General features: G+C 69.8%; 78 protein-coding genes, 10 tRNA genes, 6 rRNA genes, 1 other RNA gene, 3 pseudogenes and 1 riboswitch (2 of these 99 only partly in view). Of the genes and pseudogenes, 49 read left to right on the forward strand and 49 right to left on the reverse strand.

What is annotated here, in order from left to right; translation table 11 throughout:
• The 3 genes from OG410_RS20145 to OG410_RS20155 all read right to left on the reverse strand — a co-directional run.
• Positions 1-315 carry the 5' end (the start) of a C40 family peptidase gene (locus tag OG410_RS20145; RefSeq protein WP_329300474.1) on the reverse strand. 693 nt of this gene lie to the left of the window's left edge, so 315 of the gene's 1,008 nt are visible here — the first part of the coding sequence; its start codon is at positions 313-315; the stop codon falls past the left edge of the window.
• 106 nt (positions 316-421) lie between these two features.
• Positions 422-1,207, reverse strand: coding sequence for a trypsin-like serine peptidase (locus OG410_RS20150; RefSeq protein WP_443063897.1), 786 nt, complete (start codon positions 1,205-1,207; stop codon positions 422-424).
• Positions 1,208-1,353: 146 nt separating this feature from the next.
• A complete protein-coding gene (locus tag OG410_RS20155; RefSeq protein ID WP_329300476.1) occupies positions 1,354-1,800 on the reverse strand; it encodes an ATP-binding protein in 447 nt (148 codons plus the stop codon).
• Between the two features lie 209 nt (positions 1,801-2,009).
• Between OG410_RS20155 and OG410_RS20160 the strand changes: the two genes are divergently transcribed.
• The 10 genes from OG410_RS20160 (at position 2,010) to OG410_RS20205 (ending at position 12,915) form a co-directional block, all read left to right on the forward strand.
• Entirely contained in the window at positions 2,010-2,855 is an 846-nt protein-coding gene (locus tag OG410_RS20160) for a helix-turn-helix domain-containing protein (RefSeq protein ID WP_329300477.1), read from the forward strand.
• A complete protein-coding gene (locus tag OG410_RS20165; protein ID WP_329300478.1) occupies positions 2,856-3,062 on the forward strand; it encodes a DUF397 domain-containing protein in 207 nt (68 codons plus the stop codon).
• Positions 3,055-3,315 carry a DUF397 domain-containing protein gene (locus OG410_RS20170; protein WP_329300479.1) on the forward strand — a complete coding sequence of 87 codons (261 nt, stop codon included), beginning with the start codon at positions 3,055-3,057 and terminating at the stop codon, positions 3,313-3,315. The genes OG410_RS20165 and OG410_RS20170 overlap by 8 nt, the downstream gene beginning before the upstream one ends.
• Positions 3,316-3,660: 345 nt before the next feature.
• Complete coding sequence (locus OG410_RS20175) at positions 3,661-4,980, forward strand: S53 family peptidase (RefSeq protein WP_329300480.1); 1,320 nt, start codon at positions 3,661-3,663, stop codon at positions 4,978-4,980.
• A 534-nt stretch (positions 4,981-5,514) separates the two neighbouring features.
• Entirely contained in the window at positions 5,515-5,823 is a 309-nt protein-coding gene (locus tag OG410_RS20180) for a hypothetical protein (protein WP_037622434.1), read from the forward strand.
• A gap of 213 nt (positions 5,824-6,036) precedes the next feature.
• Entirely contained in the window at positions 6,037-6,891 is an 855-nt protein-coding gene (locus OG410_RS20185) for a hypothetical protein (RefSeq protein ID WP_329300481.1), read from the forward strand.
• Positions 6,881-8,200 carry a hypothetical protein gene (locus OG410_RS20190; RefSeq protein ID WP_329300482.1) on the forward strand — a complete coding sequence of 440 codons (1,320 nt, stop codon included), beginning with the start codon at positions 6,881-6,883 and terminating at the stop codon, positions 8,198-8,200. Before OG410_RS20185 ends, OG410_RS20190 begins: the two co-directional genes overlap by 11 nt.
• Entirely contained in the window at positions 8,197-9,756 is a 1,560-nt protein-coding gene (locus tag OG410_RS20195) for an SCO6880 family protein (protein WP_329300483.1), read from the forward strand. Before OG410_RS20190 ends, OG410_RS20195 begins: the two co-directional genes overlap by 4 nt.
• Before the next feature lie 14 nt (positions 9,757-9,770).
• Positions 9,771-11,195 carry an ATP-binding protein gene (locus OG410_RS20200; protein WP_329300484.1) on the forward strand — a complete coding sequence of 475 codons (1,425 nt, stop codon included), beginning with the start codon at positions 9,771-9,773 and terminating at the stop codon, positions 11,193-11,195.
• 1 nt (position 11,196) lies between these two features.
• Positions 11,197-12,915, forward strand: a complete 1,719-nt coding sequence (locus OG410_RS20205; RefSeq protein WP_329300485.1) for a type IV secretory system conjugative DNA transfer family protein — start codon at positions 11,197-11,199, stop codon at positions 12,913-12,915.
• Between the two features lie 32 nt (positions 12,916-12,947).
• Here the strand turns inward: OG410_RS20205 and OG410_RS20210 are convergent, their stop codons facing one another.
• A complete protein-coding gene (locus OG410_RS20210) occupies positions 12,948-13,508 on the reverse strand; it encodes a GNAT family N-acetyltransferase (RefSeq protein ID WP_329300486.1) in 561 nt (186 codons plus the stop codon).
• 149 nt (positions 13,509-13,657) lie between these two features.
• Here OG410_RS20210 and OG410_RS20215 point away from each other — a divergent pair, with 149 nt between their 5' ends.
• Positions 13,658-14,419, forward strand: coding sequence for a CDP-alcohol phosphatidyltransferase family protein (locus OG410_RS20215; protein ID WP_329300487.1), 762 nt, complete (start codon positions 13,658-13,660; stop codon positions 14,417-14,419).
• Positions 14,420-14,591: 172 nt separating this feature from the next.
• Here OG410_RS20215 and rrf (OG410_RS20220) read toward each other — a convergent pair.
• The 4 genes from rrf (OG410_RS20220) to OG410_RS20235 form a co-directional block, all read right to left on the reverse strand.
• Positions 14,592-14,708, reverse strand: a 5S ribosomal RNA gene (gene rrf, locus OG410_RS20220).
• Between the two features lie 89 nt (positions 14,709-14,797).
• Positions 14,798-17,917: ribosomal RNA gene (locus OG410_RS20225) — 23S ribosomal RNA — on the reverse strand.
• Positions 17,918-18,231: 314 nt separating this feature from the next.
• A 16S ribosomal RNA gene (locus OG410_RS20230) occupies positions 18,232-19,757 on the reverse strand.
• Together the 16S, 23S and 5S rRNA genes form the textbook arrangement of a ribosomal RNA operon.
• Before the next feature lie 800 nt (positions 19,758-20,557).
• A complete protein-coding gene (locus tag OG410_RS20235) occupies positions 20,558-20,971 on the reverse strand; it encodes a hypothetical protein (RefSeq protein ID WP_329300488.1) in 414 nt (137 codons plus the stop codon).
• A gap of 556 nt (positions 20,972-21,527) precedes the next feature.
• Here OG410_RS20235 and OG410_RS20240 point away from each other — a divergent pair.
• Positions 21,528-22,064: a GNAT family N-acetyltransferase gene (locus tag OG410_RS20240; RefSeq protein ID WP_329300489.1), complete on the forward strand. Its 537-nt coding sequence runs from the start codon at positions 21,528-21,530 to the stop codon at positions 22,062-22,064.
• 322 nt (positions 22,065-22,386) lie between these two features.
• A pseudogene (locus OG410_RS20245) lies at positions 22,387-22,572 on the forward strand (IS5/IS1182 family transposase); the annotation flags it as partial.
• Positions 22,573-22,642: 70 nt separating this feature from the next.
• On the opposite strand, the gene OG410_RS20250 reads toward OG410_RS20245, so the two are convergent.
• Entirely contained in the window at positions 22,643-23,179 is a 537-nt protein-coding gene (locus OG410_RS20250) for a tetratricopeptide repeat protein (protein WP_329300490.1), read from the reverse strand.
• Positions 23,180-23,275: 96 nt separating this feature from the next.
• Here OG410_RS20250 and OG410_RS42620 point away from each other — a divergent pair.
• Positions 23,276-23,517 (forward strand): annotated as a pseudogene (locus OG410_RS42620) (IS630 family transposase); the annotation flags it as partial.
• A 68-nt stretch (positions 23,518-23,585) separates the two neighbouring features.
• Here the strand turns inward: OG410_RS42620 and OG410_RS20255 are convergent.
• Complete coding sequence (locus OG410_RS20255) at positions 23,586-24,452, reverse strand: AraC family transcriptional regulator (RefSeq protein WP_329300491.1); 867 nt, start codon at positions 24,450-24,452, stop codon at positions 23,586-23,588.
• A 326-nt stretch (positions 24,453-24,778) separates the two neighbouring features.
• On the opposite strand from OG410_RS20255, the gene OG410_RS20260 reads away from it, so the two are divergent.
• Positions 24,779-24,982, forward strand: coding sequence for a contact-dependent growth inhibition system immunity protein (locus tag OG410_RS20260; protein ID WP_329300492.1), 204 nt, complete (start codon positions 24,779-24,781; stop codon positions 24,980-24,982).
• Between the two features lie 301 nt (positions 24,983-25,283).
• Here the strand turns inward: OG410_RS20260 and rrf (OG410_RS20265) are convergent.
• The 4 genes from rrf (OG410_RS20265) to OG410_RS20280 form a co-directional block, all read right to left on the reverse strand.
• A 5S ribosomal RNA gene (rrf, locus tag OG410_RS20265) occupies positions 25,284-25,400 on the reverse strand.
• A gap of 89 nt (positions 25,401-25,489) precedes the next feature.
• Positions 25,490-28,610: ribosomal RNA gene (locus OG410_RS20270) — 23S ribosomal RNA — on the reverse strand.
• Positions 28,611-28,923: 313 nt separating this feature from the next.
• Positions 28,924-30,449, reverse strand: a 16S ribosomal RNA gene (locus OG410_RS20275).
• 577 nt (positions 30,450-31,026) lie between these two features.
• Entirely contained in the window at positions 31,027-31,575 is a 549-nt protein-coding gene (locus tag OG410_RS20280) for a MarR family winged helix-turn-helix transcriptional regulator (RefSeq protein ID WP_329300493.1), read from the reverse strand.
• A 182-nt stretch (positions 31,576-31,757) separates the two neighbouring features.
• Here OG410_RS20280 and OG410_RS20285 point away from each other — a divergent pair, with 182 nt between their 5' ends.
• On the forward strand, positions 31,758-33,032 hold the full coding sequence (locus OG410_RS20285; protein WP_329300494.1) for an MDR family MFS transporter: 1,275 nt from the start codon (positions 31,758-31,760) through the stop codon (positions 33,030-33,032).
• An 89-nt stretch (positions 33,033-33,121) separates the two neighbouring features.
• On the opposite strand, the gene OG410_RS20290 is transcribed toward OG410_RS20285, so the two are convergent.
• The 3 genes from OG410_RS20290 to OG410_RS20300 form a co-directional block, all read right to left on the reverse strand.
• Positions 33,122-33,937 (reverse strand): class I SAM-dependent methyltransferase, encoded by an 816-nt coding sequence (locus OG410_RS20290; protein WP_329300495.1) that lies wholly within the window; start codon positions 33,935-33,937, stop codon positions 33,122-33,124.
• 53 nt (positions 33,938-33,990) lie between these two features.
• Positions 33,991-35,670 carry an ATP-binding SpoIIE family protein phosphatase gene (locus tag OG410_RS20295; protein ID WP_329300496.1) on the reverse strand — a complete coding sequence of 560 codons (1,680 nt, stop codon included), beginning with the start codon at positions 35,668-35,670 and terminating at the stop codon, positions 33,991-33,993.
• 130 nt (positions 35,671-35,800) lie between these two features.
• Positions 35,801-37,165, reverse strand: a complete 1,365-nt coding sequence (locus OG410_RS20300) for an NAD(P)/FAD-dependent oxidoreductase (protein WP_329300497.1) — start codon at positions 37,163-37,165, stop codon at positions 35,801-35,803.
• 374 nt (positions 37,166-37,539) lie between these two features.
• Here OG410_RS20300 and OG410_RS20305 point away from each other — a divergent pair, with 374 nt between their 5' ends.
• Both OG410_RS20305 and OG410_RS20310 read left to right on the forward strand, forming a co-directional pair.
• Positions 37,540-38,319, forward strand: a complete 780-nt coding sequence (locus tag OG410_RS20305) for a TetR/AcrR family transcriptional regulator (protein WP_328450820.1) — start codon at positions 37,540-37,542, stop codon at positions 38,317-38,319.
• Between the two features lie 439 nt (positions 38,320-38,758).
• Positions 38,759-40,849: a sigma-70 family RNA polymerase sigma factor gene (locus tag OG410_RS20310; protein WP_329300498.1), complete on the forward strand. Its 2,091-nt coding sequence runs from the start codon at positions 38,759-38,761 to the stop codon at positions 40,847-40,849.
• Positions 40,850-40,883: 34 nt separating this feature from the next.
• On the opposite strand, the gene OG410_RS20315 is transcribed toward OG410_RS20310, so the two are convergent.
• Positions 40,884-44,396 carry a BTAD domain-containing putative transcriptional regulator gene (locus OG410_RS20315; protein WP_329300499.1) on the reverse strand — a complete coding sequence of 1,171 codons (3,513 nt, stop codon included), beginning with the start codon at positions 44,394-44,396 and terminating at the stop codon, positions 40,884-40,886.
• Between the two features lie 406 nt (positions 44,397-44,802).
• The gene (locus OG410_RS20320) at positions 44,803-46,896 is read right to left on the reverse strand and encodes an asparagine synthase-related protein (RefSeq protein WP_329300500.1); all 2,094 of its coding nucleotides are present in this window, start codon (positions 46,894-46,896) and stop codon (positions 44,803-44,805) included.
• Positions 46,897-47,741: 845 nt separating this feature from the next.
• Between OG410_RS20320 and OG410_RS20325 the strand changes: the two genes are divergently transcribed.
• From OG410_RS20325 to OG410_RS20340, 4 genes are all read left to right on the forward strand, one after another.
• Complete coding sequence (locus tag OG410_RS20325) at positions 47,742-49,163, forward strand: MFS transporter (protein ID WP_329300501.1); 1,422 nt, start codon at positions 47,742-47,744, stop codon at positions 49,161-49,163.
• 145 nt (positions 49,164-49,308) lie between these two features.
• Positions 49,309-50,514, forward strand: coding sequence for an L-2-hydroxyglutarate oxidase (lhgO, locus tag OG410_RS20330; protein WP_329300502.1), 1,206 nt, complete (start codon positions 49,309-49,311; stop codon positions 50,512-50,514).
• Positions 50,515-50,647: 133 nt separating this feature from the next.
• On the forward strand, positions 50,648-51,484 hold the full coding sequence (gene trmB, locus OG410_RS20335; RefSeq protein ID WP_329300503.1) for a tRNA (guanosine(46)-N7)-methyltransferase TrmB: 837 nt from the start codon (positions 50,648-50,650) through the stop codon (positions 51,482-51,484).
• Between the two features lie 89 nt (positions 51,485-51,573).
• Positions 51,574-52,920, forward strand: coding sequence for a PrsW family intramembrane metalloprotease (locus tag OG410_RS20340; protein WP_329300504.1), 1,347 nt, complete (start codon positions 51,574-51,576; stop codon positions 52,918-52,920).
• Between the two features lie 88 nt (positions 52,921-53,008).
• Here the strand turns inward: OG410_RS20340 and OG410_RS20345 are convergent, their stop codons facing one another.
• From OG410_RS20345 to OG410_RS20365, 5 genes are all read right to left on the reverse strand, one after another.
• Positions 53,009-53,953 carry an aldo/keto reductase gene (locus tag OG410_RS20345; RefSeq protein WP_329300505.1) on the reverse strand — a complete coding sequence of 315 codons (945 nt, stop codon included), beginning with the start codon at positions 53,951-53,953 and terminating at the stop codon, positions 53,009-53,011.
• 132 nt (positions 53,954-54,085) lie between these two features.
• A complete protein-coding gene (locus OG410_RS20350; RefSeq protein ID WP_329300506.1) occupies positions 54,086-55,120 on the reverse strand; it encodes a M23 family metallopeptidase in 1,035 nt (344 codons plus the stop codon).
• Positions 55,121-55,131: 11 nt separating this feature from the next.
• Positions 55,132-55,288: riboswitch (cyclic di-AMP (ydaO/yuaA leader) on the reverse strand.
• Between the two features lie 306 nt (positions 55,289-55,594).
• On the reverse strand, positions 55,595-56,731 hold the full coding sequence (locus tag OG410_RS20355; protein ID WP_443063898.1) for a PP2C family protein-serine/threonine phosphatase: 1,137 nt from the start codon (positions 56,729-56,731) through the stop codon (positions 55,595-55,597).
• A gap of 325 nt (positions 56,732-57,056) precedes the next feature.
• A tRNA-Met gene (locus OG410_RS20360) sits at positions 57,057-57,130 on the reverse strand.
• A gap of 105 nt (positions 57,131-57,235) precedes the next feature.
• The gene (locus OG410_RS20365; RefSeq protein WP_329300508.1) at positions 57,236-58,378 is read right to left on the reverse strand and encodes a dihydrofolate reductase family protein; all 1,143 of its coding nucleotides are present in this window, start codon (positions 58,376-58,378) and stop codon (positions 57,236-57,238) included.
• An 81-nt stretch (positions 58,379-58,459) separates the two neighbouring features.
• Between OG410_RS20365 and OG410_RS20370 the strand changes: the two genes are divergently transcribed.
• The gene (locus tag OG410_RS20370; RefSeq protein WP_329300509.1) at positions 58,460-58,969 is read left to right on the forward strand and encodes a MarR family winged helix-turn-helix transcriptional regulator; all 510 of its coding nucleotides are present in this window, start codon (positions 58,460-58,462) and stop codon (positions 58,967-58,969) included.
• Between the two features lie 123 nt (positions 58,970-59,092).
• Positions 59,093-59,746, forward strand: a complete 654-nt coding sequence (locus tag OG410_RS20375; RefSeq protein ID WP_329300510.1) for a GTP cyclohydrolase II — start codon at positions 59,093-59,095, stop codon at positions 59,744-59,746.
• Positions 59,747-59,804: 58 nt separating this feature from the next.
• On the opposite strand, the gene OG410_RS20380 is transcribed toward OG410_RS20375, so the two are convergent.
• The 6 genes from OG410_RS20380 to OG410_RS20405 all read right to left on the reverse strand — a co-directional run bounded on the left by OG410_RS20380 (position 59,805) and on the right by OG410_RS20405 (position 69,506).
• Positions 59,805-59,877: transfer RNA gene (locus tag OG410_RS20380), tRNA-Lys, on the reverse strand.
• A 122-nt stretch (positions 59,878-59,999) separates the two neighbouring features.
• Positions 60,000-61,535 carry an amino acid permease gene (locus OG410_RS20385; RefSeq protein WP_329300511.1) on the reverse strand — a complete coding sequence of 512 codons (1,536 nt, stop codon included), beginning with the start codon at positions 61,533-61,535 and terminating at the stop codon, positions 60,000-60,002.
• Between the two features lie 58 nt (positions 61,536-61,593).
• Positions 61,594-64,644 (reverse strand): FG-GAP-like repeat-containing protein, encoded by a 3,051-nt coding sequence (locus tag OG410_RS20390; RefSeq protein WP_329300512.1) that lies wholly within the window; start codon positions 64,642-64,644, stop codon positions 61,594-61,596.
• 278 nt (positions 64,645-64,922) lie between these two features.
• Positions 64,923-67,163, reverse strand: coding sequence for a DEAD/DEAH box helicase (locus OG410_RS20395; RefSeq protein WP_329300513.1), 2,241 nt, complete (start codon positions 67,161-67,163; stop codon positions 64,923-64,925).
• 385 nt (positions 67,164-67,548) lie between these two features.
• Positions 67,549-68,067 carry a hypothetical protein gene (locus tag OG410_RS20400; protein WP_329300514.1) on the reverse strand — a complete coding sequence of 173 codons (519 nt, stop codon included), beginning with the start codon at positions 68,065-68,067 and terminating at the stop codon, positions 67,549-67,551.
• Positions 68,068-68,258: 191 nt separating this feature from the next.
• Complete coding sequence (locus OG410_RS20405; RefSeq protein WP_329300515.1) at positions 68,259-69,506, reverse strand: serine hydrolase domain-containing protein; 1,248 nt, start codon at positions 69,504-69,506, stop codon at positions 68,259-68,261.
• A gap of 162 nt (positions 69,507-69,668) precedes the next feature.
• On the opposite strand from OG410_RS20405, the gene OG410_RS20410 reads away from it, so the two are divergent.
• From OG410_RS20410 to OG410_RS20455, 10 genes are all read left to right on the forward strand, one after another.
• Positions 69,669-70,019 carry a metallopeptidase family protein gene (locus OG410_RS20410; protein ID WP_326790896.1) on the forward strand — a complete coding sequence of 117 codons (351 nt, stop codon included), beginning with the start codon at positions 69,669-69,671 and terminating at the stop codon, positions 70,017-70,019.
• Positions 70,020-70,165: 146 nt separating this feature from the next.
• On the forward strand, positions 70,166-71,698 hold the full coding sequence (locus tag OG410_RS20415) for a metallophosphoesterase family protein (protein ID WP_329300516.1): 1,533 nt from the start codon (positions 70,166-70,168) through the stop codon (positions 71,696-71,698).
• Positions 71,699-71,898: 200 nt separating this feature from the next.
• A tRNA-Glu gene (locus OG410_RS20420) sits at positions 71,899-71,971 on the forward strand.
• Positions 71,972-72,019: 48 nt separating this feature from the next.
• A tRNA-Asp gene (locus tag OG410_RS20425) sits at positions 72,020-72,094 on the forward strand.
• A 24-nt stretch (positions 72,095-72,118) separates the two neighbouring features.
• Positions 72,119-72,192, forward strand: a tRNA-Phe gene (locus tag OG410_RS20430).
• Positions 72,193-72,263: 71 nt separating this feature from the next.
• Positions 72,264-73,892, forward strand: coding sequence for a hypothetical protein (locus OG410_RS20435; RefSeq protein ID WP_329300517.1), 1,629 nt, complete (start codon positions 72,264-72,266; stop codon positions 73,890-73,892).
• A gap of 156 nt (positions 73,893-74,048) precedes the next feature.
• Positions 74,049-74,426, forward strand: a complete 378-nt coding sequence (locus OG410_RS20440; RefSeq protein WP_443063772.1) for a hypothetical protein — start codon at positions 74,049-74,051, stop codon at positions 74,424-74,426.
• 71 nt (positions 74,427-74,497) lie between these two features.
• Entirely contained in the window at positions 74,498-78,499 is a 4,002-nt protein-coding gene (gene hrpA, locus OG410_RS20445) for an ATP-dependent RNA helicase HrpA (RefSeq protein WP_329300518.1), read from the forward strand.
• Between the two features lie 95 nt (positions 78,500-78,594).
• A tRNA-Asp gene (locus tag OG410_RS20450) sits at positions 78,595-78,669 on the forward strand.
• A 336-nt stretch (positions 78,670-79,005) separates the two neighbouring features.
• On the forward strand, positions 79,006-79,197 hold the full coding sequence (locus OG410_RS20455) for a DUF6274 family protein (RefSeq protein ID WP_329300519.1): 192 nt from the start codon (positions 79,006-79,008) through the stop codon (positions 79,195-79,197).
• Between the two features lie 468 nt (positions 79,198-79,665).
• Here OG410_RS20455 and bldC read toward each other — a convergent pair whose 3' ends face one another.
• Both bldC and OG410_RS20465 read right to left on the reverse strand, forming a co-directional pair.
• A complete protein-coding gene (bldC, locus tag OG410_RS20460; RefSeq protein WP_003949541.1) occupies positions 79,666-79,872 on the reverse strand; it encodes a developmental transcriptional regulator BldC in 207 nt (68 codons plus the stop codon).
• Between the two features lie 623 nt (positions 79,873-80,495).
• Positions 80,496-81,344 carry a hypothetical protein gene (locus tag OG410_RS20465; RefSeq protein WP_329300520.1) on the reverse strand — a complete coding sequence of 283 codons (849 nt, stop codon included), beginning with the start codon at positions 81,342-81,344 and terminating at the stop codon, positions 80,496-80,498.
• A gap of 222 nt (positions 81,345-81,566) precedes the next feature.
• Here OG410_RS20465 and OG410_RS20470 point away from each other — a divergent pair, with 222 nt between their 5' ends.
• Both OG410_RS20470 and OG410_RS20475 read left to right on the forward strand, forming a co-directional pair.
• A complete protein-coding gene (locus tag OG410_RS20470; protein WP_329300521.1) occupies positions 81,567-82,661 on the forward strand; it encodes a Leu/Phe/Val dehydrogenase in 1,095 nt (364 codons plus the stop codon).
• 301 nt (positions 82,662-82,962) lie between these two features.
• Positions 82,963-83,217: a DUF3073 domain-containing protein gene (locus OG410_RS20475; RefSeq protein WP_328450774.1), complete on the forward strand. Its 255-nt coding sequence runs from the start codon at positions 82,963-82,965 to the stop codon at positions 83,215-83,217.
• A 200-nt stretch (positions 83,218-83,417) separates the two neighbouring features.
• Here the strand turns inward: OG410_RS20475 and purM are convergent, their stop codons facing one another.
• The 4 genes from purM to OG410_RS20495 form a co-directional block, all read right to left on the reverse strand.
• On the reverse strand, positions 83,418-84,518 hold the full coding sequence (purM, locus tag OG410_RS20480; RefSeq protein ID WP_392965602.1) for a phosphoribosylformylglycinamidine cyclo-ligase: 1,101 nt from the start codon (positions 84,516-84,518) through the stop codon (positions 83,418-83,420).
• A gap of 41 nt (positions 84,519-84,559) precedes the next feature.
• The gene (gene purF, locus OG410_RS20485; RefSeq protein ID WP_329300523.1) at positions 84,560-86,086 is read right to left on the reverse strand and encodes an amidophosphoribosyltransferase; all 1,527 of its coding nucleotides are present in this window, start codon (positions 86,084-86,086) and stop codon (positions 84,560-84,562) included.
• A 61-nt stretch (positions 86,087-86,147) separates the two neighbouring features.
• Positions 86,148-86,939 (reverse strand): META domain-containing protein, encoded by a 792-nt coding sequence (locus tag OG410_RS20490; protein ID WP_329300524.1) that lies wholly within the window; start codon positions 86,937-86,939, stop codon positions 86,148-86,150.
• Between the two features lie 211 nt (positions 86,940-87,150).
• A complete protein-coding gene (locus OG410_RS20495) occupies positions 87,151-87,945 on the reverse strand; it encodes a maleylpyruvate isomerase family mycothiol-dependent enzyme (protein WP_329300525.1) in 795 nt (264 codons plus the stop codon).
• A 119-nt stretch (positions 87,946-88,064) separates the two neighbouring features.
• On the opposite strand from OG410_RS20495, the gene OG410_RS20500 reads away from it, so the two are divergent.
• The 3 genes and pseudogenes from OG410_RS20500 (at position 88,065) to OG410_RS20510 (ending at position 90,673) form a co-directional block, all read left to right on the forward strand.
• Positions 88,065-88,187 carry a hypothetical protein gene (locus tag OG410_RS20500; protein WP_329300526.1) on the forward strand — a complete coding sequence of 41 codons (123 nt, stop codon included), beginning with the start codon at positions 88,065-88,067 and terminating at the stop codon, positions 88,185-88,187.
• Between the two features lie 325 nt (positions 88,188-88,512).
• The gene (locus OG410_RS20505) at positions 88,513-90,078 is read left to right on the forward strand and encodes a transposase (RefSeq protein ID WP_329304179.1); all 1,566 of its coding nucleotides are present in this window, start codon (positions 88,513-88,515) and stop codon (positions 90,076-90,078) included.
• Between the two features lie 12 nt (positions 90,079-90,090).
• A pseudogene (locus tag OG410_RS20510) lies at positions 90,091-90,673 on the forward strand (Uma2 family endonuclease).
• Positions 90,674-90,762: 89 nt separating this feature from the next.
• Here OG410_RS20510 and purL read toward each other — a convergent pair.
• The 3 genes from purL to purS are packed head-to-tail and all read right to left on the reverse strand — an operon-like array spanning position 90,763 to position 93,973.
• Positions 90,763-93,036, reverse strand: coding sequence for a phosphoribosylformylglycinamidine synthase subunit PurL (gene purL / locus OG410_RS20515; protein WP_329300527.1), 2,274 nt, complete (start codon positions 93,034-93,036; stop codon positions 90,763-90,765).
• Complete coding sequence (purQ, locus tag OG410_RS20520; protein WP_328669988.1) at positions 93,033-93,713, reverse strand: phosphoribosylformylglycinamidine synthase subunit PurQ; 681 nt, start codon at positions 93,711-93,713, stop codon at positions 93,033-93,035. Before purQ ends, purL begins: the two co-directional genes overlap by 4 nt.
• Positions 93,710-93,973 (reverse strand): phosphoribosylformylglycinamidine synthase subunit PurS, encoded by a 264-nt coding sequence (gene purS, locus OG410_RS20525; RefSeq protein WP_005482678.1) that lies wholly within the window; start codon positions 93,971-93,973, stop codon positions 93,710-93,712. Before purS ends, purQ begins: the two co-directional genes overlap by 4 nt.
• A 361-nt stretch (positions 93,974-94,334) precedes the next feature.
• Between purS and OG410_RS20530 the strand changes: the two genes are divergently transcribed.
• The 8 genes from OG410_RS20530 (at position 94,335) to OG410_RS20565 (ending at position 99,115) form a co-directional block, all read left to right on the forward strand.
• Entirely contained in the window at positions 94,335-94,652 is a 318-nt protein-coding gene (locus OG410_RS20530; protein WP_329300528.1) for a histone-like nucleoid-structuring protein Lsr2, read from the forward strand.
• Between the two features lie 186 nt (positions 94,653-94,838).
• Positions 94,839-94,910: transfer RNA gene (locus tag OG410_RS20535), tRNA-Gly, on the forward strand.
• A 79-nt stretch (positions 94,911-94,989) separates the two neighbouring features.
• Positions 94,990-95,062 (forward strand) — tRNA-Gly (locus OG410_RS20540).
• Between the two features lie 142 nt (positions 95,063-95,204).
• Complete coding sequence (locus tag OG410_RS20545) at positions 95,205-96,209, forward strand: ABC transporter ATP-binding protein (protein WP_329300529.1); 1,005 nt, start codon at positions 95,205-95,207, stop codon at positions 96,207-96,209.
• Positions 96,206-97,009, forward strand: a complete 804-nt coding sequence (locus tag OG410_RS20550; RefSeq protein WP_329300530.1) for an ABC transporter permease — start codon at positions 96,206-96,208, stop codon at positions 97,007-97,009. The genes OG410_RS20545 and OG410_RS20550 overlap by 4 nt, the downstream gene beginning before the upstream one ends.
• A 20-nt stretch (positions 97,010-97,029) precedes the next feature.
• Positions 97,030-98,376: a sensor histidine kinase gene (locus OG410_RS20555; protein ID WP_329304180.1), complete on the forward strand. Its 1,347-nt coding sequence runs from the start codon at positions 97,030-97,032 to the stop codon at positions 98,374-98,376.
• Entirely contained in the window at positions 98,373-99,017 is a 645-nt protein-coding gene (locus tag OG410_RS20560; protein WP_329300531.1) for a response regulator transcription factor, read from the forward strand. Before OG410_RS20555 ends, OG410_RS20560 begins: the two co-directional genes overlap by 4 nt.
• Positions 99,018-99,039: 22 nt before the next feature.
• Positions 99,040-99,115: transfer RNA gene (locus tag OG410_RS20565), tRNA-Gly, on the forward strand.
• 76 nt (positions 99,116-99,191) lie between these two features.
• Here OG410_RS20565 and OG410_RS20570 read toward each other — a convergent pair.
• The 6 genes from OG410_RS20570 to ffs all read right to left on the reverse strand — a co-directional run bounded on the left by OG410_RS20570 (position 99,192) and on the right by ffs (position 108,181).
• Positions 99,192-100,091 carry a phosphoribosylaminoimidazolesuccinocarboxamide synthase gene (locus OG410_RS20570; RefSeq protein WP_326786878.1) on the reverse strand — a complete coding sequence of 300 codons (900 nt, stop codon included), beginning with the start codon at positions 100,089-100,091 and terminating at the stop codon, positions 99,192-99,194.
• A 132-nt stretch (positions 100,092-100,223) separates the two neighbouring features.
• Positions 100,224-101,750 carry a N,N-dimethylformamidase beta subunit family domain-containing protein gene (locus tag OG410_RS20575; protein WP_329300532.1) on the reverse strand — a complete coding sequence of 509 codons (1,527 nt, stop codon included), beginning with the start codon at positions 101,748-101,750 and terminating at the stop codon, positions 100,224-100,226.
• 226 nt (positions 101,751-101,976) lie between these two features.
• Positions 101,977-103,815, reverse strand: a complete 1,839-nt coding sequence (locus OG410_RS20580; RefSeq protein WP_329304181.1) for a hypothetical protein — start codon at positions 103,813-103,815, stop codon at positions 101,977-101,979.
• Positions 103,816-104,181: 366 nt separating this feature from the next.
• Positions 104,182-105,435: a phosphoribosylamine--glycine ligase gene (gene purD / locus OG410_RS20585; RefSeq protein WP_329300533.1), complete on the reverse strand. Its 1,254-nt coding sequence runs from the start codon at positions 105,433-105,435 to the stop codon at positions 104,182-104,184.
• A 202-nt stretch (positions 105,436-105,637) separates the two neighbouring features.
• Complete coding sequence (locus tag OG410_RS20590) at positions 105,638-107,953, reverse strand: DNA polymerase III subunit gamma and tau (protein ID WP_329300534.1); 2,316 nt, start codon at positions 107,951-107,953, stop codon at positions 105,638-105,640.
• 129 nt (positions 107,954-108,082) lie between these two features.
• Positions 108,083-108,181: signal recognition particle sRNA small type (gene ffs, locus OG410_RS20595), an RNA gene on the reverse strand.
• Between the two features lie 72 nt (positions 108,182-108,253).
• Between ffs and OG410_RS20600 the strand changes: the two genes are divergently transcribed.
• Positions 108,254-108,341, forward strand: a tRNA-Ser gene (locus OG410_RS20600).
• Positions 108,342-108,468: 127 nt separating this feature from the next.
• Here the strand turns inward: OG410_RS20600 and OG410_RS20605 are convergent.
• From OG410_RS20605 to OG410_RS20615, 3 genes are read right to left on the reverse strand one after another with little or no spacing between them, the layout of a single operon-like run.
• Positions 108,469-110,385, reverse strand: coding sequence for a copper resistance protein CopC (locus OG410_RS20605; protein ID WP_443063899.1), 1,917 nt, complete (start codon positions 110,383-110,385; stop codon positions 108,469-108,471).
• A 42-nt stretch (positions 110,386-110,427) separates the two neighbouring features.
• Positions 110,428-111,060 (reverse strand): GNAT family N-acetyltransferase, encoded by a 633-nt coding sequence (locus OG410_RS20610; RefSeq protein ID WP_329300536.1) that lies wholly within the window; start codon positions 111,058-111,060, stop codon positions 110,428-110,430.
• A complete protein-coding gene (locus OG410_RS20615; RefSeq protein WP_329300537.1) occupies positions 111,050-113,125 on the reverse strand; it encodes a penicillin acylase family protein in 2,076 nt (691 codons plus the stop codon). Before OG410_RS20615 ends, OG410_RS20610 begins: the two co-directional genes overlap by 11 nt.
• A 141-nt stretch (positions 113,126-113,266) precedes the next feature.
• On the opposite strand from OG410_RS20615, the gene OG410_RS20620 reads away from it, so the two are divergent.
• Positions 113,267-113,848 carry an HhH-GPD-type base excision DNA repair protein gene (locus OG410_RS20620; protein WP_329300538.1) on the forward strand — a complete coding sequence of 194 codons (582 nt, stop codon included), beginning with the start codon at positions 113,267-113,269 and terminating at the stop codon, positions 113,846-113,848.
• Positions 113,849-114,049: 201 nt separating this feature from the next.
• Here the strand turns inward: OG410_RS20620 and OG410_RS20625 are convergent, their stop codons facing one another.
• Positions 114,050-115,343 carry the 3' portion of a helicase HerA-like domain-containing protein gene (locus tag OG410_RS20625; RefSeq protein ID WP_329300539.1) on the reverse strand. It continues 359 nt past the right edge of the window, so only the last 1,294 of its 1,653 coding nucleotides appear in the window; the start codon falls outside the window, past its right edge; the stop codon is at positions 114,050-114,052.

Below are 115,343 nucleotides of genomic sequence, written 5' to 3' on the forward strand. Positions count from 1 at the left end.
CCAGGTCCCCGGAATGAATTGCGCTATCCCCTGCGCCTGTGCCGGACTCTTCGCGTTCGGATTGAATCCGCTCTCCTGATAGAGCTGGGCGGCGAGCAGGGCGGGATTGATCGCGGGGCAGAGGTTGCCCCACTTCTGTACGAGGCTCTGGTACGCGGCGGGTACGGCGCCCTTGGCGAGCCCGACCGAACCGCCGCCGATGCCGCCCGCGAGGTTCCCGGCGACCAGGTAGACCCCGACGACGAGCACCATCACGAAGCCCATCCCCGCGCCCACGGCCGCGGTCGCCACGATCCAGGCCTTACGCACCGTCAACCACCCCTCGCCGCACAGGAGTCCGCCGCGGCCAGTGTAGAGGCGGGCTCCTGTGCGAGGGGTTGTCGCGCGCGGGGACGGAGCGGGATGTCCCTGCGCAGAGGTGCTATCCGGCCAGGGCGGCCACGCGGTAGAGCTCCTCGGCCTCGGTGCCGAACACGGCGCTGTACGAGACGTCGTCCGTGTCCCCGCCCTGTTCGTGGCCGCCGATGACGCCGACGACCGCCCCGTCCCCGTTCACCCAGGGACTGCCGCTGGTCCCGCCGGCGAAGTCGGGGCAGGCGACGCGCTGCTGCGTACGGCTCTGCGCGCCGGGCTTGTCGGTGCAGGTGATGGGGGTGTCGAGGGAGCCGGGGTATCCGGTGACGGTGACGGCGGTGGCCCCGGTGGCGCGGTGCGCGGCGAAGGCGTTCCCGCCGCCGACGACGTCCTCGACCTCCTCGCCGTCGCGGGTGCCGAGGACGGCGAAGGCGACGTCGCTGTCCTCGTCCTGGTCCTGCCTCCACCCCTCGGGGAGGAACACGCCCTGGACGTCCCAGAACCCGTACGGCGCCCTGCCGTCCCGGTAGCCGGGCGCGAAGGACAGTTCCGCCTCGCCGTCCAGACAGTGGGCGGCCGTGAGGAGGAGGTCCCGCCCCTCGCTGTGCACGACGGAGGCGGTGCAGAAGTGTCCGCCGGCGCCACCGCTCGCGGCGCTCCCGTGGAACAGCGCGCCCACCCGGACGCTCCGGCTGTTCTCGGCGGCCCGGACGGTCACGCCGAACGGCCCTGGGCCGTCGTCCGCCGCGGCGATGGAGGAGGACGTCACCGCCAGCAGCACGAGGGCCGCACCGAGAAGGGCGGACCGCCGGATTCCCGGGAGACGGGTGATGCGGATGCTCTTCATCGCCATCTTCATCGCCCCTCACCTTGCCGTAAGCGGGTGAGACAAACCTCGGACCAGTCCGAGTATCACCTGTGAACGCCGACCCCGCCCGGCCACCCGCGCCCGGCCGGACCCACCGGCCCCGACCTGCCCCGGAGTCACCGGGCGCCGCTTCAGTCCTGTGCTCCCCCGGAGTGGCGGCACTCCGCCCACAGCAGCTTCCCGCCCCGCGACACCCCCAGCTCGCGCAGCACGGAGACCCCCCACGCGTCGGCGCAGGCCCGTACGAGGTGCAGCCCCCGGCCGTGTTCGTCGTTGTGCGTGGGCGGGCCGCCGGAGGGCCCCTCCCGGAATCCCGACGGGACGACCGGGTCCGAGTCCCAGACGGCGACCCGCAGCCGGTCCGGTTCCGCCGAGAGAACGCGCAGGGCGTACGGACCGGGCGCGTGCAGATGGGCGTTGGTCAGCAGTTCGGAGGCCAACAGCTCGGCGGTCGGCGCCAGTTCGGTGAGCCCGCGGGCCGCGAGCACGGCACGCAGGGTGGCACGGGCGATCCCCGGGGAGCGGGGATCGTGCGGGAGTTGGAGGGTGTAGGACCAGGGCGGGGATACGGTGGCCATGAAAGTCTCCGATCACGGAGGGGAGTTGACTGGTCTCGCGTCGCTACAGTGCCCAGTGACCGCGGCCGCTCCGTCGAGCGGGGTACTTCTGGGCGGGGTCCCAGCAATAAGGTAGCGGCACGAATAAAAGGTCTTACACGGTTTCTGTGAAAGTGATGATCTATCACCCGAGTGGGTGACCTGCTGCGCGAGGAAGGCGGGCCTGACCCGTGAGAAGCAACCCGACGGGTCGTCAACTCCGATTGGGTGCCGAGCTGCGCAAGCTCCGGGAGCGCGCGGGTCTGACCTCCACCCAGGCTGGAAGGCTGCTCGGCGTCCAGCAGAACCAGATCAGCAACGTGGAGGCCGGACGCGCGGGGGTGAGCCCCGAACGGGTACGCACCCTGGCCTGCCACTACGACTGCGGGGACAAGGCTCTCGTCGACGCGCTCAGCCACATGGCGACCGAGCGCGTCCGCGGCTGGTGGGAGGAGTATCGCGAGATCCTGCCGGCCGGGCTGATCGACCTGGCCGAGATGGAACATCACGCCACCCGCCTGACGGCTGCGGTCACCGCTCACGTCCCCGGGCTGCTCCAGATCCACGACCACGCCCGCGAGGTCTTCCGCCAGGTCGTACCGGAGCTCTCGCCCCCCGACGTCGAGCACCGGCTGTCGTTCCGGATCAAGCGTCAGACCGTCCTCTTCAAGGACTCCCCCACGGCATACCGGGCCGTCATCCACGAAGCCGCCCTGCGCATGCGGTTCGGCGGCCCCTCCGTCACACGGAAGCAGCTCCGGCACATCCTCGACATGAGCGAGCGCGCGCACGTCACGGTCCGGGTCATCCCGTTCTCCGCCGGCGCCTACCCCGGGTCCGGACAGTCGATCCTGTACGCCCACGGAGCGGTCCCCCAGCTCGACACGGTGCACCTCGACCAGTCGCACGGCTCGGCGCTGCTCGACTCCGAGGCCCAGCTCGACAAGTACCGCGTACTGCTCGACCGCATGGAGGCGACCGCCCTCCCGCCCGAGGAGTCGCAGACGTTCATCCGCAACATCCTCAAGGACCTGTGAATGGAGTCCGCGATGCTCACGCCCACCTGGCAGAAGTCCTCGTACTGCGGCGAGGGAGAAGCCTGCGTCCACGTGGCCGGAGAGCGCGCATCCGGCGCGATCCGTCTCACCGAATCCGGCGACCCGAGCGGAGCGATACTCACCGCCGCGCCCGCGGCCTTCCGCTCTCTTCTGGGTGCTCTCAAGGAGGAACGCCCCCGTGGCTGACATCCCCTCGGACCTCGACTGGGTGCGCGCCGCCCCGGAGGACGCGACCGGTCCCGGCCCCTGGATCGAAATCGCCTTCGGCGAGGACGACTTGGTCTACATCCGGGAGACTGGTGACCCGGAGAACGTCGTCACCACCACCCGCAGGAAGTGGGACGCGTTCGTCCTGGGGGTCCAGGCGGGCGAGTTCGACCACTTCGTCGAGGGCCTGGAGGACGAACAGCCCCCGGCTCCCGCCGAAGGCCGCTCATAAGGCCATGAGGCCATGAGGCCATGCAGCCATGAGGTCCTGACGTGAGCACGGCTGCCACGGAAGCGCGCGGCGCTCCGCCGAGCGCGGCGCCGCCACCAGTGCAATTCCCCTGAGCAGGCTGTGAGTTGGGTCAAGGGGCCGTCAGCCTCCAGCCATCTGGGAGCCATGGGAAGGTCACGCGCCTGCCGCGTTCAGTAAGGCGGAAGTAAGGCTTCCATAAGCCTCTTGTTGTCGCGTACTCAACAAGGGATGGTCGTCCGCGGGCCGACTCGGCCCACCGCCGGGGACACCGCACCGGCGGCGCACCCGCACCGCCCCTGTCAACCACTCCCAGGAGGCTGTCCGTTGCGCACCACACTCCCCCAGAGACCTTCCCCCGCCCGCGGCACCTGGCGCCGGACCGGCGCGGCCGTCATCGGCGTCGCCGCCCTCGTCCTCGCGGGCCTCGGCGCCGCCGGGAACGCGGACGCCCGGACCGGCGCCGCGAAGGTCACCCCCCACGTCAGCTGGACCAGGGCGTGCGCGACGCCCACCAGGGCCGACGTCGCCGCCTGCAACGCCAAACGGGTCACCGGCGGTGTCACCGAGTACATGGCGGAGAAGGCCTTCGCCAAGGGCGTCACCCCCAAGGCCGCCGACGCCTCCACACCGTCCGGCTTCGGACCGACGGACCTCCAGGCCGCGTACGGCCTGACCTCGGCGGCCGCCTCCAACGGCTCCGGCGAGACCATCGCCATCGTCGACGCCTACAACGACCCCAACGCCGAGGCCGACCTCGCGACCTACCGCTCCTACTACGGCCTCAGCGCGTGCACCACCGCCAACGGCTGCTTCAAGAAGGTCAGCCAGACCGGCTCGACCACCTCGCTGCCGTCGAGCGACACCGGATGGGCCGAGGAGATATCCCTCGACCTCGACATGGCGAGCGCCGTCTGCCCGAAGTGCAACATCCTCCTCGTCGAGGCCAAGTCCGCGACCATGGCCAACCTCGGCACGGCCGTCAACGAGGCGGTCACCCTGGGCGCGAAGTACGTCTCCAACAGCTACGGCGGCTCCGAGTCGTCCTCCGACACCTCCTACGACACCTCGTACTTCAAGCACACCGGTGTCGCCATCACCGTCAGCGCGGGCGACTCGGGCTACGGCGCCGAGTACCCGGCCGCCTCGCAGTACGTCACCTCCGTCGGCGGCACCGCGCTGACCAAGGCGACCTCCACCACCCGCGGCTGGACCGAGTCGGTCTGGAAGACCAGCAGCACCGAGGGCACCGGCTCCGGCTGCTCCTCGTACGACACCAAGCCGAGCTGGCAGACCGACACGGGCTGCTCCAAGCGCACCATCTCCGACGTCGCGGCGGTCGCCGACCCGGCCACCGGTGTCGCGGTCTACGACTCGTACGGCATCACCGCGGGCTGGTACACGTTCGGCGGCACCAGCGCCTCCGCGCCCATCATCGCGGGCGTCTACGCCCTCGGCGGCACCCCGTCGAGCGGCTCCTACCCGGCGAAGTTCCCGTACACGAAGGCCGGCACCTCGGCACTCAACGACGTGACCTCGGGCAACAACGGCACCTGCACCACCAGCTACCTCTGCACCGCGACCACGGGCTACGACGGCCCGACCGGCTGGGGCACCCCGGAGGGTGTCACCGCCTTCACCGGCTGACCTCCGGAGTGTGGGCGGCCGCCGGGAGACGTGGGGTTCCCCGGCACCACCCCGCGAACGGGCCGCGGCAACCAGCCGCGGCCCGTTCCGCGTGCCCGCCCCGCTCACGTCCTCTTCTCACCGGCCCGCCGTACCGCGTCCACCCGGCACGGACCCGGCGACCCGGGGAACACCGGCGCGACGCACCGTCAGAAGCCTTCCGGCGCAGCCGCATCCGTTCGAATTCACCCCGCGCGCGAACCGTAGAGGAACCGCGGAAGGGGACAACGACGGAACCACGTGCCAGGTTCCGCTTCCACTTCATTGCCCGGCGTGACCACCCGTGATACACAGAGTGACGATATGACTCTTCGTACACCGCCGTACGCCTCCCGCGAGGGTCCCGCGTACGCCGGTGCCAAGGATTTCGCACGAATCCCGCCATCCAATGACGTCAAGTCGACATACGAAGGCGTCATTGTCGGCGACAATGGGCCCGACCCCTGCGCACAGTGGCAGGGGGTGCAGAACTACCCACTAGGGGCGGTGACTTACATGCTTTTCGCAGCCGACAAGGGCGACATCAACACAATCATCGGTGGAATCGCCCCGGACTGGGGCCCCTTCGGCAGCCTGGGCAACGAAGCCAAGGTGATGGTCGAGGTGGTGATGGCGGTCGCCATCCTGCTCTGCCTCGGCATCGCGATCTGGGGTGCGGCCAAACAGCGCATCGGCGCCACCGCGCTCAGAGACACCTTCAGCGCCGAACAGGGCAAGGGGCTCATCATCGCCGGGCTCACGGGGGTCTTCATCATCGGATCCCTCGGCACGCTCTTCACCATCGTGTACGGCATGGCCGTGTAGCCCGGCCGGGCCGCGCCACACCCGGCGCGCCGCCAGTACCCGGCCGGGCGCGCCCGGATTCTCGCTCCTCCGATCCATCCGTCCGTCCGTCGTGCCCACCGCCTGAGGTTGCAACTCCCTGATGTCCAGTCACCACACCGCGCCCGCAAGGGAACCAGCACGGCTACCGTCGTACTACGTGGTTCAGCGAGAGATTGAGGGGGCGTACGCGGCATGAGTCTCGGTGACGAACCCGGGTACGGCGACGGCCCGCGCGGCGAGGACGGGGGGTACGGCGGCTCCGGCCAGACCCGCACCCGCCTGCCCGACCGTCCGGGCGACGTCTACGGTGGCGCGCGGCGCGGACGCGGATCCTCCTCGCGGAGCCTGGTCACGGTCGTCGGCGTCGTCGTCCTGCTCATCGCCGCCATCGCCTTCGCGAACCGCGGGGACGACGCGGCCTCGCCCGGCGACAGCAGCGGTGACAAGGCGAAGACATCCCCCACGGCGGCCTCCGGCCACCCCCCGGTGACCTCGAAAACGGCCGGCATCCCATCGGGCTTCGCCCACACGGCCGAGGGAGCACAGAGCGCTGCCGCGAACTACGGGGTCGCGCTGGGCTCCACCGGCATGTTCAACGCCGACCAGCGGCACGCGATCGTCGACGCCGTGTACACGCCCGAGGTGGCAGCCGCACGGCAGCCCGACCTGGACTCGGCCTACACGAGCGAGACGTTCCTGACGAACATCGGCCTGGACAAGAACGGCGCCGCGCCGGCCGGCCAGACCTTCATCTCGCGCATCATCCCGGTCGGCACCAAGATCAAGGCTTCCAGCACGGACGGCGCCACGGTCGAGCTCTGGTACACCTCGCTCTTCGGCCTGTCCGGCGACAGCTCCACCAACCCTGTGTCGGAGAGCTGGTACACGACGACCTACCAGCTGAAGTGGATCAACGGAGACTGGAAGGTCACCGACTTCACTCAGAAGGACGGGCCCGTCCCGGTGGGGCGGGACCAGAAGGCCTCCACCGCGGACGACATGACCAAGGCCGTCGAGGAGTACGGAGGGTTCACGTATGCCCGCTAACAAGCCGCGCCGTATCCTCTCGCTCGCCGCCACGGTGGCAGCGATGCAGTCGGCTGCCGTCCTGCTGGCCACCAAGGCGGTCGCCGCCCCCAGCCCGACTCCCAGCCGCAACCCTTGTGAACTTGTCCGTGGCCCTGCCAAAAAGTACTGCGAAAGCGGCACCAAGGGATCCGGCAAGTCAGGTCTCACCACCGACCCCGGTGTCGGGTCCACGCTGGACCCCCTGTCCTCCCTGGCCAACGGCTGCGCCGACGCCGCCTCCTGGACCATCGACAAACTCTCCGCCGCCGTGAACGACACCGCCAACGTCGACTTCACGAACCCCAAGTTCCTCCAGCAGTACGCCGTCGTCTTCGCGGCGTCCTCGATCCTGACGCTGCTGCTGTGGCTGCTGGCCGTGACGAAGCGGGCGGTGCGGGGTGTCCCCCTCAGCACGGCCATCTCCGAGGCGATCGGGTTCCTCTGGCTGACGGTGCTGGCCTCGGCGTTCACCCCGCTGATCCTCTACACGGTCGTCTCCGCGACGGACGGCGTGACGGAGGTGCTCGCCAAGACGACGGGCAACCAGACGGACGCGTTCTTCGGGACGTTCTCCGGCGCCCTGGACAAGGGCGGCAACATCGGCGGCGGCCCCATCATGCTCATCGTCGTCTCGATGGTCTCGATCCTGGCCGCCGGAATCCTCTGGCTGGAGCTCGTCATCCGGGCCGCCCTGCTCTACGTGGGCGCCCTGCTCGGCACCGTCGTCTACGCCGGCCTCGTCGACAAGAACCTGTGGGGCCACGTCCGCCGCTGGGCGGGCATCATGATCGCGGTGATCCTGGTGAAGCCGGTCATCGTGATAGTGCTCGGCCTCGCCGGAGCCCTCAGCTCCGACAACGGACCCGACGCGTTCTCCGCCGTCGTCTCCGGGCTCGCCATCATCCTGCTCGCCATCTTCGCCAGCGCGATGATCTACCGCTTCGTACCGGGCTTCGGCGACGAGATCGCCGGCTCCCGCAACAACCGCATCATGCAGGGCGCCGAGAGCAAGGCCGCCGCCGTGATCAGCTCGCCGGCCACCCTGGTCGCGCAGGGCATCAAGACGCACAGCTCGCGCGCCGACAACAACGGCGGCGGAGGTGGCAACAGCCAGCCCCGCCCCGCCAACCCGGCCTCCGGCGGTGTGGCCGCGCACAGCAGCCGTACGCCGAACGGAGGCGGCGGATCCGTCCCCTCCGCCGCACCGCCGCCGCGCAGCAGCCCCGTCAACACCCCGCACGCAAGCAACACCCGCAACAGCAACCGCACGGGAGGTGAAGGGCGTTGACGACCGAGTCCCACCTGTCCCATCCGATCACGCCCCGCCGTACATATCTGATCGGCCGCGCCCGGCCGAACGCGATCGTCGGCCGGAACCGCGAGTCCGGCGAGATCGCGCTCATCATCGGAGGCGCGTTCCTGGGCATGATGTGCGGCCTGCTCGTCCCGGTGCTGTCCCTGCGGATCGTGCTGCTCATGGGCTTCCCGCTGCTCGCGCTCGCCGCGGTGTACATCCCGTACAAACGGCGCACCTTCTACAAGTGGTTCGAGATCAACCGCAGTTACAAGCGGACCCTGCGCCAGGGAACGGCGTACCGCAACCAGGTGATGGAGGCCGGCACCCGCCTCGACGGCAGAGAGATCGAGATCGGGCCGCCGCCCGGCATCGGGCGCATCTCCTGGCTCGCCGCCCCGTTCGGACCCGACGAGATCGCCGTCCTGCTGCACGCCGACCGCCGGACCGTCACGGCCGCCATCGAGATCGAGGGACCGGGTGTCGGTCTGCGCGACAGCGAGGACCAGGAAGCCCTCGTCGACCGCTTCGGCACGCTGCTCAAGCACGTGGCGAACGGCGACGGCTTCGTCACCCGCCTCCAGATGCTCGCCCGCACCCTCCCCGCCGACCCCGACGCCCACGCCAAGGACGTCTCCCAACGCGGCGACGAGCGGGCCCCCGGGTGGCTCCAGCAGTCCTACGACCAGCTCCAGTCGATGGTGTCCACGAGCAGTGAGCAGCACCGGGCCTATCTCGTCGCCTGCATGCACTACTCGCGTGAACTGGCCGCCGAGGGCCAGGCCATGGCACGGGCGGCACGGCCGCAGGGCGGACGCAAGGTCGACCGGGACGCCGGACTCGCCGTCGTCATGGCCCGCGAGCTGACCGACATCTGCTCCCGGCTCCAGGAAGCCGACATCCGCGTACGGCAGCCGCTCGGCCAGGGACGCCTCGCCTCCCTCGTGCACTCGATGTACGACCCGGACCACCCGATCGACCACATCCAGGCGATGACCAAGCGCAACGCCTGGCCGGCCGAGCTGGACGCCATGGAACCGACGTACCTCCAGGCGAAGACCCGCGAGTCCTCCACCCGCGCGCCCTGGTGCCACGCCACGGCCTGGGTGAAGGAGTGGCCGATGACCCCCGTGGGCGTCAACTTCCTCGCCCCGCTCCTCGTCCACACCCCCGACGTCATCCGCACGGTCGCCGTGACCATGGACCTCGAACCCACCGAGATCGCCATCGAGCGCATGCTGACCGAGAAGACGAACGACGAGGCCGAGGCCAGCCGCGCCGCCAAGATGAACCGCACCGTCGACCCGCGCGACATCGCCTCGCACAACCGCCTCGACCAGCGCGGCGAGGACCTGGCGAGCGGCGCCGCGGGCGTCAACCTCGTCGGCTACATCACCGTGTCCTCCCGTAACCCCGAGGCCCTCGCGCGCGACAAGCGCACCATCCGCGCCTCGGCCGGCAAGTCGTATCTGAAGCTGGAGTGGTGCGACCGCGAGCACCACCGCGCCTTCGTCAACACCCTCCCGTTCGCCACCGGAATCCGCAGGTAGGGGCTGATGCACTGATGCGGGATCCGCTGTCCGCCGCGACGGACGCCTTCACGTCCTTCCTCTTCGGCAAGGTCGAGACGACCCGCCTTCCCGTCCGCACGTCCACGGGCCAGGCGCAGGCGGTCTACCTGCCCACCGCCGCACCGGGTCTCGGCGACTCGGGCGTCATCATCGGCCGCGAGGTGTACTCCGGCAAGGGCTACATCTACGACCCCTTCCAGCTCTACGGGCAGCAGCTCCCGGCCCCGCACTGGCTGGTCCTCGGCGAGTCCGGCAACGGCAAGTCGGCCCTGGAAAAAACGTACGTCCTGCGGCAGCTGCGCTTCCGCGACCGCCAGGTCGTCGTCCTCGACGCCCAGGGCGAGGACGGCGTCGGCGAATGGAACCTCATCGCGCAGGAGCTGGGGATAACTCCCATCCGGCTCGACCCGACGGCCGCCCTGGACATGGGCATCCGGCTCAACCCGCTCGACCCGACGATCACGACGACGGGCCAGCTGGCGCTGCTGCGCACCATCATCGAGGTCGCGATGGGGCACAGCCTCGACGAGCGGTCCGGCTTCGCCCTGAAGGTCGCGCACGCCTACGTCAACGAGACGATCGTCGAGCGCCAGCCGGTGCTCACCGACATCGTCGAGCAGCTGCGCCACCCCGAACCGGAGTCGGCCGAGGCGATGAACGTCGCCATAGACGACGTACGGGCCTGGGGCCTGGATGTCGCGCTGGTCCTGGACCGGCTGGTCGACGGTGACCTCAGAGGCATGTTCGACGGCCCGACGACGGTCGGCATCGACCTGGACGCCCCGCTCATCGTCTTCGACCTGTCGCACATCGACCGGAACTCCATCGCCATGCCGATCCTGATGGCGATCGTCGGTGTGTGGCTGGAGCACACCTGGATCCGGCCCGACCGCAAGAAGCGCATCTTCCTGGTGGAGGAGGCGTGGCACATCATCAACAGCCCCTTCGTCGCCCAGCTCTTCCAGCGGCTGCTGAAGTTCGGGCGCCGCCTCGGTCTGTCCTTCGTGGCGGTGGTCCACCATCTGTCGGACGTCGTCGACGGAGCGGCGGCCAAGGAGGCGGCCGCGATCCTGAAGATGGCCTCGACGCGGACCATCTACGCGCAGAAGGCGGACGAGGCCCGTTCGACGGGCCGGGTCCTCGGCCTGCCCCGGTGGGCGGTCGAGATCATCCCGACGCTGACCCCGGGCATCGCGGTCTGGGACGTCAACGGCAACGTCCAGGTGGTCAAGCACCTCATCACCGAGACGGAACGCCCGCTGGTCTTCACCGACCGCGCGATGACGCAGTCGTCCGCCGACCTCCTCTCCGACGACGCGATGCGCGCCGCCGAACTGGAGGCCGAGGAACGGGCCGCCGCCTTCATGGAGGAACACCTCAGCGATCTCGACGGCTCCGCCGAGTCCACGGTGGCGTGAGATGAGCCAGTACCCCGACCGGCACGACGACCGCCACGCCCCCCGGCCCGAGGGGGCGGGCGGCATTCCGGACGGCCTGCTGATCGGGGTGCTGGGCTTCCTCCTCGGCATGACCCTGATGGTGTGGTCGGCGACAGGCCTCGCGGGATGGTTCTCCCGCGGCGCCTGGCCGGACGCGATCACCTTCACCCGTACGCCCCTGGCCATGCGTCACCTGATCGGCAAGCCGCACGACATCGCCGGCGCCTGGCCCGACACCCCTGCCTCCCAGTTGTCGGGCTACGGCCTCTTCTGGGGCCTGTTCATCGGCCAGTTGATGGTGCTGCTGGTCCTCGCCGTGTTCGTGATGGGGACGATGGCGCGGTGGCGGGCGGGACGAGCGCGAAGACGAGCGCAGGCCAGGGCGGCCGAGGAGTTCGCGGACACGCGTGATCCGGTGGTGCCGCCGGCCAGGACGGAACGGCGGCCGCTGCCGACAGTGCCCCTGGAGACGGCCCACAGGACAGCCGAGGGCGATCGAGCGGGCACCCCGCCACGGGAACGGCCGGCCGATCAGCCGGCCCAGCAGGGAAACGGCCAACTGACCCGGCAAGGGAACGGCCAACTGGCCTCGCAGACACAGACACAGGCACAGGGACTCGCGGCCGCGCAGGCACTAGCGCAGGGGCAGGTGGCCGCGCAGGCACACGGAACCGAAAGCGGCTGGGACGCCGTCGCCTCCGAGGCCGCACCGGCCTGTCCCGCCACGGCATCCCGCCCCGTCACGGCACCCCAGCGGCAGCCCGCGTGGACGTCCCCGCACGCGATCGTCCTCGCCTCCGCGGAGACCCGCCACCCCACCGCGGCCCAGGCCGTACGCGACGCGGAGGGCCCGGCCCTCGTCATCACCTCCGACCCCCGCACCTGGTCGGAGACCAAGGACGCCCGCGCCAAACTGGGCCCGGTCCTCCTCTACGACCCGGCCCACCTCTGCGACACCCCGGCCCGGCTGCACTGGTCCCCCGCGACCGGCTGCGAGGACAAGGAGACAGCGGCGGCCAGAGCGGTCGCCCTCCTCGCCCCGGTGCGCCCCTCCGCCAAGGCGGACCAGGCGATGGCCGATGTCGCGGAGACACTCATGCGCAGTTATCTGCACGCCGCCGCGGTGGAGGGCAAGGCCTTCCGCCACGTCCACCGCTGGGCCCAGGGCTCACAGGTGCAGGACGCCGTACGAGCCCTGCGCACGAACCCGAGGGCCGCGTCCGGCGCCGCGGGTGAGCTGGAGGCCGCGCTCGTCTCGCACCCCGAACGCCGGGACATCGCACAGGAGCTGACGGCACGGGCGCTGTCGGCACTCGGCACGGTCAACATCCGAGAATCCTGCACTCCGAACCGAAATGACAGCCTCGCCTTGGATTCCTTCGTCAACGAAGGGGGCACGCTTTATCTGATCGGTGAACCCATCGAGGACCCCAAGGCCGGCCCCGGCGCCATGCCTCTGCTGACGGCCCTCGCCTCAAGCGTGGTCGAGCGTGGCCGGCGCATGGCCGAACGGTCATCCTCCGGTCGGCTCGACCCACCACTCACGCTCGTCCTGGACGACATCGCGGCCGTGGCCCCGCTCCCCCAGCTCCCCGATCTCCTGGCCACAGGCCCGGCTCGCGGCCTGCCGACGCTGGCTCTCCTCCGCTCCCGCGAACAACTCCGCTCACGCTGGCCTCAGTACGAGCTTCCGGTCTGACCCGGCTCCCGGCCTGATCCCCGTCGGCCGCCCTACCCCCGGGTGATGACGAACTCGAGCTCCAGCTCGCCGGTGTCACCCGGCATCGGCGTCGTCTCCCCGGTCGGCAGGAAACCCGCCTTCCGGTAGAACGCCTCGGCACGGCCGTTCTTCTCGTGCACGAACAGCCGCACGCGCTCGAGTCCGGCCTTCCAGGACCACGCGAGAGCGGCGTCGAAGAGCCCCCGGGTCACCCCGGCCCGACTTCCCCGGTACTCGGGCCGCACGTACACCCCCACCAGATGTCCCTGGCTCCGCTCGGGCACCTCCCCGAACACGTCCTGCACCCCGGCCTCTTCGACCAGCACGGTCACGGACCCGGCCCAGACCCCGTCCTCGCCCACGGCCACGATCTGCTGCCGCCCGGTGGCATCGACGGCCGCCCCGGACGCCCGCTCCTGCCAGAAGCCGTCCGACTTGGACACCGCGTCCTCGTAGGTCTCCAGGAACGCGAGGTGCGCGACGGGGTCCCGCAGGGCATCGAGCCTGAGCTCCTTCACCTGCCGCCACTCATCGGAACGTATGGAACGGATCACGAAGGCATCGGAGTTCATGCCGTCACCGTAGTACGCGCGTACGGCCGGGCTCATCTGATATCCACCCTGCCGATCGCCGCCGGCCAGGCCACCGTCATGCTCTTCCCTGTACGGCATTGTGAGCCGACCGATCCGATCACGCGCAAGCTCGCCAGGGAGAACACCGCATGGCCAAAGTCCAACTAGAGGAACTCCGCAACGTCATCCACCCCACGGGCAAGTTGGACAGCCGGGCGGAGCACTGGGCCGGACGCCTCTACATGAGGTCCCTCTCCCTGCGTGTGACCCGCCATCTCGTCGACACCCGCATCTCGCCGAACCAGATCACCGTGATCATGGTCTTCGCGGGGATGCTCTCCGGAGTCGCCCTGATCCTGCCGGGCCTCGGTGGCGCCGTTCTCGCCGTCGTCTTCATGCAGCTCTATCTGCTGCTCGACTGTGTGGACGGCGAAGTGGCTCGCTGGCGCCGCCAGTTCAGCCCGCTCGGGGTCTACCTGGACCGCCTCGGCGCCTACCTCGCCGATGCCGCCGTGATGGTGGGCATGGGTATCCGCGCCGCCCAACTCGGCCTCGATCTCTACCTGGTGGCCGGTCTGGCCGCGGCGATCGGCGTCCTGCTCCTGAAGTCGTCCTCCGACCTCGTGCACGTGGCCCGCTCGGACAGCGGCATGGAGAAGGCGACCGACGCTTCCGTCGTCCCGCGCTCCAGCGGTCTCGCGCAGGTCCGTCGGCTGGCCTCGGCCGTGGGTCTCCACCGCCTGGTCAACGGCATCGAGTGCACCATCCTGCTGCTCGTCACCGCGGTCGTCGACCTGGCGCTCGGCGACCTGACGGCCACGCGGATCGCGACCGTCGCCGTGACGGCGATCGTATGGCTGCTCGTGCCGGCGCACATCGTCTCGATCGTCGCGTCGTCCCGCCTGAAGTAACCGCAAAGCAGCCGTATCACGGGAAACGAGAAAGGGGCGGTCTCCTCGGGAGACCGCCCCCTTTCTCACGCCCGAGAAATACCCTCGCGAGAAATACCCTCACGGGAATACCCCTGGAACGCAGAAAACCCCCGGACCGGTATCCCCGGTCCGGGGGTTTTCTGCAAAATTTGTTCGGCGGCGTCCTACTCTCCCACAGGGTCCCCCCTGCAGTACCATCGGCGCTGTGAGGCTTAGCTTCCGGGTTCGGAATGTAACCGGGCGTTTCCCTCACGCTATGACCACCGAAACACTATGAAACTGTCAACCGGACCACGCTCTGTGACAAACGTGGGGTTGTTCGTGGTTTCAGAACCAACACAGTGGACGCGAGCAACTGAGGACAAGCCCTCGGCCTATTAGTACCAGTCACCTCCACCCGTTGCCGGGCTTCCAGATCTGGCCTATCAACCCAGTCGTCTACTGGGAGCCTTAACCCCTCGAGGGGGTGGGAATACTCATCTCGAAGCAGGCTTCCCGCTTAGATGCTTTCAGCGGTTATCCCTCCCGAACGTAGCCAACCAGCCATGCCCTTGGCAGGACAACTGGCACACCAGAGGTTCGTCCGTCCCGGTCCTCTCGTACTAGGGACAGCCCTTCTCAATATTCCTACGCGCACAGCGGATAGGGACCGAACTGTCTCACGACGTTCTAAACCCAGCTCGCGTACCGCTTTAATGGGCGAACAGCCCAACCCTTGGGACCGACTCCAGCCCCAGGATGCGACGAGCCGACATCGAGGTGCCAAACCATCCCGTCGATATGGACTCTTGGGGAAGATCAGCCTGTTATCCCCGGGGTACCTTTTATCCGTTGAGCGACGGCGCTTCCACAAGCCACCGCCGGATCACTAGTCCCGACTTTCGTCCCTGCTCGACCCGTCGGTCTCACAGTCAAGCTCCCTTGTGCACTTACACTCAACACCTGATTGCCAACCAGGCTGAGGGAACCTTTGGGCGCCTCCGTTACTCTTTAGGAGGCAACCGCCCCAGTTAAACTACCCATCAGACACTGTCCCTGATCCGGATCACGGACCCAGGTTAGACATCCAGCACGACCAGACTGGTATTTCAACGACGACTCCACCTGAACTGGCGTCCAAGCTTCACAGTCTCCCAGCTATCCTACACAAGCCGAACCGAACACCAATATCAAACTGTAGTAAAGGTCCCGGGGTCTTTCCGTCCTGCTGCGCGAAACGAGCATCTTTACTCGTAGTGCAATTTCACCGGGCCTATGGTTGAGACAGTCGAGAAGTCGTTACGCCATTCGTGCAGGTCGGAACTTACCCGACAAGGAATTTCGCTACCTTAGGATGGTTATAGTTACCACCGCCGTTTACTGGCGCTTAAGTTCTCAGCTTCGCCACCCCGAAGAGTGACTAACCGGTCCCCTTAACGTTCCAGCACCGGGCAGGCGTCAGTCCGTATACATCGCCTTACGGCTTCGCACGGACCTGTGTTTTTAGTAAACAGTCGCTTCTCGCTGGTCTCTGCGGCCACCCCCAGCTCACCGAGTAAATCGGATCACCAGTGATGGCCCCCTTCTCCCGAAGTTACGGGGGCATTTTGCCGAGTTCCTTAACCATAGTTCACCCGAACGCCTCGGTATTCTCTACCTGACCACCTGAGTCGGTTTAGGGTACGGGCCGCCATGAAACTCGCTAGAGGCTTTTCTCGACAGCATAGGATCATCCACTTCACCACAATCGGCTCGGCATCAGGTCTCAGCCTTGATGTGTGACGGATTTGCCTATCACACGGCCTACACCCTTACCCCGGGACAACCACCGCCCGGGATGGACTACCTTCCTGCGTCACCCCATCACTCACCTACTACAGGTCTGGTCCGTCGGCTCCACCACTCCCCTTTGCCCGAAGGCTCCGGGGCGGCTTCACGGACTTAGCATCGCCTGGTTCGATGTTTGACGCTTCACAGCGGGTACCGGAATATCAACCGGTTATCCATCGACTACGCCTGTCGGCCTCGCCTTAGGTCCCGACTTACCCTGGGCAGATCAGCTTGACCCAGGAACCCTTAGTCAATCGGCGCACACGTTTCTCACGTGTGTATCGCTACTCATGCCTGCATTCTCACTCGTGAACCGTCCACCACTGCCTTCCGGCGCGGCTTCACCCGGCACACGACGCTCCCCTACCCATCACAGCGGGCGTTGGCCCTATTGCTGCAATGACACGACTTCGGCGGTACGCTTGAGCCCCGCTACATTGTCGGCGCGGAATCACTAGACCAGTGAGCTATTACGCACTCTTTCAAGGGTGGCTGCTTCTAAGCCAACCTCCTGGTTGTCTGTGCGACTCCACATCCTTTCCCACTTAGCGTACGCTTAGGGGCCTTAGTCGATGCTCTGGGCTGTTTCCCTCTCGACCATGGAGCTTATCCCCCACAGTCTCACTGCCGCGCTCTCACTTACCGGCATTCGGAGTTTGGCTAAGGTCAGTAACCCGGTAGGGCCCATCGCCTATCCAGTGCTCTACCTCCGGCAAGAAACACACGACGCTGCACCTAAATGCATTTCGGGGAGAACCAGCTATCACGGAGTTTGATTGGCCTTTCACCCCTAACCACAGGTCATCCCCCAGGTTTTCAACCCTGGTGGGTTCGGTCCTCCACGACCTCTTACAGCCGCTTCAACCTGCCCATGGCTAGATCACTCCGCTTCGGGTCTTGAGCGCGCTACTGAATCGCCCTATTCGGACTCGCTTTCGCTACGGCTTCCCCACACGGGTTAACCTCGCAACGCACCGCAAACTCGCAGGCTCATTCTTCAAAAGGCACGCAGTCACGAGGCAAGCACAAGTGCTTGCCCGACGCTCCCACGGCTTGTAGGCACACGGTTTCAGGTACTATTTCACTCCGCTCCCGCGGTACTTTTCACCATTCCCTCACGGTACTATCCGCTATCGGTCACCAGGGAATATTTAGGCTTAGCGGGTGGTCCCGCCAGATTCACACGGGATTTCTCGGGCCCCGTGCTACTTGGGTGTCTCTCAAACGAGCCGTTGATGTTTCGACTACGGGGGTCTTACCCTCTACGCCGGACCTTTCGCATGTCCTTCGCCTACATCAACGGTTTCTGACTCGTCTCACAGCCGGCAGACTGTGAAAGAGAGATCCCACAACCCCCCAAGCGCAACCCCTGCCGGGTCTCACACGCTTGAGGTTTGGCCTCATCCGGTTTCGCTCGCCACTACTCCCGGAATCACGGTTGTTTTCTCTTCCTGCGGGTACTGAGATGTTTCACTTCCCCGCGTTCCCTCCACATACCCTATGTGTTCAGGTATGGGTGACAGCCCATGACGACTGCCGGGTTTCCCCATTCGGAAACCCCCGGATCAAAGCCTGGTTGACGGCTCCCCGGGGACTATCGTGGCCTCCCACGTCCTTCATCGGTTCCTGGTGCCAAGGCATCCACCGTGCGCCCTTAAAAACTTGGCCACAGATGCTCGCGTCCACTGTGCAGTTCTCAAACAACGACCAACCACCCGTCACACACCACTTACGCGGTGCTTCACCGGGGCCGAGCACTGAAGGCAGCCTTTTCGGCCGTACCTTCAGACACCCAACAGCGTGCCCGGCACCCTCGCCACTCATGATCAGCTTTCCACGCTCCGAAGAGCAGTACTTGCAGCCCGAGATGACTGAGAGTGCCGAATAATCAACGTTCCACCCATGAGCAACCACCGTCGGACGTGTGCCGACGTAATGGCCCTGGACCACCGGGCAAGCCCGGCGGCCTAGATGCTCCTTAGAAAGGAGGTGATCCAGCCGCACCTTCCGGTACGGCTACCTTGTTACGACTTCGTCCCAATCGCCAGTCCCACCTTCGACAGCTCCCTCCCACAAGGGGTTGGGCCACCGGCTTCGGGTGTTACCGACTTTCGTGACGTGACGGGCGGTGTGTACAAGGCCCGGGAACGTATTCACCGCAGCAATGCTGATCTGCGATTACTAGCAACTCCGACTTCATGGGGTCGAGTTGCAGACCCCAATCCGAACTGAGACAGGCTTTTTGAGATTCGCTCCGCCTCACGGCTTCGCAGCTCTTTGTACCTGCCATTGTAGCACGTGTGCAGCCCAAGACATAAGGGGCATGATGACTTGACGTCGTCCCCACCTTCCTCCGAGTTGACCCCGGCAGTCTCCTGTGAGTCCCCATCACCCCGAAGGGCATGCTGGCAACACAGAACAAGGGTTGCGCTCGTTGCGGGACTTAACCCAACATCTCACGACACGAGCTGACGACAGCCATGCACCACCTGTACACCGACCACAAGGGGGGCACTATCTCTAATGCTTTCCGGTGTATGTCAAGCCTTGGTAAGGTTCTTCGCGTTGCGTCGAATTAAGCCACATGCTCCGCTGCTTGTGCGGGCCCCCGTCAATTCCTTTGAGTTTTAGCCTTGCGGCCGTACTCCCCAGGCGGGGAACTTAATGCGTTAGCTGCGGCACCGACGACGTGGAATGTCGCCAACACCTAGTTCCCACCGTTTACGGCGTGGACTACCAGGGTATCTAATCCTGTTCGCTCCCCACGCTTTCGCTCCTCAGCGTCAGTAATGGCCCAGAGATCCGCCTTCGCCACCGGTGTTCCTCCTGATATCTGCGCATTTCACCGCTACACCAGGAATTCCGATCTCCCCTACCACACTCTAGCTAGCCCGTATCGAATGCAGACCCGGGGTTAAGCCCCGGGCTTTCACACCCGACGTGACAAGCCGCCTACGAGCTCTTTACGCCCAATAATTCCGGACAACGCTTGCGCCCTACGTATTACCGCGGCTGCTGGCACGTAGTTAGCCGGCGCTTCTTCTGCAGGTACCGTCACTTTCGCTTCTTCCCTGCTGAAAGAGGTTTACAACCCGAAGGCCGTCATCCCTCACGCGGCGTCGCTGCATCAGGCTTTCGCCCATTGTGCAATATTCCCCACTGCTGCCTCCCGTAGGAGTCTGGGCCGTGTCTCAGTCCCAGTGTGGCCGGTCGCCCTCTCAGGCCGGCTACCCGTCGTCGCCTTGGTGAGCCACTACCTCACCAACAAGCTGATAGGCCGCGGGCTCATCCTTCACCGCCGGAGCTTTTAACCCCCACCCATGCAGGCAGGAGTGTTATCCGGTATTAGACCCCGTTTCCAGGGCTTGTCCCAGAGTGAAGGGCAGATTGCCCACGTGTTACTCACCCGTTCGCCACTAATCCACCCCGAAGGGCTTCATCGTTCGACTTGCATGTGTTAAGCACGCCGCCAGCGTTCGTCCTGAGCCAGGATCAAACTCTCCGTGAATGTTTACCGGTAATCCGGTGGAACATCACGAGAGCGGAACAACCGGTCGGAATAGGACCGGCGTTCACAGCGTCCTCGCTGATGCGCCTGCCGGAACAATGCCCGACAGGACTTTTTCAAAGGAACCTCGTCCCGACCGAACGGCCGGAGACGGGGTATCAACAAATCTGGCGTTGATTTTTGGCACGCTGTTGAGTTCTCAAGGAACGGACGCTTCCTTTGTACTCACCCTCTCGGGCTTTCCTCCGGGCGCTTCCCTTCGATCTTGCGTTTCCGACTCTACCAGACCGTTTCCGTATCCGATTTCCTCGGCGCTTTCCAGGTTTCCGCTTTCGCGTTTCCCTTTCCGGCGAGTCCGACTCTATCAGAACCTTTCGGGCCTGACCCCCAGTCAGCGGGGTTTGCCTTCCCGGCCGTTGGGCCGTTCCGACGTCTCAAACTTTAGCGGATCTTCCCGGCAGTTCCTAATCGGGCCGCCGGGCCCCAATCGAATTGAATTCGGACACGCCGAATTCACCCCGGCTGGGAGATCGTACTGGTGGTTTGATTGCCGCATCCGCGGCGGAGGCGCCGTCACGGAACCGTTCCGGCTCCGTGACAACTCGCAGGACTTTACGGATCCGCCGGGACGGTGTCAACCTCCCCTGTCAAGATCTTTTAGGGTGCTCCGGCGGCAGCGGGTCAGTGGTGACGGCCCGGCCCAGCGGATGAGGAAGGCCGGCGGATCCCGTCGCGGTTCGCGGACGCGTGCCGACGGCGCTCCTCGGCGCCGACTGTCCCGTGACCCACGAGGCTGAGGGTCATGCTGTGTCAGGGTCGGTGCCGATGGCGCCGGCCGAGCGAAGCGAACGCCCGAGGTCTCCGGTGAGGATGCGGGGGTGTCGCCGCCACCACCACAGCTCAGGTCCGGGCATTCCGTGGAACTGGTCGAGTGCTTGGCCGTCGTCATCGACGGTCGCGGCCTTGTACCGGTCGTCCAGAGCTTTGATCTGCGGAGTCCAGATCTGGACGATGTGTTCGTCCAGCAGGAGCCACGCCTCGTGCAGCCAGTTTCGGCAGTAGAGGTCGTTGGTGTACTCGTAGATGTCGTCGCCGTAGCCGCGCTCGATGCCGCTCACCAGGGTGGCCCACGCGTTCACCCGTTCAGCGACCGTGAAAGCCGTTCGCCAGCCGCGCTGGTGCAACAGCTCTCCCACCTGGGTGTCAGTAGCCACGGGCGCGAGGCTCTCATGCCGAATCCGTCCGAGCGACCGAGATACGCCTCGGCGGAGGCTGCGGGTCCTGGAACATGATCGAGGTGCCACGATCTCGCCGTGGCTGGTGTGATCACGGTGTCACGGCGTCGGAACCCCCTGGACAGCTCAGAGCTCTAACGGTCAGTCCTCCTCGATGAGTCCGTGGTTTCCCCAGCGGTTCCGGAGCGTGTGATGCCAGGCGTCGGCGTCGGGGCCAGGGCGTGTCACGGGTGGCAGAGGGCCTGGGCTGGCCTCGATCAGGTGCAGCAGCGACCAGGCGACGCCGTAGCAGTCGTCGGGACCGAAAGCAGGCAGCCAGAGTGCGCGCCTCGTCGGATGAGACTGGGCCGGAGATGGCAAGCGGCAGGGTGGTACTCGCGCAGCAGAGATCGGAGCTGGTTGGCGATCTGCTGGCGGGTCCAGGTTGCGCCCTGCTGAGCGGTTCGCCCTGGGAGCGATCCGTGCTTCTGGGGGCGGTGCCACCCAGAAGCAAAAGAGATTGCCTCGGGGCCAGAGCTCACGTTGGCTCGGCAGCATGGCTGAACTGCGTACCGATCGCCTTGTCCTGCGCCGATGGCGTGACTCCGACCTTGACCCGTGGGCGGCGATGAATGCCGATCCCGAGGTTCGGGAGCACTTGGGCGACCTGCTTACCCGCGAACAGAGCGATGCGTCCGTGGCGCGGTTCCAGGCCGAGTTCGACCAGCGAGGCTTCGGGTGGTGGGCGGTTGAGGTGCAGGTCACGGGCGAGTTCATCGGCTTCGCAGGCTTGGACGAGGTGGACGACGACGTGCCCTTCACGGGAGTGGAGATCGGTTGGCGACTCGCCCGCTCGGCCTGGGGCCGGGGCTACGCTACCGAGGCTGCGCTGACAGTCCTGGCCCACGGCTTCGACACTCTTGAGCTTCCCGAGATCCTCGCTGTCACAACAGCCACCAACCTCCGTTCACAAGCGGTGATGCGCCGGATCGGCATGACCCGGGACCCGGCCGACGACTTCGACGACCCGACCGCGCCCGGACCACTGCGTCCGAACGTGCTCTACCGCATCGCCCGTAGCGCAACGACCTGATGTTCTCCGCTGAAGTCGTTTGATCAGGCTGCGGGTGCGAGGGGTCGCCCGCCCCAGCGGAGGCCCTTCTCGCCGCAGATAGGGGCGCGTTCCCTGCGCGGCGAGTACGTCGGGGTGGCGGGCGTTGGTGTTACGCCACCGCAGCTACCGGTGCTGGGTCTGGGTCTGGGTCTGGGTCTGGGTCTGGGTCTGGGTCTGGGTCTGGGTCTGGGTCTGCACAGGATGACTGCGATGTAGCAGCCGTGGAAGTAGGTGACGCCGTGGGTGCGGCGGTAGGTCGCCGGGAGCCGGTCGGGCTTGCCTCGCTTCGCCCAGCAAGAGCCTGCGCTTCGGCTGCTCCTGCGAGACGATCGCGGACACGACCTGTTCCGCCATCACGGTCCGAAGGGGCCGCGACGAGCGGATACGCCTGGACCTGTTCGCCCGGCTGAAGCAGATCGCGCTGGAGGCCTACGACCGCATCGTCGGTCTGATCCTCGACCAGATCGCGGTCGACACCGACATCACCATCCGCAGCCCGATCCGACGAGCCTGGACCACTCACCGCTGGGACGACCGCCCACGCCACTGCCGATGACTCATGTCTCCCCTTCCCGCGGCCCTTCGTCTGTCTGCTGCACGCCGTCCAGATCGTCGGCGTAGTGCTCGATCGCCCGCCGGTAGTCCTGCACCCGGCGGTCGCTACTGGTGGCGGCCACCGTCTTCAGCAGCAGCCGCACCGCCTCGCGGTCTTCACCGGCGTTGTGCAGCGCCATGGCCAGGAAAGCCTGCAGCGCCGGATCGTCCGGGAACTCCTCAAGCGCATGCCGCAGGGTCTGCACGGCCACCCCGTAGGAGCCCAGGACCCGATGAGTGCTTCCCAGCCCGAGGAAAGCCCCGTGCCGATCTTCCGGAGACAGTCCCGCACCACCCAGGGCCCGCTCGTAGAACGGAACGGCCTCGGTCTCCAGGCCGAGGACATCGTGCGCCCAGGCGGTCTGATAGGCGACTTCGGCATCCTTCGGATACCGCTCGGCCAGCTCCAACAATTGTTCCCGGGCCTGCCCAGCCCGGCCCTGCTCCCGCAGCCGCACGGCTCGCGCCAGCGCCGCATCCCTCTCGTGATCACTGCTCATGGCGCCCCACGCTGACACACTGCGCCCAGTCGGCAAAAGCACCTGCCACACCACAGTCAGCACCCGGAACCCTTCCGCGCGAGTTCTCGAGGGTGCGCCCGTCTGCTCGACGCCGCACACCAGCAGCTCGGCGGCCCGATCATCCTGGTCCGGGACACCTGAACACACATCAGCCGCACCATGCGGCGGTCAATCGGCGCCCGACCATGGCTGACCGTCTACCAGTTGCCGCCGTACGTTCCCGAGTTCGCCGGCCGAGGGCGTGTGAGCGCGCCTGAAGAGATCGCTGGCCAACCTCACCAAACACAGCCCTCGACCAGCTCACTGCACTGGTGAAGCCGTAAGCAGAGCATGCGGCTGTACGAACATGGCGGGCTGCTCTGCAAGCCGTAGTCGGCGTCGGGGTTCAGCCGCCGACCCGCTCCACCGGAATCCACACCTCCGCGTCCGCGTGCGTACCGTCCTCGGACACCCGCGTGCGCGAGAGCGACGGGCCCGGCCGGCTCCGGTACGGGTTCGACGGGAACCACTGCGTGTACACGTCTCGCCAGAGGTACTGCACCGCCAGGGGGAACTGGCCCGAGGACTCGAACACCGCCCACGTCCCCGGCTCGACGTCGAGGCTGTCCGAAGCGCCGGGCACCTCGGCGTCGCTCACCACCCCTTGGAAGTAGTCGATTTCGGTGCCCTCCTCGTCGTCCTCGGAGTGGTTGCTGACGGCGGCCACGACACCGCCGGGCTCCCCGTCCGCGCACTCCTCCCAACGCCCCAGCGTCTCCTTGCCGATGCTCTTGACGAACTCCACGATGGCCGGGTTCATCCCCTCGTAGACCAGCGGGACCTGTGTCCCCCTGCCCACGAGCCTGAACCCGTCCTTCTCCACTACCCGGTACCGCATGCTGGTGCTCCCTTCCACGATCAGCCGGAAGGACATCCGCGGCTGGGATTGCAGCGCCGCACCTGTCCGCCGCGCCTCGCCGGGACCGACCCCGTGCACGGCACGAAAGGCACGCGCGAACGCCTCGCCCGAGCTGTACCCGTACCGCACCGCGACATCGAGCAACGTCCGCTCCCCTGCGAGCACTTCGGCCCCGGAGAGCGTCAGCCGCCGACGGCGGACGTACTCGGAGAGCGGGATGCCCGCCAGCGCGGAGAACATCCGCCGGAAGTGGTATTCGGACGTCATGGCGATACGGGCCAGCTCGGCCGCGTCGATGGGCTGATCGAGGTGGTCCTCGATGTAGTCCATGGCCTCATTCAGCCGCTCCAGCACTCCTGGCCGTCCTTCCCTTACTGATCCCCACGCTAGGGAAGTCCCACTGTGCCGGACCCGACATCCTGTGCCCGGCGCGGTCGGGTCAGCCCGCCTGCACGCCTGCCTGCTGGATGGGGTACCGGCTCGAGTAGTCCGCCTCGAACTCAAAACGAGTGACGAAGCCGGCGCCATCGTGCTGCTTCACGTTCCAGTCCCTTGCGATCCTGACCGTTGTGGGACAACCCTTCAGCCAGAGCTCGGCTGAGATCCGCGGCGTGGGACGATCGGCCGATGACTCGGCCCGTGGACCGTGACAGCTCTCTGGAAGATCTCGAGCACGACCGTTGGCCGACTCAAGTCGCCTTGTTTCGACGGCGCATGCCCTTCGGTGTCGGCCGATCGGCGGACTGACCGTCGAGGACTTGCGTCTGTTGATCGGGCAGGACGCGGGACTCGCTCATCTTCTGCCGCTCGCCCTGGAGGTGCTGCGGGACGACCCGATGGCCGAAGGTGACAGCCACAGCCGGCGCTCGGAGTGGTGGACGTAGTCCTCCACAGGCGCACGGCCGCGCTGACGTCGCCTGGCCGCAGATAGTTGCGGGTGTGTTCGAGACGAACGATCTCGGACAGCGCACTCGAGGACAAGCCGGTGATGGCCGGCCGTGCTTCTCGGGCCCGGTGGCGGGGAATGCCGGCCCGGACGCGTCCTGGCCGTCTATGCGGCACCGAGCCCAAGAAGCAGGGCCGGCTCGTCGTAAACGGCGTCGATCCAGCCGCTGTTCGGATAGGTCCTGAACGCAGAAAACCCCCGGACCGGTATCCCCGGTCCGGGGGTTTTCTGCAAAATTTGTTCGGCGGCGTCCTACTCTCCCACAGGGTCCCCCCTGCAGTACCATCGGCGCTGTGAGGCTTAGCTTCCGGGTTCGGAATGTAACCGGGCGTTTCCCTCACGCTATGACCACCGAAACACTATGAAACTGTCAACCGGACCACGCTCTGTGACAAACGTGGGGTTGTTCGTGGTTTCAGAACCAACACAGTGGACGCGAGCAACTGAGGACAAGCCCTCGGCCTATTAGTACCAGTCACCTCCACCCGTTGCCGGGCTTCCAGATCTGGCCTATCAACCCAGTCGTCTACTGGGAGCCTTAACCCCTCGAGGGGGTGGGAATACTCATCTCGAAGCAGGCTTCCCGCTTAGATGCTTTCAGCGGTTATCCCTCCCGAACGTAGCCAACCAGCCATGCCCTTGGCAGGACAACTGGCACACCAGAGGTTCGTCCGTCCCGGTCCTCTCGTACTAGGGACAGCCCTTCTCAATATTCCTACGCGCACAGCGGATAGGGACCGAACTGTCTCACGACGTTCTAAACCCAGCTCGCGTACCGCTTTAATGGGCGAACAGCCCAACCCTTGGGACCGACTCCAGCCCCAGGATGCGACGAGCCGACATCGAGGTGCCAAACCATCCCGTCGATATGGACTCTTGGGGAAGATCAGCCTGTTATCCCCGGGGTACCTTTTATCCGTTGAGCGACGGCGCTTCCACAAGCCACCGCCGGATCACTAGTCCCGACTTTCGTCCCTGCTCGACCCGTCGGTCTCACAGTCAAGCTCCCTTGTGCACTTACACTCAACACCTGATTGCCAACCAGGCTGAGGGAACCTTTGGGCGCCTCCGTTACTCTTTAGGAGGCAACCGCCCCAGTTAAACTACCCATCAGACACTGTCCCTGATCCGGATCACGGACCCAGGTTAGACATCCAGCACGACCAGACTGGTATTTCAACGACGACTCCACCTGAACTGGCGTCCAAGCTTCACAGTCTCCCAGCTATCCTACACAAGCCGAACCGAACACCAATATCAAACTGTAGTAAAGGTCCCGGGGTCTTTCCGTCCTGCTGCGCGAAACGAGCATCTTTACTCGTAGTGCAATTTCACCGGGCCTATGGTTGAGACAGTCGAGAAGTCGTTACGCCATTCGTGCAGGTCGGAACTTACCCGACAAGGAATTTCGCTACCTTAGGATGGTTATAGTTACCACCGCCGTTTACTGGCGCTTAAGTTCTCAGCTTCGCCACCCCGAAGAGTGACTAACCGGTCCCCTTAACGTTCCAGCACCGGGCAGGCGTCAGTCCGTATACATCGCCTTACGGCTTCGCACGGACCTGTGTTTTTAGTAAACAGTCGCTTCTCGCTGGTCTCTGCGGCCACCCCCAGCTCACCGAGTAAATCGGATCACCAGTGATGGCCCCCCTTCTCCCGAAGTTACGGGGGCATTTTGCCGAGTTCCTTAACCATAGTTCACCCGAACGCCTCGGTATTCTCTACCTGACCACCTGAGTCGGTTTAGGGTACGGGCCGCCATGAAACTCGCTAGAGGCTTTTCTCGACAGCATAGGATCATCCACTTCACCACAATCGGCTCGGCATCAGGTCTCAGCCTTGATGTGTGACGGATTTGCCTATCACACGGCCTACACCCTTACCCCGGGACAACCACCGCCCGGGATGGACTACCTTCCTGCGTCACCCCATCACTCACCTACTACAGGTCTGGTCCGTCGGCTCCACCACTCCCCTTTGCCCGAAGGCTCCGGGGCGGCTTCACGGACTTAGCATCGCCTGGTTCGATGTTTGACGCTTCACAGCGGGTACCGGAATATCAACCGGTTATCCATCGACTACGCCTGTCGGCCTCGCCTTAGGTCCCGACTTACCCTGGGCAGATCAGCTTGACCCAGGAACCCTTAGTCAATCGGCGCACACGTTTCTCACGTGTGTATCGCTACTCATGCCTGCATTCTCACTCGTGAACCGTCCACCACTGCCTTCCGGCGCGGCTTCACCCGGCACACGACGCTCCCCTACCCATCACAGCGGGCGTTGGCCCTATTGCTGCAATGACACGACTTCGGCGGTACGCTTGAGCCCCGCTACATTGTCGGCGCGGAATCACTAGACCAGTGAGCTATTACGCACTCTTTCAAGGGTGGCTGCTTCTAAGCCAACCTCCTGGTTGTCTGTGCGACTCCACATCCTTTCCCACTTAGCGTACGCTTAGGGGCCTTAGTCGATGCTCTGGGCTGTTTCCCTCTCGACCATGGAGCTTATCCCCCACAGTCTCACTGCCGCGCTCTCACTTACCGGCATTCGGAGTTTGGCTAAGGTCAGTAACCCGGTAGGGCCCATCGCCTATCCAGTGCTCTACCTCCGGCAAGAAACACACGACGCTGCACCTAAATGCATTTCGGGGAGAACCAGCTATCACGGAGTTTGATTGGCCTTTCACCCCTAACCACAGGTCATCCCCCAGGTTTTCAACCCTGGTGGGTTCGGTCCTCCACGACCTCTTACAGCCGCTTCAACCTGCCCATGGCTAGATCACTCCGCTTCGGGTCTTGAGCGCGCTACTGAATCGCCCTATTCGGACTCGCTTTCGCTACGGCTTCCCCACACGGGTTAACCTCGCAACGCACCGCAAACTCGCAGGCTCATTCTTCAAAAGGCACGCAGTCACGAGGCAAGCACAAGTGCTTGCCCGACGCTCCCACGGCTTGTAGGCACACGGTTTCAGGTACTATTTCACTCCGCTCCCGCGGTACTTTTCACCATTCCCTCACGGTACTATCCGCTATCGGTCACCAGGGAATATTTAGGCTTAGCGGGTGGTCCCGCCAGATTCACACGGGATTTCTCGGGCCCCGTGCTACTTGGGTGTCTCTCAAACGAGCCGTTGATGTTTCGACTACGGGGGTCTTACCCTCTACGCCGGACCTTTCGCATGTCCTTCGCCTACATCAACGGTTTCTGACTCGTCTCACAGCCGGCAGACTGTGAAAGAGAGATCCCACAACCCCCCAAGCGCAACCCCTGCCGGGTCTCACACGCTTGAGGTTTGGCCTCATCCGGTTTCGCTCGCCACTACTCCCGGAATCACGGTTGTTTTCTCTTCCTGCGGGTACTGAGATGTTTCACTTCCCCGCGTTCCCTCCACATACCCTATGTGTTCAGGTATGGGTGACAGCCCATGACGACTGCCGGGTTTCCCCATTCGGAAACCCCCGGATCAAAGCCTGGTTGACGGCTCCCCGGGGACTATCGTGGCCTCCCACGTCCTTCATCGGTTCCTGGTGCCAAGGCATCCACCGTGCGCCCTTAAAAACTTGGCCACAGATGCTCGCGTCCACTGTGCAGTTCTCAAACAACGACCAACCACCCGTCACACACCACTTACGCGGTGCTTCACCGGGGCCGGCACTGAAGGCAGCCTTTTCGGCCGTACCTTCAGACACCCAACAGCGTGCCCGGCACCCTCGCCACTCATGATCAGCTTTCCACGCTCCGAAGAGCAGTACTTGCAGCCCGAGATGACTGAGAGTGCCGAATAATCAACGTTCCACCCATGAGCAACCACCGTCGGACGTGTGCCGACGTAATGGCCCTGGACCACCGGGCAAGCCCGGCGGCCTAGATGCTCCTTAGAAAGGAGGTGATCCAGCCGCACCTTCCGGTACGGCTACCTTGTTACGACTTCGTCCCAATCGCCAGTCCCACCTTCGACAGCTCCCTCCCACAAGGGGTTGGGCCACCGGCTTCGGGTGTTACCGACTTTCGTGACGTGACGGGCGGTGTGTACAAGGCCCGGGAACGTATTCACCGCAGCAATGCTGATCTGCGATTACTAGCAACTCCGACTTCATGGGGTCGAGTTGCAGACCCCAATCCGAACTGAGACAGGCTTTTTGAGATTCGCTCCGCCTCACGGCTTCGCAGCTCTTTGTACCTGCCATTGTAGCACGTGTGCAGCCCAAGACATAAGGGGCATGATGACTTGACGTCGTCCCCACCTTCCTCCGAGTTGACCCCGGCAGTCTCCTGTGAGTCCCCATCACCCCGAAGGGCATGCTGGCAACACAGAACAAGGGTTGCGCTCGTTGCGGGACTTAACCCAACATCTCACGACACGAGCTGACGACAGCCATGCACCACCTGTACACCGACCACAAGGGGGGCACTATCTCTAATGCTTTCCGGTGTATGTCAAGCCTTGGTAAGGTTCTTCGCGTTGCGTCGAATTAAGCCACATGCTCCGCTGCTTGTGCGGGCCCCCGTCAATTCCTTTGAGTTTTAGCCTTGCGGCCGTACTCCCCAGGCGGGGAACTTAATGCGTTAGCTGCGGCACCGACGACGTGGAATGTCGCCAACACCTAGTTCCCACCGTTTACGGCGTGGACTACCAGGGTATCTAATCCTGTTCGCTCCCCACGCTTTCGCTCCTCAGCGTCAGTAATGGCCCAGAGATCCGCCTTCGCCACCGGTGTTCCTCCTGATATCTGCGCATTTCACCGCTACACCAGGAATTCCGATCTCCCCTACCACACTCTAGCTAGCCCGTATCGAATGCAGACCCGGGGTTAAGCCCCGGGCTTTCACACCCGACGTGACAAGCCGCCTACGAGCTCTTTACGCCCAATAATTCCGGACAACGCTTGCGCCCTACGTATTACCGCGGCTGCTGGCACGTAGTTAGCCGGCGCTTCTTCTGCAGGTACCGTCACTTTCGCTTCTTCCCTGCTGAAAGAGGTTTACAACCCGAAGGCCGTCATCCCTCACGCGGCGTCGCTGCATCAGGCTTTCGCCCATTGTGCAATATTCCCCACTGCTGCCTCCCGTAGGAGTCTGGGCCGTGTCTCAGTCCCAGTGTGGCCGGTCGCCCTCTCAGGCCGGCTACCCGTCGTCGCCTTGGTGAGCCACTACCTCACCAACAAGCTGATAGGCCGCGGGCTCATCCTTCACCGCCGGAGCTTTTAACCCCCACCCATGCAGGCAGGAGTGTTATCCGGTATTAGACCCCGTTTCCAGGGCTTGTCCCAGAGTGAAGGGCAGATTGCCCACGTGTTACTCACCCGTTCGCCACTAATCCACCCCGAAGGGCTTCATCGTTCGACTTGCATGTGTTAAGCACGCCGCCAGCGTTCGTCCTGAGCCAGGATCAAACTCTCCGTGAATGTTTTCCCGACTGCGTCGGGGCTACACCACGAGAGCGGAACAACCGGTCGGAATAGGACCGGCGTTCACAGCGTCCTCGCTGATGCGCCTGCCGGAACAATTCCCGGCAGGACTTTTTCAAAGGAACCTCGTCCCGACCGAACGGCCGGAGACGGGGTATCAACAAATCTGGCGTTGATTTTTGGCACGCTGTTGAGTTCTCAAGGAACGGACGCTTCCTTTGTACTCACCCTCTCGGGCTTTCCTCCGGGCGCTTCCCTTCGGTCTTGCGTTTCCGACTCTATCAGATCCTTTCGGGCCTGATTCCCAGTCAGCGGGGTTTGCCTTCCCGGCCGTTGGGCCGTTCCGACGTCTCAAACTTTAGCGGATCTTCCCGGCAGTTCCTAATCGGGCCGCCGGGCCCCAATCGAATTGAATTCGGACACGCCGAATTCACCCCGGCTGGGAGATCATGCTGGTGGTTTGATTGCCGCATGCGCGGCGGAGGTGCCGTCGCGGAACCGTTCCGGCTCCGTGACAACTCGAAGAACTTTACGGATCCGCTGGGACGGTGTCAACCTCCCCTGTCAAGATCTTTTAATCGAGGTCGCTGAGCCGGCCGCCCGCGTCCGGCTGGGCGTCCTCCACCCGTCGCAGCAGGCGCGTCAGGACCTCGCCCAGGACGCCCCGGTCCTCGGTGGAGAGGTCCTGGAGCAGGTCCTCCTCGAAGACCATGGCGAGGCGCATGGCCTCCAGCCACTTCTCGCGGCCCTCGTCGGTCAGCTCGACGATGACCCGCACACGGTTCGACTCGTCGCGCTCCCGGGTGACCAGCCCCTCCGCGACCATGCGGTCGATGCGGTGGGTCATGGCGGCCGGGGTGAGACCGAGGCGCTTGGCAAGCTCGCTCGGGCCCAGGCGGTACGGGGCGCCGGCGAGGACGAGCGCCTTCAGTACCTCCCACTCGGCGTTGCTGATGCCGAGCGCGGCGGTCTGACGGCCGTAAGCGACATTCATCCGCCGGTTGAGGCGGGACAGCGCCGAGACGATCTTCTCGACCTGGGGGTCGAGGTCCTGGAACTCGCGCTGGTAGGCGGCGATCTGTTCTTCGAGTGTCGGCTCGCTGACGCCGGGGGTGTCACCCATGGCCCGAGTATCGCACGCTGCTGCTTGGTGTCGAAGTCCTTCAACGTGTAGAGTTCAAGTTCAAACTTTAGCTTTGAAGTCTTCAGGCTTGCATCCATGCGTAGGGAACGTGTCACCGACACGGTGCCCGGCAGGGGGCCGGTACGGCTTCACTACCAAGGCAGGTGAAAGTGACCAGGGCGATGGGCGCAGCGATGCGCCGTATCCACGTGGGCAACGCGCTCAGCGCGTTCGGGCTCGGCTTTACCGTCCCCTTCCTCTACGTCTATGTGGCGCAGGTGCGGGGACTCGGCTCCATGACGGCGAGCATCGTGCTCGCCGTCTTCGCCGTGGCCGCTCTCGTCGTGCTGCCGTTCGCCGGGCGGGCGATCGTCCGGCGCGGTCCCCTGCCGGTGCTCCTCGTCGCCCTGGTCACAGCCGCCCTGGGTGCGCTGAGCCTCGGACTGGCGAACAGCGCGACGACCGTGGTGCTGTCGGCCGCGGCGCTCGGTGCCGGACAGGCCGTGATGCAGCCGTCGCTCGCGACGATGATCGTGGACTGCTCCACGGCGGACACCCGGTCGCGCGCCTTCGCGACGCAGTTCTTCCTGCAGAACCTGGGCCTCGGTGTCGGCGGCCTCATCGGCGGGCACATCGTCGACCCGGACCGCGCGAGCTCGTTCACGCTGCTGTTCGCGATCGAGGCGGCGATGTTCCTGGTGCTGGTCGTGCTGATGGCGACCGTGCGGATGCCGCACGCGCCGCACATCAAGGGGGACAGGCCGCAGGCCAGGGGCGGCAGCTGGAAGCAGCTGCTCGGCAACCGGGCCATGGTGCAGCTGTCCGTGCTGGGCTTCGTGCTGTTCTTCGCCTGCTACGGACAGTTCGAGTCGGGGCTTTCCGCGTACGGCGTGGAGGCGGCCGGGATCTCCACGTCCGCGCTCGGTACGGCGATGGCGGCGAACACGGCGATGATCGTGGTCGCGCAGTTCGCGGTGCTGAAGTTCGTCGAGCGCCGCAAGCGGTCCCGGGTGATCGCCGCGGTCGGGCTCATCTGGGCCGTCGCCTGGCTGGCGGCCGGATACGCGGGCCTCGGGCACGGCAGCCGGACCATGGCGACGGCGGCCTTCGTCTCCACGTACGCGCTCTTCGGGCTCGGTGAGGCGATGCTGTCGCCGACGATCGCGCCGCTGGTCGCCGATCTGGCACCGGCGGGCATGGCGGGTCAGTACAACTCCGCCTTCGCCCTGGTGAAGCAGCTCGCGCTGGCGATCGGCCCCGCGGTGGGCGGCCCGATGGGGGCCTCGCTGCACGGCCCGTACGTCGTGACGTTCCTGCTCTTCTCGCTCGGGATCACCTTCCTGGCCGTACGGCTCGGGCGGCAGCTCACGCCCGTACAGGATCAGCCGTCGCTCGCGCGGAGCCGGGTGGTCGCGCAGGGCGGGGCTCCGGCCGAGCCGGTGCCCGCGAGCGCCTGACCGCCGGGGCTGCGGGACGGGCGTGGACCAGGACGGCCGCCATCACGAAGGGACGTGATGGCGGCCGTTTCGTGTGTGCGGCGCGGGTCTCAGCGGATGCCGGTCAGCAGGTTGGCGGTGAAGGGGAGGGTGGCGGTGCCGTCGGGGGCGGTGTGGCCGGCGAGCCGGGTGTGGACGGTCCGCCCCGCGCGCAGGAGTGCGTCCTCGCCCGCGGTGTCGACGATCGCCTGTCCCCAGGATGTGGACGAGAGCTGGCCGGGGGCGTACGCGTCGAGGGGCGGGAACGGGATGCCGAAGGTGACCTGGCGGACGGCGACGTCGTGGAAGCCGGCGCCTCGCAGGGCGGCGGAGAGCCGTTCGGGGGTGCCGGAGAACGCGCCCTCGTAGTCCGCCGCGAGTTCCTTGCCGCCGTGTTCCTCGACCGCCTCGTACTGGGCGACGAAGTACGGGATGAGGTCTCTGGCGGCCCACGCGGTGGCGGCGAAGCGGCCGCCGGGGCGCATCACGCGGGCCGTCTCCGCGAAGGCCGCGTCCAGGTCGGGGAAGAACTGGACGCCCTGCTGGCACACGACCGCGTCGAAGGCCGCGTCCTCGTAGGGGAGCCTTTCGGCGGGGGCGACGGTGAACTCGATGTCCGGGTACATGCGGGGCGCGTACTCCGCGGCCACGCCGATCATGCCCGTGTTGATGTCCGCCCCCGAGACCCGGCCGGCGGGGCCGACCCGGGCCGCCGCCGCGCGGGCCGCGAAGCCCGTGCCGCAGGCCAGGTCGAGCACCTTGGCTCCGGGGTACAGGTCGACCGCGTCCAGGATCGCTTCCACGAAGGGCGCCATGAACGGCGCCGCGTACCGCTCGTAGCGCTCGGGGGCACTTCCTTTGAGCTGAAAGCCCGATTCGTCTGCCATGGGGAGCTCTTAGCACCGGCCGATCCCCTCGGCCAGGGGACGCGCGGAACGTGTCAGTTCCCCGCGCGCGGGAGTGCGAACTCGCACCACACCGCCTTGCCGCCGCCCGGTGTGCGGCGGGAGCCCCAGTTCGAGGCGATCGTGGCCACGATCGCGATGCCGCGGCCCGCTTCGTCGCCGGGCTCCGCGCGGCGGCGGCGCGGGAGGTGGTCGTCTCCGTCGGTGACCTCGATGATCAGGCGGCGGTCGGTACGGCGCAGGCGCAGGCGCATCGGCGGGGTGCCGTGCTGGAGCGAGTTGGCGACGAGCTCGCTGGCGGCCAGAACGCCGAGGTCGTGCAGATCGCCGGGGAAGCGCCAGCTGGCCAGCACGCCGGAGGCGAAGGCACGCGCGCGCGGGGCCGCTTCCATGCCGCCGAGCAGTTCCAGGGCGGCGTTGCGGAAGAGCTCGCCGTCGGAGCCCGTACGGGAAGGGTGCTGGATGACCATGACGGCGACGTCGTCGTCGTGGTCGGCGGTGACGCCGGCCGCGCGGACCAGGCGGTCGCAGATCACCTGGGGGCTGCCCGTGGCGCCTGCCAGGGCACGCTCCAGGGAGGCGATGCCCTCGTCGAGGTCCTCGTCGCGGCGCTCGACCAGGCCGTCCGTGTACAGGACGGCGGTGGAGCCGGGGCCCAGGGGCACCGAGCCTGAGGCGTGCAGCCAGCCGCCGGTGCCGAGCGGCGGTCCGGTCGGTTCGTCGGCGCGGTGGATGGTGCCGTTCTCGTCGCGGACCAGGATGGGCAGGTGGCCGGCGGAGGCGTACACCAGGCGGCCCTCGTTCGGGTCGTGGATGGCGTACACGCACGTGGCGATCTGGTTGGCGTCGATCTCGGTGGCGAGGCCGTCGAGGAGTTGCAGGACCTCGTGCGGCGGCAGGTCGAGACGGGCGTACGCGCGCACGGCCGTGCGGAGCTGGCCCATGACGGCGGCCGCGCGGACACCGCGGCCCATGACGTCGCCGATGACGAGCGCGGTGCGCCCGCCGCCGAGGGTGATGACGTCGTACCAGTCCCCGCCGACCGCCGCCTCCGTGCCGCCGGGCAGGTAGGTGGCGGCGATGCGCAGGTCGTCGGGCTCCTCCAGCTCCTGCGGGAGCAGGGAACGCTGGAGGGTGACGGCGGTCTCGCGCTGACGGCGTTCGCTGGCGCGCAGCCGCTCGGCCGCCTCGGCGTGATCGGTGACGTCGGTGGCGAACACGAGAACGCCGCGGCCGTCGGTCTCCGGGGAGGTGTCGACGGGGGTGCAGGTGAACGTGTAGGAGCGGCCGGTCGACACCTTGCGGGACTTGACCGTGCGGGGCTTGGCGCTGCGCAGGACCTGGTCCAGGAGCGGCAGCAGGCCGAGTTCGTCCAGTTCGGGCAGGGCCTCGCGCGCGGGGGCGCCGGCGGGGCGGGCGCCGAAGGCCGCCGTGTAGGCGTCGTTGACGTACGAGACGCGGTGTTCGGGGCCGTGCACGAGGGCGACGAGGGCGGGGACGCGGTCGAGGACCGCGCGCACCGGGAGTTCGTCGACGGCGAGACCGGGAGGGGCGTCGTCGGTGAGCTGTTCGACGCGGGCCGCCGGCACGGAACCTTCCCCGCGCCGGTCCGGGGCGGCCGTATGCGCAGCCGCGTGCGCGGCCGTGTGTTCGGTCCGCGCTGCGGCGCGGCGCTGCGTTCCGGGGAGCCGGGCGCTCCAGCGCGTGAAGTTCACAGTGGGGAAAGCCTCGTGTTAGAAGGGCGAGCGGTTCACCCGCCCAAAGTCGTGGACCTGCCTGGCAGTCTGACCGACCGGGTCTCCGTCCGTCAGACGCCGTCCCTGCCGGTGGAGTTCCTCGGTCCGGTCAGGACGACCCCTTCGGGTCGGTCGGAGGCTTTCCCCCGGCCGCCAGTTCGAACTCCGCACGGGGGTGTTCGAGCGAACCGAGGGACACGATCTCCCGCTTGAAGAGACCCGCCAGGGTCCATTCGGCGAGTACACGGGCCTTGCGGTTGAAGGTCGGCACCCTGCTGAGGTGGTAGACACGGTGCATGAACCAGGCAGGATAGCCCCTCAGCTTGCGCCCGTAGACGTACGCGACTCCCTTGTGCAGTCCGAGGGACGCGACCGAGCCGACGTACTTGTGGGAGTACGTCTCCAGGGGTTCGCCGCGCAGGGTGTGCGCGAGGTTGTCGCCGAGGACCTTCGCCTGGCGCACGGCGTGCTGGGCGTTGGGCGCGGTCTCCTTGCCGGGCTCGGCGGTCACGTCGGGGACGGCGGCGGCGTCTCCGGCGGCCCAGGCGTGCGAGGCGCCGTCGACGGTGAGCTGGGGGGTGCACTTGAGCCGGCCGCGCTCGTTCAGGGGAAGGTCGGTCGCGGCGAGGACGGGGTGCGGTTTCACGCCGGCCGTCCACACGACGGTGCGCGTCGGGAAGCGCGCGCCGTCACTGAGGACGGCGACCCGGTCCGCGCAGCTGTTGAGGCGGGTCTCCAGCCGTACCTCGATGTTGCGCCGCCGCAGCTGGCTGACCGTGTACCTGCCCATCTCCTCGCCGACCTCGGGCAGGATGCGGTCGGAGGCCTCGACGAGGATCCACTTCATGTCCTCGGGCTTGAGGTTGTGGTAGTACCGCGCGGTGTAGCGGGCCATGTCCTCCAGTTCGCCGAGCGCCTCGACGCCGGCGTAACCGCCCCCTACGAAGACGAAGGTCAGGGCCGCGTCACGGATCGCGGGGTCGCGGGTGGAGGAGGCGATGTCCATCTGCTCGATGACGTGGTTGCGCAGGCCGATGGCCTCTTCGACCGTCTTGAAGCCGATGGCGTAGTCGGCGAGTCCGGGGATCGGCAGGGTGCGCGAGACCGAGCCCGGGGCGAGCACGAGTTCGTCGTACGTGATCTGCTCGGCGCCCGCGCCCTCCTCCTCGGTGGCGAGCGTGGTGAGCGTGGCGGTGCGTTTGGCATGGTCGACCGACCGGACCTCACCGATGACGATCCGGCACCGGTGAAGGACCCGGCGCAGCGGAACGACCACGTGACGCGGCGAGATGGAGCCCGCGGCGGCTTCGGGAAGGAACGGCTGATAGGTCATGTACGGGTCGGGCGACACGACCGTGATCTCGACCTCGCCCCGCTTCAGTTCGGGCTTGAGCTGCCGCTGGAGGCGCAGGGCGGTGTACATCCCGACGTAGCCGCCGCCGACGATGAGAATGCGCGCACGTTCCTTCACCATCCCATGACGCACCCCTCTTCGGAGTTTGTCCACAGCCCCGACAATTTGTGTGACCGGTCGCCGACAACGTGCGGAGTTGGCCGATTTGCCGGAGTCTAGGGAAAACCCGCAGCTCAAGGTGGGTGAGGGGGGTATTCGGACGGGGTGTAATCGGGACGTACGGGGTCCGTACTCCGATCGGGGGGCGCTCCGTGCGGAACCTGCCCCTTCTGAATTGACCCCCTCTCAACTATGTTCGTGTGTCGACGGGGTGTAGGGGGATACGCTCGGCGATTCCGCACGACGGACTCGCGCATCAGCTTGTTCCGCACGCTCCGGTCTGTCGATGGCGGGGAGAGTCTCCGGGGGGAGACGTCATTACCGGGGGAACGCTTATGCATATTCAGGACTCTCATTGGTCTTCCGCGTCAGCCATCGCACCTGGTGGTGCGATGGGCGCGGCGACGAGCGGCAACGGTCGCGGTCCGACGGACGGACCGCGCACGACGCCGCTGCGGGTGGACGCACAGCGCAATCTGGAACATGTACTGCGGGCGGCGCGCGAGGTCTTCGGCGAGCTGGGGTACGGCGCGCCGATGGAGGACGTCGCCCGACGGGCGAGGGTCGGTGTCGGCACGGTGTACCGGCGCTTCCCGAGCAAGGACGTGCTCGTGCGCCGGATAGCCGAGGAGGAGACCTCCCGGCTGACGGACCAGGCCCGTTCCGCGCTCGGCCAGGAGGACGAGCCGTGGTCGGCGCTCTCGCGCTTCCTGCGGACGTCGGTGGCCTCGGGCGCCGGGCGGCTGCTGCCGCCGCAGGTGCTGCGGGTCGGCGTGGCCGAGGACGGTCCGGAGCACGACGAGGCACGGGTGCCTCAGCAGCGGTCTCAGCCCGCACCCGAGTTGCGGCTCGTCGAGCAGCGGACCGCCCCCGAGGACGAGCAGGTGATCGCCGCGGTGGACGACGCCGGGGCGGCGGCGCTCCTCGAGGTGGTCGGGCGGCTCGTCGACCGGGCGCGTGCGGCGGGCGAGTTGCGCGCCGACGTCACCGTGGCGGACGTCCTGCTGGTCATCGCGACGGCGGCACCCTCGCTGCCGGACGCGGCCCAGCAGGCGGCGGCCTCGGCCCGGCTCCTGGACATCCTGCTGGAGGGCCTGCGCTCGCGTCCCGCGTGAGCCGGACCGAAGGCACCTGCGGTATGGGCGGGTTCCGGACGCGGAGGCGTACCGGAGCACACCGAAGCACGTGGACACCGCGGGGCACGAAGGCACCCCGCGTGCGCGGGCGCCGTCGTACGCGGCCGCCGCCGAGCACACGGTCGCGCCTGGACACCCCGATGCTCCCGGGGCGAGTGACGTCACTCGCCCCGGGAGCATCGCGCTTCCCGGCCACGCCTCCCGACCGCGCTTCCGGCCACACTTCCGGTACGGAACGACTGCTTCCGCGCGCATGACGGCTGGTGAACATTCCCCGAACGGGTGGCAGTTAGTACTCCAGAGCGGCAAAACCCCTCGGACGAGTGGTTGGGCCGTACGAGCGCGTTCCGCACGGGGAGCCTGTGGCACTCTGGCCCGGTATTCGGGTCCGAGAGTGTGCAGGCGGGGGCTTTCCGCGATGAGCGTTGACGGGCGGGACGAGTCACTCGGTGACGGTGGCGCCGACGGCGGCACGGAAACCGGCGGCTCACCGTCACGGCGGGTACCGAGCCAGGGCGGCCCGCACGGCGGGACCCCGCACGGCGAGAACCGGGACAGCGGAAGCCGGGACAGCGGCAACTCGGACCGCGGCAGCCAGGACGGCGACGACTCGGACAACGGAAGCCGGGACGGCGACGACCGGCACCATGCCGGCCCGGACGCCGGAACGGCCGACCTCGGCATGCCCGCGCAGCGCGACCGCTGGGACGCGCGCGACGACGGCGTTCTGCCGCCCCTACGCGAGCCCGGGACCTCGGTAAACGCGCCGCCCCCCGACGCGGGTCTGATCGAGAGGATGCGCGCGGGCGACGACACGGCGTACGAGGAGCTGTACCGCCGGCACGCCGAAGCCGTCCGTCGCTACGCCCGCACCTGCTGTCGCGACACGCACACCGCCGACGACCTCACGGCCGAGGTGTTCGCCCGCATGCTTCAGGCCGTACGCGGCGGCACCGGCCCCGAGCACGCGGTGCGCGCGTATCTCCTCACCACCGTCCGCCGGGTCGCCGCGAACTGGACGAAGACGGCCAGGCGCGAGCAACTGGTCGACGATTTCGCCGTGTTCGCCGCACAGGCCGCCCGCGGATCCGAGGTCTCCGACGACGACACCCTCGACCTCGGCGCGGACGTCCGCGCGATGCACGAGGCCGAACAGTCCATGGCCATGCGGGCCTTCCGCTCGCTGCCGGAACGCTGGCAGGCCGTGCTGTGGCACACCGAGGTCGAGGACGAGTCCCCGAGCGAGGTCGCCACACTCTTCGGTCTCGACGCGAACGGCACCCGTGTGCTGGCCAGCCGCGCCCGCGAGGGACTCCGGCAGGCCTACCTCCAGGCGCACGTGAGCACCACGCTCACCATGGACGAGGAGTGCGCGCGCTACGCCGACCGGCTCGGCGCCTACGCCCGCGGCGGCCTGCGCACCCGTGCCGAACGGGGCCTGCGCAAGCACCTGGAGGAGTGCGCCAGGTGCCGGCTGGCCGCGGGCCAGATCAAGGAAGTGGCCGGCGGGATCCCTGCGGTCGTGCCGGTCGCGGTCATCGGCTGGTTCGGTGCCGCCGGGTACGCGAAGGCCGTCGCGCTCATCGCCGGTGGCGCCGGTGCGGGTGCGGCCGGAGCCGCGGGAGCGGCAGCCGTGGCGGGAGGGGGCTCGGGAGGCGCCGGCGCCGGGGGCGGCGCCGCGGTCTCCGAGGGGCTGGGAGCGCCGGTCAAGGCCGGTATCGCGGCGGGTGTCGTCGCGGTGGCCGCGGCGGCGGTGGCACTGTCCCTGGTCGGCAACGACAGCCCCGCCCGGCGGCCCGAGGCGGAACCGGCCGCCTCTCCCGCCGTCGAAGCGCCGGTGCCGTCGTCGGCACCGCCCAGGAAGTCCCCCACGCCGAAGCCACCGCCGGTGGTGCGCGGGCCGGCCCCCGCCCCGCCCCCCTCGGCGGAGCCGAAGCCCGCCCCAAAGCCGGCACCGAAGGCGACCCCGAGTCCGCTCCCCTCGCCGGCCCCGGCCCCCGCTCCGGCCCCGCTGCCGAAACCATCCCCACCGGAACCCGCCCCGGAGCCCACGCCGACGCCTCCCCCGCCCGCCTCCACCGTCTACCGGTGGAGCGACCTGGACTACGACGTCATCGGCGACCACACCGGGCCTGAGATGCGGATCGGTGCGAGCAACTGGGTGTGGCAGCGCCACTCGATGAGCATCGCGAACACCCGGTACGCGCACGGCGTGACCGTCCACGGCCGCTCCTCGGTCACCATCGACCTGAACCGCGACTGCGGCTCGTACGACGCCATGGCCGGTGTGGACGATCTGATGCTGGGCCTGGGCAGTCTGCGCTTCTCCGTCTACGCGGACGGGTCGCGGCTGTGGCGGTCACCCCCGGTCGAGGGCGGCGACCCGGCGGTCCCCGTCCATGTGAACCTCACCGGCCACCGGACGGTGAGGCTCGTCGTCGAACCCCGGGGCCCGTTCGACTCGACGTCACTGGGCGACTGGGCGGAATCGAAGTTCCTGTGCCGGTGAACGTGTAGTCCGACCTAGTCCGACCTAGTCCGACCTAGTCCGCGGAGTGCGCCTCCCCGGGATACACCCCGGAATACGCCTCGGGGTGTATCCCGGGATACGCCTCGAGCGCTTCGGCCAGGTCGCCGAGGGCCTCTTCCTGGGTGTAGCCGGAGCCTCGGACGCGCTCGGACTCGTAGCGTTCCGGGCCGAGTGCCGCGAGAGCCGCGGCTGCGGTGCGCCGCGCGTCGGCGCTCTCACGTGCGGGCCGCAGATCCCCGCCGCGCCAGCCGGTGCCCGCGGCCAGCAGCCGCGCCGCCACCGGGTGGGCCCCCAGCTCGGTGAGCAGTCGCGCGGCGCTCTCGACGAAACCCGAGGCCACCACGTCGGCGCACCGCGCGTCCATCGCTTGCCGCAGTGCGGCGCTCAGCTTCCGCAGTCCCGGCACAGGGCCGGACTCGGCGGCCGTGACCAGGGCGTCCATCCAGTTCAGACCCGCCGAGAACTGGGGCGGCGGGGTGCCCCGGAGGCTCTCCTCGCGGGACTTCTCGCACAGTTCGCGTGCGAGGGCGACCTCCCCGTCCTCCAGGACCACCTGGGCGCGCAGCAGATGGACGAACGCCCGGGAGTCCGTCACCCCGTACTGGTCGGCGGCGACGCTCGCCTCGTCCAGCGTCGCCAGGGCCAGCGAACGCTCGCCGGCGCGGAGGGCGATCTCGGCCAGCCGTGCCATGAGGAACGGCACCTCCGCGTACGCCCCCACCTCGTAGGCGAGCCGCAGCGCCTCCGCGTACTCGCCCTTCGCCTCGTCGAACCGGCTGCGCGCCATGGCCGCCTCACCGGCCGCGCTGCACACCTGGGCGCGCATCCAGCGGTCCCCGACGCGTCGGCTGAGTCCGCGCAGTTCCGCCAGGTCCTCGTCCACTCCCGGCATGCCGCCCGGGGCGTCGACGACCATGTGCGTACGGAACATCAGGGCGACGCCGATCTCCCATTCACCGCCGAACTCACGGCAGTTGGCGACCGCCGAGTTCATCGCGGGCCCCACGTCGTCCGGATCGCCCAGGAAGTGCGCGGCCATCGGCCAGACGATCCCCGGCATGCGTGCCGCGTCCGGACCACCTCTCTCGAAGGCGCCCCGCACCCGCCCCACGTACTCCCGCAGCCGCTTGTCGCCCCAGTCGTCCAGCGGGACGACGTCCACCTTCATGAACAGGTGGAGCATGCGCACCCGCATCCGCATGGCGTGCAGCGGGTGCCGCCCGTCACGCTCGGGATGGTCGAGGAAGGCGTCCACCGGATCGACGTCGTCGAGCTCGGAGAGGAGGCCGTCACCGGCGGCGGACACGGCACCGGCGGCCGCCGACGGACGGTCACCGGTCGGCGTATCGAGCAACGCGCCCAAATTCAGGACGAGTTCCGTCCACGTGATGCCCTCGTACCGGAAGTTGCGCAGCCACCAGAACCAGCCCATGTCGAGGACGAGAGCGCCCGCCTCTTCCTCGTCATGGGCGGCGAGCGCGCGCCGGAGAGCGGCCCGGATGTTGTCGAGCTCGGTCTCCAGACGCCGGATCCAGGGGAGTTGGCCGGCCGAGCGCAGCTGGGGCTCGGCCTCCGCAGTCAGGGCGCGCACCCACGCACGGTGGCGCCGCTCGGCGGCGGCACGCAGCCCGGGAACCTCGGCGGCGCGCTCGGTGGCGTACTCGTGGATGGTCTCCAGCATGCGATAGCGCATCCCGCCGCCCGCATCGCCCCCGGCGTCCCGGGGCCCGTCGCCCTGCCCGCCGTGTCCGCCGTGTCCGCCGTGGTCACCGGGCCCGTACGGATGGCCGTCGCCGCCCGTGGGGTCCGGGGTGGCGACGAGGAGGGACTTGTCGACGAGCGCCCCGATGAGGTCGGCGGCGGGGCCGGTGCAGACGGCCTCCGCGGCGGCCAGGTCCCAGCCGCCCGCGAACACGGAGGCCTCGCGCAGCACGGTCCGCTCCCGTTCGTCGAGCAGATCCCAGGACCAGTCGACGACGGCGCGCAGGGTCTGCTGGCGGGGCAGCACCGTACGGCTGCCGGAGGTGAGCAGTCGGAAGCGGTCGTCGAGCCGGTCGGCGATCTGCCGCGGGGTGAGCAGCCGCAGACGGGCCGCGGCCAGCTCGATGGCCAGGGGCAGGCCGTCGAGCCGCCGGCAGATCTCGTCCACGGCGGCGGAGTCGTGGAGGGCGGTGGCGGCTTCGGGGCGCACCACGGAGGCCCGCTCCATGAAGAGGCGGCGCGCGGAATCGGGCGGGAGCGGCTCGACCGGGCGCACCAACTCGCCGGGGATTCCCAGGGGTTCGCGGCTGGTGGCGAGGATCGTGAGCCCCGGGCAGCGGGTCAGCAGCGTCTCGGCGAGTTCGGCCGCCGCGTCGATCACGTGCTCGCAGTTGTCGAGGATCAGGAGCTGGCTGCGCCGGGCGCAGTACTCGACGAGCAGGGCAACCGGGTCGTCCTGCGCGACCGCCATCTCGTTGGTGATCAGCGCTGTCTCGCGCAGACCGAGGGCGCTGACCACGGCACCCGGGACCGCCTCGGGCCGGTCGAGCGGGGCCAGTTCGGCCAGCCACGCCTGCGAGAGCCCGGCGGCGGCTTCCTCGGCGAGGCGGGTCTTGCCCGAACCGCCCGGTCCGGTCAGCGTGACCAGTCGTGCCCTCCGCACATCCGAACGGATGGCCCCGACCTCGCGTTCCCGCCCGACGAACGAGTTCAGACGAGGCCGGATGTTCCCGGTCCGCTGGGCACGGGAGGGGTCCGCGGAACGCGGGCCGGCGTCCGGTGCGGCACCGCCCGTGGCGGGTCCGGGTTCCCGCGCTCCGCGGGCGTCCGGCGGGTCGAGCAGTGCGGCGTGCAGGTCCCGGAGCTCCGGCCCGGGGTCGGCGCCGAGACCGTCCGTCAGCGCTCGGCGCACGTCCTCGTAGGCGGCCAGCGCGTCGGCGCCCCGGCCGGTCTCGCGCAGGGCGCGGATGAGCAGGACGTGCAGCGCCTCGTCGTACGGGTGGGCCGTCGTCAGCCCCTTCAGCTCCGGTACGACGTCGGCGGCGCGGCCGAGCCGCAGGTCCGCCTCGACGCGGCTGCGCGTCGCCTCCAGGCGCAGGGCCTCCGGGCGGGTCGCCGCGGTGCGGTCGGGGAGGTCCGCGAGGGCGGGGCCGCGCCACAGGGCGAGGGCTTCGCCCAGTCGGGCGGCGGCGGTACGGGCGTCGCCCGTGTCGAGCGCGGACCTGCCCTCCGTGACGAGCCGCTCGAACACGAACAGGTCCACGTCGTCGCGGGCGGCGCGGAGGCGGTAGCCGCCGGTCTCGGAGGTGACCGCGTCCTTTCCGATGGCGCGGCGGAGGCGGCCCACCAGTGCCTGCAGGGCTGCGGGGGCGTCCTGGGGCGGGTCGTCCGCCCACACCTCGTCGATGAGGGTGTCCGGGGAGAGCGTTCGGGCGGGGTGGCAGGCCAGGGCTGTGAGCAGCGCGCGTACCCGGGGGCCGCCCACCGCGACGGGGGTCCCCCGGTCGTCCTCCGCCTGGGCAACCCCCAGAATCCTGTACCGCACGCCCCCATTCTCACCGCCCGCCCGCCCGGGGGTCACCGTGTCACCCCGCCCGAGCCGCCGAGGCCCCTTCTTCCCTGCGTGCCCCGCCCCACCAAAACCTTCTCTCGCCCCCTCCGCCCCTACCCGTCCCGTACCCGGGGCTCCGCCCCGGACCCCGCTCCTCAAACGCCGGAGGGGCTGAAAATCACGCCCGTGAGGGACGACATCCAAGCCACCGCACACCCGCAGCCGGGATCCGGCGGAAGGGGCCGTGCCGGTACATCAGATGCCCGTCGCTTACGTCCGGATCGAGCAGCGGCTCCCCAGGAAACTCACGTCTGATCCAACGGCGACGGGCGGATGTACCGGCACGGCCCCGACCCACAACACACCGGCACCGGTGCAGCCGCGCCGCACCCGCACCGGTTCAGCCGCGCCGCGCCCCCGCCCCCAGCGCCCGCCCCTGCGGGACTATCCCCGCGGGAACGGCGCGTTGGCGCGCCGGCGTCCCCGTCCAGCACGTTCCGCGCCGGGCCAGCAACCGCCGCAGCCACAGTTCGAGCGAGACGAGATCGGCCAGCCCGTCGAGGGGAAGCGGCGCCCCCTCCGCGGCCGAGCGCAGCGCCTTGCGGACGACGCGGGCCTCGACCAGCCCGGCCTGCGCGAGCAACGGCGTGTCGAACAGGGAGACCAGGGAATCCGCCGCCACCCGCACCCCCGTACGGGCCGCCGCCGTGGAGGACGCGTGCGACGGAGCCCCCCACCCGGGGGGCAGATCGGCCACCCCGGCCCCCTCCAGCACCGTACGCAGGATCGCCGCCCGCGCTCCCGGCTGCACCCGCAGCGCCTCCGGCAGTTCACGGCACGCCCGGACGACCTGGTTGTCCAGGAACGGCATGTGCAGCCGCTGGAAGCGGATCTCCGCGGCCTGCTCCAGGACGCGGACGTCGGCCGCGTGGCGGGCCAGCGCGGCCCGGGCGCGGAAATCCCCCGGCCGCTGTCCGGGACCGACGTTCGGCCGCCCCCCGCCGCCTTGGAGGCGAACCGATACTTCAGCCAGTGCCTCCCCGGTCAGCCAGCGCGCCGCCGGCCCGGGTCTCGCCCAGCTGAGCGCGGCGAGCGACGCGCCCACCGCGCCTCCGGGTTCCTCGAACCGCCGGTGCAGCAACTGCTCGGCGAGAACGTCGACTCCGGTGCGGTACGGGGTACGGGCGAGCTTGCGCGCCGCGCCGTACACGCGCGCGGGGACCATCACCGACCCGTCGGCCTTCGTCAGCGCGGCGACGGGTCGCACCAGATGGCGTCGTTTGCGGTCCATGAGCAGGTCGGCGAGCCGGGCCGGATGCGCGTCGAGCACCTGCCGCGCGCCGTAGCCGGTGAAGTGGTCCGCGCTGCCGGAGGCGAGCCGCGCGCGGTGGCGTGCCGCGGTCACCAGGGAGGGGCCCGGCTCGTCGGTCAGCGGCCCCTCCAAGTCGGCGTAGGGAAGGGTTTCTTCGCCCCCGGTGACGACCACGTGGTGCAGCCTGGGGTTCGCGGCCAGCGTCCCGGCCCGCTCCAGTTCGGCCTCGCGCCCTCGTACGGCGAGGTCGTTGAAGGTGACGGCCAGGAGCCGTTCCCCGGCACCGGTGCCGTGTCCGAGGACCGTGCCGGGCGCCCCGGGAAGGCCGGCGGCGAGCAGCGCGAGGGTTCCCGAGGCGGGTCCTCCGGAGAGGTCGGCCCCGATGCCCGGTACGGGCGTGCCGCGGGCGGCGCGCCGCTCGGCGGGCCCCATGCCGGGCACGGGCCCGGGGTCCACATCGGCGCCGGGCACATGGCGGGGAGCGGAGAGGCGGGCGCGGACGGCTTCCACGAGGGCGTCCCGTACGGCGTCCACGGCGATCGCGGGATCGGCGATGGGCGCGGCGACGGCGAGGGAGGCGACGGGTTCGTACCCGGCGATCTCGCGCGCTCCGGCCCGCAGGATGAGCGTGTGCCCCGGCGGGATGCGGCGCACGCCTTCGTACGGGGTGGAGTCGTGCACCGCGGCCGGTACGTCGGGGGCGGCGAGCATCGCGGCCAGGTGTCCGAAGTCGAGGTTGGCCTCGATGAGGTCGGCGAGCGGGAGCGCGGCGGTGGCGTAGGCCGTGCCGCCGGCCCAGGGGGTGTAGAACACGGGCCGGGCGCCGGCGAGATCGCCGCAGACGGTCACGCGGCGGCCGACCTGGACGACCGCGGTGTAGCTGCCGGACCAGTTGGTGAGGTGGCGCAGTGCTCCGCCGCGCGCGGCGAACAGTCCGACCCGCAGCTCGTCGTCGGTCGCCCCGCAGGTGCCGAGGACGGCGATGCGGTTCGCCGCGTCGGCCTTGACGACGCGCACCTCGTCGGGGCGCCAGTCGCCGACGGCCCACAGCGGATCCGGGTCACCCCAGAGGAGTTGGGAACCGACGGGGTGCACGGTCTCGCCGTCGTTGCCCGTGGCGCCCGCCGAGCCGATCGCGGACGCTCTGGCGACGGTGCTGCTCCACCCCACCAACCATCGCATCGCCGCCTCCACAGGCTGTGGACAACCAGTGCACCGTACGAACTCGGCACCATGCTGCCACGAAGGAGGCGTACGAGAGGGCCCCTGCGGCGGCTTGCACTCCCCGAAGTGCGCCCCCGCCCGAACGTCCGCGCCGTCACGCAGGGGCGCGCTACCAGCAAATACCCTTCACACAGCGCCTGTTGAGGTCATCGGCAGTCGCCACCCCGAATCACGGGAAAACCCGCTCCGGATCGCCACGGGACCGCCACCGAACGACCCCGGTCAACGACCCCGGCCACGACCCCGGCCGACGAGGCGCCCCCGTCCGGCAGTCGCCCGGACCCCACCCCCGACGGGTCGACGTGAATGCGCCCCCGATACGCTCCCTCAGGACGCCCTTCGCGCCCTCAACTCACGTGGTGGGAGCCCTGATTGACCTCAGGAGAGGTCATCGGTTTTCGGCCAAATCGGCGAGAGGCGAACGGACGCGGACACGCTCCGTACAGGCCTTGCGCACCGGTTCGGCAACGCACAGTCCGGGAGGCGGAGTTCGCCCCCCGGACCGGTCCGCCGCCCGCGGGGATGTAGGCGGCGGTGTCCCCCAGCCCACTGGATCCAGTACAGCGGGCCGACCCACGCATGTTCCATGGAAGCGCTCCCCACCGTGGCCGGAGAAGAGCGCACGGACGGGCGCACAGCCACACAACAGGAGCACGCCGCGACAGTCCGTACAGTCGTACGGACCACAATCCCGCCAACCGGACGTACGCCCCTTAACGCTGGGGATCGGGCGAACTACGCTGGGTTTACGAATGCCGCGTGGTTATGCCATTGCGGCAGCCGTCTGTGTCGAGGGGTGGCGCATGTCCAGGGAGCAACGCGGGCCGAACGAAAAACTCGGCGCCGTTCTCGCCCTCGCGGGAATCAGCAACGCAGGACTCGCGCGTCGCGTCAACGATCTTGGCGCTCAACGCGGGTTGACTCTTCGCTACGACAAGACGTCGGTGGCGCGCTGGGTGTCGAAGGGCATGGTGCCGCAGGGCGCCGCGCCGCACCTCATCGCGGCCGCCATCGGCCAGAAGCTCGGCCGTCCGGTGCCGCTCCACGAGATCGGCCTGGCGGACGCGGATCCCGCGCCGGAGGTGGGCCTCGCCTTCCCCCGTGACGTCGGGCAGGCGGTGCGGTCGGCCACGGAGCTGTACCGCCTCGACCTCGCCGGGCGCCGGGCCGGCGGCGGCATCTGGCAGTCACTGGCCGGCTCCTTCGCCGTGAGCGCCTACGCGACGCCCGCTTCTCGCTGGCTGATAACCCCGGCCGACAGTTCGGTGGCGCGCGAGGTGAATCCGGGCGACGGCTCCGGGGCGCCGCTGAAAGTCGGCCACAGCGATGTGCTGAAGCTCCGCGAGGCGGCCGAGGACGCCAGGCGCTGGGACTCCAAGTACGGGGGCGGTGACTGGCGTTCGTCCATGGTGCCGGAGTGCCTGCGGGTCGAGGCGGCACCCCTGCTGCTCGGCTCGTACTCCGACGAGGTCGGCAGAGCGCTGTTCGGCGCGTCGGCGGAACTCACCCGTCTCGCGGGCTGGATGGCCTTCGACACGGGCCAGCAGGAGGCCGCGCAGCGCTACTACATCCAGGCACTGCGGCTGGCCCGCGCGGCCGCCGACGTGCCCCTCGGGGGCTACGTCCTGGCGTCCATGTCCCTCCAGGCGACCTACCGCGGCTTCGGCGACGAGGGCGTCGACCTCGCCCAGGCCGCCCTGGAACGCAACCGCGGACTCGCCACCGCCCGCACCATGAGCTTCTTCCGGCTCGTCGAGGCACGTGCCCACGCGCGCGCGAGTGACGCCCAGGCGGCCGGCGCGGCACTGAAGGCGGCCGAGGGCTGGCTGGAACGGGCCCGTGACGGCGACAACGACCCGTCCTGGCTCGGCTTCTACGGGTACGACCGCTTCGCGGCCGACGCCGCCGAGTGCTACCGCGACCTGAAGGCTCCGCGCCAGGTACGCCGGTTCACCGAACAGGCGCTGTCGAAGCCGACGGAGGAGTTCGTACGCTCGCACGGACTGCGCCTGGTGGTGTCGGCGGTCGCCGAACTGGAGTCCGGCAACCTGGACGCTGCGTGCGAGCAGGGCGTGCGAGCGGTGGAGGTCGCGGGGCGCATCTCCTCCGCGCGCACCACCGAGTACGTGAAGGACCTGCTGCACCGGCTGGAGCCCTACGGCGACGAACCGCGCGTGGTGGAGCTGCGGGAGCGGGCCCGTCCTCTGCTGATGGCTCCGGCGTAGGGCCGGATCCGGAGGGGACGCCCGACGACTCGGGACGGACAGGGCGCCACGGCCCCGCGGCGCGAAGGAAACGCGGGGCGCGGTCCTCGGGTTTGAAGGCATTGTCAGTGGCGCAGTGCACTATCGAGGCCGGGAGGTGGTGCGGATGCGGAGCGCCTACGACTGCGATGTTCTGGTGATCGGCGGGGGGATCGTCGGCCTGTCGACGGCGTATGCCGTCACACGGGCGGCGCCGGGCACCCGTGTGACGGTGCTGGAGAAGGAGCAGGGACCCGCCCGGCACCAGACCGGGCGCAACAGCGGGGTGATCCACAGCGGGATCTACTACCGCCCCGGCTCCCTGAAGGCGCGGTACGCGGTCCAGGGTGCCGCCGAGATGGTCAAGTTCTGCGCGGAGTACGACATCCCGCACGCCGTCACCGGCAAGCTGATCGTCGCGACGGAGAAGTCGGAGCTCCCCCGCCTGCACGGTCTGGTGCAGCGCGGCCGGGAGAACGGCATCCCGGTCAAGGAACTGGGCCCGACCCAGCTCACCGACTACGAACCCGAGGTCCGTGGCCTCGCCGCCATCCACGTCGGCACCACGGGCATCTGCGACTACGTGGCCGTGGCCCGCCGGCTCGCGGAGGCCTCCGGGGCGGAGATCCGGTACGGGGCGCAGGTCGTGCGCGCCGACCGCCGACCCCACCTCGGCGTCGCCGTGCGCACGGCCGACGGGACGATCGTCCGCGGCCGCGTGCTGGTCAACTGCGCGGGCCTGCACTGCGACGAGACGGCCCGGCTCACGGGCGACGACCCCGGGATGCGGATCGTCCCCTTCCGTGGCGAGTACTACACGCTGGCGCGGCCGGAGCTGGTGCGGGGCCTGGTGTACCCGGTTCCGGACCCCGCTTTCCCGTTCCTCGGCGTCCATCTCACCCGGGGCATCGACGGTGGTGTCCACATCGGCCCCAACGCGGTACCCGCGCTCGCCCGTGAGGGATACGGATGGAAGGTGGTCCGGCCCCGTGAACTGGGCGGGACCCTGTCCTGGCCGGGTTCCTGGCGGATAGCACGGCGGCACTGGCGCTACGGAGCCGGGGAGCTGCGCCGCTCGGTGTCGAAGTCGGCGTTCACGGAGGCCGTGCGGAGGCTGCTGCCCGCAGTGACCCCGGAGGATCTGGTCCCCGCCGCCGCCGGTGTCCGCGCCCAGGCGGTCCTGCGGGACGGCACCCTGGTGGACGACTTCCTGATCAAGGAGGGCCCGAGGACCGTGCACGTGCTGAACGCGCCGTCCCCGGCGGCCACCGCCTCCCTCCCGATCGGCCGCGAGGTCGCCCGCCGGGCACTGGCGGCGCTGGCGGCGGTCTGAGCGCCCCACCCGCCACCGGAACGACGACCACCCCACGGCACGCACCCACCGCCGGGACAGGCCGTCCCGTGGCACGCACCCGCCACCGGGACGGACCGCCCCGCGGCACGGCGCCCGTAAAATCGACTCCACTGTGTCTGAATTCCTCGACTCCACCGAAGAGACCCGGCCCGCCTCCGCCGAGGACGGCTCGCCGCGTCACCACCGCGCCAAGGGCGGGCCCCGCTTCCCCGACGGTCCGCAGGCGGATCCCGCCGGCTCGCACTTCGAACGGCGGATCCGGAGTTTCCAGCCGCGCCGGAGCCGGGTGACGACCGGACAGGCCGACGCGCTGCAGCGGCTGTGGCCCAAGTGGGGTCTGGACATCGACGGACAGCAGACGCTCGACCTCGCGGAGCTGTTCGGGGCGGACCTGCCCGTCGTGCTGGAGATCGGCTTCGGCATGGGCGAGGCCACCGCGCAGATGGCGGCCGAGGACCAGGGGACCGGGATCCTCGCCGTGGACGTGCACACACCGGGGCAGGGCAACCTGCTCAATCTCGCCGAGCGGAACAGCCTCACCAACATCCGCGTCGCCAACGGGGACGCGATCATCCTGCTGCGCGAGATGCTGCCGCCCGCCTCCCTGAACGGCCTGCGCGTCTATTTCCCCGACCCCTGGCCCAAGAAGCGGCACCACAAGCGGCGGCTGATCCAGCCGGAGTTCCTGGATCTCGCCGCGACCCGTCTCGCGCCGGGCGCGCTCGTGCACTGCGCGACGGACTGGGAGCCGTACGCCGAGCAGATGCTCGAAGTGCTGAGCGCGCACCCCGCCTTCGAGAACACCCGGTCGGACGGCGGTTTCGCGCCCCGTCCCGAGTTCCGGCCGCTGACCCGTTTCGAGGGCCAGGGACTGGACAAGGGTCATGTGGTGAACGACCTCCTCTTCCGGCGCGTACAGCATCGAGACCAGCACGCCCCGGGCGACTGACCCGCACACACCCGCCGGCGTCCGCCGGGAGATCCCGGGGACGCCGGTTACCGTCGCGGGCCACGCCCTCCCTCGTTAGGGTCAATGCCGTGGCCATCCATCCGCCGTACCCGAACCGGCCCGGCGCCCCCGCCGGACCCGCGCTGCGCCATCCGCACTGGTGGCAGCGCGGTTGGGTGCGGTACGGAGCGCTGATCACGCTGCTCGCGATGTCGGGTCTGGTGATCCTCGCCCTCGTCCGCGAACAGACCGGGACCGAAGGCTTCCTGGTCGGCCTCGGACTGGCCGTGTTCCCCGTGCCGCTGCTCATAGCCGCCTTCCGGTGGCTGGACCGGGTCGAGCCGGGCCCCTGGCGCAACCTCTTCTTCTCCTTCGCCTGGGGCGCCTGCGCGGCCGCGCTCATCGCGATCGTCGCCAACAGCTTCGCGACCCGCTGGATAGCCATGACGACCGCGGATCCCTCCGGCGCCGACACGCTCGGCGCGACCGTCATAGCGCCCGTCGTCGAGGAGTCGGCGAAGGCGGCGGCCGTCCTGCTCGTCTTCCTCTTCCGCAGACGGGACTTCACGGGGATCGTCGACGGTGTCGTCATCGCCGGGGTCACGGCCACCGGCTTCGCCTTCACCGAGAACATCCTCTATCTCGGCACCGCGTTCGGCACCGACCAGCTCAGCGGGGAGAGCGGGCTCGCCTCGGTCACCGCGGCGACGTTCTTCGTCCGCGTGGTCATGTCGCCCTTCGCGCATCCGCTGTTCACCGTGCTGACCGGCATCGGCTTCGGCGTCGCGGCGCTGTCCGCCGAACGCCAGCACGCGCGCCGGGTGCTGCTGCCCCTCACCGGACTGCTGCTCGCGATGGGCATGCACGCGATCTGGAACGGCTCGGCGGGCTTCGGCCGGTTCGGGTTCTTCGGTGTGTACGCGGCGTTCATGGTGCCCGCGTTCGGGCTGCTGACCTGGCTGGTCGTCTGGACCCGGCAGCGCGAGCTGCGGACCGTGCGCGCCGAACTGCCCGTGTACACCGCCGCCGGCTGGCTGGGCGCGGCCGAGCCGTGGGTCCTCGGCTCGATGCGGGCGCGGCAGCTCGCGCGCGAGTGGGCCGGCCACCACTTCGGGAAGAGCGCGGCACGCTCGGTGGCGGAGTACGAGGCGTACGCGACCTCGCTGGCGTTCCTGCGCCACCGGGGGCGCCGGGGCCGTGCGGGCGCCGACTTCGTCGTACGGGAACGCGAGTTGCTCGACGAGCTGTGGCGCCGCCGGGAGATCGCGCGTCCGGCGCTCGCCTACGCGGCCCGCGCCACGGCACCGCTGCCCGCACCGCCGCCCTGGCCTGCCCCCGGGTACGGCTACATCGCCCCGCCGGCCCGGCCCTACGGCCCACCGGCACAGGCATCCGCGCCGGTCCCGTATCCGGCGTACAACCCGTACCGCTCCTAGGGCCGGACGCCCGGGACCGGCGTGGACACCACCGGTCCCCACACCCGCGCCACGGGCCGGTGGGTACCCCGGGTCCGCGGTACGGCCGTTACGCCGACGCCTGCGTCAAGCGCGTGAGTTCCTCGTCCGTCAGCACCAGGTCCGCGACCCCCAGCAGGGCCGGGAGCTGCTCCACGGTGCGGGCGGAGGCGATGGGCGCGGCGACCGTCGGCTGTGCGGCCAGCCAGGCGAGGGCGACCGTCGGGACGGCGACGCCGTGGGCCGCGGCGATCTCGTCGAGGGCGGCGAGGACCAGCGGCCCGCGTTCCGTGTCGAGGTGCTTGGCCGCGCCCGCGGCCCGGGCCGAGTCGACCGTCGTACCGGGGCGGTACTTGCCGGTGAGGAAACCGGAGGCGAGCGCGAAGTACGGGACGGCGGCCAGACCGGCCCGGGAGGCGACCTCCAGCAGGGAGCCCTCGTAGGTGTCGCGCGAGACGAGGTTGTAGTGCGGCTGGAGCGCGACATACCGCGCGAGGCCCTCGCGGTCGGAGAACTCCAGGGACTCCCGCAGCCGCTCCGGAGAGATGTTGGAGGCGGCGATGTGCCGCACCTTGCCGGCCGTCACCAGCTCGTCGAGGGCGCCGATGATCTCTTCGACCGGCACGTCCGGCTTGTCGAAGTGCGTGTAGTAGAGGTCGATGTGGTCGGTGCCCAGGCGGCGCAGCGACGCGTCGGCCGCGGCCTTGATGTTGGCGCCGGACAGACCCGGGTACGCGGGGTGCTGGCTGACCTTGGTGGCGACCACGATGTCCTCGCGGTTGCCGCGGGTCCTCAGCCACTTGCCGATGATGGTCTCGGACTCGCCGCCCTCGTTGCCCTCGATCCAGGCGGAGTACGAGTCGGCCGTGTCGAGGAAGTTGCCTCCGGCGGCCGCGTAGGCGTCGAGCACGGCGAAGGACCGGGTCTCGTCGGCCGTCCAGCCGAAGACGTTGCCCCCGAGGGAGAGCGGGAAGACCTCGAGGTCGGACGAACCGAGCTTGCGAAGAGAAGTCATGTACGGGTTCAACACCCGTCCCGGATGGATGTATTCCGCAATCACCTGGGCCGGCGGGCCGTCGCCCGCGCCCGGACGACCGACAGCCCTGACGTCGGGGGGGTTGACGTCAGGGCTGCCGGAGATCGGAAATCAGGGGTTGAGGCCCTTGCTCTGGAGCCACGCCATCGGGTCGATGCCGGTGGCGGCGCCGCCGGGGTGCACTTCGAGGTGCAGGTGCGCCCCGGTGACATTGCCCGTCGCGCCCACGCGTCCGATGACATCACCGGTGGCGACCTTCTGGCCCACGCTGGCACTGATGGACGACTGGTGGCAGAACCAGAGCTCCGTACCGTCGTCGAGGGTGAGGATCGTGCGGTAGCCGTACGAGCCGGCCCAGCCGGCCTCCGTGATGGTGCCGCTGTGGACCGCCTTGATGAGCGTGCCGGTGGGTGCCGCGAAGTCGAGTCCGGTGTGGTAGCCGGAGGACCACAGGGCACCGGCCTCGCCGAAGGTCGAGGTCAAGGTGTAGGAGGACGTCGGCAGCGTGTAGCTCTTGGCGAGTTCGGCGAGGCGCTCCTGCTCGGCCTTCGCCTTGGCCGCCTCCTCCGCCTTCTCCTTCGCGGCGTCGGCCTTGGCCTCGGCTTCGTTCTGCTGCTTGGCGGCGAGGTCGACGGCCTTCTTCGCGGCGGCCGTCTGGGCGGCCTGCTGCGTGGCGGTGTCGGCCTGGTTCTGCTGCGCCTGGGCCTGCTGCATGATGCGGTCGCGCAGCGCCTCACCGGCGTCGGTGGTGCCCTGGGCCTCGTCGACGGTGGTCAGACCGGCGCTGGTGAGCGGGGTCGCGGAGCCCTTGGGAGTGCTGGATCCGCCGTCCGAGATCAGGGCCTTCGCCGAATCGGTGACCGACGACAGGTCGGGCAGCGAGATCGAGACGGGCGGCTTGCCCGGAGCGGCGCTGGCGATACCACCCGCACCGACGGCGGCTATGACGCCGACGCCGAGAACCGTGGAGCTGCGGGCGAGTCCTCCGCCGCGCTGCTTGCCCGTGCGGTGCCGGCCGCGGACGGGAGCGACGGAATCCGCGGTGGGATTCCACTCCTCCCAGGGTCCCTCGTCCTTGCCGTAGCCGAAGGTGTGTGTTTCGTTCGGCGCGAACGAGGTTGGCTGAGCGGGCCGGTTGGACGCCACGTGGGCGCACTCCTTTCCTTCCTTGCCGCCTACCGGGTTAGCTGACGGGTTCGGAGCAGGAAGGTCTCCTACGCGCGTACGGCCACCGTGTTTCCACGGCGGAATACGCCCGATTCACCCCACGAGTTGGTTCCCCGGTTCCCTTACGGGATTCGGCGCGTGCGCACGGAGCCGCCTCTTGTGACGGTTGTGACGACCGCGCTGCGTTATCGAACGTTAATAGACCCAGGCACCGAATTCCAAGCTGTTCCGACTGATCATTAACGGCTCTTGGCCAGGACTTTGGGGTCATGAGCGATGAAAAACGGGCGAGTTGACCTCATGGTGTCGACACGGGTTTTTCTGACAGTAAGTCAGGTGCTAGGCGGAGGGACACGGTCCGGTCACCGCTCGTGACCGAGCCCGGAAAAAGCCGTCGCCCAGGGGGTGAAACACCTCCCGGACAACGCGCGGCTCCCTCGGCGAGCACACCCGTCACGGGCGCCGGACGGCGAGCAGTGCCATGTCGTCCGTCAACGCGCCGCCCGTGTGCAGGCGGGCCGCCTCGAAGAGGGCGGCCAGCAGCGCGTCGGGGCAGGGAAAGACCCGTCCGGCCAGCCAGACGGCCGGATCGAAGAACTCCCCGCGCGCGTCACGGGCCTCGGACAGTCCGTCGGTGTGCAGCAGCAGCGTCGTCCCGCGCGGAAATCCCTCCCGCACCGTCGGGGCGGGCAGGCTTCCCAGTTCACTCATCCCGAGGGGCAGCGCGAAGGACTCGGCGGTAAGGGTGAGAAGCGTGCCGTCGGGATGCAGCAGCAGGGGCGGCGGGTGACCGCGGTTGACGACGCGTACGACGTCCTCGCCGTGCGGGATCTCGGCGAGGACCGCGGTCGTGAACCCCTCGGCCGCGTCGACGCTGTCGCGCCGGGTGCCCGCGCGCGTCAGCGCCCGCTCCAGCCGCTCCGCGACGCCCTCCAGGGTCGCCTCCTGCTCGGCCGCCTCCCGGAACGCCCCGACCACCGTCGCGACCGTGGCCACCGCGGTCATCCCCTTCCCCCGTACGTCCCCGACGACCAGCCGTACGCCGTGCGGGGAGTCCTGCACGGCGTACAGGTCCCCGCCGATGAACGCGTCCTCCTGCGCCGCCTCGTACCGGGCCGCGACCTCCAGTCCGGCGATCCGCGCCTCGGGCTCGGGCAGCACGGCACGCTGCGCGAACTCGGCGATCTCCCGGACGGAGGCGAGCCGTTCGTCGCCGCGCCGGACGACCGTGTTGATGAGGACGGCGAGGACCGCGGCCATCGCCACGGTGACCACCTCGGTGACCGCGTCGACCTGAAGGACGATGCCGAGGACGAGGTGGGTGATGATCACGGCGCCGACGGCGAGGGCGCCGGCGAGAACGGTTCCGCGCGGCGAATAGAGGGGTGCGGCGACCAGGGGCGCGGCCGCGAACAGGGGGGTCGCGGTGAATTCCGACGGGGTGAGGTAGTCGTAGACGACCCCGGCGGCGACGAACAGCACGGGCAGGGCCCGGACGAAGGCGCGTGCGTACACGATCCCGCGCGGCTCCGCCACCGCCGCCGGACCGGGCGGCAAAAGGCTCCCGGACCCACGGACACCGCGGGACAGCCGGTCGGCCCGGTCACGGGGCCGTCCGGTCCGCCGCTCGCCTCCTGGCTGCCCCGCCACCCGTCCAGAAGACCCGGTACGGGGGCGGCGGGCGACCGGTGTGGCCCGACCGGGGGAGGACACCGCCTGCCGGAGCGAACCGGGACCGGCACGAAGAACCGCGCGAACCGGGAGCGGCACGAAGAACCACGGCCGGAAGAAGGCGAAAGCGGCCGAAAGGAAGCGGAAGAAGCCGGAAAAGAGCCCGGAGCAGTCGGCGGAACCGGCGGGGGCAAACACCAAGGGCCGGAACTCGTGAATCCGAGTTCCGGCCCTTGGCCTTCAGTAGCGGGGACAGGATTTGAACCTGCGACCTCTGGGTTATGAGCCCAGCGAGCTACCGAGCTGCTCCACCCCGCGTCGTTGAAACCAGTGTACGCCATCCGCGGGACCCGAAGCACACGCGTTGAACGTGCCCCTCCAGCGGCGCGGGCACCCGGCTTCTCCCCTGCTGCTCCCCGGCTTCTACCCCGCCACCAGATGCCGGTTGGGGGCCTTGGCGCGGTCCGCGTACTCGGGAAGGACGGCGACCTCGGCGCCCGCGGCGGCGAGGAGCCCGTTCCCGTCGGCGTCCCTGACGAACGTGTCGGGCTCGCGCCAGGCGGTGACGACCCGTCGCACACCGGCGTCCAGGATGAGCCGGGCGCACGGCGCGGGCCGGGAGGCGCGGTGGGCGCACGGTTCCAGGCTGCTGTAGACGGTGGCGGCGGCCAGCCGGGGATCGGCCGGGTCGATCTTGGCGAGGGCGGCCTCCTCGGCGTGCACGACGGGATCGCCGCCCTCGCGGGAGTGACCCCGGGCCAGCTCGGTCCCGTCGGCCGCGACCACGACGGCGCCCACGCTGAAGGCGGTCTTCGAGGGCGGGCACAGCTCCGCCAGCTCACAGGCGAGCTCCAGCCACCGCCGGTCCGCGGCGGAGGCGAGCGAGCCGGCGCCGGGCGCGGTGGGGACGTAGCGGATGAGCACGACGTCGCCGACGGGCCGCGTCTCCACCAGCCGCATCCGGCCCCGGGGGTACTCCCCGGTCCCGAACAGCCGCGGCGCGTCCGGCTGCCCGACGAAGAGGGGGGCGACGGCGAGCTGGAGCTCGTCGGCGAGTTCCTCGCGCACGAGCTGGGTGTGGACCTTGCCGCCCCCTTCGACCATGAGGCGGCGCACCCCCCGTACGTCGTGCAGGTGTTCCAGGAGCACACGCCAGTCGAGTCCGGGCCCGGTCGGGACGACGTCCACGCCGACGATCCCCTTCAGCAGGGCGGACGCCCGCAGCGCGCCCTCGTCCGTCGTGTAGACGATCTTCTCGCCGCCCGTGTGCCAGAACTGGGCCCCGGGGTCGAGCTCACCGGAACCGCTGACGGTGACCTTCAGGGGGTATTCGGGGCGGCCGCCGGCGACACGGGCCGCACGCCGTTCGGCGGAGTTGACCAGGAGCCGCGGATTGTCCGTGCGCAGGGTGCCGGCGCCCACCAGGATCGCGTCGCTGGAGGCCCGCACCTCGTCGACCCGGTCGAAGTCGGCCGGGCCCGAGAGCAGCAGCCGCTCGGGGCCGGTGTCGTCCAGGAAACCGTCGAGGGAGACGGCGGCGGACAGCAGGACGTAGGGACGGGGCATCGGGACGCTTCCTCCGGTCGCACGCGCGCGGTGAGTTCGAGCGCAGTGGTTCAATTTTTAAACAATACCTAGACTGGTCTCATGACGACCCGCTGGCTGACCGCCGCCGAACAGCACGCCTGGCGCTCGTACCTCTCCGCGAGCTCCCTCCTGGAGGACGCCATCGACCGCCGGCTCCAGGCGGAGGCGGGGATGCCCCACCTTTACTACTCCATCCTGGCCAAGTTGTCCGAGGCACCGGAGCGGAGGCTGCGGATGACCGACCTCGCCGAGGCCCAGAAGATCACCCGCAGCCGTCTGACGTACGCCGTGACCCGGCTGGAGAAGGACGGCACCGTACGCCGGGAGGGCTGCCCCACCGACAAGCGCGGGCACATGGCCGTCCTCACCGACGAGGGCACGGCCCTCCTGGAGCGGGTCGCGCCGGGGCACGTCGAGACGGTGCGGACGGCGATCTTCGACCATCTGACCCCCGAGCAGGTGCGGCAGCTGGACGAGATCTGCGGAACCATCACCCGGGCGATCCAGGGCGGGAATTCCGGGGCGCCCGGGGAAGATCTGCCCTGGCGGCGGCGCTCCTGCTCCTCGTGAGGCGCTCGAGGGGGACGTGAACCCCATTGCTTGAAGTTTGAAGCAGATGTAGTGTCTCGTTCCGTGGCTGTGCTTCAAATCTGAAGCACAGCCCCGTACGAACCCGCCGGACGGAGAGACCCCATGCGCGACCACCCCACCGCCACCGTGCGCACCCGCGTCCGCGTACCCCTGCGCTTCGGCGACGGCTACTCCGTCGACGCCCAGCTCGTGACCTTCCACGGCCTCGACGACGGCAAGGAGCACCTGGCCGTCGTCCTCGGCGAGCCCGGCCCGAACCCGCTGGTGCGACTGCACTCCGAGTGCCTGACCGGCGATGTGTTCGGCTCGGCCCGCTGCGACTGCGGACCCCAGCTGCGCGAGGCGGTGGAACAGATCGCGGACCGCGGCGGCGTCCTGCTGTACCTGCGCCAGGAGGGCCGCGGCATCGGCCTCTACAACAAGCTCGACGCGTACGCCCTCCAGGACCAGGGCCTGGACACCTACGCCGCCAACGCGGCCCTCGGTCTGCCCGAGGACGACCGCGACTACACGGCGGCCGCCCAGATGCTCCGGGCCCTCGGCATCGGCTCCCTGGACCTGCTCTCCAACAACCCGGACAAGGCCGAACAGCTCCGCGAGCTCGGCATCACGGTCTCCCACCGTGTCCCGACGGGCGTCTTCACCACCGCCCACAACGTCCGCTACCTGCGCGCCAAGGTCCTCCAGACCCAGCACACGCTGCCGCTGCAGGAACTCACGGAGCGCACGGAACTCACGGGACTCACGGCCGGCTGACGGCCCTCGAACGAAACAAGCCCCCGGTTCAGATCGCTCTGAACCGGGGGCTCTTCCGTAGACCCTGTGGGACTCGAACCCACAACCAATGGATTAAAAGTCCACTGCTCTGCCAATTGAGCTAAGGGTCCCCGCACCGGGAAAACACCGACACGGCGCACCGGCTCGCGCCGATGCATCCCCGAGCATAGCGGGACGTGGCCGGGACTCCGATCGGGTATCGGTGCCCCGGCCACGCCGAAGGCCCACAAGGTCAGGGATCGACCGGTTCGGGTGCACCCTTGCGGGCGGCCTCACGGGCGATCGTGCGCCGGTGCTCGGGGTTGAGGAACCAGTGACGGGCCGAGGCCAGCCACCAGGCCGCGGCGAAGCCGAGGACGGCCAGGACGGCGATCGGGGCGTAGTTGAACGTCTCCCAGGTGACCGGGGAGACCTGGGGCAGCATGAACAGGACCGTGATGACGGCCACCCAGCCGACCGCGATCACGCCGACCGGGCGGGACCAGCGGCCCAGATGCCAGGGCCCGCGCTCGAAGGCGTCCCCCTTCCGCACCCGCAGCAGCGTCGGGATGACGTACGCGACATAGAGGCCGATCACCGCGATCGACGTCACGGCGGCGTAGGCCGCGTAGTTGATGAGGTACGGCAGGCCGAGCACCAGAGCGCCCAGCGCGGCCAGCCAGACCGCCGCCACGGGGGTCCGGGTGCGCGGGTTCACCGTGTGCCACACGTGCGAGAACGGCAGCGCGCCGTCGCGCGAGAAGGCGTAGATCATGCGGCTGTTGGCCGTCACCGACGCCATGCCGCAGAACAGCTGCGCGCCGATCACGACGAGCAGCAGGAGCTTCCCGGAGGTCGCGCCGAGCGCGTCCAGCAGGATCTGCGCCGGGGGCGCGCCGGTCGCCGAGCCCAGCTCCTTGTCGTACGACTGGATGGCGAAGGTGAAGCCGAGCAGCAGGACGAACCCGGCGATCCACGAGGTCCAGATGGACCGCACGATGCCCTTCGGGCCTGCCGTGGAGGCGTCGTGGGTCTCCTCCGTCATATGGGCGGAGGCGTCGTACCCGGTGAACGTGTACTGGGCCATGAGGAGTCCGACGAGGACGACGTAGACGCCGCTGCCCCAGCCCGTGTTGTTCACGAACTCCGTGAACACGAAGCCGGCCGACTGGTGGTGGTCCGGCACGAAGGTCAGCGCGCCGACGATGACGGCGACGCCGACGACGTGCCACCACACGCTGATGCTGTTGAGGAGGGCGACGATCCCCACGCCGAAGGTGTTGAGGAGGCCGTGCAGGATCAGGATCCCGGCGAACAGCAGGACCGTGCGGCCCGGCGTCACCTCGAAGTCGAACTGGAGGTTCAGATAGGCGCCGAGGAAGGACGCGGCGCCGAAGTCGATGCCCGCGGTCACGGCGACCTGGCCGAGGACGTTGAACCAGCCGGTGAACCACGCCCAGGCGGCCGCGCTGCGCTCCGGGGCGAGCCGGTGCGCCCAGAAGTACAGCCCGGCGGAGGTCGGATAGGCCGAACAGATCTCGGCCATCGCGAGTCCGACGAACAGCGTCATCAGTCCGACCGCGACCCAGCCCCAGGTGATCACGGCGGGACCGCCGGTGTTCATGCCGAACAGATACAGCGTCAGGCAGCCCGACAGGACCGAGATGATCGTGAAGGAGACCGCGTAGTTGGAGAACGCCGACATGCGGCGGGCGAGTACCTGTGTGTAGCCGAGCTGGGCCAGCCGCTCTTCGTCCGACAGCCCAGTCGCTCTGGCGTCATCTGTCATGCCCCCAGCGATTCCCTCGCCGGGGGCATGACATGCGCTGCAGGGGAGGGCAAGTTGGCTAGAAAAGGCCCTTGTAGCCCTGCCAGCCGCCGCTGATCTTCACCCGGGAGCCGAACGAGCCCGTCCCCGTACCGGCGCTGCGGTAGACGTTCCCCGAGGTGTCGCGCTCGACCAGGTCGTTCTTCCCGTCGCCGGTGATGTCGCCGACCCCGACGATCGCGTTGTAGGACGCGCCCCAGGCGGAGAAGACCTTCACCCGCTCCTTCAGCAGACCTGCCCCGGTGCCGTTGTAGCGGTACAGCGTTCCCGCCTTGTCCCGCGCGAGGACGTCCCCGATCCCGTCACCGTTCAGGTCCCCGGCACCGACGATCTTCGTGTAGCCCGTCCACGCCGTACGGATCTTCTTGCCCGCGGCGAGCGTTCCGTCGCTCTTCGCGGCGAACAGGTAGAGGTCGCCGGTCGAGGCCTTCCGCCCGAGCAGATCCGGCCGCCGGTCACCGGTCAGGTCGCCGGGCGAGGTCAGGACGTCGTACGCGTTCCAGCCGGTGCCGAGCGCCTTGTACGAGGTCGAGGGGGTCGGCGCCGTGCCGCACGCGGGCTTGTAGCCGCGCAGGGACCCGTCGCTCATCCGCACCAGGACGTCGTTGCAGCGGTCGCCGTTCAGATCGCCGAACGGCACCGCGACCGCCTTGGCCGACCAGCCGTTGCCGGTGACCTTTCCGGCGAACTCGCCCTTCCCGTCGCCCTGCTGGAAGGTCAGCCCGCCCAAGGAGCTGAGGGTGAGCAGGTCACCGATGCCGTCCGGGCCATGTCCTCCGGAGCCGGTGTGGTCGTGACGCGCCGGTGCGGCCTTGCGCAGCCCGACCGTGCCACCCACCTCCAACGAGCCTCCGGCACCGTCCGCCGGTGTGACGGACAGCGTCCAGTCGTACGAGCCGTTCGGCAGGAGCACGTCCCCGGGAAGGGTGTGGTCGACGCCGGACCAGCCGACGCTCAGCTCCCCGCGCGCGGCGCCGCCGTCCTGCGTGTCCACGACCTTGCCGGCCTTGTTCCGCACGGTCAGCCGCCAGCTCGACGACGGCTTCGACAGCAGCAGGGTGGCGAGGGTGCCCGGTGTCGTGTCGATCTGACTCTGCTCGACGTAGGAAGCCTTCTGGGCCGGCGCCAGCAGCCGCAGCGGCTGCTGGGCCACCCCGGACGCCACGAGGTGCACGCGCTGCAGGCCGTCCACGTACGCGGCGTTCGCGCCGGACTCGTCGACCGTCCAGCGCACGTCGCGCTGCGAGACGCCGGTGTCGGGCAGGTCGCCGATGACCCGGCTCTCGGCGTTGCCGCCCGCGACCGCCGTGAGCGTCAGCTTCCCGGCCGCCTTGTCGTGGGTGACGACGTACCCGTCGCCGAGCTTCGCCTCGCCGGCGGGCACGGCCACGGACTTCTTCGCCGTACGGTCGAACACACCGGCCCTGCCGTCACAGGTCCAGTAGATCCAGCGGCCGAGGGCCTGCAGCTCGGTGGGCGTGCAGCCGGCGGCGGTCGTGAGGGTCTCGGTGGTCTTCTTCGCGGTGAGGTCGTACGCGGTGACGGTGCCGGGCGTCGATCCCGCCGTCCAGAGCACGTCGCCGGAGAGCGCGGCGGCTCCCGGAGTACGGGTGAGCGCCGGGGTGCCGTCGCCGCCGATCGCGTACACGTACTGCTTGTCGGCGGCCGTGTAGAGGACGTACCGGCCCGAGACGTCGGTGACCCGTCCGCCTGCGGGCACGGCCTGCTGCCACAGCCCCGCCGCCGTCGGGCCGTTCACCCGAAGCATCTCGGCGGTCTCCGACCCGTGCTCCAGCCAGACGATCCGGCCGTCGGCGGTTCCGTGCAGCGGGGCACAGGACGCGCTGTCGGTCTCGCAGGAGCCGATCATCACGTCGGACGTGAGGCGCGGGGTGAAGTCGCCACGTTCGCCGTACTCGGGGCTTCCGGTCACCGCGACGGTCCGCACGTAGTCGTCACGCGTTCCGTTCCTGCTGGTGTCCGTGACGACGAGACGGCCCTCGTCGAGGGAGATCCCCTGGACCGGGACGGGCGGCTTGGGCAGCGGCCTGACCTGCGTGACGACCGGGGTACCGTCCGGACCGGGTGCGAGGCGCCGGATGCCCCAGTCGTCGGGGCCGGTGCGGCCGATCTTCACGGCGGAGCCGCCGGGGCCGGCCGCGATCCCGTAGCTCGAGGACGGCATCAGCGTCATCGCCTGCCCGCCCGCGATCGGCTGCGCGGTCACCTGGCCCACGCCGTTGACCAGCCAGTCGCCGACGACAGCCAGGTCGTGGGTGGCGTTCGGCCCGTCGCCTGTCCCCTGCAGAACGACCTCGGCAGGTGTCGCCGACAGGTCGGCGCGGGGCAGCACCAGGACCTTGGCCTTGTCGTAGGCGAAGACGACGACATGGTCCGGGGCGATCAGCGCCCTGCTGTACGCGACGGGAAGCGGGCCGCTCCAGCTCTGCACCCGGCCGCTCTCCCGGTCCACCGCGACCAGACGCATCTCGCCGTCCAGCGACGCCCGCAGGAAGACGCTCGTGGCGTCGGCGCCCGCAGGTATGCCGAGCAGCAGCCCCGCCGGTCCACCGCCGACGGTCACGTCACGGGTGCTTCCGTCGGGCCCGGGGGTGAGCAGGTGCATGATCCGGGTGCTCGTCCCGTCCTCGGCGGGCTCGTTGCGAAACGCGACGGCCAGGTTGTCGAAGGCCGTGAGATACCCGAGGTTCGCGGGGATCTGGACGCTGCGGGACGTACCGTCCGTCGCGTCCCAGAACTCGACCCGGCCGTCGGCGTCCTTGTACGCCAGGACATCGCTGCCGGTGGCCATGGGGGACAGGCCGGACCGCTGCGGTACGGGGACGGACTCGCCGTCGGCGTACCGCGTCCACAGCAGCCCCGTCCTGCCCTCCTGCCTGTGGAAGACACCCTGCGCCCCGGCACTGTCGTGGCCGGATCCCGTCGAGGTGCCGGAGAATGCGGCCGAGGTGTAGGAACTCCGCAGCGCGGCGGGTACGACCGTCTCCTGAACCGCGCCCACCGCGGAGGCGGACGTCTGCAGCAGCGGGACCGCGCCGCCCGCGAGCATCGCGGAAGCGGCCGCGGCGACAGCCGCACGTCTCGCTCGCGGGCGACGGACGAAGGCATGACGAAGCAAAGAAACCCCTCCCGGAACAGTGGAGAGGCGTCTACCGTCCCAGGCGTCGACCTGGCCCCCAGCCGTCACACCCTCCACACAAGTCAGCTGATATTACAGGGAGTTGACGGGTGAACAGAAACGCTTTTCCGCGGCTCGCCCCGGAAACGACGATGTGGCCCCCACCCGAACCGGGTGGGGGCCACATCACTTCACCGAGCTAGTCGGCGTCAGCCGTTGCGCTTCCAGCGCGGCTTCTCGTCACGGCGGAACGAACCGGGAGCGGTGCCGGTGCCGGTCGTGCGGTGGTCGTCGCGACGGCCGGTCGGGCGGTCGTGGCCGGAGCGGAAACCGCCGCCCGCGGGACGGTCACCCTGGCGGTCACGGTTGAAGGGACGGTCGCTGCCCCGGTGGCCACCGCTGCGGTTGTCGTCACGGCGCTCGAAGGAACGGCCGCCACGGTCGTCACGGTTGAAGCCGCCACCACTGCGGTTGTCGTCACGACGCTCGAAAGAACGGCCGCCACGGTCATCGCGGTTGAAGCCGCCACCACTGCGGTTGTCACGGTTGAAGCCGCCACCGCTGCGGTTGTCGTCACGACGCTCGAAAGAACGGCCGCCACGGTCATCGCGGTTGAAGCCGCCACCGCTGCGGTTGTCACGGTTGAAGCCGCCACCACTGCGGTTGTCGTCACGACGCTCGAAAGAACGGCCGCCACGGTCATCGCGGTTGAAGCCGCCACCGCTGCGGTTGTCACGGTTGAAGCCGCCACCACTGCGGTTGTCGTCACGACGCTCGAAAGAACGGCCGCCACGGTCATCGCGGTTGAAGCCGCCACCGCTGCGGTTGTCGTCACGGCGGAAACCACCACGGTCGTTGTCACGACGCTCGTAGTTGCCCCGCTCGTCACGGCGCTGACGCGGCTCGTACGCGGGACGCTCGGCCGGCTCGGCGGCGACGGTCTCGGCGGCCGGAGCCTCGACGACGGCCTGCTCGGCCGCGGCCTCGGCAGCGGCGGCGACGGCCACCTCCGGGTCCTCGCCCCGCTCACGCGCGGCACGGGCGACCAGACGGTCGGCCTCGCCGCGCAGCTCGACGGCACGGCGCTGCGCGCGCTCCAGCTCCTTGGTGAGCTGCGTGACCTCACGCTCGGCCTGCTGGGCGGCGTCGCCCGCGGACTGCGCCTGGACCTCGGTCATCGAACGGGCGCCGGTGATCTCGGCGACCTCGGGCTCGAAGGCCGTACCCGAGTTGATGATGTGACGCGCGGCGTCGACGCCCGCGTCCTCCATCAGCCGGAAGATCTGGCGGCGCTGGTGCGGCAGCGACAGCGACACGACGGTGCCGGAGCGGCCCGCGCGAGCGGTACGGCCGGAGCGGTGCAGGTAGTCCTTGTGGTCGCCGGCCGGGTCCACGTTCAGGACCAGGTCGATGCCGTCGACGTGGATACCGCGGGCGGCGACGTCGGTCGCGACGAGCGCGTTGACGTAACCGTCCTTGAAGTCGGCCAGCGTCCGCGTACGGGCGCCCTGCGTCATGCCGCCGTGCAGCGCGTCGGCCTTCACACCGGCGTCGCGGAGCTGCTCCGCGATGCGGTCGGCGCCGAGCTGGGTACGGACGAAGATGATCGTGCGGCCCTTGCGGGACGCGATCGCGGCCGTGACCGGCGCCTTGTCCTTGGGCTTCACGATGAGGATGTGGTGCGACATGGTCGTGACGTTGCCCTGGGCGCTGTCGACCTCGTGCGTCACCGGGTTGGTCAGGTAGCGCTTGACCAGCGTGGAGATCTCGTTCTCCATCGTGGCGGAGAACAGCATGCGCTGGCCGCCGGCCGGGATCTGGTCGAGCAGCTCGGTGACCTCGGGCAGGAAGCCCAGGTCCGACATCTGGTCGGCCTCGTCGAGGACGGCGATCTGGGTGTTCTCCAGCGAGCAGGCGCCGCGGTTGATGATGTCGCGCAGACGGCCCGGGGTGGCGACGAGGACGTCGACGCCGCGCTCCAGGGCGTAGATCTGGTTGCCCATCGACGTACCGCCGCAGACGACCTTCATCTTCAGGCCGAGGACGTCGCCGTAGGGCTGCAGCGCGTCGGCGACCTGCATGGCCAGCTCACGGGTCGGCGTGAGGATGACGGCGCGCGGCTTCTTCTTCTCGGTGTGGCCGCCGGCGAGCTGCGCCAGGGTCGGCAGACCGAAGGAGAGGGTCTTGCCGGAGCCGGTGCGGCCGCGGCCGAGGATGTCCTTGCCGGCCAGGGCGTCCGGGATGGTCGCGGCCTGGATCGGGAACGGGCTGGTCACGCCGTTCTGCGCGAGCTTGCGGACGACGCCCTCGGGAAGACCGAGGTCGGAGAACGTGAGCTCGGGGGCGGACTCGACGGCCTCGACGGTCTCGATGACCTCGATGGCCTCGACCGCGTCGTCGTTCTCGTTGTTCTCGGGCACGACGATGTGGTCAGTACTGGAAACAGACATGCGAAATGCGAACCTTCCGGAGTTCTTCGGCACGCGCCCAAACTCCGTGAAGTCGCAAACGACCGCCTCTATGCGGTCCGGCCACGGCAAGGGAGAGTACGCGCCACGCGGCGCTCTCTGCGGCGGCGCCGGGCAAATGGGATCAAACGATCTACTACCATACGCACCCTTCCCCCATGAAGGCAAATTGAGCCCCATACGAACAGGCCAGGGTGCGTTCCTAGCCACCTGCTCGCTTCATCAAAGCTACCCCGCCCGCGCCGCCCGCGCTGTTGTGCCGGCCACATCCACGGCTCCGACATCCGTGAACCCCGCCACATCCGCCTCTCCCCGGACACGGACGCCCGCTCCACGGATACGGGCATCGGCGGTCCCCGGGGCCGGGCTACACGGGCGAGCCCGCCTCCGGGGCCGGTTCCCGCTGGATCAGTTGCGTCACCGGCGGCTCGTGCGCCGACGACGACGGCTCCGGCGTTCCGGGGTCGGGCGGCGACGGCGGCGGGGGCTCGGGCGACGGCTCCGACGTCGTACGCGTGGGGGTCGGCTCGCCGCCCGGCGACGCGGTGTCCTTGGAGGGGGTCCCGCCTTTGTCCGGCGCCTTCTCCGACGGTTTCGCCCCCGGGGACGCCGAGGCCGACGCGTCGGCGGACGCGGACTCCCCCGGCTTCGCCGAGGCCTTGCCGCCCTTTCCGCCCTTTCCGCTCTTCACACTCTTCCCGCTGTACGACCCGGCCCCGCCGCCGCCCACGGCGGACCCGCCGCCGGGCACCCCGTCGGCCCGCCGGCCCGCCGAGTGCGAGGGCCCCGGCAGCCCCGCGTCGTCGCCGACGCTCATGCAGCCGGCGGTGGCGGCCGCGGCCAGGACCACGGCGGCCAGACGGACGGGTACGTACAAGGCACGCACGAGCGGCCACCTCCGAACGGGGTGTCCCCCGCCCGCAAGGAGCCGGGAGCGTGGGGAGAAACGGGAGTTCCCCCTTCCAACTCCCGCCGCCCGCGGGAGGACACGCGCCCTCCGGGCCCAACCGGGCCCGGAGGGCGCGGCGGAGACCGCTCCCGCCGCGCGGTGCGGCACGATCCTGGAGGTGCCGGGCGTCAGCCGATCGCCAGCGGGGTCTCCGGTGCCAGCGCGGCCGCGATGCGCCGGGCGACCACCTCGGCCATGTTGCCGTCGGGCGTGTCCTTGGTCTTGGTGGCGTTGACCGCGATGGCCAGACGGTCGGACGGGAGATACGCCTGGATCGCCGCGTAACCCGAGAACGACGGGTTCTGCAGGACCCATCCGTTGATCACGATGACACCGAGTCCGAAGTGCCTGGCCTCCGTCTGCTCCAGGCAGACCGTGGCGGGGCACTTGGCGGTCGGGTGGCCGAGACCTACCGTCCCCGGGTTGAGAAGAGTGCGGTAGGAGCGCTGCGAGAGGAGCTCGCCGCTGCCGATGGCCTGTGCCGAACGGGCCAGGTCACAGACGTGCGTGGTGATCACGGCGCCGGGCGCGGTGGTCCACGACGGGTTCCAGAAGGTGGACTCCTCGTACAGGCCGCGCTCGGACGTGAAGGCGTGCAGGGCCGGACGCGGGATGTCGGGGGTGAAGTTGTTCCGGGTGTTGTCGAGACCCAGCGGACCCGTGACCCGCTCCCTCAGGAACCTGTCGATCCGGGTACCGGTGATCTTCTCCAGCGCCTGGATCAGCAGCAGGTAATTGGCGTGCGAATAGCTCCAGTTGGTACCCGGCTCGTACCAGAACGAGTGGCTGTAGGGGTACGCGAGCAGCTGCCGCGGGGTCCAGCTGCGGAACGGGTGGGCCTCCAGCTCGGCCAGGAAGGCCGGGTCGGTGACGTAGTCGTGCAGCCCGGTGGTGTTGGTGGCCAGCATCCGCAGGGTGATCCGGTTCGCCTTGGGCAGACCGGGCAGCCAGCGCTCCACGGTGTCGTCGAGGCGGACCCTGCCCTCCTGGGCGAGCTGGAGCAGGGCCGTGCCGACGTACGAGAACGCCACGGAACCGGCGCGGAAGTGCATGTCGGGCCGGGCCGGGACACCGGTCATGGACTCACCGAGCGCGTCGGTCAGGACCTCGCGCCCGTCGCTGGTGACCTTCAGCTCCACCGACTTCAGACGCAGGTCGGCCTTGGCCTTCCGGGCGATGGCGAGGACCTCGCGGGCCTCCGGGCCGAGAGGTCTCCCGGTCCTCACACAGTCGCCGCTGCCGTGGCGGGCGTCCGCCCGGGCGAACGCCGGCGCGGCGGCGGTCTGGACCGTGACGGCGAGCAGCGCGGCGCACAGGAGGACCCTGCGGGCACGGGAGCGCGCGCCGCGACGGGCCGGGGAAGGGGTGCGTGTCATGCCCGCACTATCACCGGACGGTCGAGGGCAATTCGACAGAACACTCCGAAAATGCTACGAGACACCCCATGTGGGGCAGGCGCCGGGCTCCCCGCCGGATTCAGGCCCCTCCGGGTCTCCGTCGTCCGCCGCCACCGGCACGCCATCCCCGACAATGGCCAGGTGCTGGAGATGACGCGCGAAACCTTCGAAGAGCTCGTGAGCCAGGCGCTGGACCGGATCCCGCCCGAGCTGACCCGGGTCATGGACAACGTCGCCGTGTTCGTCGAGGACGAGCCTCCGGCGGACGATCCCGAACTGCTGGGGCTCTACGAGGGCACCCCGCTCACCGACCGCGGCGAGTGGTACGCCGGAGTGCTCCCCGACCGCATCTCGATCTACATGGGCCCCACCCTGCGTACGTGCGAGACCACGGACGAGGTGGTCCACGAGGTCGCCGTGACCGTGATCCACGAGATCGCCCACCACTTCGGCATCGACGACGACCGGCTGCACGAACTGGGCTGGGGCTGACCCCGGCCGCCGACGGGCCGCGGCCATAGGCGAGCCGCCCTCCCCCGCGGACCCGGCCCGGCACGACGCCCGGCCGCCCGCACTCCCGCGGCGCGAGGGTGACGGAACTCCGCATACCGGCCCCACCCCTTGGGCAGACGGGACAAATGGCCCGCGACCCCGTTGCCGCAACCGCCACCGTCCGCCGCACGGCCGCCCGCGCCGGACGGGCGCTGCACGCGCTCGCCCGCCGCCGCCCCGGCCGCCGCAAGAGCACGGTGCCCGAACTCGCCGCCCGGCAGAATCCGTACGCCCGCGCCCTCGGGCTGCTGTGCGTGGTGGTGCTCGGCGCCTGGCTGGGGCTGCTGGCCGTGGGCGACGTCCGTGTCCCGGTCGGCCCCATGAACACCACCATGACCCTGCGCCCCTCCCTCACCGGCGGCACAAAGATCAACATCTCCCCTCTCGGGGCGCTGGAGCTGCGCAGCCACGAGGCCCCGCTGCGCCTGGACGTGGATGTGGACCGGCTCGACCCGGAGCGCTCCCAGGCCCTCGTCGACCACCCGGAGCGCCTCTCCGGCCTCCAGGACGAGGTCGTACGGGACGTCGAGCACGGCACCCTCGACCTGGCCGTCCGCTCCTGCATAGCGGTGGTCTCCGGCGCCACCGCCCTCGGCCTCGCGGTCTACCGCCGCCCGCGCCGGGCCCTCACCGCCGGCGGCCTCGCCCTCGCCCTGCTGGTCGCCTCGGGAGCGGCCGCCTTCGCCACCTGGAACCCCAAATCGGTCCTGGAGCCGAAGTACTCGGGGCTCCTCGCCTCCGCACCGTCCCTGGTCGGCGACGCCCGCAGCATCGTCAGCGAATTCGACGTCTATCAGAAGGAGTTGGCGCGCCTGGTGACGAACGTGACGAAGCTGTACGACGTCACGTCCACCCTCCCGGTCTACCAGCCCGACCCGACCACGATCCGGGTGCTGCACGTCTCCGACATCCATCTGAACCCGGCGAGCTGGAAGATCATCGCCTCGCTCGTGGAGCAGTACGCGATCGATGTGATCGTCGACTCCGGCGACACCATGGACCACGGCTCGGCAGCCGAGAACGGCTTCCTGGACCCGATCCCGGACCTGGGCGCCCCGTACGTGTGGGTCCGCGGCAACCACGACTCGCGTGAGACGCAGCGCTACCTCGAACGCCTGAAAAACGTGCACGTCCTGGACGACGGCCGGGCGGTCACGGTCGCGGGTCTGCGCTTCGCCGGCATCGGCGACCCCCAGTTCACCCCGGACCGCGCGCTCGCGCCGGGCGGCGACGCGGCGGAGGGCCTGGCGGGCGCCCGTCTGGCCTCGGCCCTGCGCGACCAGCGCGCCGCGGGCACCCCGGCCGACATCGCCGTCGCCCACGAACCGCTCGCCGCCCGCGGGACGGACGGCGAGGTGCCCCTGGTGCTCGCCGGTCATCTGCACCACGAGGAGATGGAGGTCATGAAGTACGGCACCCGGCTGCGCGTCGAGGGCTCGACGGGCGGCAGCGGGCTGCGCGCCGTCGAGGGAAGGTACCCGGACCCGATCGAGGCATCGGTCCTCTACCTCGACCGGGACACCCGCCACCTCCAGGCCTGGGACGAGATCAAGCTCGGTGGTCTCGGCCTCACGACGGCCGAGATCAGCCGCCATCTCCCCGAAGGGAACCGGCCCTGAGGCCCGCCTCCCTATCTGGTTTGGTCCGCGTCCAGACCACGTAGTACAGTCTGTTCGTGCCCAAGGGCGCCGGTCAGGGCTTGACCGTCCCGAGCTTCTGTCGAAGCGAAGGAGAAGCCGAACCCCTCGGGGGGAAGCGGAGTCACATGCTTCTCACGTCCCTTCGGGAACGCGAAGACGAAGCAGAGCGGTACTGGCTCGCCCTCATCGTCTAGCGGCCTAGGACGCCGCCCTTTCAAGGCGGTAGCACGGGTTCGAATCCCGTTGGGGGTACGCAACACCGTGTGGGACACTGGTTACACGTCGCACGCAAAAAAGCTTGGTCCTGTGGAGCAGTTTGGAGTGCTCGCCACCCTGTCAAGGTGGAGGCCGCGGGTTCAAATCCCGTCAGGACCGCTGAGGTTTCTTCGGAAGCCTCGTGGCTGGGTAGCTCAGTTGGTACGAGCGATCGCCTGAAAAGCGATAGGTCGCCGGTTCGACCCCGGCCCCAGCCACAAGAACGAAAACCCCCTCCGGGTCAATCGGAGGGGGTTTTCGTCGCTCACGGGGACCTTAGGGGGGTTTCTTGAGACATATCGCCAGAGGACTGGTGACGGCCGGTGCCGTCCTGGTCGGCACCTTCGCAATACCCGGCACGGCCCACGCCGCGGGGCCGAACGTCAAGGACGCGTACAGCGACCAGGCCGACTGGTCGGTGCTCGACGTCCGCCTGAACTACAGCGGCTCGGTCGACAGGATCACGGCCAGGCTCCGCCCGGCGGGCAGCGACGCGTCGGACGCGCCCGTGGCCACGATCACCGACTTCACGCTCAAGTACGACTCCAGCTCGTGGGAGGGCACCTGGGCCTCCCAGCCCATCCATCTGGACACCCTGGGCGACTACACGGTCGACATCGAGGCCACGGACTCCTCGGGCGAGACCACCGTCGAGCAGAACGCCGGCACTCTGCGGTACCAGAAGCAGCCCGTCATCACCGGTTTCGCCGTCACGCCGACCGAACCGGACATCGAACACAAGACGGTCACGGCCGCCGGCGACATGGTCGTCCGCGACCCCAGCACCCGCGAAACGGTGCCGCTGCCCGGTGCCACCGTCGACCTCACGTTCGACCAGAACATCGACACGACCGCCGTCACGGACGGCACCGGCCACTTCTCCGCCTCCCATGAGACGACGGCGGGCGGCTGGACCTTCGCCCAGTACAGGGGCGACCTGGGCTTCGCCGCCAGCCCCTGGGTCGACGTCAGGCCGAAGGCCGCGCCCACCCGGATCGTCCTCGACAAGAGCAGCTACCACGTCACCGCCGGCGACAAGATCAACGTCACCGGCACGCTCCAGTACCAGAGCGGCACGGAATGGAAGCCGCTCTCCGGCAGCCCGCTGGAGATGGACTACAAGGACTGCACCACCTGCAGTCCCACCGCGTCGACCACCGACGCGAACGGCCGCTTCTCCTTCGTGAAGCACCCGTACGGCAGCAAGAGCATCTACGAGGTGGCCTTCCAGCCGTACCCGTACAACCCCTTCATCCAGCGCACCTCGACCGCCGACGTCACCGTCGCGGTCACCGCCACGACGAAGTTCACCGAGTTCACGGCGCGACTGGACGAGTACGCGCGGCTGGAGGTCACCGGCAGCGTCGACCTGGTCGGGCGGGACACCAACGACCGGATCGCCGTCGACATCCAGTACTCGGCCAACGGCACGACCGGCTGGAGCACCAAGAAGACGGTGCAGACCACCAACAGTTCGCAGTTCATCGTCGAGAGGCTTCCCGGCTACACGGACGGCTACTGGCGGCTGCACTACGCCGGCTCCACCACCAAGGACATCAAGGGCGGCGTCAGCAGCAGCCTGCGCAGGAACCGCGCCCTCACCCGGATCAAGGACGCCAACGCGTCCCCCGAGCCCGTCACCAAGGGCCGGACGATCACCGTGAAGGGCGTGCTCCAGGAGCGCGCGGCGGGCAGCACCACCTGGAAGGCGTACGGCGCCAAGAAGGTGCAGATCCTCTTCCGGCCCAAGGGCAAGACGACCTGGTACCTGATGTCGACCGTCACCACGGCGTCGAACGGATCCTTCAGCAAGGGATTCAAGGCCCAGCAGGACGGCACCTGGGTGCCCGTCTTCTCGTACCCCGACAGCAAGCACTTCGTGGGCGAGGGCAGGGAGGACTACGTCGACGTGCGATGACACGCGCGCGGACGGCTGAGGAGGGGCGGATCCGGAAGGGTCCGCCCCTCGTCGCACACCGGGACGGGCGTGACCGGTAAGCGGCGGTCCGCTTGGCACCGCACCCGGTCGACGCTAGCTTCTCTGGCTGATCGATCAGTTCTTCGGGGGGATGACATGAGCCGGGACGAGACCGCGGCGATGCGGGACACCGAGCTGGAGAAGGACCGGGCCCGGTACGGGCTGATCGCGGTCGTCATGAGCAATCTCGGCATCGCCGGCGTCGCGATCTTCGGGGTCTGGCGGCTCGACGGCGACAAGGCCGTGATCGTCGGTGTGCTCACCGCCGCGTTCACCGCGGTGAGCAGCATGACCACCGCTTACCTGGGCATCAAGGCCATCTCCAACACCGCCCGGTCCATCGCCCTGGGATCGGTGTCCCGGCGGGAGCCCGCGCACGCCCCGGCCAAGACCCCCGCGCCCGACGCCGGTACCCCCGTGCCCGCCACGCCCGCCGCCGACGCGCCCGCGCCGCCGGCACAGCGCGCCCCCTGACACCCCCGTCCCCACAGCCGCGGCAAAAGGGTTCGCCACGGATTTCCCCGGGATGAGATCCTGGACCGCGTATGTCTACGCACCCCGCCCCCGCCCTCGGCGATCTCGCCGCCCGCCTGCCCCAGCTGTCCCTGCGCGACGCGCACCGGCTCGGGCGCAGGCTCGAAGGCGCGCGCAAGATCCGCAAGCCCGAGGCCCGCTCCGCCGTCTTCGCCGAGATCGAGGCGGAGGTCGTCCAGGGCGAGGCCCGCATGGCCGCGCGCCGCGCCCGCGTGCCCGCCATCACGTATCCCGAGCAACTGCCGGTCAGCCAGAAGAAGGACGTGATCGCGGAGGCCATCCGCGACCACCAAGTGGTGATCGTCGCCGGTGAGACCGGGTCCGGCAAGACCACCCAGATCCCGAAGATCTGCATGGAGCTGGGCCGTGGCGTCCGCGGCATGATCGGGCACACCCAGCCCCGTCGTATCGCCGCCCGTACCGTCGCCGAGCGGGTCGCGGACGAGCTGGACACGCCGCTCGGCGAGGCCGTCGGCTGGAAGGTCCGCTTCACCGACCAGGTGAACCCGGACGCCACCTTCGTCAAGCTCATGACGGACGGCATCCTGCTCGCGGAGGTCCAGACGGACCGCGAGCTGCGCGCGTACGACACGATCATCATCGACGAGGCCCACGAGCGGTCCCTCAACATCGACTTCCTGCTCGGCTACCTCGCCCAGCTGCTGCCCAAGCGGCCCGACCTCAAGGTCGTGATCACCTCAGCGACCATCGACCCGGAGCGTTTCTCCCGGCACTTCGGGGACGCCCCGATCGTCGAGGTCAGCGGGCGGACGTATCCCGTGGAGGTGCGCTACCGCCCGCTCCTGGAGGAGGACTCCGAAGACTCCGACCGCGACCAGATCACCGCGATCTGCGATGCCGTCGAGGAGCTCCAGGCCGAGGGCAAGGGCGACATCCTCGTCTTCCTGTCGGGCGAGCGCGAGATCCGCGACACGGCCGACGCGCTGACCAAGAAGAACTATCCCCGCGCCGGAGGCGCTAATGGGCAGGGCACCGAGGTGCTGCCCCTGTACGCCCGGCTGTCGCACGCCGAGCAGCACCGCGTCTTCCAGGCGCACACCGGGCGCAGGATCGTTCTGGCGACCAACGTCGCCGAGACCTCGCTGACCGTCCCGGGCATCAAGTACGTGATCGACCCGGGCAACGCGCGCATCTCCCGGTACAGCCACCGCACGAAGGTGCAGCGGCTGCCCATCGAGCCGGTCTCGCAGGCCAGCGCCAACCAGCGCAAGGGCCGCTGCGGCCGTACGTCCGACGGCATCTGCATCCGGCTGTACTCCGAGGACGACTTCCTCGCCCGGCCGGAGTTCACCGACGCCGAGATCCTGCGCACGAACCTCGCCTCCGTCATCCTCCAGATGACCGCGGCCGGCCTCGGCGACATCGAGAAGTTCCCGTTCATCGACCCGCCGGACCACCGCAACATCCGCGACGGCGTCCAGCTCCTCCAGGAGCTGAACGCGCTGGACCCGACGGAGAAGGACGCACGCAAGCGGCTCACGCCGACCGGCCGCAAGCTCGCCCAGCTGCCCGTCGACCCCCGGCTCGCCCGGATGGTCCTGGAGGCCGACAAGAACGGCTGTGCGCGCGAGGTCATGGTGATCGCGGCCGCGCTCTCCATCCAGGACCCGCGCGAGCGGCCGTCCGAGAAGCAGGCGCAGGCGGACCAGCAGCACGCCCGCTTCAAGGACGAGACCTCCGACTTCCTGGCCTTCCTCAACCTGTGGCGCTACATCCGCGAGCAGCAGAAGGAGCGCGGCTCGTCCGCGTTCCGCCGGATGTGCAAGCAGGAGTACCTGAACTTCCTGCGCATCCGCGAGTGGCAGGACATCTACAGCCAGCTGCGGACCGTCGCCAAGCAGATGGGCATCCATCTGAACGAGGAGGACGCTCCCGAGCAGAGCGTCCATGTGTCCCTGCTCGCCGGTCTGCTCTCGCACATCGGCATGAAGGACGTGAAGGAGACCGGCGGCGAGAGCGGGCGGAGCACGGGGAAGAACGAGTACCTGGGCGCGCGCAGCGCCAAGTTCGCGATCTTCCCGGGCTCGGCGCTCTTCAAGAAGCCCCCGCGTTTCGTGATGTCCGCCGAACTGGTCGAGACCTCGCGGCTGTGGGCGCGCGTCAACGCCCGCGTCGAGCCGGAGTGGGTCGAACCGCTGGCCGGCCATCTCCTCAAGCGGACGTACAGCGAACCGCACTGGGAGAAGGACCAGGCCGCCGTGATGGCGTACGAGAAGGTCACGCTGTACGGCGTACCGATCGTCGCGCAGCGGAAGGTCAACTACGGGGGGATCGACCCGGAGGCCAGCCGCGAGCTGTTCATCCGCAACGCGCTCGTCGAGGGCGACTGGCGTACGCACCACAAGTTCTTCGCCGACAACCGCAAGCTGCTCACCGAGGTCGAGGAGCTGGAGCACCGCGCCCGCCGCCGGGACATCCTGGTCGACGACGAGACCCTGTACGACTTCTACGACCAGCGGGTGCCCGAACACGTCGTGTCCGGGGCGCATTTCGACTCCTGGTGGAAGCACAAGCGGCACGAGGAGCCCGAACTCCTCGACTTCGAGCGCTCGATGCTCATCAACGACCGGGCCGGCGCGGTCTCGAAGGACGACTACCCCGACTCCTGGCTCCAGGGGCGGCTGAAGTTCCGGGTGACCTACCAGTTCGAACCGGGCGCGGACGCGGACGGCGTGACCGTCCACGTCCCGCTCCAGGTCCTGAACCAGGTCACGGACGAGGGCTTCGACTGGCAGATCCCGGGGCTGCGGGAGGAAGTGGTGACGGAGCTGATCCGTTCCCTCCCGAAGCCGATCCGGCGGAACTACGTCCCCGCGCCCAACTTCGCCCAGAAGTTCCTGGAGCGGGCGGTACCGCTCCAGGAGCCGCTGACGCTGACGATGGCGCGCGAGCTCAAGCGCATGGTCGGAGTACCGCTGACGGCAGACGACTTCGACTGGGCACGGCTCCCCGACCACCTGAAGATCACCTTCCGGATCGTCGACGAGCGGCGCCGCAAGCTCGCCGAGGACAAGGACCTGGAGGCGCTCAAGATCCGGCTGAAGCCGAAGGCGCGCCAGGCGATCTCGCAGGCCGCCGCGGCGACGGCGGAACGCGAGGGCGGCGAGTCCCTGGAACGCTCGGGGCTGACGGACTGGACGATCGGCTCGCTCAGTCGCCTCTTCGAAACGCGCCGGGCCGGCCAGCCGGTGAAGGCGTACCCGGCGCTGGTCGACGACGGCCCCGCGGCGAACACCGTCTCCGTGCGGCTCTTCGACACGGAGGCCGAGCAGGCCGAGGCCATGTGGAAGGGCACCCGCCGGCTGATCCTGCGGAACATCCCGGTGAACCCGGGCAAGTTCGCCTCGGACAAGCTCACCAACGCCCAGAAGCTCGCCCTGTCCGCGAACCCGCACGGTTCGGTCCAGGCGCTCTTCGACGACTGCGCGATGGCCGCGGCGGACAAGCTGATCGCGGACTTCGGCGGCCCGGCGTGGGACGAGGAGTCCTACCGGAAGCTGTACGACAAGGTGCGCGCCGAGATCGTCGACACGACCGTGCGCACGGTCGGGCAGGTACAGCAGGTGCTCGCCGCCTGGCAGGCCTGTGAGCGCCGCCTGAAGGGCGTCAGGAGCCCGACCCTGCTCGCGAACCTGGCGGACGTACGCGGGCAGCTGGACGCCCTGGTGAAGCCCGGTTTCGTCACGGCGACGGGACTGCGGCGGCTGCCGGACCTGATGCGCTATCTGGTCGCCGCGGACCGCCGCCTCCAGCAGATGCCGACCGGTGCCCAGCGGGACACCAGCCGCATGGAGAAGGTCCACGAGATGCAGGACGAGTACGCCTGGCTCCTGGAGCAGCTTCCGCAGGGCCGGCCGGTGCCCTCGTCGGTCCTGGACATCCGCTGGATGATCGAGGAGCTCCGGGTCAGCTATTTCGCCCACGCGCTGGGCACCGCGTACCCGGTCTCCGACAAGCGGATCGTGAAGGCGATCGACGCCGCCGTCCCGTAACGGCGCCCGCACGTGCGGTGAGTTCGACCCCGGGCCTGAGCTCATGTACAGTCTCATTTCGCAGCACAGCGCAAGAACAAGTTGCTGCGAAACAAGGTCCTGTGGAGCAGTTTGGAGTGCTCGCCACCCTGTCAAGGTGGAGGCCGCGGGTTCAAATCCCGTCAGGACCGCATGAAGAAAGGCCCGGAGCTTCGGCTCCGGGCCTTTTCGCGTACCCGCTCCCGGTCCGCACGCGTCCTGGCACCCGATCGGCCCGCACGACGCCCGGTCCGGCCCTGCGCCGGCCCGCACCGCCCCCGCGTCGGCCCGGTCCGCCCTTACGCCGGCCCGATCCGCCCGTACGCCGGTGTCCGCGCCGCCTGTTCGCCTGCGCGCACCGGTCCGCGTCCGGCCACAGGGGCCTTGGGGTGCTCCCCCGCGGCGCGCTCCCGTCCCTTGACGGCGTCACATTCCGCCGGTACCCCGGAATCCAGGGCCCTCGCCCTGCCTGCCCCCTGGAGGTGCGTATGGCGGTGTCCGCTCGGCACGAGACCCGGGCTCTGCTCCGAGCCCACCTGGCAGCCGCTTCCGGGTACCGCCATCTGACGCGGCACTGCCCGATCTGCCATCAGCTCGCGCGCCTGGCCATGGAAGCCGTCCCGAACGACGAGCAGGACCCCGAGAGCACTCCGGAGGAGGAAAGTCCCTCGACGGCGTGACCGGGGCCCGCTCCCGCGACCGCCACCCGACGCGGGCGTCTGCGTGACACACCCCCCTCACGACCCCAACTCCCCTAGCGCAGAGGGCTCTCGGGGGACAAGGACTGTGGCATGTGACGGGAGTCACCGCATATGTTTTCAGAAGTGTGGAACTTACCCCCCTCCTACAACCAGTCAATTTAATATGTGCAATTGCACCCCTCACCGGAGGCATCCACAGCCGATCCGACACCCGCCCCCAGACTTCGACAAGGCCGCTCACAGACCGGCCGTCCAGGCGCGTGGAACGCACAAAAAAAATCGCGCTGGACTCGGCGGAGTCCAGCGCGATCTACGACGCACCCTGTTCATCTGGCAAAAGCGCTTGGGCGTGAGCTCTGTTGGGGCAGAACCCGCGTCGCTTGGAGCTGTGGTGTGGACGCCTCGACGGGTTGGGGGATCCGTTGACTTGTCCGGTTATGCGATGACTCAGGCTTCACTGCGCTGCTGCGGGATACCCGCGAGCAGTGCGCGGACCTCAGCCTCGCGGTAACGACGGTGTCCTCCGAGCGTGCGGATGGACGTGAGCTTGCCGGCCTTCGCCCACCGCGTGACCGTCTTGGGGTCGACGCGGAACATCGTGGCGACCTCAGCGGGGGTCAGCAGCGGCTCGGCATCAGGGGTGCGAGCGGTCATGAGCGGCCTCCTCGGGAGAACCGAACCTTCTCGGTTCTTTCCTCTAAATTCTGCACCTTGACCCGCGTTGCCCGAAATGGCGGACGCGAGTCGAGTCGGTTATAGGACGAACGGCTTGTCCTCGGCACTACAACTACACCATCCGTCCAGCCGCGTCGGCCAAACCGATGGAATTGCCCTCCCAGGTGTTCATCAGCGACGGAAGCCGATGGACCATGCCATAGCGGACAGTCACGCCACTGTGACGATCAGTCACAGGGGCGATCAGGAGTCACCAGACGTCCTAAAAGAGTGCAATGCCGAGATTCCCCCCCAAAAGCGGGCGGAGGGAGCCCTCCCCCGGGCTCCTTGTCCTATTTTGACACGAGGAGGGGGAAGCGATGCAAGAGCCTGGTAAGTGCCGTCCGTCACGCTTGGCACCCGTTGACGCATACGCCCGGATAAGGGCCTACGTCCTGGACGTGAGGGTTCTTCAGCGTGTGAGGACCATACGCGAGTTCGACCCCAAACCTGTGAGAGGCAGGTCACACCGGAGCGGGCGCCTTGAGAGCGCTCCCGCCCCGTCCGGCTCCCGCACACGGACCACGCCGGTACCGCCCGCCCGGGGCCGCCCGCGCCGGGCCTCAGTTCGACGAGCGCCGCTCCCTGACGGACCGCCAGCGCTCCACCAGCCGGCCGTACGCCTCGCCCGCGGTCGCCCCGTCCCCGGTGCGCAGCGCCTCGATCCCCTCGGCCACGTCCGCGGCGGAGTGGTCGTCCTCCAGCCGGCCGGCCGGCAGCGTGTGCACGAGCCCGCCGTAGTCCAGCTCGACCAGCGAGCGCGGATGGAACTCCTCCAGCCAGCGCCCCACGTCCACCAGGCCCTCGATGAGCGGCCCTTCGTCCAGCGCGTCCCTGAGCGTCCGCAGAGCCCGCGCCGTGCGCCGCCGCGCCTGCACCATCGGCGTCCGGTAGCGCAGCAGCGGCGCGGTCCCGCCCGGGCCCGTCCCCTTCTCGTACTCCCGCTCCTCGTCGGTGACGAGCACGAACCAGTTCAGCGGCACCTGCCAGGTCGAGGTGCGGATCCACGGGCGGGCGTCGGGGTTGCGCGCCAGCCAGCGCTCGTAGTCGAGGGCGGCCTGACGGCGCACCAGCGGCGGCAGCACCGCGTCCAGGACGGACGCGGGAAGCTCCTCGCCCAGCTCGTCCAGCGCCTGCCAGCCGCGCAGCCGGGTGCGCCAGGGGCAGACGCACACCACCCCGTCGACCTCGGCGACGAACGCGTCGCCGCTCTCGTGCACCGGCACGGGGATCGGCGGGGTGGGCAGCAGATCGGCCAGCGAGCGGCGCAGTTCGTCCTGGTAGGAGGGGCGCTCGGGGCGCCGGACGTAGCGCGTCCAGTGGGCGCGCTCGGACTCGGGGAACGCGGCCAGCGGCTCGTACACCCGCAGGTACGACGCGTACGGGACGATCACCGCGGACACCTTCGGCACGCCTGCTCCCTCCCCCGTCGACCACAGGGAAAACCAGCGAGAACCACTCGGAACCTGAAGAGAAATCTATGCAAATCGAACCATGGCCGTACCCCGCCCGTAGGTGATCCTGACCACTGCACCGAGGGCGGGTCGGCGCAGGCTCTAGTCTCATTCCCACGGAGCCCGCCATCCGCACGGGCACCGCACCCAACCGCCGCTTTTTACCTGGGAGTCACCACAGTGACCGACGTAACCGGCGCGCCTGCTGATGTACTGCACACCCTGTTCCACTCGGATCAGGGCGGTCATGAGCAAGTCGTGCTCTGCCAGGACCGCGCCAGCGGCCTCAAGGCCGTCATCGCCATCCACTCCACCGCCCTGGGCCCCGCCCTCGGCGGCACGCGCTTCTACCCGTACGCGAGCGAGCAGGAGGCCGTCGCCGACGCCCTCAACCTCGCGCGCGGGATGTCGTACAAGAACGCCCTGGCCGGGCTCGACCACGGCGGCGGCAAGGCCGTCATCATCGGCGACCCCGAGCAGATCAAGTCCGAGGAGCTGCTCCTCGCCTACGGCCGGTTCGTCGCCTCGCTCGGCGGCCGGTACGTCACCGCGTGCGACGTCGGCACCTATGTCGCCGACATGGACGTCGTGGCACGTGAGTGCCGGTGGACGACCGGACGCTCCCCGGAGAACGGCGGCGCGGGCGACTCGTCGGTCCTGACCGCCTTCGGTGTCTTCCAGGGCATGCGCGCCTCCGCGCAGCACCTGTGGGGCGACCCGACGCTGCGCGGCCGCAAGGTCGGCGTCGCCGGCGTCGGCAAGGTGGGCCACCACCTGGTCGACCACCTGCGTGAGGACGGCGCCGAGGTCGTGATCACGGATGTGCGGGCCGAGTCCGTGCGCCGGATCCTGGACCGGCACCCCTCGGGTGTCACGGCCGTCGCGGACACCGAGACGCTCATCCGCACCGAGGGCCTGGACATCTACGCGCCCTGCGCGCTGGGCGGCGCGCTCAACGACGAGACCGTGCCGGTGCTCACGGCCCGGATCGTGTGCGGCGCGGCCAACAACCAGCTCGCGCACCCGGGCGTGGAGAAGGACCTCGCGGACCGCGGGATCCTGTACGCCCCCGACTACGTCGTGAACGCGGGCGGTGTCATCCAGGTCGCCGACGAGCTCCACGGCTTCGACTTCGACCGGTGCAGGACCAAGGCCGCGAAGATCTTCGACACCACGCTGGCCATATTCGCACGTGCGAAGCAGGACGGGATCCCGCCGGCCGCGGCGGCCGACCGGATCGCCGAGCAGCGGATGGCGGAGGCACGGCGTCACTGACGCCTGCCGAGGCCATAGGCGCTTGTCAGGGACCCGTCGGCGGCCGGTTGGGAGAGAACTCTCACGTCCGTCGGCGGGTCGGGCGCCAAGAAGAGGTTAAAATCGCGGTTGACCAGCGAGGACAGGGCACCTCGCGGGTTCTGGGTGAAGGCGCGTGCTGCGGGCGACGTACCGTATGGGCGCGGGCTCAGGTACCGTGGAAGCCCTACGGACCGGTCTCTCCACGGAGAGTCCGTTCCAGATCATGAACGCGTGTCAAGACTCTGGGGCCGTCGAGCCCCGTATCCGAGGGGGTCGAGCCATGGGGCGCGGCCGGGCAAAGGCCAAGCAGACGAAGGTCGCCCGCCAGCTGAAGTACAGCAGCGGCGGGACTGACCTCTCGCGTCTGGCCAATGAGCTGGGCGCTTCGACTTCGAACCAGCCGCCTAATGGCGAGCCGTTCGAGGACGACGACGAGGAAGACGACCCGTACGCACAGTACGCGGATCTCTACAACGACGACGACGAGGACGAGGACGATCAGTCCGGGCCTCAGTCGCAACGTCGCGGCGCTTGACGCAACAGCGTCCCTCGCAGTTTCCGCGATCTCTTCTCGTAGCGGATCTCCTGGCGTGGGTTTCTGGCAGATCCCGCCTGGCGGCTTTCTCGTAGCGACTGCACCTCACCCGGTCCGGGGCCTCAGCGCCGGACCGGGTTTCGTGCTGCTTCGGGAGCTTCGGCCCGCGTGACCGCCAGCCTCGGCTCCCGTCGCCCGCTTCAGCTCGCGTAGTCGCCGATGAGCTCGGCGCCCGTCGTGTGGTCCCCGCGCTCGGTGATCTCACCGGCGACCCAGGCGTCCACTCCGCGGTCCGCGAGGACGGCGAGGGCGACCTCGGCCGACTCCTCGGGCACGATCGCCATCATGCCGACGCCCATGTTCAGCGTCTTCTCCAGCTCCAGCCGCTCGACGTCGCCGGTCCTGCCGACCAGGTCGAAGACCGGTGCCGGGGTCCAGGTCCCGCGGTCGACCACGGCGTGCAGGCCGTCCGGGATCACGCGGGCCAGGTTGGCCGCGAGACCGCCGCCGGTGATGTGGCTGAAGGCGTGTACCTGGGCGCTCTTCGTCAGCGTCAGACAGTCCAGCGAGTAGATCTTGGTGGGCTCCAGGAGCTCCTCGCCGAGGGTGCGGCCGAACTCCTCGATGTGCTGGTCCAGGCGCAGATTCGCCCGGTCGAAGAGGACGTGCCGGACGAGCGAGTACCCGTTCGAGTGAAGACCGGAGGCCGCCATGGCGATGACCGCGTCACCCGTACGGATGCGATCCGGGCCGAGCAGCTGATCGGCCTCGACCACGCCGGTGCCGGCGCCCGCGACGTCGAAGTCGTCCGGGCCGAGCAGACCGGGGTGTTCGGCCGTCTCGCCGCCCACCAGGGCGCAGCCCGCGAGGACACAGCCCTCGGCGATGCCCTTCACGATGGCCGCGACCCGCTCCGGGTGGACCTTGCCCACACAGATGTAGTCGGTCATGAAGAGCGGCTCGGCGCCGCACACCACGATGTCGTCCATGACCATCGCCACGAGGTCGTGGCCGATGGTGTCGTACACGCCGAGCTGCCTGGCGATGTCGACCTTGGTGCCCACGCCGTCGGTGGCGGAGGCGAGCAGCGGGCGCTCGAAACGCTTGAGGGCCGAGGCGTCGAAGAGACCGGCGAAGCCGCCGAGGCCGCCCAGGACCTCCGGGCGCTGCGTCTTCTTCACCCACTCCTTCATCAGCTCTACGGCGCGGTCGCCCGCCTCGATGTCGACTCCGGCAGCCGCGTAGGACGCGCCGGAGGCACTGCCCGTCGCCGCAGGGGACTGATCAGACACAGAAGACATTGCCTGGGATCTTTCGGTTGGTGAAACGGGGCTCTGCGGCGCTACGGGCGACGGATGGCGTCAGCCGCGGCCGTGGCTGCGGGACCCGCGGCCAGCTCGGTCTCCAGGAGCTGCTTGCCGAGCAGCTCGGGGTCCGGAAGGTCCATCGGGTACTCGCCGTCGAAGCAGGCGCGGCACAGATTCGGCTTGTCGATCGTCGTGGCCTCGATCATCCCGTCGAGCGAGATGTACGAGAGCGAGTCGGCGCCCAGCGAGGTGCCGATCTCCTCGACGGTCATGCCGTTCGCGATCAGCTCGGCGCGGGTCGCGAAGTCGATGCCGAAGAAGCAGGGCCACTTCACGGGCGGGGAGGAGATCCGGATGTGGACCTCGGCCGCACCCGCCTCGCGGAGCATCCGGACCAGGGCGCGCTGGGTGTTGCCGCGCACGATCGAGTCGTCCACGACGACCAGACGCTTGCCCTTGATGACTTCCTTGAGCGGATTCAGCTTCAGGCGGATCCCGAGCTGGCGGATCGTCTGTGACGGCTGGATGAAGGTCCGGCCGACATAGGCGTTCTTGACCAGGCCGGCGCCGAACGGGATGCCGGAGGCCTCCGCGTAACCGATCGCGGCGGGTGTGCCGGACTCCGGGGTCGCTATCACCAGGTCGGCCTCGACAGGGGCTTCCGCGGCGAGTTTGCGGCCCATCTCGACACGCGAGAGATACACGTTCCGGCCCGCGATGTCCGTGTCGGGACGGGCCAGGTAGACGTACTCGAAGATGCAGCCCTTGGGCTTCGCTTCCGCGAATCGCGAGGTCCGCAGACCGTTCTCGTCGATGGCGACGAACTCGCCCGGCTCGATCTCGCGCACATAGCTGGCGCCGCAGATGTCGAGGGCCGCGGACTCGGAGGCCACCACCCAGCCGCGTTCCAGGCGGCCGAGGACCAGCGGGCGAATGCCCTGCGGGTCACGGGCGGCGTACAGGGTGTGCTCGTTCATGAAGACGAGCGAGAAGGCACCCATGACCTGCGGGAGGACCTTGGCGGAAGCCTCTTCAATGGTCAGTGGCTTGCCGTCGTCGTCGACCTGGGCCGCGAGGAGCGCGGTGAGCAGGTCGGTGTCGTTGGTGGCCGCCACACGAGTGCTGCGGCCTTCCTGCTTGGGCAGGTCGGCGACCATCTCGGCGAGCTGCGCCGTGTTGACGAGGTTGCCGTTGTGGCCGAGCGCGATGGAACCGTGCGCGGTGGCACGGAACGTCGGCTGGGCGTTCTCCCACACGGAGGCACCGGTGGTCGAGTAGCGGGCGTGACCGACCGCGATATGACCCTGGAGCGAACCGAGCGAGGTCTCGTCGAAGACCTGGGACACGAGGCCCATGTCCTTGAAGACGAGGATCTGGGAGCCGTTGCTGACCGCGATTCCCGCGGATTCCTGACCCCGATGCTGGAGGGCGTAGAGCCCGAAGTAAGTGAGCTTGGCGACCTCTTCGCCCGGAGCCCAGACACCGAAGACGCCGCAAGCGTCCTGGGGGCCTTTCTCACCGGGGAGCAGATCATGATTGAGTCGACCGTCACCACGTGGCACGGCACCGAGTGTAGGCGAGATCGACCACTGGTCCGAATTGGGGATACGGGCCCCGATCGGATCACTCGTCGGCCACCGCGCTGACGACCGTGCCGTTCTTGCTGGTCAGCGCGATGCCGCGATGATCCAATGTGTAGGCGACCTTGCCGTCGAAGAGCCCCAGCAACGTCTTCTCGGTCCTCATGAGTGAGTCTTGGCACATCATCCGGGTGGTCCTGGCCGGGCCGAGGGTGATATGTCCGTCGCCGACGGTGGCCTGGGCGGACGCGTGGTTGCAGCCGAGCCGGCCCTCGAAGGTGCCGTCCGCGCGGAGGACGAAGTACGCGTTCGCCCCCTTCGGGAGCGGCTGGGAGACGTTGTCGTCACCCAGTGCCGTGACCGTCCACCTCGTCCCCCGCAGGGGTGCGTCCTTCTCCTCGGCGAGGCCGATCCGGTCGCCGTTGTCGGCGGTGAGCGTCAGCCGGCGGCCGTCGGCCTTCGCCGTGAACGGGCCCTCGTCCGCGAAGGCCCGGCCCAGGCTCCGCTCGAAGTCCATCGGGCCCTTCGCGCAGGCCATGTCCGTCGTCCGGAGCTCGCCGAAGTCGACACGGTCACCCGTGAGGACGGCCTTCGAGCCGAACCCGTTGCAGCCGAGGTTGCCGCTGACGCGACCGTCGTTCCCGATCCGCAGATACGCCCCCGAGGGCGCCCGCGTGGTCTTCCCTCCCACGGTGAGGTCCTCGACCGTCCAGTGCACGCCGGTCAGCGGCGCCGTCTCCGTCCGGGCGGAACCGTTCCCCGCCGTCTGGGCACCGCACGCGGCGGCGAGGGGCAGCAGGGTCAGGAGACCGAGGGTCATTCGCTGCTTGTCCATGCCGATGTGACGGGAGGGGCGGGCGCCCGGTTCCCGTCCGGGTGCCGCGAAGCCGGGCTGCGGAGACCGGACGGGCCCTTCGCAGGTGGTCCGGGCGCTTCCCCGGGGCTGCTCGTTCGGGAGCTCCCCCGGGGCTGCTCGGAAGCGGGTGCGGAACAGCTGTCCCATCAGGGAGCGCGGGACGGCTGCCCCGTCAGGGAGCGCGGGACGGCTACCCCATCAGGGGGAGCAGGCCGCCGAGGTCGGCGCGCTCGCCGCTCGCGCTGACCTTCGCCCCGTCCAGCGCGGCCTTCCATTCCGTGCGGCCCGTCGCGAGCCGGATCCAGGTCAGCGGATCGGTCTCGACGACGTTCGGCGGGGTGCCGCGGGTGTGCCGGGGCCCTTCCACACACTGCACGACGGCGTACGGCGGGATCCGGACCTCGGTCGACGCACCGGGCGCCTTCACGGCGAGGGTGTCGGCGAGCAGCCGGGTGCAGGCGGCGAGGGCCTGCCGGTCGAGGGGGATGTCGGTACCGGCGGCGCGGTTCAGGTCGTCGGTGTGGACGACGAGTTCGACGGTGCGGGTGACGAGGAAGTCGGCGAGTGTCATCGCCCCGGCGGGCACGCCGAGCAGCCGGTCTCCGGGGGCCGTGGCCAGGTGCCCGGTGATGCGGGCGCCGACGGCGGCGTAGAGCGCGTCGAGGTCGGGGTGGGCGGCGGCGAGTGCGCGTGTGCCGTCGGCGATGTTCCCGGCGCGGGAGGCCGTCCCGAACGGCCAGTCCAGCAGCACGAGTTCCTTCTCGGGAGGCGCGGGCAGGCCGAGCTGCCGGCTCACGACGTCGAGGGACATCGTGATGTGCGCGGCCAACTCCCGTACGCTCCAGTCCCCGAGCCGCGCGGGCAGCGCCAACTGTTCCTCGCTCAGGGCGCGTACGCCCTCCCGCACGTTCCCGAACTGCGCGAGCACCGCTGCGCGGATCTTGGCGGAGTCGTACGTCCGTGTGCGCTTCTTCACCGGGGGCATGGCTAGGAGCCTATGCCTTGACGGCATGGCCGTTCAGGCGCCGGGGCGGGCCGGGCACCGGAGCGTGACGCTTCGCGCCGAAGCGAGGCACCTCGCAGCGGCCGCCTGCGGGCGGGGACTTGCCGCGAGCCGGCACCCGGCTCGTCCCTCTGCGCGTCGTGGACCAGGGCACCGGTCCGGGCCGGACCGAGTACGCGGACCTGGCCTGCACGAACGCGGTGGGCGAGGGCGGTCACCCGTGAGCGTGAACGGCGGCGGAAGCCACCCGGCACCGCCGGACGCGGACAGCACTGGTCTTCCCTTGAAAGGGGGTTGGCAACTGCTGCCCTTTGACTGCGGATGAGGGTGTTCTGGCGTGCATGGGTGAGTGCCGGTGACGTTCGTCTGCATGAGGGTGCGGGTGGGAACGGGAGTTCTTATCTCGAATGGGTGACCTGTGCGGGTGGTGGTCGTTGGGTGGGGTGACGGAATGTTCGCGGGGTGTTCGGGTCGGGGGTGAGCGGGTTGGGTGGTGCGGGTGGGTTGCGGGTGGTGGGGGCGTCGTTCGTGGTGCCGGGCCCGTCGGGTATGGCGGTCCGGGACCAGCTCAAGGGCCTGACTGCCGGAGACGAGACGGTGCTGCGGCTGGTCGGCGACCATCTGGGTTCGCTGGCGTCCCGGGACCTCAAGTCGGCCGGCCTGGAGCACGACAACGAGGCATGGACGTCACGGAAGCGGGAGCTGACCGGGCTGTCGTCGTCGCGGTGGGCGGGTTCGGTGACGAAGGCAACGCATGATCAGTGGGCGTTGGCCCGGCGTGGTCTGGCCGCGCATATCCGGCAGCTCGAAGCCGGTGTCGGCACGATTCGGTACCGGCTGTCATTGCCTCTCGGGGAGAAGGGTTCGAAGCGGGCCCCGGGTGGTTATCGCAGTCGGCGGGAGTGGCATGCCAAGACGCGTCGGCTGCGGGTGCTGGAGGACCGGCTGGCTGCCGCCAGGGCCGACTGGGCGACCGGGCGGGTGCGGGTGGTGCGGGGCGGGAAACGGCTGCTCAACACCCGCCACCACCTGGACCAGGCCCAGCTCACCGAGGAGGAGTGGCGTGCACGGTGGGAGGCGTCGCGCCGGTTCCTGCAGGCGGACGGCGAGTCCGGCAAGCGGCACGGCAACGAGACCCTCCGGGTCAGCCCCGACGACGAGGTCAGCATCAGGCTCCCGGCTCCGCTCGCTCATCTCGCCAACGCCCCGCACGGCCGCTACGTCCTCACCGCGCGGGTGTCGTTCGCGCACCGGGGCGAGGCATGGCGCGACCGCGTCCACGCCAACCGGGCCGTTGCGTACCGCATCCACGAAGATGTCCAGCGCCAACGCTGGTATCTGACCGCCTCCTGGACCGTCCCACCCGTCCAGGCTGTGCCCCTGACCGCCGTCCGGGTCGGCGGCCTGATCGGTGTCGACACCAACGCCGACCACCTGGCCGCCTGGCGGCTGGACCAGCATGGCAATCCGGTCGGCGCCCCGCGTCGCTTCGACTACGACCTGTCCGGCACCGCCGACCACCGCGACGCCCAGGTACGCCACGCACTCACCCGCCTGCTGCACTGGGCCACCCGGCACGGGTTGGCGATCGCGGTGGAGGATCTCAACTTCACCGCGGAGACGACCCGGGAGAAACACGGCCGCCAAAAGAAGTTCCGCAAGCTGATCTCCGGCATGCCCGTCGCCCGGCTGCGCGCCCGCCTGGTGTCGATGGCCGCCGAGCTCGGCATCCCGCTGGTCGCGGTCGATCCCGCCTACACCAGCAGGTGGGGCGCCCAGCACTGGCAGAAACCCCTCACCAGCCCCACCAGGAAAACCACCCGCCACGACGCGGCAGCCGTGGTCATCGGAAGGCGCGCCCTGGGGCATCCGATCCGGCGACGGACGGCACCGCCCCGTACCCACCAGAGCGATGGGTACGGGCATCGGACCGTCCAGGCCCGACCGGGCTCCCCGGGGCGTGAGGGACCCCGCCCCCGCGTCCCCGGACCACGGACACGATCCGTGCCGCCCGGACGCGGAGCGAACGCGGGCAACCAGAACGCCCAACACCGTCCGGGGCGTTCGGCCGAGCACGGGTTCTGGCAACAGGACCCACTCCCGCTCAGCCTTTAGAAACGGTGCAACATGACGGCTATGGCCGAGCGCACGTCTCAGATGTCGGTGGAGGAGTTCGAAACAATCGCCTCCGCCGCTCCCGAGACCGTCACGTTGGAGTTCATCAACGGACGGATCGGGGTCAAGAAGGTGACCGACGGAGACCACGACACCATCGTGGCCTGGCTGGCTCGGCGCTGTATGCGGAGCAGGCCCGACCTGGACCTGTATCAGGGGCAAGGGCTCCGGGTGGAGGCGTATCGGGAGGGCAGCGAAACCGGACGCGGTGCTCACGCCCGAAGCCCACTTCGCGGGTGCGGGCGAATGGGCCGACCCGGACGGAACGCTCATGGTCGTCGAGGTCACCTCGTACGACTCCGACACCGACCGACAGGACCGGCACGAGAAGCCGGCCGCCTACGGCCAGGCCGGAATCCCGGTGTACCTCCTGATCGACCGGGACTCCTGCACCATCACCGTGCACAGCGCCCCGGACCGCAAGGTCGGGGGCTACCGCACCCTTCACACGGCGAAGTTCGGCGAGAAGGTGTCCCTCCCCGACCCGATCGGCGTCGAAATCGACACGGAGATCCTCAAGAACTACATCCGATGAACCGAGGAGCCCCCGTCCGGATCCGCATCCGGGCGGGGGCTTCGCCGTACAAGCCGTAGAGCCGTACAAGCCCATAGGGGCTGAACCGACTACGCCAGCAGCGCCGGGATCGTGCCCTCGTGCGCCGTGCGCAGCTCGGTCAGGGAGAGCGCGAACTCGCCCTGGACCTCGACCACGGCGGCCTCGGACTCCGTGCCGTCGACGACACCGATGCGGGTGACGGGCAGACCCCGGGCACCGCACATGTCGTTGAAGCGGAGCTCCTCCGAGCGCGGGACGGCGACGACCGCGCGGCCGGCCGACTCCGAGAAGAGGAAGGTGAACGCGTCGAGGCCGTCGGGCACGATCAGCCGCGCGCCCTTGCCGCCCTGCAGCGCCGACTCGACCACGGCCTGGATCAGACCGCCGTCCGACAGGTCGTGCGCGGAGTCGATCATGCCGTCACGGGAGGCCGAGATGAGGATCTCGGCGAGCAGCCGCTCGCGCTCCAGGTCGACCTTCGGCGGCAGACCGCCGAGGTGGTCGTGGACGACCTGGGACCAGGCCGAGCCGCCGAACTCCTCGTGGGTGTCGCCGAGCAGGTAGAGGAGCTGGCCCTCTTCCTGGAAGGCGACCGGGGTGCGGCGGGCGACGTCGTCGATGACGCCCAGCACGGCCACGACCGGAGTCGGGTGGATGGCGACTTCGCCGGTCTGGTTGTACAGCGAGACGTTGCCGCCGGTCACCGGGGTGCCGAGCTGCTGGCAGGCGTCGGCCAGACCGCGGATCGCCTCGGCGAACTGCCACATGACGGCCGGGTCCTCGGGCGAGCCGAAGTTCAGGCAGTCGGAGACGGCGAGCGGCTTGGCGCCGGTCGTCGCGACGTTGCGGTAGGCCTCGGAGAGGGCGAGCTGCGCACCGGCGTACGGGTCCAGCTTGGCGTAGCGGCCGTTGCCGTCGGTCGCGATGGCGACGCCGAGCCCGGTCTCCTCGTCGATGCGGATCATGCCCGAGTCCTCGGGCTGGGCCAGCACCGTGTTGCCCTGCACGAAGTGGTCGTACTGGGAGGTGATCCAGGACTTGGAGGCCTGGTTCGGGGAGGAGACCAGCTTCAGGACCTGGTCCTTCAGCTCCTCGCCGGTCGCCGGGCGGGGCAGCTTGCCCGCGTCGTCGGCCTGGAGCGCGTCCTGCCAGGACGGGCGGGCGTAGGGACGCTCGTAGACCGGGCCGTCGTGCGCGACCGTGCGCGGGTCGACGTCGACGATCTTGCCGCCGTGCCAGTAGATCTCCAGCCGGTCGCCGTCGGTGACCTCACCGATGACGGTGGCGATGACGTCCCACTTGTCGCAGATCTCCAGGAACCGGTCGACCTTCTCCGGCTCGACGACCGCGCACATGCGTTCCTGCGACTCGCTCATGAGGATCTCCTCGGGCGAGAGCGTGGAGTCGCGCAGCGGTACGTCGTCCAGGGTGACGCGCATGCCGCCGGAGCCGTTGGACGCCAGTTCGCTGGTGGCGCAGGACAGTCCGGCCGCGCCGAGGTCCTGGATGCCGACGACCAGCTTCTCGGCGAAGGCCTCCAGGGTGCACTCGATGAGGAGCTTCTCCTGGAAGGGGTCGCCGACCTGGACGGCGGGACGCTTCGACGGCTTGGCGTCGTCGAAGGTCTCCGAGGCGAGGATCGACGCGCCGCCGATGCCGTCGCCGCCCGTGCGGGCCCCGTACAGGATGACCTTGTTGCCCGTGCCCGACGCCTTCGCCAGGTGGATGTCCTCGTGCCGCATGACGCCGATGGCACCGGCGTTGACCAGCGGGTTGCCCTGGTAGCAGGCGTCGAAGACGACCTCGCCGCCGATGTTCGGCAGACCCAGGCAGTTGCCGTAGCCGCCGATGCCCGCGACGACGCCCGGCAGGACGCGCTTGGTGTCGGGGTGGTCGGCCGCGCCGAAGCGCAGCGGGTCGACGACGGCCACCGGCCGGGCGCCCATCGCGATGATGTCGCGGACGATGCCGCCGACACCGGTCGCGGCACCCTGGTAGGGCTCGACGTACGACGGGTGGTTGTGCGACTCGACCTTGAAGGTGACCGCGTAGCCCTGGCCGACGTCGACGACGCCGGCGTTCTCGCCGATGCCGACGAGCAGGGCGTCGGACTGCGGGGCCTTCTCGCCGAACTGGCGGAGGTGGACCTTCGAGGACTTGTAGGAGCAGTGCTCGGACCACATGACGGAGTACATGGCGAGCTCGGCGCCGGTCGGGCGGCGGCCGAGGATCTCGACGACGCGCTCGTACTCGTCCTTCTTCAGGCCCAGTTCGGCCCAGGGCAGCTCGACGTCGGGGGTCGCGGCCGCGTTCTCGACCGTGTCCAGAGGCGTGCGGCTCATGCGTTGACCAGCTTCTTGAGGATCGAGGTGAAGAAGGGGAGGCCGTCGGTGCGGCCGGACCCGACCAGGGGCTCGACGGCGTGCTCCGGGTGCGGCATCAGACCGACGACGTTGCCCGCCTCGTTCGTGATGCCGGCGATGTCGCGCAGCGAGCCGTTCGGGTTGACGTCGACGTAGCGGAACGCGACCCGGCCTTCGGCCTCCAGCATGTCGAGCGTGTGCTCGTCGGCGACGTACCGCCCGTCCATGTTCTTCAGCGGGATGTGGATCTCCTGGCCGGCCTCGTAGTCGGCGGTCCAGGCGGTCCCCGCGTTCTCCACCCGCAGCTTCTGGTCGCGGCAGATGAAGTGGAGGTGGTTGTTGCCGAGCATCGCGCCGGGAAGAAGGTGCGCCTCGGTGAGGACCTGGAAGCCGTTGCAGATGCCGAGAACCGGCATTCCGGACTTCGCCTGCTCGATGACGGTCTCCATCACCGGCGAGAAGCGCGAGATGGCACCCGCCCGCAGATAGTCGCCGTACGAGAAACCGCCGGGCAGCACGACGGCGTCGACCTGCTTGAGGTCCTTGTCCTTGTGCCAGAGGGCTACGGGCTCGGCGCCGGCCAGCCTGATCGCGCGCTGCGTGTCGCGGTCGTCGAGGCTGCCCGGAAAGGTGACGACTCCAATACGAGCGGTCACTTTCCGGCCTCCGCGACTTCCTCGACCTTGACGGTGAAGTCCTCGATCACGGTGTTGGCGAGGAAGGATTCCGCCAGTTCATGGATGCGGGCGAGCGCGGCGTCGTCCACCGGCCCGTCCACTTCGAGTTCGAATCGCTTTCCCTGACGGACGTCGGAGACACCTTCGAAACCGAGGCGCGGCAGTGCACGCTGCACCGCCTGGCCCTGGGGGTCGAGGATCTCCGGCTTGAGCATGACGTCGACTACGACGCGTGCCACTGGCACTCCCGGTGTGTGGTGCTGAGCAGGTCCCTTCAGACTACCCGTACAAAATTTCTACTCGCGTAGATTCGTAGATTCCTACGTGACCCCGATCACGATCACGCATCAGCCCGGGGGCATGCACGGAAAATCCTGGGAAAAACCGCAGAAGAACGGCAGGAGCCCATTGCCATCGGACACGCGGAGGGATTTAGTCGGGCTTCACAATGCAATGCCGGGCACTGTACAAATGAATTGGCAATAGCCGATACTTTGCTCGATAACAGCCGGACAGCCGACATCTCCCCGACAACTCCGTGACGTCAGCGCACGTCATGACCGTTGATCGCGAAGGTGTCGCACGAAGGGACCGATATTCGTGGCGCAGCGTGTCGTGGTCACTCTCTTTGACGATATCGACGGCTCGGAAGCGGCGGAGACGATCGCCTTCGGACTCGACGGCAAGTCGTACGAGATCGACCTCAATCGAGCCAACGCCGAGGGCCTGCGCAAGGCCCTCGAGCCGTACGTCGAGGCAGGCCGCAAGCGGTCGAAGTCCGGGAAGACGTACACGCACACCGCGTTGACGCCCGATCCCGCGGCGGTCCGCGCCTGGGCCCGTTCCAACAAGCTGGACGTGCCGCCGCGCGGCCGGATCCCCAAGAAGGTCTACGAGGCGTTCGCCGAGTCGCACTGAGCCGGCGCGGCCCCGGACGGGGCACCCGGCGAGACCCTCCGCGGGAGCCCTGGCCTGGGCCGGGCACCCGCGAGACCCCTCCACCGGACCCCTGGAACAACCGACTTGCGCTGACCCCCGTCCGATCGGCTAGAGTCTGGAACACGCCGAGGGGCCCGGTCGGAAAAGCCGGAACCCGAAGGTCGTGCGGGTGTAGTTCAGTAGCAGAACATCCCCCTTCCAGGGGGAAGGCGCAGTGTGCAATTCCTGTCACCCGCTCTGCATGCCTTACCGATCACAGTTGTGGATCAGGTAGGGTGGTGCTCGCGCCGATCGGTGGAAGCCGGTCGGAGGCAATGCGGACGTAGCTCAGTTGGTAGAGCGCAACCTTGCCAAGGTTGAGGTCGCCAGTTCGAACCTGGTCGTCCGCTCAAAGAAAGAAGCCCCTGACCTCAGGTCGGGGGCTTCTTCGTGTGCGCCGACCGCGAATGTCCGGGGCCGTCTGACATTTGTCATGCCGAGTGATGACAACGCGCACTGCTGCCGGGCCCCGTCCGCGCCGACGCTGATTCCATGAACACGAGCGAGCACGACGACGTGATCGAGGTCACTGATCTGCGGCGTGTGTACGGGGGCGGCACAAGAGATTTCGAGGCGGTGCGCGGAGTCACCTTCTCCGTGGGCCGCGGTGAGATCTTCGCGCTCCTCGGCACCAACGGCGCGGGCAAGACCTCCACCGTCGAACTGATCGAGGGCCTGGCTCCCCCGGCAGCCGGGCGCGTGCGCGTCCTCGGGCACGATCCGTACGCGGACCGGGCCGCCGTGCGACCCCGTATCGGTGTGATGCTTCAGGAAGGCGGCTTCCCGTCCGAGCTGACGGCCGCCGAGACCGCACGGATGTGGGCGGCGTGCACCAGCGGCGCCCGGCCCGCCGGAGAAACCCTGGACAGGGTCGGGCTCGGGCACCGCTCGGACGTCCGCGTGAAGCAGTTGTCCGGCGGCGAGAAGCGGCGGCTGGACCTGGCGCTCGCGCTCCTCGGCGACCCCGAGGTCCTCTTCCTCGACGAGCCCACGACCGGGCTCGACGTGGAAGGCCGCCGAAACACCTGGGAGTTGGTGCGCGAACTGCGCGACGGCGGGACCACGGTCCTGCTGACCACCCACTATCTGGAAGAGGCGGAGGCGCTCGCCGACCGGCTGGCGATCCTGCACGAAGGACGCGTCGCGGCCGTCGGCACCCCGGCCGAGGTGACCGCCTCCCAGCCGTCGCACGTCTCCTTCGAGCTGCCCGACGGCTACCTCCCCGGCGACCTGCCCCCGCTGCCGGAACTCGGGGTGAGCGGCCACGAGGCGGCGGGCCGGACGATCCGGCTGCGGACCGGCGAACTCCAGCGGACGGCCACGGCCCTGCTGGTGTGGGCCGAGCGGGCCCGCGTCGAGCTGCGGGGGCTCGACGTGCGCTCGGCCTCCCTGGAGGAGGCGTTCCTGCGGATCTCGCGGGAGGCGGCGCACGGCGTGGACGGGACGAGGACGACCGCGGACCCGCGGAAGGCGCACGGGAAGGGAACGGCGGCATGAGCGGAACAGCGGTCACCACCGGCACCGGCACGGCCGGAACCACGGCCGCCGGCCGGATCAGAGCACTGGCACGCGCCGAACTGACGCTGCTGGGCCGCACCAGGGCGACCCTCGCCGCGGCGCTGTTCGTCCCGCTGATCATGCCGTTCACGCTCCGCTCGACCCTGGACACGATGCGGCTGAAGGACGCCGGACTCACGGTCGGCTCGGTCCTGCTCCCCTCCTCCATCGGCTTCGTGCTCCTCTTCGCCGTCTACGGCTCCCTGGCGAGCGTGTACACGGCACGCCGGGAGGAACTCGTCCTCAAGCGGCTGCGCACCGGGGAGCTGCGGGACCTGGAGATCCTCGCGGGCGCCGCGCTGCCCTCGGTCGCGATCGGTATCGCCCAGTGCCTCGTCCTGACCGTCGCCTGCCGGGCGGCATTCGGCGTCGGGATGCCCGAGAAACCCCAACTCGTCCTGCTCGGGCTGCTGTCCGCGTTCGTCACCTGGCCGGCGCTCGCGGCCGTCACCGCGAGCTTCAGCAGGAGCGTGGAGGGCGCCCAGGTCGCGGCCACACCCCTGACCCTGCTGTCGCTGGCCGGGTCGGGAACCTTCATCCCCCTCGAACTGCTGCCGGACGGCATGGCCCGGTTCTGCGAACTGCTGCCTCTCACCCCGGTGATCACCCTGATCCGCGGCGGCTGGACCGGACACCTCTCCGCCCACGACACCCTCGGCGCCCTCGCCACGGCGGTGGCCTGGACCCTGATCGCGGTGTTTGCTGTACGACGGTGGTTCCGCTGGGAGCCGCGGCGGTGACCAGTGGCACGGGGGTGGGCATGGGCAGGCCGTCCGGCTGGTGGCGGGGCAAGAGCACACCGGCGAAGGTCGAGACGTACACCCGGTGGTCGTTCCACTTCTTCGCCCTGCTCGAAGCGATCTCGATCGGACTGCCCGTCTTCGGGAACATGCCGGCGGCCCGGTCCTGGGCGGTGTTCCTGCTGGTGTGCGGGCACTCGGTGTGCTGCGCGATGACCGCCTCGCGGGCACTGGACTGGACGCGCGGCACCCGGGAACAGCCCCGCGGGACCCTGCTGGTACTGGCCGCGAGCACCTGTGTGACGGCCGTCGTGGGAGCCGTCCTCTCGGGCACCCCCTGGCGCCCGGCGAGCGACGGCGAGTTCCTCGTCGCCTCCTCGCTGCTCGTCGGCGTCACGGCGTTCGGCACGGGCACGGTCGCGCTCGGGACCCGTGACAGACGCCGGATGACGTACGTCGTGCTCGGCGCGGCCGCGGGTGCCGGCGCGCTCTCCCTGCCCCTCGGCTTCCCGGGCCCCGCCGCGCCGGTCACCGCCCTCCTCGTCCTGCTGACCGCCGGTTTCCTCACCTTCACCGCGGCGTTCTCCGTCTGGCTGCTCAACGCCGTCTACGAACTCGACGCGGCCCGCGAGACCCGCGCCCGGCTCGCCGTCGCCGAGGAACGGCTGCGCTTCGGCCGCGATCTGCACGACGTGATGGGCCGCAACCTCGCGGTGATCGCCCTCAAGAGCGAACTCGCCGTGCAGCTGGCCCGGCGCGGACGGTCCGAGGCCATGGACCAGATGACCGAGGTGCAGCGGATCGCGCGGGAGTCCCAACGGGAGGTGCGCGAGGTGGTGCGGGGCTATCGCGACGCCGACCTCGCCAACGAACTGGCCGGCTCGCAGGGCGTGTTGACGGCCGCCGGCATCGACTGCGCCATCACCGGCACGGCCGCGGAACTGCCGGCGCAGGTCCAGTCGGCGCTCGGCTGGGTAGTACGGGAGGCGACCACCAATGTGCTGCGGCACGGGAACGCCAGGACGTGCGCGCTGTCCCTGCGGGTGACGCGGGAGCGGGTGACGCTCACCGTCGAGAACGACGGGGTGCCGCAGGAGGCGGGACCGGGACCCGGGCCGGACGGCGGCTCCGGGCCGAGGAGAGGCAGCGGGCTCGCGGGGCTGCGGGAGCGGCTGGAGGAGGTGGACGGGGTGCTGCGGGCCGGCGCGAGCGGAGGAGTGTTCCGGCTGACGGCGGAAGTGCCGCTGCGGCCCTCCCCGGACACCCGCGCGGACACTCCCGGGAAACCGGCCCCGGGAAGCGGCGGGGTGCCACGGGAGTCGTCGGTCCCGCCGGTTCCGCACCCGATGAGAGAGGCCACCCCATGACGTCCGTGCCGCCCGGCGCGCCGGCGCCCGACGCTCCCGTACGGCTGCTGCTCGCCGACGACGAACATCTGATCCGGGGAGCGCTGGCCGCGCTGCTCGGGCTGGAGGACGACCTGGTCGTGGTGGCCGAGGCGGCGACCGGACCGGAGGCACTGGCGATGGCGCGGGCGCACCGGCCCGACGTCGCCGTCCTGGACCTCCAGATGCCGGGAGCCGACGGTGTGAGCGTGGCCACATCCCTGCGGGCCGAACTGCCCGGCTGCCAGGTGCTGATCGTGACGAGTCACGGACGGCCGGGGCATCTGAAGCGGGCGCTCGCGGCGGGTGCGCGCGGGTTCGTCCCGAAGACGGTCAGCGCACGGCGGCTTGCGGAGATCATCCGTACCGTTCACGCGGGAAACCGTTATGTGGACCCGGAGTTGGCCGCCGACGCGATCTCCGCGGGGGACTCGCCGCTGACCGCGCGCGAGGCCGAGGTGCTCGAATTCGCCGCCGACGGGGCACCCGTGGCGGAGATCGCGGAGCGGGCCGCACTGTCCCAGGGGACGGTGCGGAACTATCTGTCGTCGGCAGCGTCCAAACTGGGCGCGGAGAACCGACACGCTGCGGTGCGTCTCGCACGGGAGCGAGGTTGGGTATAGTAGCTGTCGCACCACGGCGCACGCGGACGTAGCTCAGTTGGTAGAGCGCAACCTTGCCAAGGTTGAGGTCGCCAGTTCGAACCTGGTCGTCCGCTCCAGAAAGAAGCCCCCGACTTCGGTCGGGGGCTTCTTCGTGTGCGCGGGCCCGGCCGGCGGCCGGGCCCGTGGACGGGGTCAGGACCAGCTGACGCCCGTCAGACGCTCGTACGCCTCGATGTACTTGGCGCGGGTGGCCTCCACGACGTGCTCGGGCAGAGCGGGCGGCGGCTGCTCGCTCCTGCGGTCCCAGCCCGACTCGGCGGAGGTCAGCCAGTCGCGGACGTACTGCTTGTCGAAGGACGGCTGCGCGTGGCCCGGCTCCCACGCGTCGGCGGGCCAGAAGCGCGAGGAGTCCGGGGTCAGCACCTCGTCGGCGAGGACGAGCGTCTCGCCCTCGTAGCCGAACTCGAACTTGGTGTCCGCGAGGATGATGCCCCGGTCGCGTGCGATGTCGCGGGCGCGGCCGTAGATGGCGAGAGTCGCCTGGCGCAGCTCGGCGGCGGTGTCGGCGCCGACCTGGCGCGCGACCTCCTCGTAGGAGACGTTCTCGTCGTGCTCGCCGACCGCGGCCTTGGTGGCCGGGGTGAAGATCGGCGCGGGGAGCTCCGAGCCGTCGACGAGGCCCTCGGGGAGCGCGAGACCGCAGACCGTGCGGGTCTCGTTGTACTCGACGAGGCCCGAGCCGGTCAGATAGCCGCGGGCCACGCATTCGACCGGAGCCATCCGCAGGGACTTGCAGATCAGGGTGCGGCCGGCCCAGTCGGCCGGGGCGCCCGGCGGGAGTTCGGTGCTCAGCACGTGGTTGGGCGCCAGTTCGGAGAGCTGGTCGAACCACCACAGGGAGAGCCGGGTGAGGGTGCGGCCCTTGTCGGGGATCTCGGTGGGGAGCACCCAGTCGTAGGCGGAGATGCGGTCGCTGGCGACCATCACGAGGTCGCCCGCCTCGTTCTGGTACAGATCGCGCACCTTGCCGGTGTGCAGATGTACCAGACCCGGCACCTGAAGGGGCTCGGGCTTTTCGACGAATCCGGACACGGTTCCTCCCCGTGGTTCTGTACAAGTGACTCGATTCTCCCGTACGGGACGAGCGGCTGTGGACAGGGGGAGGGCCGAGCGGGTGCGGGCGCCCGTGGCGGGGGTGCGTCACGGCCGTCCCGCGGCGCTTTCTCAGTCGTGTTTGCAGATGCGGTCGAGGAGATTGGCGGTCGCCCGCTGGATACGGGGGTCCACGTGGCCGGGGCGGTCGAGGGCCGGGGACCAGGCGAACGTTCCGGACGCGAAGACCAGGGCGCCGGACGGGGCGCGGTAGAGCGAGGTCTCCTGATGGCGCAGGACGCCCTCGCTGTCCGGGTACGGGGAGTGCGCCAGCAGGATCCGGTCCTGGTGCTCCGGCAGTGGGGTGCGCGGGAAGTAACGGTCCGCCTCGCCCGCGACCATGCCCTCCACCTCGTCGCCGTCGTGCGCCCCGGTCGCCTCCCACAGCCAGTGGTCGGCGTTGCGGACGATCAGGGGGGACGGCTCGGGGACGCGCCCCGCGTACTGGATGCCGATGAGCTGCTGCTCCGGGCGGTCGATCTCGCGCCACAGGACGGGTTTGCCGGGGCCCCGGCGTTTCCGGCAGGTCAGCAGCCGGTCGGCGACACCCGACGGGGACGGCCCCAGCTCGACCTGCCAATACATGGTGTTGGCGGAGAGGAAGACGAGGGAGGTGCCGTGCTCGCGGGCGAGTTCCGTGGTGCGGCGCATCTGCGGCGACCAGTACTCGTCGTGGCCCGGGAAGACCAGGCCCCGGTAACGGGTGGGGTCGACGCGGCCGGCGTGCAGATCGCGGGCGTCGGCGTAGGCGAGGTCGTAGCCGTAGCGCTCGGCCCAGCGGATGAAGTCGTAGGCGTGGCCCACATGGAGGGGCAGGCCCGCGCCCGCGTACGGGCGGTCGAAGGAGACGGTGGTCGCGGCGTCGGCCTCGCCGAGGAGCCGGCCGCTCTCGTCCCACGCGTGGTACAGGCTGGCGCCGGTGTGACCGTCCTCCGGGTACAGGTTGTACGCCTGCCAGGTGATGTCCGGGAGCAGGAGGAGCAGATCGGCCGTCTGGTGGTTGCGGACGGTGAAGGGGACGTGCGAGCGGTAGCCGTCGAGGGTGGTCAGGACGGCGACGTAGGCGCCGACGTTCCAGTAGGTCGGGATCTGGAGGCGCCAGGACAGCCACCAGTGGTGGCAGGAGACCGTGCGGTCGGCGGTGAGCGGCGGCGGCTGGACGATCCCGGAGAGCCGGGGGCTCGTGGTGATCTTGCTGGCGCCGTCGCCGCCGTAGTGGCCGATGCGGTAGATGTCGACGCTGAATTCCTGCGGCGGGTCGACCGTCACATGGAAGTCGATGGACTCGCCGGGAGCGGTGGCCCCCGTGCTGGTGAAGCCCTTGATCTGACGGTGGACGTCGTCGGCGGAGCGCGGGCCTCCGGGACCGGTGCGCACACGGGTGCGGGAGGTGGACCGCGGCGCCGGGATCCGGGAGGCGGCCGTCGGCTGCGGCGGCTGGGGCGCGTCGGTGTCCACGTACCAGGGGACGACGTGGCCGGTGTCGTCGAAATAGGTCTCGCTGCCGCGGAGCCAGGGAACGGGTCCCAGGCCGAAGGGATCCGTGACGGCGTGCGCGAGTGCTCCCGACTCCCAGCGGCGGATCTGCTCCGATCCCATGCCCGCACCCCTCCTTCGTGCCCCCGTCGTACTGGCAAGCCCTTGCGCCGTGCTCGATCGGTCCCAGCACATCACATTACGCACGCGGTCCGTCACCGTTCGTCGTGAATTGGCGGGAGTGGAACGGGCTGCTCCGGCTGGGCCGGGGCGCCTGCGAACGGTGGGGTGTGTGCATGGCCGGGGACACGAAGGGTGGGGGCGGCCACCGGAGGGGCCGCCGTCGCCGTCAGACCAGCCGGACCGGTTTCTCCGGTCGGACGCCCAGATGACGCAGCCAGTCCCGCAGGGGCGTGGGGTCCCCCGTCTCTATGAGCGTGAGGACGCGGGGGCCGATGTCGGCAGCCCGTTCACCGCCGACGAGCAGGGACGGGCCGTCCAGCCAGTCGAGTCCGGGGACCGCCCCGGCGGTGTCCATCGCGGCGCAGCAGACCATCGCCGTGACATGGTCGGCCAGCAGCTCGCGACCGGTCCTGGGCGGCTGGAGGGGGAACAGCGGAAGCATCCGGTCGTCCCAGAGGTCGTGGTCGGAGCCCTGCTGCCCGGCGCTCCCGGCGGGCCGGGGCTTCGCCGGGGCGGATGCCTCCTCACGGGCCAGTTCGGCGGTGAGCCGGGCCGCGAGGGCCGCCGAGCGCTCGTTCCCCACGGCGAGGTCGGGGTCGTCGCTCTCGGCGATGCCCATCTCCCCGTACGCCTCCGTCCGGTGCTCGGCGAGGACGGCCACGGGGGCCGCATCCGGGGCGGGCGTGGCTCCCGCCGCCACGGACAGGTGGTCGAGCACGCGGGCCAGGGTCGGTCCGTCCGCCTCGGGCAGCGCGGGGTCGGCGGGGTGGCGGACGCCGAGCGCGTCCAGGACCCGGTGGAGCCGGGCCGCGTCGGTGCGCCACGCGCGGTCGACGACCTCGTCCGGGTAGTCCTGCCAGTCGACCGGCGCCCAGTCGGGGCCGGCCTCGGCGGGACCGCCGTGGAAGAGCCGGGCGGCGAGCAGCGAAGCGGCCTCGTCCACCGTGCCGGGCTCTTCGAGCAGGTCGCAGGCGGGGCGCTCGCCGAGACGGGAGGTGAAGCCTTCGGCGAGGCGGTCGCGGCGGGACAGCTCGGTCAGGGCCGCGACGACGCCCACGTCCAGCCGGGAGGGCCAGCGGCCCATCCGCCAGGCGGGCAGCGCGACCCGGGTCAGCAGACGGTCCCAGCCCGCGTACGCCAGGCCCACCTGTTCCTGGGCGACGATCCGCACGCCGTAGTCCACAGCCTGTGCACGCTCGGCCGACGCGGACGCCACGGCCCGCTCCATCTCGGCCGCGTGCCCCCGACAGCCGCGCAACAGGAGCCGGGTGACCCAGCCGACTCCGGCCAGGACCGTGCGGGACAGCGGACCGCGGCCGGGCGCCGAGGCCACGGCCACCGCCGCGTCCAGGCCTCGGACGAAGCGGCGGGCCGCGGCTATGTCCGGTTGCGCCGACGGGCCCGTACCGGCGACGACGGGGGCGAGGACCGCCCGCAGCTCGCCGACCCGCATCCACCACAGGAACGGGGAGCCGATGACGAGGACGGGGGCGGCGGTGACCCGGGCGGCGCGGGACGTCAGCGTGGTCACCGGGCCGCTTCCGGCCGGGCCTCGGCGCGGGCCGTCCGGCTCGGCCCCTCCGCCCGGGAAGAACCGGCCGAGGGCCCGGTGGGTGCGGTCCTCCAGCCAGCTGTCGCAGTCCGGGGTGAGCGCTATCGCCGAGGGGGCCGGGACGTCGAGGCGGTCGGCCAGGTCACGGACCATGCGGTAGAGATCGGGGGCCGATTCCTCGGAGATCGGGACCGTGGGGCTCGTCGCGGGCCGGGCACGGGCCACGACGAGCGCGATGCCCGCCGCCGCGAGAAGGACGAGAGCGGCGAACACCGTCACGATCCCTCCCGCGATCCCCCAGGGCTTACCGGTGATGCGGCCGGTGTATCCACCGACGAGCAGCACGACGGCCACGGCCGCGGGCAGCAGGGCGACGGCCAGCGCCCTGCTGCGGATGCGCAGCACAGCGAGAGCCCGGGAGCGCGCTGCCTGCGCGCCCGCCTCCACACCCATACCGGTCACGACCGGACGTCACCCCCTCTTGTCCGCCGGGCCCCGGCCCTGTCGCTGCCGGTGCCGACGGTTGCCCTGGCGTTGGTCACTCCCCCACTGTGGCACCCGCCGCCGACATCGCAATGCCGGTGGGCCAAGTGCCGGAATGCCTTCGCCGCACCCTAGTTGGGGCCCCGGCCCTCGTCAGCCGGATACGGCATCGGTCACCCGATGGAATGGCTCTGGGGAAAGGTGGATGACGGCAGACCCCGGACGGGTTTCCGGTTCCGTACAGAAACCCGCAGGTGGAAGGGCCTGGACGCAACAAGACAAAGCCCCGGATTCCGTACGGAGTCCGGGGCCCGGTGCTGCTATGGGGACCGTGGGCTATGCCTCGGCGGCCGCCTTCGCCGCGATGTCCGTGCGGTGCTGCGAACCGTCCAGACCGATGCGGGCGACAGCCGTGTAGGCGCGCTCGCGGGCCTCGGTGAGGCCGGATCCGATCGCTGTGACGGACAGCACACGGCCGCCCGCGCTCACCACCGCGCCGCCCTCGTGCCGGGTGCCGGCGTGCAGGACGTACGCGTGCGGGGCGTCCTCGGCGGCCACCTCGTCGAGCCCGGTGATCGGGTCTCCGGTGCGCGGGGTGTCGGGGTAGTTGTACGAGGCCACGACCACGGTGACCGCGGCCTTCTCGCTCCAGCGCAGCGGTTCCAGATCGGCGAGGGTGCCGTTCGCGGACGCCAGCAGGACACCGGCGAGCGGGGTCTGCAGCCGGGCGAGGACCACCTGGGTCTCGGGGTCGCCGAAGCGGGCGTTGAACTCGATGACCCGCACACCACGGCTGGTGATCGCCAGACCGGCGTACAGGAGTCCGGAGAACGGGGTGCCGCGGCGGCGCATCTCGTCGACGGTCGGCTGGAGGACGGTCTCCATGACCTCCTCGACGAGCTTCGGGTCAGCCCAGGGCAGCGGCGAGTACGCGCCCATGCCGCCGGTGTTCGGGCCCTCGTCGCCGTCCAGGGCCCGCTTGAAGTCCTGGGCGGGCTGGAGCGGGACGACGGTCGTGCCGTCGGTGATCGCGAACAGGGAGACCTCGGGACCGTCGAGGAACTCCTCGATCACGACACGGTCGCAGGCGTTGGCGTGCGCCCGCGCCGCTTCGAGGTCGTCGGTCACGACGACGCCCTTGCCGGCCGCCAGTCCGTCGTCCTTCACGACGTAGGGCGCTCCGAACGCGTCGAGCGCCTCCTCGACCTCCTCGGGCGTCACGCAGACGTAGGAGCGTGCCGTGGGGACGCCGGCACCCGCCATCACGTCCTTCGCGAACGCCTTGGAGCCCTCCAGCTGCGCGGCCTCCCCGGAGGGGCCGAAGCAGGGGATGCCCGCCGCGCGCACGGCGTCGGCGACACCGGCGACGAGCGGGGCCTCCGGACCGACGATCACCAGCTCGGCGCCGAGCTCCGTGGCCAGCGCGGCCACGGCCGCGCCGTCGAGGGCGTCGACCGCGTGCAGTTCCGCCACCTCCGCGATCCCGGCGTTCCCGGGAGCGCAGTACAGGGCGGTGACGTCGGGGTCGAGGGACAGGGAGCGGCACAGGGCGTGTTCGCGGGCGCCACCACCGATGACAAGGACCTTCACGGGGTCAGCCTAACCGCCGCACGCGGGTGCCCTTGTAGGGGCTTCCGAAGCGACGGGGATACGACGCTGGTGCGATCCTCCAGGAAACAGGTCCCCTAGGCACCGGGCGGTGCGGCCCCGGGCATGGGGTGGGCGGCGTCCGAAGCCCGACCGGTGACGCCCCGCGCACAGGACGGGCGGCGGCCGGGGCCCGGTCCGCCTCTCACTCGTTCGAGAACTCCTCGACCACCGTCGCGCCGAGTTCGCGGACGATCAGTTCGTGGCCCGAGAGGGCGGACTCGTCCAGGTCGGGGTCGTCGTCCTCGGGGGTGTCGTCCTCCGGGGCGACCGGCGGCGGCTCGTAGGCCGGGGCCTGAGCGGGCGCCGACATGCCCTGGGCCTGGGGACGGCCGGCGGCCGGTCCGGACTGCGGGCCCGCGGGCCCGGAGGCCGGAGCGGACGACTGCTGGGGCGCGGGCCGCTGGCCGGCCGGAGCTCCGCCGTACCCACCGCCACCGCCACCGCCGTAGCCGCCACCGCCGCCGAACCCGCCGCCCGCCGGTGCGGGCGGCGGTGCCGAGCCGCCCGAGGCGTCCACGATCGCCTCGACCTTCCACTGCACGTTGAACTGCTCCGCGAGCGCCTGCCGCAGCACGTCCTCGCTGCCGCTGCTCGCGAAGTTGTCCCGGGCCCCCGCGTTGACGAAGCCGATCTGCAGGGTCGTGCCGTCGAAGGCCGTGACCTGCGCGTTCTGGCTGAGCAGGATCCAGGTGAACCGGCGGCGGTTCTTCACCGCCTCCAGGATGTTCGGCCACAGCATGCGGGGGTCGGGACCGCCCCCGGCCGGAACGGCCGCCTGGGGCGCTCCCGGTGCGGCGGCGGGCGGTCCGGCGGGTGCGGCGGAGGGCGTCGGCGCCGACTGGGCCGGAGGGCGGCCGCCGCCCGCCGGGGTCGTCGTGGGCCAGCCGCCGGGGCGCCGGCCGCTGCCGGCCGCCGTGGCGGTGGGCCAGGCGCCGGGCGCGGCCCCCGTGGGGGCGCCGGCCGGGGCTGCGGGCTGCTCGGGCGCCGCAGGGGCCGACGGGGGCGCGCCCGTCGGTGCCGGGGCCGTGAAGGACGCGGCGGGCGCCATGGGCGCGACGGGAGCGGGCGTCCCGGGCGCAGCGCCCGGCACGGCGCCGGCGGTCTCCCCGCCGGCCCCCTGTCCTGCGCCCTGCCCTGTGGCCGGTCCCGTTCCCCGGGCCGCGGCACGGGCCGCCGCCAGGCCTCCCCCGGGGGAAACCGGGGGAGCCGCGGGCCCGGCCGACGGGACGGGCACCGCGCCGTGCGCCTCGGGTCCGGGCACGTAGCCCATGGCGGGGGCGGCTTGGCCGCCGGAGAAGTTCACCCCGCGCTCGATACGGTCGAGGCGGGCCATGACGGACCGCTCGTCCCTGTAGGCGGCCGGGAGCAGAACACGGGCGCAGATGAGTTCGAGCTGGAGGCGCGGCGAGGTGGCCCCGCGCATTTCCGTCAGCCCTTCGTTGACGAGGTCGGCGGCGCGGCTCAGCTCCGCGGCGCCGAAGACCCCGGCCTGCGCCTGCATGCGCTCCACCACGTCGACCGGGGCATCGATGAGCCCCTTCTCCGCCGCGTCCGGGACGGCCGCCAGGATCACCAGGTCCCGCAGCCGCTCCAGCAGGTCGGCGACGAAGCGCCGCGGGTCGTTGCCGCCCTCGATGACGGTGTCCACGACTTCGAAGGCGGCGGCGCCGTCCCCGGACGCGAACGCCTCGACGACGGCGTCCAGCAGGGAGCCGTCCGTGTAGCCGAGCAGCGAGGTCGCCATGGCGTACGTCACACCGTCGTCGGCGGCACCCGCCAGAAGCTGGTCCATCACGGACATGGAGTCACGCACGGACCCCGCGCCCGCCCGTACGACGAGGGGCAGCACACCGTCCGCGACGGGAATGCCCTCCTGCGTGCAGACCTCGCCCAGGTACTTGCGCAGGGTGCCCGGCGGCACGAGCCGGAACGGGTAGTGATGGGTCCGCGACCGGATCGTCCCGATGACCTTCTCGGGCTCGGTCGTGGCGAAGATGAACTTGAGGTGCTCCGGGGGCTCCTCGACGACCTTCAGCAGCGCGTTGAAGCCGGCCGGCGTGACCATATGGGCCTCGTCGATGATGTAGATCTTGTAACGGCTGCTCGCGGGCCCGAAGAAGGCCTTTTCCCGCAGGTCACGGGCGTCGTCCACACCACCGTGCGAAGCGGCGTCGATCTCGATGACGTCGATGGAGCCCCGGCCGCTCCGGGCGAGGTCCTGACAGGACTGGCACACACCGCACGGAGTGGGGGTGGGGCCCTGCTCGCAGTTCAGACAGCGGGCCAGGATGCGCGCGCTCGTCGTCTTGCCGCACCCGCGCGGACCGCTGAACAGGTACGCGTGATTGACCCGGTTGTTCCGCAGCGCCTGCGACAACGGGTCGGTGACATGCTCCTGCCCGATGACCTCGGCGAACGACTCCGGGCGATAACGGCGGTACAGCGCGAGAGACGACACGTCTACGAGGTTATAGGCGCCCACTGACATCAAGGACCGCCCTGAGCGCATCCCGGGCGCGACCCCGGCGGCATCCGGTCCCCGGCCCGCCCGGCCACGGCCCGACGGCGTCCGGGCGACCGCCCCGGAAACGCAAGCGCCCCCCACGCACCCGCCAGAGCCGACCTACCCTTGCTGCCTTCCGGCCCTGGGGGAGTTCAGTCAGATAGCGCCACGTGAGGGGCTCCGCAAAGAGTACAGGATGCCGGGGGTGGGGAACGAGTTCGCGAGCACTCCTCAACGTCTTGTATTGTTTGCCCCGGAGGATTCGCCTAGTGGCCTAGGGCGCACGCTTGGAAAGCGTGTTGGGGGCAACCCCTCACGAGTTCGAATCTCGTATCCTCCGCCAGTGCCTCACCGGGCACTAACGTCGAAGGGCCCCGCTGCTTGCAGCGGGGCCCTTCGACGTTGTCCGGCCCCATCGGGCGTGCGCGGGCCCCGGCCACCCTCGTGGCCGGGGCCCGCGCCCGTCGGACTCAGTCGATCGTCACCTTCTTCGAGACGGTGATCTCGTCGATGTCGCTGGTGCGGACGGTGACCTTCATGGTCCAGGTGCCGGGGAGGGGGAGGGTGAGGCCGTCGGAGGTCCAGTAGCCGCCCTTGTCGGTGATCTCCGAGTCGATCGGGCCGACCTTCTGTGATTCCTGGGTGAAGGTCAGGCGCACCTCGGGGACGGTCACGAGGCCGCCGTCGGGGCCGAAGACCACGACCTGCACGGAGTTCTCGCCGACCTGGCCGGGCGTGAGCTCGATCTGGACCTTGCCGTGGCCGCCCGGGGTGCCGACGTCGAAGGGCACCAGGGTCGTCCTGGAGGTCACCCGGCGCGCGGCCGCGACCGCGTCGGCGCTCTCCGTGGCGGCGCGGCCCGGCTGGGTCCCGGTCAGCATCGTCGTGATCACCAGCACCAGGATGCCGACAGCGACCTCGGCGAGCACCGAGCGGCGCAGGCCCCGGTGGTACTCGGTGTCCCCCAGCCCACCCTTCGCCCCGTCTCCCGCCGTCTCGTCTCCCGTCGTCCCGTCTCCCGTCGGCCCATCCGAGGCGGGCCCTTCCGAGGTCGGCTCCTCCGAGGCGGGCCCTTCCGGGGCCGGTCCATCCGACGCCGACGCCGACGCCGGCACCGCGACCGGGACCGCGACGCGGCCGGCCGGGACGCCGGCGGGGGTCCGCGCCGTCGCCGCGCGGGTCGTCCAGCGTCGCGAGAACGCGGCTCCGGCCAGGAGCAGTGCCACCAGGACGACCTTCACGACCAGGAGCCTGCCGTACGAGGTCGAGGTCAGGGCGTCCCAGGAGCCGAGGCCCCGCCAGGACTGGTAGACGCCGGTGACCGCGAGGACCGCGACCGAGGTGAGGGCGAGCCGGGAGAACCGGGTGACGACGGCCGGGGGGACCGGCTCGGCGGGACGGTGGAGCGCGGCCAGCAGGGCGGCCAGACCGCCGAGCCACACCGCCATGGCGAGCAGATGCAGTACGGAGGAGACCATCGCCGCGGGGACCTGGATCCCGGCGGAGGCGTGCTCGGCGGCGGCCCAGGTGACCGCCAGGGCCAGGGAGAACAGCGCACCGAGCGCGAGGACGACACGGCCCGCCCCCCGGCCCCGTACCGGCACCCTCGGGGGCACGAAGGCCACGGCGGCGAGCAGCGCCAGCCGCGCCACCAGAACGATGCCCGGCCGGCCCCTCAGGGTGTCGCTGAGGCTCTCCGGGTCGAAGACCCCGGACAGGCCGGTACCGCGTTCGTAGGGGTCGCGCAGCAGGAGGAGCGCGAACGTGGAGCCGAGCAGGATCCACCATCCGGTCACCAGGAGACGCCGTACGGACCCCGGGAAGCCGCAGACGAGCACGAACGTGACCGCGCCGATCAACAGGGCGAGTCCGCTGTACGCGGCGTAGCGGGCGATGTCGTAGAGGGCGGAGGAGGCGGGATCACCGGCGGTGGGCGGCAGCGGTGTGCGGGTCGCGGACGGCTTGCCGACGGAGAACGTGAAGGCGCCGGAGACGGGGTGGCTGTCCGCCGAGACGACCCGCCAGGCCACGGTGTACGTGCCGGTGGCGAGGCCGCGCGGCAGGGTGACGCCGGCGGTGTCGGCACGGCCGTCCGCGTGCTCCGGTTCCCCGGTGCGCACGCGCCGGTTCTCCGGGTCGAGCACGCGGAAGGAGTCGTCGAACAGGCCGATCGGCTCACTGAACGTCAGCGTCACCTGGCGGGGCGCCGACTTCAGCACACTGCCCTCCTGCGGATCGGTGCCCGTCAGCGCCGCGTGGGCGGACGCGCCGCTCACACCGCTGAAAAGCACCAGGACCAGGACACTGCCCAGCAGGGCGAGGGCCCTGGCCCCGATCCGCCGCTGTCGCCGCCGGCTCTCGTTCACACGCCGTCTCCGTATCCGCATGTCCAGAGTCTCGGTCATGTACGGACACGGGCCGCGTCCGGCTCACCTCGGTGCCGTCGGGCCCTTCTCGAAGGCCTCGCGCGTCAGGAAGGCGAGCCGGGCGTGCTTCTCGGGCAGATGGACCTCGGGCAGGTCGATCTCGGGGAGCACGATGTCCCCGGCGGGCACGAAACCCTGCCGGGTCAGCCGCTCGACGGCCTTGGCGTTGCGGGCGTCGGGTTCGACCACGGCCCGCTCCCGGCCGAGGCCGGTCAGCGCGTACGCCAGGAACGCCGACAGCAGCGTGGACGACCAGCCCGGCCGCTCGCCGGCGCCGGGTACGGGGGGCCCGATGAGCAGGTGGACCCCGATGTCGCCGGGCCGGACCTCGTAGCACTCGGAGACCCGGTCGGCCTCGGGCTCGTAGGTCTGGAACAGCGCGGCCGGTACCCCGTCCTTGACGGTGAGGAAGGCGTGATGGGTGTCGAGCGAGTCGAGGTGCAGATAGGTCTCCAGCACCTGCTGCTTCGAGAACCCGGTCATCCCCCAGTACGCGGCCCGTTCCTCGGTGACCCAGCCGTGCAGCACGTCGAGGTCGGCGCGCGGGTCCACGGGCAGCACGCGGACCGTGCCGAAACCCTCGACGCGCTGCTCGTGAACGGCCTCGCGGGTGCCTGCGTACGTCTCAGTCGTCATCGCTCTCCTTGGTCAGCTTGTTCCAGTCGGTGGTCACCGGGGCGAGATCTCCCCTGAGCCACAAGGGGAGTTGATCGCGGTGGTGGGCCGCGCCGGGGACACCGTCGGCTCCGAACGGGACCACCCAGAGGCTGTCGTCCCGGTCGGCGAGGTCCCAGACGTAGCGGGCGGCGGGTCCGCGGGCGCTCAGGTCGGTCAGTCCGGGGAGCGACGAGGTGGACAGGACGCAGTCGTTGTCGCCGGACAGGGCCGGTTCGTCGTACGCGGTGCCGGGGAGCGCCCGCCAGGGGGCGAGGCGATGGGTGTCGCCCCAGGTCCGGGGCGCGGGCCCGGCGGCCACTTCCTCGACGGCCGCTTCCTCGACGGCCGCCCGGATCACGGCGTCGCGGTCGATGCCGTACGGCTCCCCTGCCGTCAGCAGGTTCTCGAGGGCGAAGGCGACGCGCGGGGTGAGCGCGAGCCAGGGCAGGAAGACGGCCGGGCGGGCGGGCGGTTCGGCCAGGACGGCGAGGGCCGGGTGCGCCACGAGCCGTCGTACGACCGCGTCGCGCACCCGGGCGTACGTCGCGGCCGCGACGCTGCCGGCGTCCATGTGCCGGTTCCAGCGCAGGAGTCGGTCCCTGAGGCCGGCCGCCGCGCCGGAGAGTTCCAGCGTGGCCAGCGGGTCCAGCAGGGCGGCCGCGGAGGCGAGGTGCGTGTCCATGTGGACGGCCGGCATGTCCGCCGCCGACAACGCCTCGCCCGTGTCGAGCAGCCGGCGGATACGGTCGGCGCGGTGCGGCGGCGCGAACTCGACACCGAGCGGGGCCGCGGGACCACGCTGGTTCGCCATCACGGCGAGCCCGTCCTCGACCGGGCCGTACGGCATCTCGTGCCAGCCGGTCCACTCGTGGCCGGCCTCCCACGCGGGCACCATCCGGGTGCGGTTGGCCGTGGCGCGCACCGGGACCCGGCCCGCGACGCGGTGCAGCACCCCGCCCTCGGTGTCGGCGGCCTGCACGACGTTCACCGGCTCCGCCCAGGCGTCGAAGGCCCGGTCCACGTCGGCGACCCGGCGGGCCCGCAGCAGCGGCAGGAGCGCGCCGAATCCGAGGTCCGCCGTCACGCGGGGCGGGTAGCGCAGGCTGACGGACTCCTCGGCGCCGACGCCCCCGATCACCACGGGCCCGCGCGCCGTCTCGATCACCTCGACGTCGACGGGTTCGCCGCCGGCCACCTCCACCCGCTCCGTGTGCCGTGCCGTGGCCCGCCAGACACCGTCGGGATCGAGCGCCTCGACGGCCCCGCCGTCGACGCGTCGCAGCCGCTCCCGGTAGAGGTCCTGGTAGTCGGCCATCGCGTTGGTGATCGCCCAGGCGACGGTTCCGGTGTGGGCGAAGTGGGCGATGCCCGGGACACCGGGGACGGCGAGGCCGACGACGTCGAACTCCGGGCAGGAGAGGCGGATCTGCTGGTAGACGCCGGGGTCCTCGATGAAGCGGTGCGGGTCACCGGCGATCACCGCCTGCCCGGTGGCGGTGCGCTCGCCGCTCACCAGCCATCCGTTGCTCCCCGCCGTGCCGGGCCCGTCCATGGCGAACAGGCCGACCGCGTCGGCGCCCAGCCGCCGTACGACCTCCTCGCGCCACAGCTTGGCGGGGAAACCGGCGAAGAGGATGTGGATACCGAGCCAGACGCCCAGCGGGCTCCAGGGCTCCCAGCGTCCCGGAACGAGCCCGCTCGCCGCGAACTCGGGTGCTCTCGCGGCCCCTTCGGCCAGCCCCGCGTTGACTCCGTCGACGTACGCGACGACCCACGCGGCGGTCTCGGGGTCGCGTTCCTCCAGGGACGCGAAGCAGCGTCGCGCGGTGTCGTCGAGCCGGGCCTGCCGGGCGAAACGGTCCCAGCCTGCGGACTCCTCGCCGAGGAACGCGGCCGAGGTGCCCTGGGATCGGTGCCGGTCGACCTCGAGCTGCCAGGCACGGTCCCGGGCGGTGACCCGGCCCTGGGCGTGGGCGAGTTCCAGGGCGCTGCCGACGCGCAGGTGCGGGATGCCCCAGGTGTCACGGTAGATCTCGGGTTTCACGATCCATCCCCAGTCATGTCAGGTTAGGCTAACCTAATTTAACCTTCGGGATCGTACGTCCGGGACGAAGACCGGGTGAAGCCGGGTGGCCTCGACGACCGCGGCCGAACGACCCGCCGCAGCACGCGGGATCATCGGTCCATGGACGTCACGCTTCACCTGGCCCAGCAGCCCGAGGCCGACGAACTGCTCGGCCGCAGCCCGCTCGCGGCCCTGGTCGGCATGCTGCTGGACCAGCAGGTGCCGATGGAGTGGGCCTTCGCGGGGCCGTACACGATCGCCCGCCGCATGGGGGCGGACGATCTCGACGCGCACGAGATCGCCGCGTACGACCCGGAGAAGTTCGCCGAGCTGCTCTCGGCCAAGCCCGCCGTGCACCGCTACCCCGGCTCGATGGGCAAGCGCATCCATCAGCTGTGCCAGTACCTCGTCGAGCACTACGACGGAGACGCCGCCGCCGTCTGGAAGGACGCCGGCAGCGGCGCGGAACTGCTGCACCGCCTCAAGGAACTCCCCGGTTTCGGCGCGCAGAAGGCCCAGATCTTCCTGGCCCTCCTCGGCAAGCAGCTCGGGATCGCCCCCGAGGGCTGGCGGGAGGCGGCGGGCCCCTACGGCGAGGCCGGCTCCTTCCGCTCGGTCGCCGACATCACCGGCCCGGAGTCCCTCGCCAAGGTCCGCGCCCACAAGCAGGAGATGAAGGCGACGAAGGCCTCCGGCAAGTAACCCGGGCCCGGGGAACCGGCGCCCCCACCGTCCCCGGCACGGGTGCCCGCCCCCAACCGTCTTTCGCCCCGCCGCCCTGCCCTTCCCACCCCTGGGGCTCCGCCCCGGACCCCGCTCCTCAAACGCCGGAGGGGCTGGAATTTCCCCGGCCGGGGCGGGCAAAGGGCGGCCGCCCTCCGGCCGGACCTCTCCTGGGTCCCTCTAGCGCCGCTTGCGCGCCGTTCCGAAGACCGACCGGGTGATCTCCCGGCCGATCTGCGTACCCACCGACCGCGCCAGGGACTTGAACAGTCCGCTTCCGACGACCTGCTCGACCACGGAGGGCTCCTCCTTCGGCCGGCTCCGGCCGCCGGAGTGCCCGGCCTCGCGCCCCGCTTCGGTCCCGGCTTCGGTCCCTCCTCGCGGCCGCGAGGAGGGCGAGGGAGACGCGGGCGCCCCGGAGTCCGGCGACCCCGTCAGTTTCTCGTACGCCGACTCCCGGTCCACCGCCTGCGCGTACCGCCCGTACAGCGGCGACTCCCGCACCGCCCGGTCCAGCGCGCCCGCCTCCACCGGACCCATCAGCGACCGCGGCGCGCGCAGCCGGGTCGCCGCGACGGGCGTCGGAGCGCCCTTCTCGCTCAGCACGGTGACCACGGCCTCGCCGGTGCCCAGGCCCATGAGGACCTCTTCGAGGTCGTACGGGGAGTCGGGGAACGTCTTCACGGTGGCCTTCAGCGCCTTCTGGTCGTCCGGCGTGAAGGCGCGCAGCGCGTGCTGGACACGGTTGCCGAGCTGGGCGAGGACATCCGCGGGGACATCCTTCGGCGTCTGCGTCACGAAGAAGACGCCGACCCCTTTCGAGCGAATGAGCCGGACCGTCTGTGTGATCGCGTCCAGGAACGCCTTCGACGCGTCGCCGAAGAGCAGATGGGCCTCGTCGAAGAAGAAGACGAGCTTCGGCCTGTCGGCGTCGCCGACCTCCGGGAGGTCGTGGAAGAGATCGGCGAGCAGCCACATCAGGAACGTCGAGAAGAGCTGTGGCTTGTCCTGCACGGCGGGCAGTTCGAGGACCGACACCACGCCCCGGCCGTCCGGCGCCAGACGCGTCAGCTCGCCCGTGTCGAACTCCGGCTCCCCGAAGAAGGGGCTCATGCCCTGCGCCTCGAAGGCCGTGAGCGAGCGCAGGATGACACCCGCCGTGGCCGTGGAGAGACCGCCGATCCCCTTCAGTTCCTGCTTGCCCTCGTCCGAGGTCAGAAAGGCGACGACCGCGCGCAGGTCCTTGAGGTCGACCAGCTCCAGGCCCTTCTGGTCGGCGTAGTGGAAGATCAGGCCGAGCGACTGCTCCTGGGTCCGGTTGAGCTGGAGCACCTTCGACAGCAGCACCGGCCCGAAGGCGGTGACCGTGGCGCGTACGGGAATGCCGTGGCCGAGACCGCCGAGCGCGTAGAACTCCGCCGGGCAGCCGCCCGGTGTCCATTCCTGGCCGACCTCCCGGGCCCGCTCCCGGACC

It is taken from the genome of Streptomyces sp. NBC_00659 (genome assembly GCF_036226925.1).
Classification (GTDB): domain Bacteria; phylum Actinomycetota; class Actinomycetes; order Streptomycetales; family Streptomycetaceae; genus Streptomyces.

What these genes read in the sequence shown, in the direction of transcription:
- OG410_RS20150 (WP_443063897.1), bottom strand. Translation starts at nt 1,207, where the DNA reads ATGGCGATGAAGAGCATCCGCATCACCCGTCTCCCGGGAATCCGGCGG.
- OG410_RS20155 (WP_329300476.1), bottom strand. Translation starts at nt 1,800, where the DNA reads ATGGCCACCGTATCCCCGCCCTGGTCCTACACCCTCCAACTCCCGCAC.
- OG410_RS20165 (WP_329300478.1), top strand. Translation starts at nt 2,856, where the DNA reads ATGGAGTCCGCGATGCTCACGCCCACCTGGCAGAAGTCCTCGTACTGC.
- OG410_RS20180 (WP_037622434.1), top strand. Translation starts at nt 5,515, where the DNA reads ATGCTTTTCGCAGCCGACAAGGGCGACATCAACACAATCATCGGTGGA.
- OG410_RS20185 (WP_329300481.1), top strand. Translation starts at nt 6,037, where the DNA reads ATGAGTCTCGGTGACGAACCCGGGTACGGCGACGGCCCGCGCGGCGAG.
- OG410_RS20190 (WP_329300482.1), top strand. Translation starts at nt 6,881, where the DNA reads ATGCCCGCTAACAAGCCGCGCCGTATCCTCTCGCTCGCCGCCACGGTG.
- OG410_RS20200 (WP_329300484.1), top strand. Translation starts at nt 9,771, where the DNA reads ATGCGGGATCCGCTGTCCGCCGCGACGGACGCCTTCACGTCCTTCCTC.
- OG410_RS20205 (WP_329300485.1), top strand. Translation starts at nt 11,197, where the DNA reads ATGAGCCAGTACCCCGACCGGCACGACGACCGCCACGCCCCCCGGCCC.
- OG410_RS20210 (WP_329300486.1), bottom strand. Translation starts at nt 13,508, where the DNA reads ATGAACTCCGATGCCTTCGTGATCCGTTCCATACGTTCCGATGAGTGG.
- OG410_RS20215 (WP_329300487.1), top strand. Translation starts at nt 13,658, where the DNA reads ATGGCCAAAGTCCAACTAGAGGAACTCCGCAACGTCATCCACCCCACG.
- OG410_RS20240 (WP_329300489.1), top strand. Translation starts at nt 21,528, where the DNA reads ATGGCTGAACTGCGTACCGATCGCCTTGTCCTGCGCCGATGGCGTGAC.
- OG410_RS20250 (WP_329300490.1), bottom strand. Translation starts at nt 23,179, where the DNA reads ATGAGCAGTGATCACGAGAGGGATGCGGCGCTGGCGCGAGCCGTGCGG.
- OG410_RS20280 (WP_329300493.1), bottom strand. Translation starts at nt 31,575, where the DNA reads ATGGGTGACACCCCCGGCGTCAGCGAGCCGACACTCGAAGAACAGATC.
- OG410_RS20285 (WP_329300494.1), top strand. Translation starts at nt 31,758, where the DNA reads ATGGGCGCAGCGATGCGCCGTATCCACGTGGGCAACGCGCTCAGCGCG.
- OG410_RS20290 (WP_329300495.1), bottom strand. Translation starts at nt 33,937, where the DNA reads ATGGCAGACGAATCGGGCTTTCAGCTCAAAGGAAGTGCCCCCGAGCGC.
- OG410_RS20300 (WP_329300497.1), bottom strand. Translation starts at nt 37,165, where the DNA reads ATGGTGAAGGAACGTGCGCGCATTCTCATCGTCGGCGGCGGCTACGTC.
- OG410_RS20305 (WP_328450820.1), top strand. Translation starts at nt 37,540, where the DNA reads ATGCATATTCAGGACTCTCATTGGTCTTCCGCGTCAGCCATCGCACCT.
- OG410_RS20310 (WP_329300498.1), top strand. Translation starts at nt 38,759, where the DNA reads ATGAGCGTTGACGGGCGGGACGAGTCACTCGGTGACGGTGGCGCCGAC.
- OG410_RS20320 (WP_329300500.1), bottom strand. Translation starts at nt 46,896, where the DNA reads ATGCGATGGTTGGTGGGGTGGAGCAGCACCGTCGCCAGAGCGTCCGCG.
- OG410_RS20325 (WP_329300501.1), top strand. Translation starts at nt 47,742, where the DNA reads ATGTCCAGGGAGCAACGCGGGCCGAACGAAAAACTCGGCGCCGTTCTC.
- lhgO (WP_329300502.1), top strand. Translation starts at nt 49,309, where the DNA reads ATGCGGAGCGCCTACGACTGCGATGTTCTGGTGATCGGCGGGGGGATC.
- OG410_RS20345 (WP_329300505.1), bottom strand. Translation starts at nt 53,953, where the DNA reads ATGACTTCTCTTCGCAAGCTCGGTTCGTCCGACCTCGAGGTCTTCCCG.
- OG410_RS20365 (WP_329300508.1), bottom strand. Translation starts at nt 58,378, where the DNA reads ATGCCCCGTCCCTACGTCCTGCTGTCCGCCGCCGTCTCCCTCGACGGT.
- OG410_RS20370 (WP_329300509.1), top strand. Translation starts at nt 58,460, where the DNA reads ATGACGACCCGCTGGCTGACCGCCGCCGAACAGCACGCCTGGCGCTCG.
- OG410_RS20375 (WP_329300510.1), top strand. Translation starts at nt 59,093, where the DNA reads ATGCGCGACCACCCCACCGCCACCGTGCGCACCCGCGTCCGCGTACCC.
- OG410_RS20385 (WP_329300511.1), bottom strand. Translation starts at nt 61,535, where the DNA reads ATGACAGATGACGCCAGAGCGACTGGGCTGTCGGACGAAGAGCGGCTG.
- OG410_RS20390 (WP_329300512.1), bottom strand. Translation starts at nt 64,644, where the DNA reads ATGCTCGCGGGCGGCGCGGTCCCGCTGCTGCAGACGTCCGCCTCCGCG.
- OG410_RS20395 (WP_329300513.1), bottom strand. Translation starts at nt 67,163, where the DNA reads ATGTCTGTTTCCAGTACTGACCACATCGTCGTGCCCGAGAACAACGAG.
- OG410_RS20405 (WP_329300515.1), bottom strand. Translation starts at nt 69,506, where the DNA reads ATGACACGCACCCCTTCCCCGGCCCGTCGCGGCGCGCGCTCCCGTGCC.
- OG410_RS20415 (WP_329300516.1), top strand. Translation starts at nt 70,166, where the DNA reads ATGGCCCGCGACCCCGTTGCCGCAACCGCCACCGTCCGCCGCACGGCC.
- OG410_RS20440 (WP_443063772.1), top strand. Translation starts at nt 74,049, where the DNA reads ATGAGCCGGGACGAGACCGCGGCGATGCGGGACACCGAGCTGGAGAAG.
- hrpA (WP_329300518.1), top strand. Translation starts at nt 74,498, where the DNA reads ATGTCTACGCACCCCGCCCCCGCCCTCGGCGATCTCGCCGCCCGCCTG.
- OG410_RS20455 (WP_329300519.1), top strand. Translation starts at nt 79,006, where the DNA reads ATGGCGGTGTCCGCTCGGCACGAGACCCGGGCTCTGCTCCGAGCCCAC.
- bldC (WP_003949541.1), bottom strand. Translation starts at nt 79,872, where the DNA reads ATGACCGCTCGCACCCCTGATGCCGAGCCGCTGCTGACCCCCGCTGAG.
- OG410_RS20475 (WP_328450774.1), top strand. Translation starts at nt 82,963, where the DNA reads ATGGGGCGCGGCCGGGCAAAGGCCAAGCAGACGAAGGTCGCCCGCCAG.
- purM (WP_392965602.1), bottom strand. Translation starts at nt 84,518, where the DNA reads ATGTCTTCTGTGTCTGATCAGTCCCCTGCGGCGACGGGCAGTGCCTCC.
- OG410_RS20490 (WP_329300524.1), bottom strand. Translation starts at nt 86,939, where the DNA reads ATGGACAAGCAGCGAATGACCCTCGGTCTCCTGACCCTGCTGCCCCTC.
- OG410_RS20495 (WP_329300525.1), bottom strand. Translation starts at nt 87,945, where the DNA reads ATGCCCCCGGTGAAGAAGCGCACACGGACGTACGACTCCGCCAAGATC.
- OG410_RS20505 (WP_329304179.1), top strand. Translation starts at nt 88,513, where the DNA reads ATGGCGGTCCGGGACCAGCTCAAGGGCCTGACTGCCGGAGACGAGACG.
- purL (WP_329300527.1), bottom strand. Translation starts at nt 93,036, where the DNA reads ATGAGCCGCACGCCTCTGGACACGGTCGAGAACGCGGCCGCGACCCCC.
- OG410_RS20545 (WP_329300529.1), top strand. Translation starts at nt 95,205, where the DNA reads ATGAACACGAGCGAGCACGACGACGTGATCGAGGTCACTGATCTGCGG.
- OG410_RS20550 (WP_329300530.1), top strand. Translation starts at nt 96,206, where the DNA reads ATGAGCGGAACAGCGGTCACCACCGGCACCGGCACGGCCGGAACCACG.
- OG410_RS20555 (WP_329304180.1), top strand. Translation starts at nt 97,030, where the DNA reads ATGGGCAGGCCGTCCGGCTGGTGGCGGGGCAAGAGCACACCGGCGAAG.
- OG410_RS20560 (WP_329300531.1), top strand. Translation starts at nt 98,373, where the DNA reads ATGACGTCCGTGCCGCCCGGCGCGCCGGCGCCCGACGCTCCCGTACGG.
- OG410_RS20575 (WP_329300532.1), bottom strand. Translation starts at nt 101,750, where the DNA reads ATGGGATCGGAGCAGATCCGCCGCTGGGAGTCGGGAGCACTCGCGCAC.
- OG410_RS20580 (WP_329304181.1), bottom strand. Translation starts at nt 103,815, where the DNA reads ATGGGTGTGGAGGCGGGCGCGCAGGCAGCGCGCTCCCGGGCTCTCGCT.
- OG410_RS20605 (WP_443063899.1), bottom strand. Translation starts at nt 110,385, where the DNA reads ATGCGGATACGGAGACGGCGTGTGAACGAGAGCCGGCGGCGACAGCGG.
- OG410_RS20610 (WP_329300536.1), bottom strand. Translation starts at nt 111,060, where the DNA reads ATGACGACTGAGACGTACGCAGGCACCCGCGAGGCCGTTCACGAGCAG.
- OG410_RS20620 (WP_329300538.1), top strand. Translation starts at nt 113,267, where the DNA reads ATGGACGTCACGCTTCACCTGGCCCAGCAGCCCGAGGCCGACGAACTG.